The organism is Pseudomonas sp. HMWF032 (assembly GCF_003060885.1).
In the GTDB taxonomy this organism is placed as follows: Bacteria; Pseudomonadota; Gammaproteobacteria; order Pseudomonadales; family Pseudomonadaceae; genus Aquipseudomonas.
On sequence record NZ_QAIG01000012.1, the window covers coordinates 1 to 107,137 of the forward strand.

Sequence of the window (107,137 nt, forward strand, 5' to 3'; positions counted from 1 at the left end):
GTTAGTGCCTATGGGGGTGTTGTTTAGGGGGGGGGTGGAAGGTGAGATAAGAAGGAAGATAGTGCAGGATGGAGTGCTTCAAGGGGTAATTGTGCTTCCGCCTGGAGCTATAATGGGTACTGCGATTTCAGTTGCAATACTGATTTTCAGTAAGCGGGTTCGAAGCGGTAAGGTTTTATTTATAGACGCAGCTGCTGTGTATGAATCCCTTAAGAAGAGTAGTGTCGACATAAGTGGTTATCCAGCTGCTGCTCTATATGTATTTGATAAGGCGTTAGAGATTTCAGGTGGGGCTCGGGTTGTAGCTCTCTCTGAAATTGAGTCGAACGATTTCAATTTGAGTTTTACTAGGTATGTTTCAGCTGAAGCGAAAGGGAGGGCATCCCTTGTTGAGTTGCTTGCGTGTCAGCAGAGGCTCGAGGCGGAGTTGAAGGAGTTGCAGGAGGAGTTTTATAGTTTGATTTCAGATTGATTTTTTAACTCCCCCGCGTTGGCGGGGGAGAGTGGTTTTCTACCTATAATCCTAAGTGTTAGTTATAGGTAAAGCGCTCTTAACTCTTCAGTGAGTGGCTGGGCATCAATCCCAGCTCAACGCCCCACCAGTCTGATACTCAATAACCCGCGTCTCGAAGAAGTTCTTCTCCTTCTTAAGGTCCATGATTTCCGACATCCATGGGAACGGGTTAGTGGTACCCGGGTACTCTTCCTTCAAACCAATCTGAGTCAGACGACGGTTGGCGATAAATTTGAGGTAGTCCTCCATCATCGCGGCGTTCATGCCCAGTACGCCGCGCGGCATGGTGTCGCGTGCGTATTCGATTTCCAGTTGGGTGCCCTGGAGAATCATCTGGGTGGCTTCGTCTTTGAGCTGGGCATCCCACAGGTGCGGGTTTTCGATCTTGATCTGGTTGATCACGTCGATGCCGAAGTTCAGGTGCATGGACTCGTCACGCAGGATGTACTGGAACTGCTCAGCCACACCGGTCATTTTGTTGCGGCGACCCATGGAGAGGATCTGGGTGAAGCCGCAGTAGAAGAAGATGCCTTCCAGTACGCAGTAGTAGGCGATCAGGTTGCGCAGCAGTTCTTTGTCGGTTTCAACCGTGCCGGTGTTGAACTGCGGGTCGGAGATGGCGCGGGTGTACTTGAGGCCCCAGCTGGCTTTTTTCGCGACGCTTGGGATCTCGTGGTACATGTTGAAGATCTCGCCTTCATCCATGCCCAGCGATTCGATGCAGTACTGGTAGGCGTGGGTGTGGATCGCCTCTTCGAAGGCCTGGCGCAGGATGTACTGGCGGCACTCGGGGTTGGTGATCAGGCGGTAAACGGCCAGGGCCAGGTTGTTGGCGACCAGGCTGTCGGCGGTGGAGAAGAAGCCGAGGTTACGCATGACGATGCGGCGCTCGTCGTCGGTCAGGCCGTCGGTGCTTTTCCACAACGCGATGTCCGCGTTCATGTTCACTTCTTGCGGCATCCAGTGGTTGGCGCAGCCGTCCAGGTACTTCTGCCAGGCCCAGTCGTACTTGAAAGGTACGAGCTGGTTGAGGTCGGCACGGGCGTTGATCATCTGCTTGTCGCCGACTTGTACGCGGGCCGCCGAACCTTCCAGTTCGTCCAGGCCTTCCTGGATGTCGAGCTGGTCGAGGGCGGCTTTGGCGCGGGCCACGGCATCGCTGTCGCTGGCCACCACGGCGCGGGCTTCGACGGCGGCGGCACCGCCGGCCTGGTCGAGTTTGTCGATGTTCATGTCTGCCAGTTGGGCAGTGGCTTTGCTTGCTACGACGGCGTCTGCACCGTCTTCCTTGTCGAATTCATCCCAGCTCAGCATGGCTTGGCTCCTGCTTGCGGGCCGGTGAAATAACCGGCCTGTATGGATATACAGATAGTTCTGATTATGTTCCGTTGCGTACTGCGCGCAAGGGTAAAACGGGTGCCGCTGGTCGGGGTGGCTCTAGTGGCTGGCCGTTGCCCCTCAGAACCGACTTACGAGCTGCTGCATGTTGGCTAAACAGCGTTGAAAGCAGCCGTTTATCTCCAGCTCGCGAGCTCGTAAGCAGGCTCTTGGCCGTCCTTCTTCACGAGAAGCACGGCAGGTAATAAGTGGGGAGGGCGGTGTTGCTTAGCCCTCTCCCGAGTGTTGCTTTAGCGCTTTTGCTTTTGCCCGACGTTCGAGCGTGTAGCTGAGCGAGTAGTCGCTAGGCACCTGCTGGAGTGGAGCCCCTGAGCGTACGCCTGTACGTGATGGGGGCCGCTCCGGCAGGTAACGCCGCGAATGCCGCTCAGATCCGCGCGCTGCCGAACACTTACTGGCAAGCCTCGCAGTCTGGTTCGTCGATGGCACAGGCCTTTGGAACTGGCGCCGGGCCTGCACTCATTTCCACTTGCGCAGCCTTGGCCGGTGCGGCGCTCAGGCCATCGTCGCCACCACTGGACACGGCATTCAGCTTGCCGGTGTTGATGGTGGACTTCTCGGTGCTGGTCGCGGCCAGGGCACGGAGGTAGTAGGTGGTTTTCAGGCCACGGTACCAAGCCATGCGGTAGGTCACGTCGAGCTTCTTGCCCGAAGCGCCGGCAATGTAGAGGTTCAGCGACTGCGCCTGGTCGATCCACTTCTGGCGACGGCTGGCGGCGTCCACGATCCACTTGGTGTCGACTTCAAACGCGGTGGCGTAGAGGTCTTTCAGTTCTTGCGGGATGCGCTCGATCTGCTGCACGGAGCCGTCGTAGTACTTCAGGTCGTTGATCATCACCGAGTCCCACAGGCCGCGGGCTTTGAGGTCGCGCACCAGGTACGGGTTGATCACGGTGAATTCGCCCGACAGGTTCGATTTCACGTAGAGGTTCTGGTAGGTCGGTTCGATCGACTGCGACACGCCGGTGATGTTGGCGATGGTGGCGGTCGGTGCGATGGCCATGATGTTCGAGTTACGGATGCCTTTCTGCACGCGGGCACGGATCGGCGCCCAGTCCAGCGACTCGGTCAGGTCGACGTCGATGTACTTCTGGCCGCGCTGGTCAATGAGGATCTGCTGCGAATCCAGCGGCAGAATGCCTTTGCTCCACAGCGAGCCGTCGAAGGTGGAGTACGCGCCGCGCTCGTCGGCCAGGTCACAGGAGGCCTGGATGGCGTAGTAGCTGACCGCTTCCATGGACTTGTCGGCGAACTCGATGGCAGCGTCCGAACCGTATGGGATGTGCTGCAGGTACAGCGCGTCCTGGAAGCCCATGATGCCCAGGCCCACCGGGCGGTGCTTGAAGTTGGAGTTACGCGCTTGCGGCACCGAGTAGTAGTTGATGTCGATGACGTTATCGAGCATGCGCACGGCGACCTTGATGGTCTTTTCCAGCTTGGCGGTGTCCAGCTTGCCGTTGACGATGTGGTTCGGCAGGTTCACGGAACCCAGGTTACACACGGCGATTTCGTCGGCGTTGGTGTTCAGGGTGATCTCGGTGCACAGGTTGGAGCTGTGCACCACGCCCACGTGCTGCTGCGGGCTGCGCAGGTTGCACGGGTCTTTGAAGGTCAGCCAGGGGTGGCCGGTTTCAAACAGCATGGAGAGCATTTTGCGCCACAGGTCTTTGGCCTGAATGGTCTTGTACAGCTTGATCTTGCCGTACTCGATCAGGGCTTCGTAGTACTCGTAGCGCTCTTCGAAGGCTTTGCCGGTCAGGTCGTGCAGGTCTGGCACTTCGGACGGGCTGAACAGGGTCCACTTGCCGTCGTCGAAGACGCGCTTCATGAACAGGTCCGGGATCCAGTTGGCGGTGTTCATGTCGTGCGTGCGGCGGCGGTCGTCACCGGTGTTCTTACGCAGCTCGATGAACTCTTCGATGTCCATGTGCCAGGTTTCCAGGTAGGCACACACCGCGCCTTTGCGCTTGCCGCCCTGGTTAACTGCTACTGCGGTGTCGTTGACCACTTTGAGGAACGGCACCACGCCTTGCGATTTGCCGTTGGTGCCTTTGATGTAGGCACCCAGGGCGCGCACAGGGGTCCAGTCGTTACCCAGGCCGCCGGCAAACTTGGACAGCAGGGCGTTGTCGCGGATGGCGTCGTAGATGCCGCCCAGGTCGTCCGGCACGGTGGTCAGGTAGCACGACGACAGCTGCGGGCGCAGGGTGCCGGCGTTGAACAGGGTCGGCGTCGAGGCCATGTAGTCGAAGGACGACAACAGGTTGTAGAACTCGATGGCGCGCTCTTCTTTCTGTTTCTCTTCAATCGCCAGGCCCATGGCCACGCGCATGAAGAACACTTGCGGCAGTTCGAAACGGATGCCGTCCTTGTGGATGAAGTAGCGGTCGTAGAGGGTTTGCAGGCCCAGGTAGGTGAACTGCTGGTCGCGCTCGTGGTTGATGGCTTTGCCGAGTTTTTCCAGGTCGAAGCTGGCCAGCACCGGGTTGAGCAGTTCGAACTCAATACCTTTGGCGATGTAAGCCGGCAGAGCCTTGGCGTACAGCTCGCTCATCTCGTGGTGGGTGGCGCTGGTGGCGACACCAAGGAAGCCCAGGCCTTCGGCGCGGATGTTGTCCATCAGCAGGCGTGCGGTGACGTAGCTGTAGTTCGGCTCGCGCTCAACCAGAGTGCGCGCGGTCATCACCAGAGCGGTGCTGACATCGCTTTGTGCCACGCCGTCGTAAAGGTTTTTCAGGGTTTCTTTCTGGATCAGCTCGCCGTCCACTTCCGCCAGGCCTTCACAGGCTTCACGGATGATGGTGTCGAGGCGGCCCATGTCCAGCGGCGCTACGCTGCCGTCGGCGTGGGTGACGCGGATGCTCGGGTGCGGCTGGGCAACTTCACCGGCGCTGGCGTTCTTGCGCTTGGTGGCCTGGGCTTCGCGGTAGATCACGTAGTCGCGGGCGACTTTCTGCTCGCCGGCGCGCATCAGGGCCAGTTCAACCTGGTCCTGAATTTCTTCGATGTGGATGGTGCCGCCGGACGGCATGCGGCGCTTGAAGGTGGCGGTGACCTGCTCGGTCAGGCGCGCGACGGTGTCATGGATGCGCGACGAGGCAGCAGCGGTGCCGCCCTCTACCGCGAGAAAGGCTTTGGTAATGGCAACGGTGATCTTGTCATCGGTGTACGGCACCACGGTGCCGTTACGCTTGATCACCCGCAGTTGACCGGGCGCGGTGGCGCTCAGGCTCTGGTTGTCATCGGTAGCCTGCGGCGCATTGGCCTGCGGGTTCTCGCGATAGGTGTCGGTATGCATGAAGGTCTCCATGTTCTGTATTTATTAGTTAGACGCTTGGTCGTCGATCACTGCGGCTACTGCATTCATTCCATTTCAACAATACCGTGGGCACAGCCAAGAGCTGGGTACACGGGGACTTGCAAATTGGGCAGGTAAGGAACGACTAAAGCGCCTTCCTGGCTCAAGAGTCACGCGTCAAGGCATTTTTACGCCTCAACTACTACATCTAGTGGTGCAACCGCGTATGCGGTTGACCGTTTATTCGTGCTCAGGCGCGCACTGCGCGACGCTGGAGCTAAACCTGCCGAGGTAGCGCAGGTGTACTGCATAAAGCGTTTCAGGCCACCGGTGACGGTCTGGGACCAGGCCGTGTGCGAGTCATTCTTCTTGTGTCCGGTTGCCAGGCTAAACCCAACATGTGGTGGGTGTCGCGCGATTGGCATACAAGATAATGCGCTGTGTGGGGTATTGCAAGGCAATCGATGGCTAACATCCTGTGGATAAGTTGTGGGTGGTTTGTGGGTTAAACTGGCCAAATGACGGCAAGCCCGCGTATTGGCTGGGGTGTACCGTTCGTCGGTGTTGAGCGGGGTTTTTCCACGGGTTGTACACGCGTGGCGTGGCTCACAGACGGATACTACATCTAGTGTTTTTGCAAGTTTTTGGCATGCGCTATGCACTGTCCGGGGCATTGATACAATGCCGAGCGTTTTTGGTCTTGTCGGGGAGTCGGTAGTGGAGCAGCAGTCGTGGCACATTCTTATTGTCGAGGACGACCAGCGTCTGGCCGAGCTGACCCGTGACTACCTGCAGGGTAATGGCCTGAATGTGTCCATCGAAATGGACGGTGGGTTGGCCGCCGCGCGGATTCTGCAGGAACAGCCGGACCTGGTGATCCTCGACCTGATGCTGCCCGGCGAAGACGGTCTGTCGATCTGCCGCAAGGTTCGTGGTCAGTACGACGGACCGATTCTGATGCTCACCGCGCGTACGGATGACATGGACCAGGTGCTGGGTCTGGAGATGGGCGCCGATGACTACGTGTGCAAGCCGGTGCGTCCGCGTGTGCTGCTGGCGCGCATCCGGGCGCTGCTGCGTCGCCATGAAGGCAGTGAAACACAGGCACCAGGCGAGCGGCGCCGGCTGCAATTCGGCCAGCTGGTGATCGACAGTGCCATGCGCGAAGCCTGGCTGGGCGAGCAGAGCATTGAGCTGACCAGCGCCGAGTTCGATTTGCTGTGGCTACTGACGTCCAATGCCGGGCGGATTCTTTCGCGTGAAGAGATCTTCAACGCCCTGCGTGGTATCGAGTACGACGGTCAGGACCGCTCAATCGACGTGCGCATTTCGCGCATCCGCCCGAAGATCGGTGACGACCCAATGCACCCACGGCTGATCAAGACCGTGCGCAGCAAGGGCTACCTGTTTGTCGCCGAAGCGGCCGAGGCCATGGCATGAACTGCGTTGTAGTCGGCCGATGAATTCGATCTTTCTGCGCATCTATGGCGGCATGTTGGCTGTGTTGGTGCTGGTGGCGCTGCTCGGTGTCGGCGCCTTGCAGCTGCTCAACGAAGTGCGCGTGGACCAGTACCGCGAGCGCCTGGCGCAGGGCACGTTCCGCCTGATGGCCGATAACCTCGCGCCGATGTCGGCGATTGAGCGGCGGCGTGCCGTCACAGTATGGGGGCGCTTGCTCGGTATTCCATTGCGCATCGAGGTGCTGGATGAAGCCCGTCTCGACAGTGGTGTGCGCAACAGCCTGCGGCGTGGTTTGGTGTCGGTGCAGCAGACCGGGCCGCATGAAGCGCGCATTTATAGTCAGTTGGCGCAGCAGCCGCTGGTGTTGGTGGCGGATGTGCAGCAGGTCAGTGAGCAACTGGCGCGTGCCACCAGCTTTCTGTTGATCGATGAACTGGTGCGCTATCCCTGGGATGAACAGCCACGCCGGTTGGCGGCGTTGAAGCAGGACAAGCAGTTTGGTTTCGACCTGCGCCTGGGGCGTCTTGATCAGGCCGACCTTGACCCGGATCAGCGTCGCCGGGTGGATGAGGGTGACACGGTGATGGCCCTGGGGCGGGGCGGCGACAGCATCCACGTGTTCTCCGGTATCGTCGATACGCCCTGGGTGCTGGAAATCGGTCCGTTGTATCAGATGAATCCGTATCCGGTGCAGTGGCTGGTACTGATCGGCGCGCTTAGCCTGAGCCTGATCGGTCTGATGGTGTATCTGCTGGTCAGGCCGTTGGAGCAGCGCCTGAGTGACCTGGAGGGGGCGGCCACACGCATTGCCAGTGGTCGGTTGGATGCCCGCGTGCCAACCCGTGGCAGTGATTCGGTGGGGCGTCTGGCGGCAGCTTTCAATGCCATGGCCGAGCACCTGCAGCGCTCCCTGAGTATTCAGCGTGAAATGGTCCGCGCGGTGTCTCATGAATTGCGCACGCCAGTGGCGCGTTTGCGTTTCGGTCTGGAAATGATCGGCGATGCGCAAACCGAAGCGGCGCGGCGCAAATACATGGACGGCATGGACAGTGATATTCAGGACCTCGACAAGCTGGTCGACGAGATGCTGACTTACGCCCGTCTGGAACAGGGCGCGCCGGCGCTGAACTTCCAGCAAGTCGATCTGGATGAGTTGATCGATCAGGTGATTACTGAACTGGCCCCGCTGCGCGCGAGCGTACGGGTCGAACATGGTCCCTCGCGTGATGCGCTAGACGGCAGCGGCGCGTGGGTGGAAGCCGAGTTGCGTTACCTGCACCGCGCCCTGCAAAACCTGGTGAGTAACGCCATGCGCCATGCCGAATCTCGGGTGCGCGTCAGCTATCAGGTCGGCCAGCAGCGTTGCCGGCTGGATGTCGAAGACGACGGCCCCGGCGTACCGGAAGAGGCTTGGGAGCATATTTTTACCCCCTTTCTGCGCCTGGACGACAGCCGCACCCGCGCCTCGGGCGGACACGGCTTGGGCTTGTCCATCGTGCGCCGCATTACCTACTGGCACGGCGGACGCGCACAAATCAGCCGCAGCGAAGCGCTGGGCGGTGCCTGCTTTAGCCTGATCTGGCCGCGTAAGCAGGGTTAAACGTTCTTCTCAATATGAGGCCTGCTTAGATGCTTTTTCGATCTTGCGAGCCAGAGCCATGCAAGGCGCTACGAAGTAACAGCCTCCGGCTGGTCAAAGCGGCGAGGAAGCGGAGTGTACTTTTGTAGATGAGCCTTCCGAGCCTGTTTTTAACGCAGCAGGGCTGACGCGCAGCAGATCGTAAGCAGACTCTTAGAACGGTGCCGGGCACTCGAAGCGCATGCGCTCGCCCGTTTGCGGGTGGCTCAGGCTGAGCATGCTGGCGTGCAGGCACAGGCGCGGGTAGGCGTTGAGGGCTTGTTCGTGGGCATACAGGCCGTCGCCGAGCAGTGGGTGGCCGATGGACAGCATGTGCACGCGCAGTTGGTGTGAGCGGCCGGTGATGGGCGTGAGTTCGACGCGGCAATGTTCAGTGTGGCGTTCCAGCACCTTCCAGTAGGTCAGGGCGTGTTTGCCCAGTTCGTGGTCAACCACGTGGCGCGGTTTGGTCGGCGGGTCGTAGCGCAGCGGCAGGTCGATGCTGCCGCTGTCCAGTTCCGGCTGGCCCCAACACAGGGCGGTGTAGGCTTTTTCGGTTTCGCGGTCATGAAACTGCCGCGACAGTTCGCGGTGACTGTCGGCATCGCGGGCCAGCACGATGATTCCCGAGGTTTCCCAGTCCAGGCGATGGACGATGCGCGCTTCCGGGTAGCCGTTTTCCTGCAGGCGCGTGACCAGGCAATCGCGGTTGTCTTCGGCGCGGCCGGGCACCGAGAGCAGCAGGGTGGGTTTGTTGATCACCAGCAGGGCGGCGTCCTGATGGAGAATTTTGATTTGGCTGAGCGGCATGGGAATTCTTGAGTAAGGCTAGTGGTGGGAGGCTCGGGCGGCGTTCCGCTTTAGCTGTGAAGGCTCTTGAGTCAACCTGTCGCGGCTAAAGCCCCTCCCACAAAGCGTGCTGGCTTGTGCAATAAAATGGCGGCCATTTAGGCCGCCATTTGTACAGGCTGAAGTGCGGCAACCGCGATTAGCGATCCGGCAGCGTGATGTTGAGTTCCAGAATGGAACAGCTGCCCTGGTTTTCCAGTGCAACCTGTACTTGATCCGAGTCGATATTGACGTACTTGCGGATCACCTCGACCAGCTCTTGCTGCAGGGCCGGCAGGTAGTCCGGCTGGCTGCGCTGGCCGCGCTCGTGGGCGACGATGATCTGCAGACGCTCTTTCGCAATGGACGCGGTGGTTTCTTTCTTGCGCTCACGAAAGAAGTCAAAAATGTTCATTCACGACCTCCAAACAGGCGTTGCATGAATCCCTTCTTCTGCACATCGAGGAATCGGTGTGCCACTTCCTTGCCCAGCAGGCGGTCAACCGCGTCGCTGTAGGCCTGGCCTGCATCGCTCTGGTCATCGAGGATCACCGGCACGCCCTGGTTGGACGCCTTGAGTACGGCTTGCGACTCCGGGATCACGCCGAGCAGGCGAATGGCGAGGATTTCTTCGACGTCTTCCACGCCAAGCATTTCGCCTTTGACCACGCGCTCAGGGTTGTAGCGGGTCAGCAGCAGGTGTTCCTTGATTGGCTCTTCGCCTTTCTCGGCGCGGCGCGATTTGCTCGCCAGCAGGCCGAGCATGCGGTCGGAGTCGCGCACCGAGGAGACTTCCGGGTTGGTCACAACAATCGCTTCATCGGCGAAGTACATGGCCAGGTGCGCGCCTTTTTCGATACCGGCCGGCGAGTCGCAGACCACGTATTCGAAGTTTTCACGCAGCTCGTTGATGATTTTCTCAACGCCTTCCTGAGTCAGGGCGTCCTTGTCACGGGTCTGGCTGGCGGCCAGCACGTAGAGATTTTCCAGGCGCTTGTCTTTGATCAAAGCTTGGGTGAGGGTCGCTTCGCCGTTGACCACGTTGACGAAGTCGTACACCACGCGGCGCTCGCAGCCCATGATCAGATCAAGGTTACGCAGGCCGACGTCGAAGTCGACGATGACTGTCTTGTGCCCGCGCAGGGCAAGGCCGGTACCGATGGCAGCGCTGGTGGTGGTTTTACCGACGCCACCTTTGCCGGACGTAACAACGAGGATCTTGGCCAAGGTGATTCACCCCAAAATGTAGAGAAAACGCAGGTTCCGTGGCCTATTCAGGCGTCCGGCTGCCCTGTTTGAAAAGTGGCGGCAGTATCCGTTAAAGGCGGGTGATGTTCAACACGTCACCCGACAGGCTGACATGCACCGCTTCGCCCCAGAGTGGGTCGCGGCGCAAGTCTTCGGCCACCTTGTACTGGCCGGCGATGGAGAGCAGTTCCGCGCCCATCTGCTGGCAGAAAATTCGCGCCTTGAGATTGCCCTTGATGCCGGCCAGTGCCCGGCCGCGCATGGGCGCGTACACATGGATGTTGCCGTCAGCGAGAAGTTCCGCGCCGGCGCTGACGGGGGCCATGACGATCAGGTCGCCGCCCTGGGCATACACCTGTTGGCCGCCGCGTACTGGGCTGGTGATGATCTTGCTTGGCTTGAGCTCGGGTTCGGCGGGCTTTTCCGGTTTTGGCGGAGTCAGGTCGATGGGGCGCTCGCGGGCGCCGGATGGCGGCAGCACGGGCAGATCCAGGGCTTCGGCGGCGGCGATATCGGCTTCGCGGTTGGCGCGGATTGCCAGGGTGCGCAGGCCATGCTTGCGGCAAACCGTCATCAGCTCGGCCAGGTCGAGCACGCCTTCGCCTTCCGGCAGCTTGTCCAGGGCCAGCACCAGCGGGGTGTTGCTGAAGAAGGCCGGGGCCTGGGCGACTTTTTCGCTGAGCTGCTGGTCGAGGCGGGCGAGGTCGTTGTGCGCCAGCTCCATCACGGTGATGGCCAGCATGCTGCCTTTAAGCTGGAATACGGGGTCTTGCTCGAGGAGATCAGCTTGGCTCATGGTCTGCCTGATACGGCCCTTGTTTTAGAAACTGGGGGAAAGTAAGTCGGACTTATAGCGAGAACGCCGCGCGCTCGCAAGTTGCGCGCCGCGAAACCAGGCTGCGGACAAACTCCTGATAGAATGCCGCGCTTTATTGCGTGCCTCGGACCTGTGTTATGGATCGCCCAGTATTTCGCGCTTATTTCCTGCATCCCCGCTTCTGGCTGTTGTGGCTGGGCCTGGGCCTGCTGTGGCTGATCGCCCTGCTGCCTTATAAGGTGCTACTGAGGCTGGGCCGCTGTCTGGGCCGCGTGATGTATCGCCTGGCCAGTTCGCGGCGCAAGATCGCCGCGCGCAATCTGCAACTGTGTTTCCCGCAGATGCCCGCTGTCGAGCGCGAGGCGCTGTTAAAGGAAAACTTCGCATCCACCGGCATTACCTTTTTTGAAATGGCCATGGCCTGGTGGTGGCCGGCTGAGCGGTTGCGCCGCCTGGGTAGCATCGAAGGCCTGGAGCATCTGCGTCAGGCCGAGGCCGACGGCCAGGGTGTGATCCTCATGGCGCTGCATTTCACCACCCTGGAAATGGGCGGTGGCCTGCTTGGCATGGCTCAGAACATGTACGGCATGTACCGTCCGCACAAGAATCCGCTGTTTGACTACGTGCAGCGTCGCGGCCGCGAGCAGCGCCTGCTCGGGGTGATTGGTCGTGACGATGTGCGCGGCATGCTCAAGTTGCTGCGTGCTGGCGGGGTGGTCTGGTACGCGCCGGATCAGGATTACGGTGCCCAGCGCAGTGTGTTTGTGCCGCTGTTCGGTGTGCCGGCGGCCACCGTCACTGCCACCAGCAAGTTCGCCCGTATGGGGCGCGCTCAGGTGATTCCTTTTACCCAGCAGCGTTTGCCCGATGGCCAAGGCTATCGCCTGGTGATTCATCCGCCGTTGGCGGATTTCCCCACCGACAGCGAAGAGGCCGACTGCCTGCGCGTCAATCAGTGGATCGAGCAGGCGATCAGCGTGTGCCCCGAGCAATACCTGTGGGCACACCGGCGCTTCAAGACGCGGCCTGAGGGTGAGCCGAAGCTGTATAAAATGAAGCGCTAAGAACCTGTTTCAGATCTGCAGTGCGTCGACGATATGGCGTTGAAAATGGCCTCGGTCAGCCGCTTGCGGCTAACGCGCTTGAGCGCGACCTGAAGGGCGAGTGGGACGAGTAATGCTTATTTACGGCCGTAAACTCCGCTTCCTCGGCCATTTTGACCAGCCGAAGGCTGTTACTGACGTAGCGCCTTGTTTCGTTCTAGCTCGCGAGACACGAAAGCAGGTTCGAGTTTCTGGCTTGGCCCGCCATCCAATTGGCGGGTTGTTGGGTTGCGGTTGGTTTTCTTGGCACCTGATGGTTCCGTGTGCGCCTGACGGGCTCCTATACTGGTTAAAAAACAGTGGAAGTAGTCTATGCCACACACCGCTTCAACCAGTCAGCCGGTTACCGGGCTGATTCTCTCCGGCGGTGGCGCGCGGGCGGCCTATCAGGTTGGCGTGTTGTCGGCGATTGCCGACTTGCTGCCCAACGCCGCGCACAATCCCTTTCCGGTGATCGTTGGCACTTCTGCCGGGGCGATCAATGCCGTGGGCCTGGCCTGTGGGGCGCTGCATTTCACCGAAGCGGTACGCCGGCTGACCGGTGTCTGGCAGGGCTTTCATACCCATCAGGTGTACCGCAGTGACTGGTCGGGGGTGCTGCGCCAGGCCAGCCGCTTTATCGGTCACAGCCTGCTGGGGGTGGGTGGCCAGGTGCCAGTGGCGCTGCTTGACAGCTCGCCGCTGGCTGATTTGCTTGGCCGTGAGCTGGATTTCAGCGGGATTGCCGCTGCCGTACGCCACCGTCAGCTGCGCGCCGTGGCGGTGACGGCTTTCGGTTACGAAACTGGCCAGGCGGTGACCTTCTATCAAGGGCGCGCTGCCATCGACCCCTGGTTCCGTCATCGCCGTGTCGGTGTACCGACTCGTCTGGCGCTTGAGCACTTGCTGGCCAGTGCCTCGATTCCGCTGATATTTCCGCCGGTGAAAATCAATCGCGAATACTTCGGCGACGGTGCGGTGCGTCAGTCCGCGCCGATCAGCCCGGCCTTGCACCTGGGGGCGACGCGGGTGTTGGTGGTCGGTGTCAGCGGCAACCCGGCTGCCGGGCCGCAGGCTCAGGTGCCGGTGGTGCGGCCGCAGCAGAGTCGGCCGCCGAGCCTGGCGCAGATCAGTGGTCACATGCTCAACAGCACCTTTATCGACAGCCTGGAAAGCGACATCGAGCTGCTTGAGCGGCTTAACCAGATGGGCCGGCTGATTCCTGCTGAGCGCCACCCGCGGGGCCTGGGCCTCAAGCCGGTGGATGTGCTGGTGATTTCACCGAGTCAGCCGTTGGACCTGATCGCCGCGCGTCATCGTCACGAGCTGCCCAAAGCCCTGCGCCTATTCCTGCGCGGCCCTGGGGCGACCAGAGCCAGCGGGGCCGGGGTGCTGAGTTATCTGCTGTTCGAGCCGGGTTATTGCAACGAGTTGATTGAGCTGGGGTATCAGGATGCTATGGCGCAGAAAGCCCGCCTGATTGAATTTCTCAGCCTGGACAGCCCGCCAGTGCCGGCGGTGATTCCGGTCACCGTCTAACAGGTCGTTGGAAAACTACCTGCGTTGGTAATACGGCGTTAAAAGCAGGCTCTGAATGCATGTTCACAGCAGTAAACTCCGCTTTCTCGCCGTTTTGACCAGCCAGAGGCTGTTACTAACGTAGTGCCTTGTCTTGCCTGCCCCGGCTACATTTTTCAACGGCCTGTTTAGCCACGCCCTAGTGTCCGGTTTGATCTTGGTCGTTGTGGCGGCCAAATTCCTTTTCTGCGTGGCCGATAAAACCGCGCCAAGGCGGCTAGCTGCATTTAAACTGCGCCTTCCCGATGCTTTCTGTCGCATTTGCGAAAGCAGCGAATTTCCTCGGGTTGGCGCTATAAGAAGTTGTCGCATGGCGGCAATGCCGGCCCCGGATCAGTCCCTACAATCCTTCACATCGCCTGCTATTGAATGCAGGTGTTCCTCGTCAGGAGAGCTCAGATGTCCGTTCAGCACGACCCGGTGAATCGTCACCCGGTACAACGCGCCGATTTCGACCAGGTGATGGTGCCCAACTACGCACCCGCTGCCTTTATTCCAGTACGTGGCGCCGGTTCGCGCGTATGGGATCAAAGCGGTCGCGAGCTGATCGACTTTGCCGGCGGTATTGCCGTCAACGTACTGGGTCACGCTCATCCGGCGCTGGTCAAGGCGCTCACCGAGCAGGCGGGCAACCTCTGGCATGTATCCAACGTGTTCACCAACGAGCCGGCCCTGCGCCTGGCCAAGAAGCTAATCGACGCCACCTTCGCCGAGCGCGTGTTCTTCTGTAACTCCGGCGCCGAAGCCAACGAGGCCGCGTTCAAGCTGGCCCGTCGCGTGGCGTTCGATAAGTTCGGCGAAGACAAGTGCGAAATCATCGCCGCGACCAACAGCTTCCACGGGCGCACCCTGTTTACCGTGAGCGTCGGCGGTCAGCCGAAGTATTCCGATGGTTTCGGCCCGAAGATTCAGGGCATCAGCCACATTCCGTATAACGATATCGACGCGCTGAAAGCGGCTGTATCGGACAAAACCTGCGCCGTGGTGCTGGAGCCGATTCAGGGTGAAGGCGGTGTGCTGCCGGCGGATCTGGCTTACCTGCAAGCGGCTCGCGAGTTGTGCGATCAGCACAATGCGCTACTGGTGTTTGACGAAGTGCAGAGCGGCATGGGTCGCAGTGGTGCGTTGTTCGCCTATCAGCATTACGGCGTGACCCCGGACATCCTTTCCAGCGCCAAGAGCCTGGGCGGTGGTTTCCCGATTGGCGCGATGCTGACCACCGAAGCATTGGCCAAACACTTGGCCGTTGGCACTCACGGCACCACCTACGGCGGTAATCCGCTGGCCTGTGCGGTCGGCGAGGCGGTGATCGACACCATCAACACTCCGCAGGTACTCAACGGGGTGAAGGCCAAGCACCTGCGTTTCAAAACCAAGCTGGAGCAGATTGGCCAGCAGTATGGCGTGTTCAGCGACGTACGCGGTCTCGGTCTGCTGATCGGTGCGGTGCTCTCCGATGCCTGGAAAGGCAAGGCCAAGGTAATTCTCGACGCGGCGGCCGTGGAAGGTGTGATGGTGCTGCAGGCCAGCCCGGACGTGGTGCGTTTCGCTCCGAGCCTGGTGGTGGAAGATGCCGATATCGATGAGGGCCTGGCGCGTTTTGAGCGTGCTGTCGCCAAGCTGGTCCAAGCCTGATTGCCGGCCTGGCCTGCCGTTTACGGCGGTTCAGGCCGCGCCTGCTCGACCCACGGACGGGTTGAGCTAACAGTAAGGAAGCCTGTCTCTGTGTGTGCCGCGGCGTTTGTTGCGGTTTTCTCTAGGCCGCCCTGCTTGGGCTGCTTGGAGCTTTTATCAAAAGGAGTGGCACCATGCTGGTGATGCGCCCCGCGCAAATGGCCGACCTCACTGAAGTGCAGCGTCTCGCCGCGGACAGCCCGGTTGGTGTGACTTCACTGCCGGACGACGCTGATCGTCTGCGTGAAAAAATTGCTGCCTCGGAGGCTTCGTTTGCCGCCGAAGTCAGCTTCAACGGTGAAGAAAGCTACTTCTTCGTTCTTGAGGACACTGAGAGCGGTCGCCTGGTAGGTTGCTCCGGCATCGTCGCCTCGGCCGGCTACTCCGAGCCGTTCTACAGCTTCCGTAACGAAACCTTTGTGCACAACTCCCGCGAGCTGAAGATCCATAACAAGATCCACGTGCTCTCGCTGTGCCACGACCTGACCGGCAACAGCCTGTTGACCAGTTTCTACGTCGAGCGGCCCTTGGTGAACACCGCCTGGTCGGAACTCAATTCCCGTGGCCGTTTGTTGTTTCTCGCCAATCACCCAGAGCGCTTTGCCGATGCGCTGGTGGTGGAGATCGTGGGTTACAGCGACGAGGCCGGCGATTCGCCGTTCTGGGATGCGGTGGGGCGCAACTTCTTCGACATGAACTACACCGAGGCCGAACGGCTGTGTGGGTTGAAGAGCCGCACCTTCCTGGCCGAGTTGATGCCGCATTATCCGATCTACGTGCCGCTGCTGCCGGATGAGGCGCAGGAAGCCATGGGTCAGGTGCATCCGCGGGCGCAGATCAGCTTCGACATCCTCATGCGCGAAGGCTTTGAAACTGACCACTACATCGATATTTTCGACGGCGGCCCGACCCTGCACGCGCGCACCTCGGGTATTCGCTCGATTGCTCAAAGCCGTGTGGTGCCTGTGCGTTTGTCGGCCGACAAAGACGAGCCCATCAAAGGCGGGCGGCCGTACCTGGTCTGTAATGGCCAGTTGCAGGACTTTCGCGCGGTGGTGGTGGAGCTGGATTGGGTGCCGGGTAAGCCAGTGGCCCTCAGTGTGGCGGTTGCCGAAGCCCTGGGTGTCGGCGATGGCGTCAGCGTACGCCTGGTTGCGGTTTAAGGAGTTAGCGCATGATCGTTCGTCCCGTCCGCAGCACTGATCTGCCGGCCCTGTTGCAACTGGCGCGCAGTACTGGCGCAGGCCTGACCACCTTACCGGCCAACGAGGAACGCCTGGCGCACCGCGTGGGCTGGGCCGAGAAAACCTTCCGTGGCGAAGCCGCGCGGGCCGATGCCGATTACCTGTTCGTGCTCGAAGACGATAACGGCGAAGTGGTGGGTATCTCGGCCGTCGCGGGTGCCGTGGGCCTGCGTGAGCCCTGGTACAACTACCGGGTTGGCCTGACCGTCAGCGCTTCGCAGGAGCTGAATATCCATCGGCAGATCCCCACTCTGTTCCTGGCCAACGACCTGACCGGCAACTCCGAGCTGTGCTCGCTGTTTCTGCGCAGCGACCAGCGCAGCGGCCTGAATGGTCGCTTGCTGTCCAAGGCGCGCTTTCTGTTTATCGCCGAATTCCGTGAACTGTTCGGCGACAAGGTGATTGCCGAGATGCGCGGCATGTCCGATGAGCAGGGCCGTTCACCGTTCTGGGAAAGCCTGGGGCGACACTTCTTCAAGATGGAATTCAGCCAGGCTGACTACCTCACTGGGGTCGGTAACAAGGCCTTCATCGCCGAGCTGATGCCCAAGTTTCCGCTCTACACCTGCTTCCTCTCGGAGGATGCGCGCAACATCATCGGCCGTGTGCACCCGGATACCGAGCCGGCGCTGGCGATGCTCAAGGGCGAAGGTTTCAGCTACCAGGGCTATGTCGATATCTTCGATGCCGGCCCGGCCATCGAAGCCGAAACCGCGAAGATTCGCGCGGTGCAGGACAGCCAGGTGCTGGTCCTGGCGATTGGCACCCCGGGCGACGATGCCCCGCAATTCCTGATCCACAACCGCAAGCGCGACGACTGCCGGATTACCGCAGCGTCAGCGCGTTTGGCCGCCGGCACCCTGGTGGTCGATGCCCCGACTGCCAAGCGCTTGCAGCTGTCGGCGGGCGATCAGGTACGTGCGGTTGCGGTTACCGCTCGCGGTTAGACCTGGGCGCCGCTGTCTCTATTTGCTGATCCGGTGCAGGCCGGGTCTACACCTTGCTGGGAGTGATAAAACAAGATGAGCACTCATTACATCGCCGGTGGTTGGATCGCGGGTCAGGGTGAAGCCCTGGAATCACTCAATCCGGTCAGCCAGGAAGTCATCTGGCATGGACGCGCTGCCACGTCAGAACAGGTGGATGCAGCCGTGCAGGCTGCCCGCGCGGCCTTCCCGGTCTGGGCTACGCGCTCGCTGGATGAGCGTATCGTTGTGCTCGAACAGTTTGCTGCCACCCTCAAACAGCATGCTGAGGCGCTTGGCCACTGCATTGGCGAGGAAACCGGCAAACCGCTGTGGGAAACCGCCACCGAAGTCACCAGCATGGTCAACAAGGTTGCCATCTCGATTCAGAGCTACCGCGAACGTACCGGTGAGAAGAGCGGCCCGCTGGCTGATGCCACTGCTGTGCTACGGCACAAGCCGCATGGCGTGGTCGCAGTCTTCGGCCCTTACAACTTCCCGGGTCACCTGCCTAACGGGCATATCGTGCCGGCGCTGCTGGCAGGTAATTGCGTGGTGTTCAAACCCAGCGAGCTGACGCCGAAAGTCGCCGAGCTGACCGTCAAGTGCTGGATCGAAGCCGGTCTGCCGGCGGGCGTGCTCAACCTGGTGCAGGGTGCGCGCGAAACTGGCGTGGCGCTGGCCGCGCATGACGGTATCGACGGCTTGTTCTTCACCGGCTCCAGCCGCACCGGCAACCTGCTGCACAACCAGTTCGCCGGTCGCCCGGACAAGATCCTCGCCCTGGAAATGGGCGGCAATAACCCGCTGCTGGTGGATCAGGTTGCTGACCTCAATGCGGCGGTGTACACCATTATCCAATCGGCGTTTATTTCCGCCGGCCAGCGCTGCACCTGCGCACGCCGCCTGCTGGTGCCGCAAGGCGCGTGGGGCGATAGCCTGCTGGAGCGCCTGGTGGAGGTTGCCGCCAGTATCAAGGTCGGTAGCTTCGATGCTCAGCCTGCGCCCTTTATGGGCTCGGTGATTTCCCTGACCGCCGCACAGCACCTGCTCAAGGCGCAGCAGCACTTGCTGGCTCAGGGCGCCAATCCACTGTTGGAAATGACTCAGCCGTTGGCCGGTGCCGCCCTGCTCACGCCTGGGATTATCGATGTGACCGAGGTCGCCAATCGTCCGGATGAAGAGTTCTTTGGCCCGTTGTTGCAGGTGATTCGCTACGCCGATTTCGATGCGGCCATCGTTGAGGCCAACAACACCCAGTACGGTCTGGCCGCTGGCCTGTTGTCCGACTCCAAGGCGCGCTACGAAGAGTTCTGGCTGCACAGTCGCGCCGGTATCGTCAACTGGAATAAGCAGCTGACCGGTGCCGCCAGCACCGCGCCCTTCGGCGGTGTGGGGGCTTCTGGCAACCACCGCGCCAGTGCCTATTACGCAGCCGACTATTGTGCCTACCCGGTGGCCTCGCTGGAATCCGACAGCCTGAGCCTGCCCGCCACCCTGACACCCGGAGTAAGTCTGTGAGCAACTCATATGAAGTGAATTTCGACGGACTGGTCGGGCCGACTCACAACTACGGCGGGCTGTCCTACGGCAACGTCGCTTCGCAGAGCAACAGCCAGGCCGCGTCCAATCCGAAAGAAGCCGCCAAGCAGGGCCTGGCCAAGATGAAGGCCCTGATGGACATGGGCTTCAAGCAGGGTGTACTGGCCCCGCAGGAGCGTCCGAATATCGCCGTGCTGCGCAGCCTGGGTTTTACCGGCACCGACGCGCAGGTGATCCAGAACGCCGCGAAAGACGCCATGCCACTGCTGGTGGCCAGCTGCTCGGCGTCGAGCATGTGGACGGCCAACGCCTGCACTGTCAGCCCGAGTGCGGATACGGCCGATGGTCGCGTGCATTTCACCGCCGCCAACCTCAATTGCAAATTCCATCGCTCGATCGAGCACCCGACCACCAGTCGGGTGCTCAGCGCGATGTTCGCCAATGAGCAGCACTTTGCTCACCACGCCGCATTGCCGGCTGTCGCTCAGTTCGGCGATGAAGGCGCGGCCAACCACACACGCTTCTGCAAAGGCTACGGCGATGCCGGTGTGGAGTTCTTCGTCTTTGGCCGCAGTGCCTTCGACAGTCGCTTCCCGGCACCGCAGCGTTACCCGGCGCGGCAGACCCTGGAAGCCTCGCAGGCGGTGGCCCGTCTGCATGGCCTGAACGATGACGGTGTGGTCTACGCCCAGCAAACGCCAGCGGTGATTGATCAGGGCGTGTTCCACAACGACGTGATCGCCGTGGGCAATGGCGAGGTGCTGTTCTATCACCAGGACGCCTTCCTCGACACCGACAAGGTGCTGGCTGAGCTGAGCGATAAGCTCGCCCGCCGTGGCGGCAACTTCCAGGCGGTGTGCGTGCCGCGTGATGCGGTGACAGTGGAGGATGCGGTCAAGTCCTACCTGTTCAACAGCCAGCTGCTCAACCGCGCCGAGGGCGGCATGCTGCTGATCGTGCCGGAAGAGTGCCGCAACAACGGCAACGTTTGGCGCTACCTGGAGCAACTGACCAGCGGTAATGGGCCGATTCGCGAGGTCAAGGTCTTCGACCTCAAGCAGAGCATGCAGAACGGCGGTGGCCCGGCTTGCCTGCGCCTGCGCGTGGCGCTCAAGGAGCACGAACTGGCGGCGGTCAATCAGGGTGTGATCATGACCCCGACGCTGCACGACAGCCTCAACGTCTGGGTCGACAAGCACTACCGTGATCGCTTGAGCGAAAACGATCTGGCTGACCCACAATTGCTTAACGAATGCCGCGCGGCCTTGGACGAACTGACGCAGATCCTTAAACTGGGCGCGGTTTATCCATTCCAATTAGCTTGAGTAGGGTGGGTCACGTCTTATCGATCCACCGGTGGATGTAAAAGCGACATCCACCCTACGTAAAACATTGTGGAGATTTTATGAGCGACGCCCTGCAACTGATACTCGAGGACACTGACGGCACCCAGCTGGAAACTTCCTGCACACGGTTTGCCGTGGTCTGGCAGGGTAAGGAAATCTGGATTCAGCAGGTCGGTAATGGCCAACTGATGATTGGTGTGGACGTGGAGGAGGGCGACACCGAGTACGCCAACCTGCTGCTGCGTCCGTTGGCCACCAATCTGGTCAGCCTGGAGCTGGAAATGGAAGCGGCTGATCTGACTGACGAAGACGGCCACGTGCATGGCCCAGACTGCAACCACTGAGAACCTGTTTACGGTCTGCTGCGCGTCAGCCCTGCTGCGTTAAAAGCAGGCTCGGAATGCTCATTTACAGCTCGTAAACTTCGCTTCTTCGCCTGATCTTGCCTTGTATGGCTCTAGCTCGCGAGGTCGTAAACACGTTCAGAGGAAACGCCCATGCTTGCCCTCGGTAAACTGCTTGAACTGACCCTGGCTGGCCACGAACCGGCAGCGAAGATTCAGCTGACCCCCGAGGGCACGCGTTTGCGTTGGCTGGCCGAAGGCGCGTTGGAAATAACGCCGCCGGTGGCCAGCGACAATGGCCTGGATCTGCTGCTGTCTGCCGGTCTCCATGGCAATGAAACCGCGCCGATTGAATTGCTTGACCGCCTGCTGCAAGGCATTGCCCGCAGCCAGTTGAAGCCTCGCGCGCGGATTCTCTTTCTGTTCGGTAACCCCGCCGCCATGCGCAGCGGTGAGCGCTATATCGAGCAGGACATCAACCGCCTGTTCAACGGCCGCCACGATCAGCACACCGGTGCTGAAGCGTTGCGTGCTTGCGATTTGGAACATATGGCTGCAGCCTTCTTCAGCAAGCCGGAGCGCACCCGTCTGCATTACGACCTGCACACGGCGATTCGCGGGTCAAAAATCGAGCAGTTCGCCCTCTACCCGTTTCAGGAAGGCCGCCCACGCAGTCAGCGCGAACTGGCGCGCCTGAGCGCTGCCGGGATTGAGGCGGTGCTGTTGCACAATAAAAGCTCGATTACCTTCAGCGCCTACACCTATACCCAGCTTGGGGCGGAAGCCTTCACCCTGGAACTGGGTAAGGCGCGGCCGTTTGGGCAGAACGAGTTGGTTAACCTCGATCTGCTTGAACAGCATCTGCGGGCCCTGATCGAAGGCCGCGAGCCCGAAGGTGTCACTGATGATCTGGGCGAGCTGAAGTTATTTGCCGTAGCGCGCGAAGTGATCAAGCACAGCGACGCCTTCAAACTGCACTTGCCGGCCGACATCGAGAACTTCAGCGAACTGCCGCAGGGCTACTTGCTGGCCGAGGATCTGGCCGATACCCGCTGGGTGGTAGATGAGCCGGGTGCACGCATCATCTTCCCCAACCCCAAGGTCAAGAACGGACTGCGCGCCGGCATCCTGATCGTTCCCGCCGAAGACGTGCAGTTGGCCTGAGTTAACTCGGCTGGCTCGTAATCTGTCCTGCGGTTTATCGCCTGATCTGTACCTTGTTTGCCTTGTGGGCGCGCTTTAGCATCGGGCTTTAGCCTCATTTAAGGACTGCCCGCCATGCCCGTTATCGACCTGCGCAGCGACACCGTCACCCAGCCGACTCCAGGTATGCGCGAGGCCATGCAAGCCGCCGCGCTGGGCGATGACGTGTATGGCGAAGACCCTACGGTCAATCACCTGGAGCAGTATCTGGCGGCTGAGCTGGGCTTCGAGGCGGCGCTGTTCGTGCCCACTGGCACCATGAGTAATTTGCTCGGATTGATGGCCCATTGCGCGCGCGGTGACGAATACATCGTCGGCCAGCAGGCGCATACCTATAAGTACGAAGGTGGCGGCGCGGCGGTGCTCGGTTCGATCCAGCCGCAGCCGATTGACGGCGAAGCGGATGGCTCGTTGGATTTGGCCAAGGTCGAAGCCGCCATCAAGCAGGATGACTTCCACTTCGCCCGTACCCGCTTGCTGGCACTGGAAAACACCATGCAGGGCAAGGTGCTGCCGCAGGCCTATCTGCAGGCGGCGCGCGAGCTGACCAAACGGCGCGGGCTGGCCCTGCACCTGGATGGCGCGCGGTTGTACAACGCGGCGGTCAAGTTGGGCGTGCCAGCGCGTGACATCACGCAGTACTTCGATTCAGTGTCGGTGTGCTTGTCCAAAGGTCTCGGCGCGCCGATTGGCTCTGTGCTGTGCGGCTCAGCCGAGCTGATCGGCAAGGCGCGACGGCTGCGCAAGATGGTCGGCGGTGGTATGCGTCAGGCCGGTATGCTCGCAGCCGCCGGTTTGTATGCCTTGCAACATCAGGTGGCGCGCCTGGCCGAGGATCACGCCAACGCCGAGCGATTGGCTGCCGGCTTGCGCGAGCTGGGTTATGCAGTGGAGCCGGTGCAGACCAATATGGTCTACGCCCAGGTCGGCGAGCAGGCTGGCGCGCTGAAGGCCTTCTGCGCCGCGCGCGGGATCAAACTCACCGCCGCACCACGGCTGCGCATGGTCACTCACCTGGATATTGCTGCGGCGGATATCGATCAGGTGGTCGCAGCCTTCGCCGAATTTCGCCGGAATTGATTGTCTTGGGGCGATGAATAGTCGCCCTCTATCAATAAAGGCACTAGCCCCCTAGCGCAGGCCCGATATAATGCGGCCCTTTGCCGGCTTTGTCGTGGCCGCTGGTTTTTGGAAGATTCCTATGAAAAGCGCAGAAATCCGTGAAGCCTTCCTCAGCTTCTTCGAACAGAAGGGACACACCCGTGTCGCCTCCAGCTCCCTGATTCCGGGCAATGACCCGACCCTGCTGTTCACCAACGCAGGGATGAACCAGTTCAAGGATTGCTTCCTCGGCCTGGAAAAGCGCGCCTACACCCGCGCCGCCACCAGCCAGAAGTGCGTGCGTGCCGGCGGCAAGCACAACGACCTGGAAAACGTCGGTTACACCGCACGTCACCACACCTTCTTCGAAATGCTCGGCAACTTCAGCTTTGGCGACTATTTCAAGCGCGACGCCATTCACTTCGCCTGGGAGTTCCTCACTGGCGAAAACTGGCTGAACCTGCCCAAGGAAAAACTCTGGGTCACCGTCTACGCCACCGACGATGAAGCCTTTGATATCTGGAACAAGGAAATCGGCGTTCCGGTCGAGCGCATGATCCGCATCGGCGACAACAAAGGTGCGCCGTACGCGTCCGACAACTTCTGGACCATGGGCGACACAGGCCCGTGCGGCCCGTGCACCGAGATTTTCTTCGATCACGGCGATCACATCTGGGGCGGTCCACCCGGCAGCCCGGAAGAGGACGGTGATCGCTACATCGAAATCTGGAACAACGTGTTCATGCAGTTCAACCGTACTGCCGATGGCGTGCTGCACCCGCTGCCGGCACCGAGCGTGGACACCGGCATGGGCCTGGAGCGCATCAGCGCCGTGCTGCAACACGTCAATTCGAACTACGAGATTGACCTGTTCCAGAGCCTGCTGAACGCGGCGGCCAAGGCCATCGGTTGCGCCAACGAAGGCCAGGCGTCGCTGAAAGTGGTCGCTGACCATATCCGCTCGTGCGGCTTCCTGATCGCGGATGGCGTGACGCCGTCCAATGAGGGGCGTGGCTACGTGCTGCGCCGTATTATCCGTCGCGCCTGCCGTCACGGTAACAAACTGGGCGCCAAGGGCAGCTTCTTCTATCAGATCGTTGCCGCGCTGGTGGCCGAGATGGGCGATGCCTTCCCTGAGCTGAAACAGCAGCAGGCGCATATCGAGCGCGTGCTGAAAACCGAAGAAGAGCAGTTCGCCAAGACCCTGGAGCAGGGCTTGAAGATTCTTGAACAAGACTTGGCCGAGTTGAAAGGCACGGTGATTCCGGGTGAAGTGATCTTCAAGTTGTACGACACCTTCGGCTTCCCGATGGACCTCACCGGCGACATCGCCCGTGAGCGTGAGTTGACCCTGGATGAAGAAGGCTTCGAGCGCGAAATGGAAGAGCAGCGCAAGCGCGCCCGCTCTGCCAGCGCCTTCGGCATGGACTACAACAGCCTGGTCAAGGTTGATAGCGACACCGCGTTCCTTGGTTACCAGGGCACCAGTGGCAGCGGCAAGATCATTGCGCTGTTCAAGGCCGGTCAGGCCGTCGACAGTCTGAGTGAGGGCGAGGAGGGCGTTGTGGTCCTCGATCAGACGCCGTTCTATGCCGAATCCGGTGGTCAGGTCGGTGACTGCGGCTTTCTTGAAGGTGCAGGCGTGCGTTTCGATGTGCGCGATACCACCAAGGCTGGCGGCGCGTTCCTGCACCACGGGGTTGCGCTCAAAGGCGGCTTGAGTGTCGGCACCTCGGTCAAGGCCGAAGTCGACGCCAGCGTGCGTCAGGCCACTGCGCTCAATCACTCTGCGACTCACTTGCTGCACGCGGCCCTGCGTCAGGTGCTCGGTGAGCACGTGACCCAGAAGGGCTCGCTGGTCGACAGTCAGCGTCTGCGTTTTGATTTCAGCCACTTTGAGGCGATCACTCCAGCGCAGCTGAAAGAACTGGAGAGCATCGTCAACCGTGAAGTGCGCGGCAACAGCGAAGTTGAAACCCTGGAGACCGACATCGAAACGGCCAAGGCCAAAGGGGCCATGGCGCTGTTCGGTGAGAAGTACGGTGATCAGGTGCGCGTGCTGAGCATGGGCGGCGACTTCTCCGTTGAACTCTGCGGCGGTACCCACGCCAAGCGCACAGGCGATATCGGCGTGTTCAAAATCATCAGCGAAAGCGGTGTGGCGGCTGGCGTGCGCCGAATTGAAGCGGTCACCGGCGCAGCCGCTTTTGCCTACCTCAATGGTGCGGAAGAACAGCTGAAAGAAGCGGCGGCGCTGGTCAAGGGCAGCCGTGACAACCTGCTGGACAAGCTCGCCGGTGTGCTGGAGCGCAACCGTCAGCTGGAGAAAGAACTGGAGCAGCTCAAGGCCAAGGCCGCCAGCGCGGCGGGTAATGACCTGGCGGGTTCGGCTGTCGACGTCAAAGGCATCAAGGTGCTGACTGCGCGTCTCGACGGCCTGGATGGCAAGGCGCTGCTGGCGATGGTCGATCAGCTGAAGAACAAGCTCGGCAGCGCGGTGATCCTGCTCGGCGGCGTGCAGGAGGACAAGGTCGTGCTGGTGGCTGGTGTAACGCAGGATCTGACCGCCAAGCTGAAGGCCGGCGAGCTGATGAAGCAGGCTGCTGCTGCTGTCGGCGGCAAGGGCGGCGGTCGTCCGGACATGGCTCAAGGCGGTGGTGTCGATGCGGCTGCACTGGATGGTGCGTTGGCGCTGGCTGTTACTTTTGCTGAGCAAGGTCTGTAAGTAGCGGATTGCTTGAGTGTACAGAGCAAGGTCCGGCATACGCCCGGCGGGCCTTGGCAGGGTTTTGAGTTATCTGTTTAATGGGCGCCCTTCACGGGCTGAGGCGGCTTTGAAATGGCTTTGATCGTACAGAAATTTGGCGGCACCTCCGTCGGCACTGTTGAGCGTATTCAGCAGGTGGCCGCGAAGGTGAAGAAATTCCGCGAAAACGGCGATGATATTGTGGTTGTGGTTTCCGCCATGAGCGGTGAAACCAATCGCCTGATCGATCTGGCCAAACAGGTCAGTGATGGTCAGCCGGTACCGCGTGAACTTGACGTGATGGTCTCTACCGGCGAGCAGGTGACGATTGCCCTGCTGGCCATGGCGCTGATCAAGATTGGCGTGCCGGCGGTGTCCTATACCGGCAACCAGGTGCGCATCCTGACCGATAGTGCGCACAACAAGGCGCGCATCCTGCAGATCGATGACCAGAAACTGCGTGCCGACCTCAAGGCCGGTCGTGTGGTGGTGGTCGCCGGTTTCCAGGGTGTCGACGAGCACGGCAATATCACCACGCTGGGTCGTGGTGGTTCAGACACCACCGGTGTGGCGCTGGCTGCTGCGCTGAAGGCCGATGAGTGTCAGATCTACACCGACGTTGATGGTGTGTACACCACCGACCCGCGTGTAGTGCCGCAGGCTCAGCGCCTGGAAAAAATCACCTTCGAAGAGATGCTGGAAATGGCCAGCCTCGGCTCCAAGGTACTGCAGATTCGTTCGGTGGAATTCGCCGGCAAGTACAACGTCCCGCTGCGCGTGCTGCACAGCTTCCAAGAGGGGCCGGGCACCCTCATTACCCTTGATGAAGAGGCATCCATGGAACAGCCGATTATCTCCGGCATCGCTTTTAACCGCGACGAAGCCAAGCTGACTGTCCGTGGCGTACCGGACATCCCGGGCGTGGCGTTCAAGATCCTCGGCCCGATCAGTGCCGCGAACATCGAAGTCGACATGATCGTGCAGAACGTTTCGCACGATAACACCACCGATTTCACCTTCACCGTACACCGCAATGACTACACCGCGGCGTTCGAAGTGTTGGAAAACACCGCTCGCGAACTGGGTGCGCGCGAAGTGATTGGCGACACCAAGATCGCCAAGGTGTCCATTGTGGGTGTCGGCATGCGTTCCCACGCCGGCGTCGCCAGCCGCATGTTCGAAGCGCTGGCCAAGGAAAATATCAATATCCAGATGATCTCGACCTCGGAAATCAAAGTCTCCGTGGTAATCGAGGAGAAATATCTGGAGTTGGCGGTGCGCGCCCTGCACACTGCTTTTGAACTGGATGCCCCGGCCCGTCAGGGCGACTGAGGCATTATCCGAAAGGCGCGGTTTATCCCGCGCCTTTTGTCTTTTTGGTTGGCATGAGCAGGAACTTTCTTTCTGCTCACACTGGTCAATACTTGGGTGAAGGCTCTGCTTGAGATATTCGGGGCTGCCACCATTTTCTTTTTTGCAGACTGCTGCTGTATTGAACTGATATCCGTAAGGAGAAAGGAATGCTGATTCTGACTCGCCGGGTCGGAGAGACCCTGATGGTGGGTGACGAAGTCACTGTCACCGTGTTGGGCGTTAAAGGTAATCAGGTGCGCATAGGCGTTAACGCGCCTAAAGAAGTCGCTGTGCACCGTGAGGAAATTTACCAGCGCATCCAGAAAGAGAAGGGTGAGGAACCAAGCCACTAATTTTATTGAAATTTTGGCTTTGCAAACGGGGAAAACATGGTTATCATGCGCCCCGTGTTGCGGAGAGGTGGCCGAGTGGCCGAAGGCGCTCCCCTGCTAAGGGAGTACACCTCAAAAGGGTGTCGGGGGTTCGAATCCCCCCTTCTCCGCCATATTTAGTGTTGTAGGTAGTGTTGCGTTAAAGCGATAAGTTATTGAAACTATTCGATTTAATGCTTGATTATGAAAATCGACTCCTTATAATGCGCACGCTATACGGACTCATAGCTCAGCTGGATAGAGTACTCGGCTACGAACCGAGCGGTCGGAGGTTCGAATCCTCCTGAGTCCGCCATATACGAAACATCTGCACTGCGGATGATTCGGGCAACCAGTGGTGATCTGGTATAAAAAACGCCAAATGGACTCATAGCTCAGCTGGATAGAGTACTCGGCTACGAACCGAGCGGTCGGAGGTTCGAATCCTCCTGAGTCCGCCACACAAGAAGGGCCTGCAGTGATGCAGGCCCTTTTTTATTGCCCAGGTTTTTACCGGGCTATTTGTCAGGTTGTGTGACGCGGTGATGAGTGTGTTTTCCGGCCATGTGCTCTGCAGGCTTCAGCGTTTGGTTTTGCCTTTGACGCAGCCGGCTTCATCGAAACTGACATTGCGCTTGTTCCCTTTCTTGCCCTGATAGACATAACGCGTCTGACCGTTGTGTTCGCTGACCTTGTCGGGTCTGCCCAGGCTGCTTTCCACATCGGCGCGACTCATGCCCGTGCGGATCTGCTGTTTGATGATCGCGGCGCGGCGCTCACTGCTGCTTAGTTGGTTGCCGCAAGCGTCCTCCTTGACGCCGACCACCGCCAGCTCCTGCTTATCGGTCTTCTTGCTGTTGTGGTTGCTTTTTTGTGGTTTGGCCAGTGGCACCGGTTTGCCGCTGCCGGGTGTGGGGTTATAAGCCTGCTGCAGGCTTTGCTGGTGGCTAGCAGGGCAACCCTGGCGGGTGAAAGTGATATGCCCCTTGGCATCTTCGCAGCGGTATACAGTTGAGCCGAGCGTGCTCAATGGGCAAAGCAGAATGGCGCAGCAAGCTGCGTAATGCAGTCCTCGCATCGTACGTCCTCCATGACGGTTCAGTTCAGAAGGGTAGCCGATACCTTTGTGATCGCCAGGCGTGCCTTGTGCAATGTGCGGCTCGTCGCAGCTACAGATATGTACACGCGTACTCAAGTTTGTCTTGCAAGCGCTTGTTCTAGGATTGTTTTTGTCACATGCAAAGCGCTTTGGCGGTGGTATCATTTGCGTGTCAGCCCCGCCGGGGCTTGTGGAAAACCACCATGGACTTACCCAGTAGTTACTCTGAATCTCGATTGTGCAATCACGTGTTGACTGATTGACCCTCTGTGGCGTGCGCTGCCGCTGGGGGTGGAGCATGCCATGACTGAAGTAGAAGCAAAAAAACCGCAAGAAAGTCTGCAGGTCCGCCTGGCTCAGGTGGTCGAACTGTTGCATCGCCACAAAGTGGTGGAAGACCTGACTCATCGTCAGGAAGGCTTACACCACGACCGGGTGGAAAACCTGGTGCACCGGCAAAATCTCGCCGAATTGCAGCGCAAGCTTGATGAGCTGCACTCCGCTGACGTTGCTCATATTCTCGAAGCCTTGCCCTTGGGCGATCGCCTGACTGTCTGGCAGTTGGTCAAGGTTGAGCGCGACGGCGACATTCTTCTTGAAGTGTCCGATGCGGTGCGCGAAACCCTGCTCGCCGACATGGATGACCATGAAATTCTCGCGGCGGCCAAGGAAATGGACGCCGACGAGCTGGCTGACCTGGCCTCCGAGCTGCCGCGTGATGTTGTCCATGAGCTGATGGAAACCCTCGACGCCCAGCAGCGTGAGCGTGTGCGTTCGGCGCTGTCCTACGATGACGATCAGGTCGGCGCACTAATGGACTTCGAGATGGTCACCATCCGGGAGGATGTCAGCCTGGAAGTGGTGCTGCGCTACCTGCGTCGTCTCAAGGAGCTGCCGGGGCATACCGACAAGCTGTTCGTAGTTGATTACGACGGGGTGCTCAAGGGTGTGCTGCCGGTCAAGCGGCTGCTGGTCAATGATCCGGACAAGCTGGTCAGTGAAGTCATGGCCACTGATCCGGTGAGTTTCCATCCAGACGAAGACGCCTATGATGCGGCGCAGGCATTCGAACGCTATGACCTGATTTCCTCTCCCGTGGTGGACAAGAACGGCAAGTTGATCGGCCGTCTGACCATTGACGAGATGGTCGACCTGATTCGTGAGGAAAGCGAAAGCGAAGTCCTCAATATGGCCGGTCTGCGCGAGGAGGAAGACATTTTCGCCTCGGTGTGGAAATCCCTACGCAACCGCTGGGCCTGGCTGGCCATCAACCTGGTTACAGCCTTTATGGCGTCGCGGGTGATTGGTCTGTTTGAAGGCTCTATTGAGAAGCTGGTGGCGCTGGCGGCGCTGATGCCGATTGTTGCGGGCATTGGCGGTAACTCCGGTAACCAGACCATCACCATGATCGTTCGCGCCATGGCGCTGGATCAGGTCAGTACTGGCAATACCGGACGTCTGATTCGCAAGGAGCTGGGTGTGGGGCTGATCAACGGCTTGATCTGGGGTGGGGTGATCGGTGTTGTGGCATTTCTGTTGTATGACAGCTGGTCGCTGGGGGTGGTGATGACTGCTGCGATGACCCTCAACCTGTTGTTGGCGGCGTTGATGGGGGTGCTGATTCCCATGACGCTGGTGCGTATGGGGCGGGATCCGGCCATGGGTGCCAGTGTGATGATCACGGCGGTCACCGACAGCGGCGGCTTCTTTATCTTCCTGGGGCTGGCCAGTTTGTTTCTGCTCTGATTCGATCACTGGCTGGAGTGGTGCATTCTTGATAGCAATGTTCCATCCAGCCAGGCAGGTTTGCTTCACGCGCCCATATCAGGCTAAGGCTCGTCACCTTTGTTCGACTATGGTTTCCAGAGCGCCCCTTTTCTAATAATTAAATCAGCATCATCCGATGCTGATAATGGAGCCCATATCACTCTCAGTGAACTCCTGTTCGGGGGTGTCGAGTTCATGCTGTTCGGTATGGGTTTTGTGTTTCTCTTCTTAGTGCTGCTGGTCTTGATGACCCGCGTGATGTCGTGGGTTATTGCGCAGTTTGCTGTGCCGACGCCAGTTGTGCAGTCTTCGTCACCGTTGGCCAGGCTGTTCGATGGCGCTGAAGCTGTTACCAGCCTATATGCTTGATACCGGAATGGAAAAGCTGGCTGCTGAGCTCGAAGGTATTGCCAAAGAGAGGGGCATCAAGCTCGCTGCCGATGAAATCGACGATGTTCTTACCTACGCCCTGTTCCCGCAGATCGGCCTGGAATTTCTGTAAAACCGTGGTAATCCGGCGGTGCTCGAGCCGGTGCCGGCAGGCAAGGAAGTGCCCGCTCGTGAGGCCAGCAAGCCTGAGGTCTACACCGTTGAAGTGGTTGGCAGGTCCTATGTGGTGCAAGTCAACGACGACATCGAAGGGTTCAAGGCTGTTGGTGGCGGTACCAATAGGCTGCTGCGGTGGCCGCAGGGGTATTACTCAGCTTTGTCGGTTGATAGGAATAGCCAATAAAAAACCGCCCTAGAGGCGGTTTTTTATTGGCTTGCCGTTCTGGGTGTGACCTCTCTGAGGTGTACCACAGCCGGAATAGGGCGAATGCCGTTTTAGTTGCAGTAAAAAACCGGCCTAAGCCGGTTTTTTACTGTACAGCGCATCAGGCGTCTTCTTCGTTGGCCATCTCTGCGTCGTGAGCAATCAATGCCACCAGGGCATTTTGCTGGCGCCGCGACAGCTGGCGGAAACGTTGCAGCAACTCGCGTTCATGCAGCGACAGCTCGGGGCTGTCCAGGCGCATGTTGAGTTCGTCACCCAGTGTGCTTTCCTGGAGCATGCTCTGCTCAAGGCGAGCAATGATCTCCGAATTCATGCTGCGGTGATGGTTACGTGCGACATCCGCAATACGTTCGCGCATGCCATCAGGCAGACGAACTACGAACTTGTCAGCGGTACGGCTGGAATAGAGTGCTGGTTTCATAGGGCGCGTACATTAAACCGGTTAGTTCAGGAAAGCGATACTGGCAATGGGCTATAGGATTGTCACCGGTTTGACCATCTTTAGCACTAACCGTTCAGCCAGAAAGCCATTTGAATCGCGAAGTGACTTGTCAGTCTATGAGTCGTTATTTTGGCGTCAATAACGTGCCGTAATTTTGCGTCGAGTAAAGGCGTTTTGCCAGCACCGGCTATCAGAAATGCGCTGCACCCTGCAAAAAACACACGCTAATTTTTTTGCAGGAAAAGCTTCAAGCAATGGTCACTCAAGTGTCACGGCTCATTAATCGCTCTGACACAGGATTTGCCTACCTTGGTCTACACCAGAAAGCGGCTTACGGTCGCGGTGTAAACGCTAATAAAAAGGAGGCATTCGATGAGCGCGGTGATCCGGGTTGAAAACCTGAATAAGACGTTCGGTCGCAAGCAGGCGCTGTTCGATCTGGCGCTGTCCGTCGAGCCCGGTGAAATGGTGGCGCTGATCGGAGCCTCGGGTTCTGGTAAGTCGACCTTACTGCGTCATGTTGCCGGCCTGGCCTGTTGCGACCGTGCAGGTGGCGGCAGCATCCAAGTGTTGGGGCGTGAGGTACAGGCCGCCGGCCGGCTGAATGGCGAAGTCCGTCGTTTGCGCGCCGATATTGGCTACATCTTCCAGCAGTTCAATCTGGTCGGCCGCCTCAGCGTGCTGCAGAACGTGCTGCTCGGCTGTTTAGGGCGTATGCCGCGCTGGCGCGGCAGTTTCGGTTTGTTCAATGCCGAAGAGAAACAGCGTGCGCTGCAGGCGCTGGCCCGCGTTGGGCTGGCTGACCTGGCGCAGCAGCGCGCCTCAACCTTGTCCGGTGGTCAGCAGCAGCGTGTAGCGATTGCCCGCGCTCTGTGTCAGCGCGCCAAGGTAATTCTGGCCGATGAGCCGATTGCCTCGCTGGACCCTGAGTCCGCGCGCAAGGTCATGCAGATTCTGGCCGACATCAACCGTGAAGACGGCACTACGGTGGTGGTCACCCTGCATCAGGTTGATTACGCCATGCGCTACTGCCAGCGCGCCGTGGCGTTGAAGGCGGGGCGTATTCATTACGACGGTGCCGCCGGCGAGTTGCATGCCAACTTCCTTAACGATCTGTACGGGGCAGAGTTGATCGCCGAGTCGCAAGTCGCTGAAAAGTCGAAGCGTTCGCGCAAGGCCAAAGCCCCACTGACTCTGGCTAAAGCCTGAGTGCTTCCTGTTTCTCCAACCCCTGTATGTCCATCTGCACTAGGAGTGCTTTGCATGTTCAAACGTATCAGTCGCGTTCTCGCCGCGTCCACGCTGCTGGCTGGTTCGGTTCTGGGCGCCGCCCAGGCCGCTGAGCAGGAAATCAATTTCGGCATCATCTCTACCGAGTCTTCGCAGAACCTGAAAAGCATGTGGGACCCCTTCCTGGCCGACATGGGCAAGCAAACCGGGTTGAAGATCAATGCTTTCTTCGCGCCTGACTACGCGGGGATCATTCAGGGTATGCGCTTCGACAAGGTTGATGTGGCCTGGTATGGCAACAAGGCCGCAATGGAAGCGGTTGACCGCGCCGGTGGGCAGATCTTCGCCCAGACCGTTGCTGCCAATGGTACCCAGGGCTATTACAGCCTGATGGTGGCGCACAAGGACAGCGCGATCAACTCGATCGAAGACATGCTGAAAAACGCCAAGACCCTGACTTTCGCCAACGGCGACCCGAACTCCACCTCGGGTTACCTGGTACCGGGCTACTACGTGTTCGCGCAGAACAATGCCGACGCCAACAAGATCTTCAAGCGTGCTCTCAACGGCAGCCATGAAGTCAACGCCCTGTCGGTAGCCAACAAGCAGGTCGATGTCGGCACCTTCAACAGCGAAGGCATGGAGCGTCTGCAAGTGACTGCCCCTGACAAAGCTGCCCAGCTGAAAGTGATCTGGACCTCGCCGCTGATCCCGTCCGACCCAATGGTATGGCGCAAGAACCTGGATGACGCGAGTAAGAACAAGCTGCGTGAATTCTTCATGACCTACGGTGATGAGCCGGCCGAGCAGAAAGTCCTGGTCGGTCTGCAGTGGGCCAAGTTCAAGGCGTCTGATGACGATCAACTGCTGCCGATTCGTCAGCTGGAACTGTTCAAAAAGCGCACCGAAGTGGCTAACAACGACAAGCTCAAGGAAGCCGACAAGCAGGCTCAACTCAAGGAGTTGGATGCCGAGTTGGCCAAGCTGGAAAAACGCATGGCTGAAATCGCCAAGCAAAGCCCTGCCAGCGCTGGTTAATCGCAGTGCTCGACCCGCCGTCTACGGCGGGTCGTTTTCTTCTGCCGCCTGATTCGAGATGTTGTTATGACCACTTTGACCACCGCTCCCGCGCCTGACCTGATTGCCAAGCGTTCCTGGCTGCAACTGATCGGCTGGGGGTTGTTCTTTGTTGTGTTGGCCTGGTCCTGGCAGGGCGCGGAGATGAATCCGCTGGCGCTGATCCGCGACTCCAGCAACATGGCGACTTTTGCTGCGGACTTTTTTCCGCCTGATTTCAGCAACTGGGAGCTGTACCTCAAGGAGATGATTGTCACCGTGCAGATCGCCCTGTGGGGCACGGTGTTGGCGATTGTCTGCGCGATCCCGCTGGGCATTCTCTGCTCGGAAAACATTGTCCCGTGGTGGGTCTACCAGCCGATTCGCCGGGTGATGGACGCCTGCCGTTCGATCAATGAAATGGTCTTCGCCATGCTCTTCGTGGTGGCGGTTGGCCTGGGGCCATTCGCCGGTGTATTGGCGCTGTTTATCGGCACCACCGGGGTGTTGGCCAAACTGTTTGCCGAGGCCGTTGAGGCCATCGATCCGGGCCCGGTTGAAGGCGTGCGCGCCACCGGCGCCAGCGCGTTGCAGGAAGTTATCTACGGGGTGATTCCGCAAGTGCTGCCGCTGTGGATTTCCTATTCGCTGTACCGCTTCGAATCCAACGTGCGCTCGGCCACGGTGGTCGGCATGGTCGGTGCCGGCGGCATCGGGGTGATGCTTTGGGAAGCGATTCGCGGCTTCCAGTTCGGTCAGACCTGCGCCCTGCTGATCGTGATCATCGTGGTGGTCAGCCTGCTGGACATCATTTCGCAGCGCCTGCGCAAACAATTCATCTGACGGAGAGCGGGCATCTGCGGATGCCCTTTATTAGCCATGCACTTGTCTAGACAACCTGAGCCGCTGTACCGCGAACTGGCTGCCGTGCTGCGCGATGAACTGCAGCGCATGAGCCCTGGCGATTACCTGCCGGCCGAGGTGCAGCTGGCCGCGCGTTTTGCCGTCAACCGCCATACCCTGCGCCGGGCGGTGGATGAGCTGGTGCTCGAAGGCCGCCTGCTGCGCCAGCAGGGCAAGGGCACGCGGGTGTTGGCTAAACCCATGGTCTATCCGATGCAGGCCGGCAGTGCCTACAGCGCTTCGCTCTCGGCGCTTGGCCACAAGGTCGAGGCGCAATTGCTGGAAAGCCGCCTGCGCCCGGCCAGCTGCGAGGAGCGCGAGTACCTGCAACTGCCCAGTGCTGCGCAACTGCTGGAGCTGAGCACTTTGCGCCTGATTGAAGGCCAGCCCGTCAGCCTGATTCGGCATGCCTTCAGCACCGAATACGCCGAGTTGCTGGCCGACTACCAGGGTGGCTCGCTGCGCCAGTACCTCAGCCAGCGCGGGCTGCCACTGACCCGCACCTTCAGCCTGATCGGCGCGCGCCTGCCCAGCCGCGACGAGGCCGCGCGGTTGTTGATGCCCAAGCATGCACCGCTGTTGAGTGTGCAAACCCTTTCCCGCGATCTGGCCGGACGGCCGGTGGAGCTGTCGTTATCGACCAGCCGCGCCGACCGTTTCCAGTACCAGCTCGCCCTTTGATGGAGGCTTGTTGATGAACCGCAACCTGTTGCACAACGACCCGCAGATCGCCACCCGTCAGCACTGGATGGGCGTGCTGGCCCGGGCTGGCACGCGCTTGGCGGCTTATGAAGTGATGCTCAAAGAAGTCGATTACCGCCTGATCCGCGCTCCAGAAATCGGCATGACGCTGGTGCGTGGACGCATGGGGGGCACGGGCAGCCCGTTCAACCTGGGCGAGATGAGCGTCACCCGCTGCGTGGTGCGACTGGCCGATGGCCGCACCGGTTACAGCTATGTGGCGGGGCGTGACAAGCAGCATGCCGAATTGGCGGCTCTGGCCGATGCCCACCTGCAAGGCCAAGAGCAGGCGCACTGGCACGCCCGCCTGATCGAACCCCTGGCCGCAGCCCAGCATGCCCAACAGGCGGCCAAAGCCGCTGAAACTGCCACCACGCAGGTGGAGTTTTTCACCCTGGTCAGAGGAGAAGACTGATGAACGCGGCGAATAGCTCGCAATGGCTGCAACCGGCCTTCAATGACCCGGTGCTGGACGCGCAAACCAGCTTTCGCAGTGCCCTCAAGGCGCTGGCCGAGCCGGGTTTGCAGCAACCCTTGAACCGCGCACTGGCCCTGGAGAGCCTTCAGCCGGCCACGTATGCCCTGTGCCTGGCGTTTCTCGATGCGGATACGCCGTTGTGGCTGGCGCCGTGCTTCGACACCCCGGCGATCCGCGCCAACCTGGCCTTTCACTGCGGCTGTCCGATTGTCGCCGAGCGCGAGCTGGCGCTGTTTGCCCTGCTTGATGAGCGCGAACTGAGCGACCTGTCGGCGTTCGACAACGGCAGCGAACGCTACCCCGATCAGTCTTGCACCTTGCTGATTCAACTGGATGCGCTAAGCGGCGGTGCCGCATTGCGTTGGCGTGGGCCGGGCATCAAGGACGTGCGCAACGTTGAGTTGCCGCTGCCAGCGGTGTTTTGGCAGCAGCGTCAGGCGCGCAGCGCGTTTCCCCGTGGCCTGGATGCCTTCTTCGCCGCTGGCGAGCAGGTCATCGGTCTGCCGCGCAGCACCCGTGTGCTGCTCAATGCCGAGGAGGCTGCCTGATGTACGTAGCTGTTAAAGGTGGCGAACGCGCCATCGACAATGCCCACTTGCTGCTGGCAAAAAAGCGCCGTGGTGATACCGCCATCCCTGAGCTGAGCGTTGCGCAAGTGCGCGAGCAAATGCCACTGGCGGTGGCGCGGGTGATGAGCGAAGGCTCGCTGTACGACCCGCAGCTGGCCGCACTGGCGATCAAACAAGCCGCCGGTGACCTGATGGAAGCCATCTTCCTGCTGCGCGCCTACCGCACCACGCTGCCGCGCTTCGGTGCCAGCGCCGCGCTGGAGACCACGCAGATGCAGCTGAGCCGGCGCATCTCAGCGACCTTCAAAGACCTACCCGGCGGCCAGTTGCTCGGCCCGACCTTCGACTACAGCCACCGCCTGCTGGATTTCGCCCTGCTGGCCGAGGGCGAACAACCGGGGCCGCAGGTTGATCCACAAGCTGAACTGTCGCCGTGCCCACGGGTGCTGGATTTTCTTGCCGACGAAGGCTTGATGGCCCGTGAGTCGGATGACGGCGCCGCTGTGCCGGATATCACCCGCGAACCGTTGGACTTTCCCGCCAGCCGTGCTCAGCGCTTGCAAGCCTTGGCCCGAGGCGATGAAGGTTTCCTGCTGGCGCTGGGTTATTCCACCCAGCGCGGTTATGGGCGCAATCACCCCTTTGCCGGGGAGATTCGCATCGGCGAGGTCGAGGTCTGGCTGGAGCCGGAAGAGCTCGGCTTTGCCGTGCCGCTGGGCGATATCGAAGTCACCGAGTGCGAGATGGTCAACCAGTTCGTCGGTGAGAGCGCCGAGCAGGCGCAGTTCACCCGTGGTTACGGCCTGGCCTTCGGCTATGCCGAGCGCAAGGCCATGGGCATGGCCCTGGTCGACCGTTCGCTGCGTGCGGCGGAGTACAGCGAGGAGGTTGAAGGCCCGGCGCAGCAGGAAGAATTCGTGCTGATGCACTGCGACAACGTCGAGGCCGCCGGCTTCGTCTCGCACCTGAAATTGCCGCATTACGTCGACTTCCAATCCGAGCTGGAGCTGATCCGCAAGCTGCGCAAGCAGGCCGGCGAGCAGCCCGCTGTCGAGGAGCAACGCGCATGAATACGAATGAAATCTACACGCGTAGCGAGCCTGCTTCAGTCGTGGGCGGCCGGAGCGCAGGCACCGGAATGTACGACGTTGTACATGAGGATGCCGAGCACCGCCCGCACGCGAATCAAGCTGGCGCAGTAGCGTGTGAGGTGGGGTACAACTTTGCTTATCTGGACGAACAGACGAAACGTATGATCCGCCGTGGCCTGCTCAAGGCTGTTGCGGTTCCCGGTTATCAGGTGCCGTTCGGTGGCCGCGAGATGCCGCTGCCCTATGGCTGGGGCACTGGTGGCATGCAGCTGACGGCGGCGATTCTCGGTGCCGATGATGTGCTCAAAGTGATCGATCAGGGCGCGGATGACACCACCAACGCGGTGTCGATCCGCCGCTTCTTCGCCCGCACTGCCGGGGTTAAAACCACCACGCGCACGCCGGAGGCGACGGTGATTCAGACCCGTCACCGCATTCCGGAAACCGCGTTGAGCGGCGATCAGATCATGGTCTACCAGGTGCCGATTCCCGAGCCGCTGCGCTTTATCGAGCCCTCGGAAACCGAGACCCGCACCATGCATGCGCTGGAAGATTACGGCGTGATGCATGTGAAGCTGTACGAGGACATCGCCACCTTCGGCCATATCGCCACCAGCTACGCCTACCCGGTGACGGTCGATGAGCGCTACGTGATGGACCCGTCACCGATCCCCAAATTCGACAACCCCAAGCTGCACATGAGCCCGGCGCTGATGCTGTTCGGCGCGGGCCGCGAAAAACGCCTGTATGCCGTGCCGCCGTTCACCCGCGTGGTCAGCCTGGACTTCGAAGATCACCCCTTCGAAATCCAGCGTTGGGACGAATGCTGCGCCTTCTGTGGCAGCCACGATTCCTACCTCGACGAGCTGATTGTCGACGATGCCGGGACCAAACGCTTTGTCTGCTCCGACACCGATTACTGCATGCAACGCCGAGACCTTGAAGAGGAGGGCGCGCAATGAGTGCTGCCGAGAAATTGCAGCTGCACAGCGAAACGGCAAAGCCGCTGTTCAGCGTGCGCGACCTGACCCGCCTGTACGGCCCGGAAAAGGGCTGCCAGGGCGTGTCGTTCGACCTGTACCCGGGCGAAGTGCTCGGTATCGTCGGCGAGTCCGGTTCGGGCAAGTCGACCTTGCTCAGCCTGCTCTCCGGGCGCTGCCCGCCGGATCGCGGCACGGTCAGTTATCGCGACATAACCGGCAACTGGGTTGATCTGTACAGCGCCAGCGAAGCACAGCGGCGCACGCTGCTGCGCACCGAGTGGGGCTTTGTCGAGCAAAACCCGCGTGACGGCCTGCGCATGGGCGTGTCGGCCGGGGCCAATATCGGCGAGCGGCTGATGGCTCAGGGCGTGCGCCATTACGGCGAACTGCGCGCGGCCGGCATCGACTGGCTGCAACAGGTGGAGATCGACCCGCTGCGTATCGACGACCTGCCACGCACCTTCTCTGGCGGCATGCAGCAGCGTTTGCAGATCGCCCGCAACTTGGTGTCCAGCCCCCGGCTGATCTTTATGGACGAACCCACCGGCGGCCTCGATGTATCGGTGCAGGCGCGCCTGCTCGACCTGTTGCGCGGCCTGGTGCGCGAACTGGACCTGGCGGTGGTGATTGTCACCCACGACCTGGCGGTGGCGCGCTTGCTGGCGGACCGGCTGATGGTGATGCGCCGCTCCCATGTGGTCGAGGCCGGACTCACCGATCAGATTCTCGATGACCCGCAGCATCCCTATTCGCAGTTGCTGGTGTCGTCTGTCCTGCAGCCTTAACGAGACCTTTTGTAGGAGCGGCCTTGGTCGCGATCAGCTTTTCGCGGCCAAGGCCGCTTCTACAGGGATAAAAGAGGTAAGTCATGAATACGCTTATCGAGGTCTCTGGCCTCAGCAAGACCTTTACCCTGCATCAACAGCACGGCGTGGTGCTGAATGTGTTGAGCGGGCTGCATTTCAGCGTGCGCGCCGGCGAATGCCTGGTGCTGCACGGGCAGTCTGGCGCCGGCAAATCGACCTTGCTGCGCACCCTGTACGGCAACTACCTGGCCGCGGGCGGCAGCATTCGCGTGCTGCACAACGGCGCCTGGGTTGAGCTGGTTGGCGCAGAACCGCGCCAGGTGCTGGCGGTGCGGCGGCAGACCCTGGGTTATGTCAGCCAGTTTCTGCGGGTGATTCCCCGGGTCGCCACTCTGGATGTGGTGATGGAACCGGCCCTGGCCCGTGGCTGGAGCAAGGCGGACGCCGAGGCACGGGCCAAGAGCCTGCTCAGCCGCCTGAATATCCCGCAAGCCTTGTGGCAACTGGCCCCCGGCACCTTCTCCGGCGGCGAGCAGCAGCGGGTGAATATCGCCCGTGGTTTTATGGTCGCCTGGCCACTGATGCTGCTGGATGAACCCACCGCGTCCCTGGACGACGCCAACCGCCAGGTGGTGCTGGAACTGATCGATGAAGCCAAGGCCGCCGGTAGCGCGCTGATTGGCATCTTCCACGACCGTGCCGCCCGTGAAGCGGTGGCCGATCGTTACCTTGATATGAGCGCTGCGGCGCAGCAGGAGTATGTGTATGCCGGTTGAGCAGATTCTTACCAACGCGCGGGTCATCACCGCCGAGCAGGAGTTTGTCGGCACCCTGGTGCTGCGTAACGGCCTGATTGCCCAGGTAGAAGAGGGCGTCAGCGGTTTGCCTCAGGCGCAGAATTTGAACGGTGATTACCTGCTGCCTGGCCTGGTCGAGCTGCACACCGACAACCTGGAAAAATACATGAGCCCACGGCCTGGGGTGGATTGGCCCTCGGCCTCGGCGGTGCAAACCCACGATGCGCAGATTGTCTCAGCTGGCATTACCACGGTGTTTGACGCCCTGGCGATTGGCGATGTGAACCCGCGTGGCAAGCGCATGCAGCAGTTGCCGGCCATGCTCGAAGCCATTGCCGCCGCCGCCGAAGCGGGCCACATGCGCGCTGACCACCGCCTGCACCTGCGCTGCGAGGTCTGCCATCCGGAGACCCTGGAGGTGTTTCGCGATCTGGTCGAGCACCCGCTGGTACAACTGGTCTCGGTGATGGACCATGCGCCGGGCCAGCGCCAGTTCGCCAAGGAAGACAAATACCGCGAGTACTACATGGGCAAGTACCACCTCAGCGAAGCGGAGATGGACGCCTTTATCGTCGAGCAGGTGGGTAACTCGCGGCAGTACAGCGACCGTCAGCGCCGCAGCATTGTTGCCGATTGCCAGGCCCGTGGTATTTCCGTGGCCAGCCACGATGACGCGACCCTGGGCCATGTGCAGGAGTCGGCGGGTTTCGGCATGTCCATCGCCGAATTTCCCACCACCCTGGAAGCCGCCAAGGCCAGCCACGAGCTGGGCCTGAAGGTGCTGATGGGGGCGCCGAATATCGTGCGCGGTGGTTCGCACTCGGGCAATATCGCCGCCGCGGAACTGGCTCAGCAGGGTGTGCTGGATATCCTCTCCAGCGATTACTACCCGGCCAGCCTGCTGCAGGCTGCTTTGCTGCTGGCTGGGCAGGACAACGGCTATGATCTGCCGCGCGCGATTGCCACCGTCAGCCGCGTGCCGGCACAGGCGGCGGGGCTGCATGATCGTGGCGAAATCCGCGTCGGCCTGCGTGCCGACCTGGTGCAGGCGCAGGTGCATGCGGGCCAGGCGGTGATCCAGCAAGTCTGGCGACAAGCGAAAAGGGTGTTCTGATGAGTGGCCGGTTGATCTACCTGATGGGGCCTTCGGGCTCGGGCAAGGACAGCCTGCTGAATGCCGCACGCGAGCGTCTGGCCGCGCGTGGCTGTGTGATTGCCCGGCGGGTCATCACCCGTTCAGCCGAAGCCGTGGGCGAGGAGGCGGTGGGCGTGTCGCCGGCCGAATTCGACCAGCAGGAAGCCGCTGGCGCTTTTGCCCTGAGCTGGCGCGCCAACGGCCTGGCCTATGGCATTCCCCGGCAGATCGATGACTGGCTGACGGCGGGGCAGGACGTGCTGGTCAACGGGTCACGGGCTTATTTATCACACGCTTTGCAGCGCTATCCCGATCTGATCGGCGTGTTGCTCTCGGTCGAACCGGCGGTGTTGCGTGAACGCTTGCTCAGGCGCGGCCGTGAAAGCATTGAGCAGATTGAGCAGCGCCTGGCGCGTAATGCTCAGTTTGATGCCGCCAGCGCCGAGCGTGATGGCCTGCACCTGCTGGATAACTCCGCGTCGATTGAGCGTGCAGGGGACAACCTGCTGGCACTGATCGGGGCCAGCCGCGCATGCGCCTGACCCTGCTCGGCACCGGCGATGCGCGTCAGGTGCCGGTGTACAACTGCAGCTGCGCGGCTTGCGCCAGTGCACGACTAACCCCGGCGCTGCGTCGTGGCCCCTGTTGCGCCTTGATCGAATGCGGCGCGCAGCGCTGGCTGATCGACTCGGGTCTGACCGATCTGTGCGAGCGCTTCCCGCCCCATAGCCTGAGCGGCATTCTGCAAACCCATTACCACGCCGACCATGCTCAGGGTTTGCTGCATTTGCGCTGGGGCCAGGGGCTGATTATTCCGGTGCACGGCCCGGATGACCCGGAAGGCCTCGCCGACCTGTACAAACACCCCGGTATTCTCGATTTCAGCCAGCCGTTTGTGGCCTTCGAGCAGCGGCAGTTGGGTGAGTTAAGCGTCACGGCGCTGCCGCTGAATCACTCAAAAGTCACCTTCGGCTACTTGCTGGAGGGCGACGGCCGGTGTATCGCCTATCTGACCGACACCCTCGGCGTGCCCGACGCCAGCGCCGAGGTACTGCGCCAACAGCCGCTGGATTTGCTGGTGCTGGATTGCTCCACCGCGCCGCAACCCATCGCCCCACGCAACCACAACGACCTGACCCGCGCACTGGAGGTGGTTGATCAACTGCAGCCAAAGCAAAGCGTGCTGACCCATATCGGCCACAGCTTCGACACCTGGCTGCTAGCGAATCCCGACGCCTTGCCGGCGGGCGTGAGCCTGGCCTTTGATGGTCGAGTGCTATGACCAATGCCCCGTTCGTAGGGTGGGTTAGCCGCCCTACGCGGGTGCCGGGCTTTACCCGATATGGGGTGCGGCGTAACCCATCATCAGCGCAACGCGCTCTATCGCTTGGTGGGTTACGCGCCGCGTTGCTATCTACGTTGGATTATCGAGCGGTATTCGGCGTCGCTAACCCACCCTACGAGTTATCTGCCAATACCTATGGGAGGGGCTTTAGCCGCGACAAGTCATCCGGGCTGAACACTGCTCTTAATCCAGCGGCAACTCAGTGGTGCGTTTCACCTCGCTCATGGCGATGTGCGAGTGCGCTTCGTGCACATGCGGGCGTTGCAGCAGGTGGTCGCGCAGAAAGCGTTCGTAGCTGGCGATGTCTTTGGCCACCACTTTGAGCAGGTAGTCCGAGCCGCCGGCCATGGTGTAGCACTCCAGTACTTCGGGGTAACCCACCACGGCTTTTTCAAACTCTTCCAGGTTGCTGCGTCCGTGTGCCGAGAGCTTGATATCAACAAATACGGTGATGCTGAAGCCCAGCTGCTTGTGGCTGAGCAGGGCCACCTTGCGCTCGATAATGCCGTCTTCCTGCATGCGGTGAATCCGCCGCCAGCAGGGCGATTGTGACAATTCCACCTTTTCGGCGATCTCGGCGGCGGAGAGGTCGGCGTTGTGCTGCAGCAGGCGGAGAATTTTCCGATCAATGGGGCTGAGCAAGTCCTGCATGATTGTTCCTGAATTCTTGTATTTATTGGAAAGGTCATGCGCAGTATTGGCTTTTCATCCCGAAAATAGAAAGAAAATCTCCGTACTGCTCAGTCATATTCTTGGCCATGCGCCTTGTGTGGCGATCCCGCACTAGGCTTAACAAGGGGGGCACCCACCGTTGCCGCCCAGCTCGCCAAAATAATAAAAGGAGCGCCCCAATGTCTCTGGCCGAGATCCGCCTGGATGACAAGTACCGCCTTGCGACCGGTCACCTCTACCTGACCGGCACCCAGGCACTGACCCGCCTGCCCATGCTGCAAAAGCAGCGTGACGCCGCCCATGGCCTGAATACTGCGTGCTTTATTTCCGGCTACCGGGGCTCGCCGCTGGGCAACCTCGACAAAAGCCTGTGGGACGCCAAGCAGTACCTCAAGGACAACCACATCCACTTCCAGCCGGGGGTCAACGAAGAGTTGGCCGCCACAGCTGTGTGGGGCAGCCAGCAGACCAGCCTGTTCCCCGGAGCACGCTACGACGGCGTGTTTGCCATGTGGTACGGCAAGGGCCCGGGGGTGGACCGCTGTGGCGATGTGTTCAAGCATGGCAACTCGGCGGGTGTTTCCGAGCATGGTGGCGTACTGCTGCTGGCCGGCGACGACCATGGCTGCAAATCCTCCAGCATCGCCAACCAGAGCGAGCATGCGTTTATCGCCGCCTCGATCCCGGTGCTCAACCCGGCCAACGTTCAGGAAATTCTCGATTACGGCATCATCGGCTGGGAGCTGTCGCGCTACAGCGGGTGCTGGGTGGCGCTGAAAACCATCGCGGAAAACGTCGATTCTTCCGCCGTGGTAGATGTCGATCCGCTGCGCATGCAGGTGAAGATTCCCGAGGACTTCCAGCTGCCGGAAGACGGCGTGTACATCCGCTGGCCGGACCCACCCCTGGCCCAGGAAGCGCGCCTCAATACCTACAAAATCTACGCCGCCCGCGCCTTTGCGCTGGCCAACAACCTCAACCAGATCAAGCTCGATTCGCCCAACCCGCGCTTAGGCATTATCACCACCGGCAAATCCTACCTGGATGTGCGTCAGGCTCTGGATGACCTCGGCCTGGATGAAGCGCTGTGCGCCCAGGTCGGCCTGCGCGTGCTCAAGGTCGGCATGAGCTGGCCGCTGGAACCGGTATCAGTGCATGAATTCGCCGAGGGTCTGGACGAGATTCTGGTGGTCGAGGAAAAACGCAGCATCATCGAAGACCAGCTCACCGGTCAGCTCTACAACTGGCCCGTGGGCAAGCGCCCAGTCGTGGTCGGCGAGTTCGACGAAACCGGCCATTCGCTGCTGCCGAATCTGTCCGAACTGACCCCGGCGATGATCGCCCGCGCCATCGCCAAACGCCTCGCACCGATCTACAGCAGCGCGAAGATCGACGAGCGCCTGGCCTTTCTCGCGGCCAAGGAAGCCTCGTTGGCCGCGCCCAAACACCACACCACGCGCACCCCGCATTTCTGCTCTGGCTGCCCGCACAACACCTCGACCAAACTGCCGGAAGGCAGCCGCGCCCAGGGCGGTATCGGTTGCCACTACATGACCCAGTGGATGGACCGCAACACCGACACCTTTACCCAGATGGGCGGCGAGGGCGCGACCTGGATCGGCCAGGCGCCGTTTACTGACACCCCGCATATCTTCCAGAACCTCGGTGACGGCACCTACTTCCACTCCGGCCAACTGGCCCTGCGCGCATCCGTGGCTGCCGGGGTCAATATCACCTACAAGATTCTCTACAACGATGCCGTGGCCATGACCGGCGGCCAGCCGATTGACGGCGAGTTGCGTGTCGATCAACTGAGCCAGCAGGTGTACGCCGAAGGGGTCAAACGCATCGCCCTGGTTACCGACGAGCCAGAAAAGTACCCGACCCGCGCCACCTTCGCGCCTATTGTGACGTTCCACCATCGCCGTGATCTGGACGCTGTGCAGCGCGAGCTGCGCGAGTTTCAGGGCTGTTCGGTGATCATCTACGACCAGACCTGCGCCACCGAGAAACGCCGTCGGCGCAAGCGCGGCAAGCTGGTTGATCCGCAGAAACGCGCGTTTATCAACCCGGCCGTGTGCGAGGGCTGCGGCGATTGCAGCGTGAAGTCCAACTGCCTCTCCGTGCTGCCGCTGGAAACCGAACTGGGGCGCAAACGCGAGATCGACCAGAACGCCTGCAACAAGGATTTCAGCTGCGTTGAAGGCTTCTGCCCCAGCTTTGTCACCGTGCACGGCGGCAGTTTGCGCAAACCTGAAGCGGTGGGGCTGGGCGCGCTGTTCATTGCGTTACCTGAGCCGCGCCTGCCGACCTTGCAGCGACCTTGGAATATCCTCCTGCCCGGTGTGGGCGGCAGCGGTGTGACCACGGTTGGCGCGTTGCTCGGCATGGCTGCGCATATCGAAGGCAAGGGCTGCAGCGTGCTCGACCAGGCTGGCCTGGCGCAGAAGTTCGGCCCTGTAATCACCCATATCCGCGTCGCCGCCAAGCAGGACGACATCTTTGCCGTGCGTATTGCCGCCGGTGAAACCGACCTGCTGCTGGGCTGCGATCTGGTGGTGTCGGCCAGTGAAGAGGCCTTGGCCAAGCTGAATGACAAGATCGCCCATGCGGTGGTCAACAGCCATGAAGCGGCCACCGCCGAATTTACCCGCAACCCCGATGCTCAGGTGCCTGGCGCGGCCATGCGCGAGGCGCTGATTGAGGCGGTGGGTGCGAGCAAAACCCACTTTGTCGATGCCAGCCGTTTGGCCACGCGCCTGCTCGGCGACAGCATCGCCACTAACCTGTTTATGCTCGGTTTTGCGTATCAGAAGGGCCTGGTGCCGGTGTCTGCCGAAGCCATCAACAAGGCCATCGAGCTTAACGGCGTGGCCGTGCAGCTCAATCAGCAGGCCTTCCTGTGGGGCCGTCGCGCCGCCCATGATGCGGTTGCCGTGGAACGTCTGGCCAAGCCGGAAGTGATCGAAGCGCCGCATTGCCAGAGCCTGGAAGACATCATCGCCGATCGCGTGGTGCGTCTGACTGCCTACCAGAACGCCGCCTACGCCGAACGCTACCGCGAGCAGGTGGCGCGGGTGCAGCAGGTCGACACGAGGGCAGACCAAGCGCTGAGCAAGGCCGTGGCGCGTTACTACTTCAAGTTGCTGGCCTACAAGGACGAGTACGAAGTGGCGCGGCTGTACAGCGACGGCAGTTTCATCCGCCAGCTGGAAGCGCAGTTCAGTGGCGATTACCGTCTGGAGTTCCACCTGGCACCTAGCTGGCTGAGCAAGCCGGATGCCAGCACCGGCGAGCCGCGCAAGCGTCAGTTCGGGCCCTGGATGCTCAAGGCCTTCAGCGTACTGGCCGCGTTCAAGTTCCTGCGTGGCACGCCGCTGGATGTGTTCGGCTACAGCGCCGAACGCAAGCTGGAGCTGCAGCTGATCGACGACTACGAGCAAGACCTCGACTACCTGCTCAAGGAACTCAACGCCGACAACTACCGCACCGCGCTGGCCCTGGCCGAGCTGCCGGAGCAGATTCGCGGTTACGGTCATGTCAAAGAAACTGCTGTGGCGAAAGCACGCGAAAGCAGTCAGCAACTCAGGGCGCGGATGCTCGTCAGTGAGATTCAGGCCGTGCGCTTGTTTGAGCCCGCAGCCTGAGGGCGATCAGCAAGGAGTTGCCGGCGGTGAGGGCGCCGGCCTACTCCAGTTGCAGCGCCAGGCTGATGCCGTGGGGTTTGAAGCCCAGGTTGGCGTAAAACGCATGGGCTATTTCACGGCTCTGGCTGCTGGACAGCGCCACCTTGTAACAGCCCCAGGCGCGGGCGCGCTCGATGGCTTTGCCCATCAACGCCTGGCCAACGCCTAAGCCACGCGCGTCCTCATCCACCACCACATCTTCCACAATCGCCGAACGGGCGAAGTTATGCGCCAGGTGCTCGATCAGGTGCAGGGCGCAGGTGCCGAGCAGTTTGCCTTCGCGCTCAGCCACCAACACCACGCGGCTTACCGGCAGTTCACTCAAACGTAAGGCCAGTAACTTGGTATCGCAGCGCGGCTCATCGGGTGCCAGCTGTTGCAGCAAAGCCGCCAGCGCGGGTGCATCGGTTACGCTGGCAGCACGCAGGTGGAAATCGGCAAAGGGCGAATCCGGCAGGTTCAGCGAAGCAGCAGGGCGCATGGCATTCTCCTTGAGCGATGAGTACACAGTATCGCGCCCGCTTAATGGCAGCGGCATGACAAAACGCCTCGGCCTCGCTAAGATGCCGCCCGCAAGTCATCCTGCCTATCCCGTTGCGTTCCCATAGTTCAATGGATAGAACAAGCCCCTCCTAAGGGCTAGATACTGGTTCGAATCCAGTTGGGAACGCCATCTAACGAATCGCCCCTTTTGACGATCAAAGCCGTGGCCGCTTTTATGTGTGCTAGGCAGGTTTAGTGGCGCGCAGAAAACAAAAAGCCCCGAAATATCTAGAGAAATCAGGGTTTTAGATACTGCAATTTGGAGCGGGTGATGGGGGTCGAACCCCCTGTTTCTGTCTGCGTTATCCCGCTAAGCCTTGTTATTCCTGGACTCTAGATAACTCAAACTCGCATAAATCCGCTTTTCTTCGCTGTGATTTCGACACGTCAGCTAGACAGCCTTGAGGCCGATCAGTAGCGTCTAGCTATTACGGTGCCTTGGCTGGTTTGGTACCTGTGGCCTTTCATGTCGCTTTTTCACCTGGGCTAGTCGCGTTTGCCATTTTCGCGCCTATGTAAATCAAGGGTTTACTGCATGACAACGGACGTTATCAGACATCTCAAACTGTGTTATGCGACAGCAATGTCGCCTAATTAATAGTTATACGTAGGCCGTTTATGTACGAAGTATTCATAATTTTAAGCCAAGCCAATAACACTTCGATAGAAAGATATGCACAAGAAATTCAATCATTCTATGAAAATTCCACTGGCGAGAAACCCATGCTGAAAGTAAACAGTCAGACCATTGTAGTTGTATTCGAAGGAATTCAGTTTTCAATCAATAGAAACTGTCAACCACAGGTGGCACTTGAGTCTAAAGAGCTTTCTAGGTTTGCAATGTCAGACTGCGAAGAAATCGCAAAATCTACGTGTCGCCTTGAAATCTCAGGCGCAAAAGATCCACAAATGAATTACTTCAACGACTTTCTCTTTATAATTCAGTGTGCCGAGCAACTTGGTAAGGTTTGGACTTTTAATACGCGCCAAGGCGAGTTCATGTGAAACGTATAAAAATAGGTTGAAATCGCTCACTGGTACGTGCTAAAGCCCGCCCCTTAACCAAATGTGAGGGCCCATACCGATGTCCGCCAGAGCCTCTGCCTTCGACAACGCTCTTCGAGAGATTGCCGTTCCGGCACTCGCATCGCATGGCTTCAAATTTGATGGTAGTCGCACGTTCCGACGCTTCTCAGAAGGCCGCCGTACGTGCCTGATCATCAATTTCCAGCTCGGACAACGCTCGATGGCCGGCAAATTCACCATCAATCTTGGCGTCTTTGTCGAAGGAGACAATCCCGGCATAAGCACCAGCCGAGCCAACGCGTATGACTGCCGCTTCGAGCGACGGACGCGTATCGGAGCACTTATTCCCCTTCAGTTCCCCAAGCTTGCCAGCCTTCCGTGGATTGGCTTCCTTTTTGGCGGCCCAGACAAATGGTGGGTTTTCTCAGATGACTCCTCCGACACCGATGCAGTGCTGTCAGATGCTGTAGATAAGATCACTGCACATGGGCTTAGCTGGCTCAATACTATTGGGCTATAACAAGAGATTAACGCCGTTCGCTGCGCTCACTTGGGACGGGCTAAAACCTGCCCCTTAACCAAACTTTGGGTTCGTAATGAAAACTCCAACAGGGCGTGAGATAGCATGGGAAGTCTTTGCACAGACCTGGGCAGATACTTCATACGACGAAGTGGAGAAAGTTGCTTTTGCAAAAAGGCTGGCTGAGACCGGGTTGTCCCGCCGTGAACTGACTCGCATTGCCTACTGGGAGGTGTGTGGTGCATTCGCCACGTTCTCTACCACCGTATTTGCCACAGCTGGAATGGCCTTGCCGGACTACTGTTTTCCTGAGGACTTGGCTCGAAAGACAGTCTCCGATTGGATCTCCAGATCGCTAGTATTTTCGCTTATCAATCCACTCTGGTTGCTGGGTTATTTATTATCACTTTACCTTATGCGTGCAACTATGGGGTCAATATTGTCGGCAACCGCGCGGAGAACCTAACAACGGTTTCAAACCGTTCGCTTCGCTCACTCGGGACGTGCTAAAGCCGGCTTAACCAAGCGTTAGGCCTGCAATGAAGAACACGATAATTGAGTTTAGACAGCAAAACTCGTCGTAATTACTGGGTTTGATGGCGTTTTCACCGGAGCCAGTGTACGGACTCGTCACAATATTATTAATAACAAGGTCCGTTACATGGTTGACTCGAATGGAGCTCTTTGGTTGTTCACTTTTGTGCGCACTAATTATTTCGGTATAAGAAAGTTTTTTAGCGCAGTCGTCTGGAACATTTCGTACGACTACTACACCTATACAAAAGAACCGGGCATATCGGTAGAAAGATTTCGGGAAATCATTGAGCCTCACCAAAGAGATTTGGATTCGGATCACAGCGAAAGGGCAGTGTGCCTCCTTGATTCCCTTGCCACTTGCGACCCTTCGGACCCGCTACGCAGCCATGTCCATCTACTCAACCTTTTAGAGCGCTCGTATGGTTTATCTGCCACTGGCAGCATAGCTAACAATTCATTCAAGCCGGAGCCACTTCGCGGCTCTGCTTATTTCAGGCATTAGGAGTCGCGAATGCGCGTACCGAGTCCCATCATGAGCGCTGTGTCTGAATTGCAGTTCCCTGTTTTGCTCTGGCGAAAAGGTTACTCGTTTGTTGCTTCGTCGCCTCTTGAGCTCTGTACGCACCCGAGAAGCCTGGTCGTTGAAACACAGAAGTTGGCTGCGGCCGGGGAGTTCACCGTCGCCGATTCAGCTGGTCGCATTTACAAGGTCAAAGAGTATGAGCAAGTCCCGCCATTCGGAGGCCTCATGCGCCTGCCTCACCTGGTACTGCGGTCAGTCTATGCAGCTCCAGTTCTCGGCGAGGTTACCCAACCGTCGCTCGCCGAATTCATCAACACGCTATCCAACGTGCTTGGAGCCCGCTTCGGAAAGTCATTCAAGAAAACCTTGCTTCAAGCACGGAGTTCTGGCGAGGCCATGGCGCTGGTTGCCAAGCGCGAGAGCAAGGCTGGCTAGCGGTGCAAAAGGCGCCGCCTCTCATCTCAACCGTTAGGCATGAAAACAAAGGCATGTACGCGCATGGAAGTCCGCAGAAATCAGATTCCAAAACAACATGCGCTTCATCCAATATTTATGGCGGTTCAAATCGCTCGCTTCGCTTAGTCAGGACCGGCTAAAGCGGGCCCCATAACCTATGGTTGGGCATTATGAATTCATCGAGTAATTTCCAATTTCCGATTGTCGGAGTTATCGAACGAGGCTCAAGCGTGAGCGCCTACGCGGCATGGAGTGAACGAGATCTGGAAACCTGCCCCTTTCATGAGTACTTGAGAACAAGGAACGCAAAGCACTCTTTGATCTGCGCGGACGGCTCTGCAAGAGCAGTGGAGAAGGTTACGCTGGCAGGGGTTGATTGGCAGCGCGTCATGGAGATTGGTCTCTTCATCCAGGTTGTTTCAGCGCTCCTGTCTTTTGGCAACATTCCAGCGCGTATCAGGCTGACGCACACTCAAATCCAACCTATCGCCCTTGACGAGACCCGCAATATTCTCCTCAAAGCATTGGCACAGCGACCGCATTTGTATACGCAACGAAGATCGCAAGGTGCTGTGCAATCATCATTGAAGCGTGCACGCTCGGTAGCGGATTTAGCAGCCTCTATTGCAAGTGAGCCTAAGCCGTGATGCCCAACCCACCAGTCAAGTTGGAGGCCTGTCAAGCTTCGGCTCTCCGATCATGCCGTCTCGTGCGGCGTCTCTTACATCCACGCTAGGACAGCAATAGTGCGTCCATACCCTTCAAGAAGTTATCAGGCGATTTTTTGGCTTGTATTCGGTGGCGCACTCGCTTATTGCGTATACGGCTTGATCGTCGGTGATCTTTATTTTGTAGGTAAAAGTGGCCGTGGCGCTCACTTGCACGGAGTGCCAGCTTGGTGCTTTACCGCTTTTGTAACCTTCTTGGGAGCAGGGGTCTGGATGCGAGAGTTCTCAACCATTTCCTCTCGCTATCGAACAAGATTTGAAATCCTTTTTCTTGTCTCCGGCTTTTCTCTACTTGTTCTTGGCTGGAACTATTCACCTTAAAGCCTTAGCCCTGCCATCTAGAGGGTATTTCCGGCTAATCGCACCTGGCTCCATGTGCTCGGGCATACCAGCGTCTAGTTGCTACCTTGGTGATCGCTATCCCGCGTTGGGTTGGTTCAAGTTTCGATTGGCTTCGTCGTAGTCCGGGCTGGTTTGGCCCGACTCTGGGGCGATCTGACCGCTTGCCAGCCATAGGACGTACTGCGGATAGATTTTCACCAGCACATCGATCTCTTCAATACCAAGTCTCAGCGGACTCGTACTATCCCGATCCAACCAGACCTTGAAAGGGCGTTGCTTGACTACTTCAAGGCCCATGGCCCGTTTCCGAACTGTATTCGGCATTTCAGCCGCGTCCAGGAATCGACATTGATCAAGTTACCTGCAGGTCAGGCAACCCATGTGCTTTGACACACATTCGCCAGTCATTTCGTCATTACGGGCGGCAACATCCTCACCCTGCACAAGGTGCTTGGTCACTCCTCTGTCACCATGACCATGCGCTATGCACACCTGGCCCCGGATCACCTGCAGGACGCTTTGCGCCGTAATCCCATCTTCGACACTTTTCGACACCGACCTAAGCCAGAAAGCAAAAAGCCCCGAAATCTTTTAGAAATCAGGGCTTTTAAAGTTTAGCTGATGTTGTTTTCAGTAATTAGGCAGTCTCACTTTCCAACGCCTCAACTATTTTTTCTAACTGAGCTACAGGTAGGTCATGTGGTGCCTCAATACGATCTTTCAACTTCTCTGAGAACTCAACAGCAGACTCTTGATCTCTAAACATGAGCTGAATGGTTCCAGCATTTACAGACCATTGCTCTCCGTCTTTTGTCATCACCTTCGAAATCGAAATATTCATGCCAGCTCCTTCAGCGAATTGAATCGAACAGCGATTTTTAAGCAAAAAAAAGACCAACAGCGTTGGCCTTAACTTAAGGTACGAGCAGCACCTGATGACAATCAGATGAGCCTATGCTGATCCAGAATTGTTGCATATAAATGACTGTTTACAAGTCCAGCTATCCGTTTGTCTGGTCGCTGCTAACTGAAACTTTTTCGAAATATTTTTCCAATAGCTTGCCGTCTTCACTTTGAGGGCAAGATTTTGAATCGCAACACACGCAAGACACTCACCGCCATTGCTGACCACAACGAAGATGCTGCTATTGCGCTGATGCGCGCTGCAGAGCGTACAGGCGATGAAGTCCTTAGGCATCAAATGCTTCGTGTCATCCACCGCCTTAACCAAGATGCAATCGACTTGCGCTCCCTTCGCGATGATGCTCAGTCATCCGTACGCAAGCTTGCTTGACCGTCTTGCCGCATTGGCCAGACTCTTTCCAGGTCTGTAATCAACCTTCGACACTTCTTCGACACTGCCTGACGCCGAAAAGCAAAAAGCCCCGAAATCTGTAGAGAATTCAGGGCTTTAGAAACTGCTATTTGGAGCGGGTGATGGGAATCGAACCCACGGCTCTAGCTTGGGAAGCTAGGGTATTACCATTATACGACACCCGCAGCGGGTGCCTTTATACCGGAAGTCTTGGCCGAAATGAAGCCTGCAGCGCGGCTATCTGTGGCTGGGCGCTGCAGGCTTGGGGCGTAGCGGTGGTTCATACGGCTATCGCGTGGTGCAAGCCGTGCTGTGGACGGTAGCTGGAGTTGGTGCGTGCCGGGGCCTGCAGGAACTTGAGCATGACGGACTGACTCTGCAGCCAGGCCTTCTTGTGCTCCATGTCGAGAAAGTGCCCGGTGTTGTCGATAGTGGCGAACTGGCAGTCACTCAGGTACTCAGCAAACAGGCGCACGTCATCCGGAGCGGTGTATTCGTCGTGCTCGCCGTTGATAAATAGCAGCGGGATGTCGATGGCCGACAGGCATTCCATCTGGCAGTGGTTGTCCATGTGCACCACCTGGTTGATATGCGCATGCATTTGCAGGTACTCGTGGCTTTCCAGGCTGCTGATATGACGCTGGTTGTAGCGTTTGAATAGAGAGGGCAAGTATTTGCCGATGGTGCTGTTTACCAACCGCCCGACATTCTCGCCGTCGATGGCCTGCAGGTAGGTCATGCCTTTTTCCAGGTAGTCGAGCATTGGTGCGTTGAGCAGTGGCGAAAAGGAGGTGATGACCGCCTTTTCGATGCGTTCGGGGCGTTGCGCCAGGGCCAGCATGGCGGCTACGCCACCCCATGAGAACGACAACAGGTAGTCAACCTGAAACTGCTCAATCAGCTCCAGCAGAATGCTGGCTTCATCTTCCTTGCTGATCGGTCGGATATGGCTGTTGTGTGGCTTGGACTGGCCGGCGTAGGGCTGATCGTAAAGCACCACATTGAACTGTGGTTGCAGGTATTTGAGGGTTTGCGCAAAGGCGGCGGTGGTGGCCAGCGAGCCGTTGATCAGGATGATGGTCTTGCGCGCGCTGGGGCTGGCATAGAACTCCGTGTGTACCTTGAACGTCCTGTGTATATCGACGACAGCGGTGGCTGGCTTCATGTCGTTTCCTCCTGGCGCAAAAATGGGCATGGCAAAACGGCGGTGCCGTTGAACCGGGCTAAGCAGGACAGTCAGGAAAGCGCCTGGACGTGACAGCAGGATGTCAGGCTGGAGGATTTTATAAGTTTTTTATTTTCAATTAGTTAGGGCTGAAATAGAGCATCCGTCCACACCCTTTAGCAGGTGTGGAGTGGCGTCTTTGACCAGGCAGGAACCCATTTCGCGCAGTGCGCAAGTAACCGATGAAACGTTTAGATGGCTTATGTGACTATTAAGTCACTATAAGACTTTATGGTTCAATTTAAGCAGCCGCGTTCGGGCTGGCGCAAGTGAATATTGGAATATCGAACAACCGTCTGTCGGTTAGCTAGCTAAGTATGTGACTTGAGTGCGGACAGTCTTAGAAGCAGGCGATTTCCGCTGCTGTCAAGGCGCGGTACTGGCCGGGGGCTAACTGCGGGTCAAGTTGGATGGCGCCCATGCTCAGGCGATGCAGGCCGATGACCTTGTTCTGGAAGTGGCCAAACATGCGCTTGACCTGGTGGTAACGGCCTTCGTGCAGGGTCAGCAGGGCGCTGTGGCTATCCAGAATGACCAGCTCGGCGGGCAGGGTGGTGAGGTCTTCATAGGCGAAGTACAGGCCGCGGGCGAACACCGCAATGTACTCAGGAGTGATCGGCTGTTCGGTCTCAACCCGATAGACCTTGCCCAGGCGGCTGCGCGGCTCGGTCAGGCGGCGCGACCATTGGCCGTCGTTGGTGATCAGCAGCAGGCCGCTGGTATTCAGGTCCAGGCGGCCTGCCAGGTGCAGGTCGTTTTTGTCGGGCTCATCGAGCAAATCCAGCACCGTGCGGTGCTGTTCATGTTCGGTGGCGCTGACCACGCCGATGGGTTTGTGCAGCATGAAATAGCGTGCGGCTTTGCCGGCCTGCATCAGCTCGGTTTCAACCTCGATACGGCTGAACTGGCTGACTTCGCACAGGCCATCGCAAACCACCGCGCCGTCCACTCGTACGCAGCCGTTGGCCAGCAGTTGGCGGGCCGCTTGGCGATTGAGTTGGGGCTGGTTGCTAAGAAAACGGTCGAGGCGCATGGCTAGTCAGCCGAGGGCTCGGGCAAGCCCTGAGCGCAGCGTGGGCACAGGCAGCTGCGGTTGCGCTGCTCGGGCGGCAGCTTGGCCAGCTGCGCGGCATCGACCGGCACGTTAAAACACCAGCACTCGCTCACCGGTGCGTCTGCGCCAGCCTGGGCGCATTGGTTGAACTGCCCGCAGCAGGGGCAGCGGTGGGTGTCATCACTCACGCGATTTCTTCACACAGGCGATTGCGGCCGCCCTGTTTGGCCCGGTACAGGGCGCGGTCGGCGCGGGTGATCAGCTGCTCCAGGGATTCATCGGCATGCAATTGCGCCAGGCCGATGCTGGTGGTGATGCGCAGCTGCGCGCCGTTGAAGCTGATGCTGCTTTGCTCGGTTTGCTGGCGGATTTTCTCGCCCAGCTCGCGTGCCTGCTCGGGTGTGGTGTCCTTGAGTAGCAGGATAAATTCCTCGCCACCCCAGCGGCAGATGATGTCGGACTGGCGCAGGGTGCTGCGCAGGTCGCTGGCAAAGCGGCGCAGCACTTCATCACCGGCCATATGGCCCTGGCTGTCGTTGAGTTGCTTGAAGTTGTCCAGGTCAAGCATCAGCGCGCACAGCGGGTTGGGATTGCGTCGGGCTTCCTGTAGCGCCTGGTTGGCCAGCAGATCAAAGCCGCGGCGGTTGGGCAGCTCAGTCAACTGATCGGTGGTGGCCAGCGCGCTGATGCGGCGTTGATAACGGCCCATTGCCAGGCTGACCAGGGTGATGACGATGCTGGTGATCACTAAACAGATCAGCAGGTTCAGGTACAGCGACTTGCGGATACCGGCGATTGCACCGTCTTCATGCTTGTCGACAAACAGATACCAGTTCAGCTCAGGAATAAAGCGCACATTGAGGAAGTGGTCGCGACCATGCTCCTGGTACTCGAAATCCCCACTTTGCGGGTGTGGCAGTTTTTCCAGAAGCGCCTCAAGGCCGGGAATTTCTTTGAGTGACAGGCCAACTCGGGCACCCATCGGCCCACCGTTGGCACCGGTCAGTACCAACCGACCACTGGTGTCGACAAAGAACACGCTGCGTTCATAGCGCTGCTGGTAGGTGTCGATCAGCTTGACCACCGCATCCACCGTCAGGCCGACACCGGTGGCGCCGATAAAGCGCTGGTTGTAGTCGAATACCTTGTAGTTGATAAACACAGTCAGGCGGTCGTCGTTGGCCATGTCGACGTCGACATTGATCTCGTAGGGCGCTTGCATGTCACGCACGCGGAAATACCAGTCGTCGCGCGGTTCGGTTTTCTTGACCTGCTTGAGAACCCCCTTGGCCTGGTAGTAGGTGTGGGTTTTGTCGGAAACGAAAAAGCTGGTGACCGTGGCGTAGTGCTCTTGCACCTCGCGCAGGTAACGGGTGATCTGCTCGGAATCCTGTTCGCCGCTCAGCACCCAGTCGCGCACATAGGTGTCGCGGGACATCATCGAGGAAATCAGGATGGGTCGAACCAAGTCCTTCTGGATTTCCGAGTAAACGTTGTCCGAGGTCAGCGGCAGTTCAGTATTGATGATCCCGGCACGGATCGAGTTGAGGGCGGTGTAATAACTGGCCAGCGACGTGGCGAGGAAGCCGCAACCGAGCAGAACCAGCAGAAGCACGATCAAGGAGCGTTGATGCTTCAGGGGAGCGGGCTGTGACATGCAAAACTCTGCTGGTTAATTTATCGCCGCATTGTAGCCTCCGGCACGCCGCTGCGCTGCTGAAACATAAGGGGCTTCTTTGTTGGCCAGCATGCTACTTGCTGCCACAGGCCCAGGCGGACTAAGGTGGGGCTCCATGAGAGTCTCCTTGGTGACCCGTTCTGTGTTGTTTGCATTGCGCCTTGCTGAGCTGCCCCTGTTTGCAGCCCCTCCAGCAATCGAGCCGCCATGCCCCGCCAGCCTGTACCCTACCGCATTCGCTATTTCACCCTGAGCATCGGTGTGGAGGATTTCCACTTGTGCTCTCTACGCGATAAACAGCAATTTGCCGATGACGATGGCCTCGCCGAACAGGCCGGTATCTCCTCGGCCACCTGGCCGTTGTTTGGCCAATTGTGGCCGGCCGGCGAGGTGCTGGCGCAAACCCTGAGCGGTATGGCGGTTGAGGGGCTGCGCATCCTGGAACTGGGCTGCGGCCTGGGGCTGACCAGTCTGGTGTTGCAGCGCCTGGGGGCGGATATCACCGCCAGTGATTACCACCCGCTGGCGGGGGAGTTTCTACTGCGCAATGCCGCGCTTAATCAACTGGAGCCGGTGCCTTATCAGCGCTGCGACTGGGCCGAGGACTATCAGCAACTGGGTCTGTTCGATCTGGTGATCGGCAGCGATCTGCTCTACGAGCGCGACCACCCCAGGCTGCTGGCCGGGTTTATCGCCCGCCATTGCAATCACCATGCAGCGGTGCTGATTGTCGACCCTGGGCGTGGCAATAGCGCGCGGTTTTCCCGGCATATGCTGGAGCACGGCTATCTGCAGTTGGCTGATGGCCTGAACCTGCTGGATAACACGGATGCGCCGTTTAAAGGGCGCATCCTCAGTTATCGGCGTTAGCGCGTTGGGTGGATCGGGGCGCGTAGCTGACGCTTTTTCCATCCGCGGTGAGACCGCAGTTGGTGGATGGGCGAGGCGTCTCCATCTTACCGCTACTGAACCTCTTGCAGCACCACCACACGCTGGCCCGCCCGCACTGGCGAGCCGGGTTGCACACGCACCTCGCGCACCACGCCGTCACGCGGGGCGAGGAGGGGTATTTCCATCTTCATCGACTCCAGTATCACCAGCACATCGCCAGTTTTAACCAGATCGCCTTCACTCACCTGAACTTGCCAGAGGTTGCCGGCGATAGGGCTGTCGATGCTGTGCAGGCCCGCGCCGAGTGGGGCGTCTTCGTCGAGGTCGGCGGCCACTTCCTCGCTCTCGTAGTGCGCTTGACCGGAGGCGATCCAGCGCTGGCGTTCGGCGTCGAAGGCGGCACGCTGCTGGGTACGGAAGGCGTCGATGCCCTCAGTCTCGCGGTCGAGAAAGGTCTGGTAATCGGCCAGGGCCAGTTCGCTGTGCTCGGTGCGCACGTCATAGCGGCCCAAAGGGAAGTCACGGCGGATACGCAGCAGCTCGTCGGCCGAAACCGGGTAGAAGCGAATCTGGTCAAAGAAGCGCAGCAACCAAGGCTTGCCGTCGAAGGCGGCGACTTCGCGGTAGCGGTTCCACATTTGCAGGGTGCGGCCAACAAACTGGTAACCGCCGGGGCCTTCCATGCCGTACACGCACATATAGGCGCCGCCGATGCCCACCGAGTTTTCCGCCGTCCAGGTGCGTGCCGGGTTGTACTTGGTGGTGACCAGGCGGTGGCGCGGGTCGAGCGGCGTGGCCACCGGCGCGCCGAGGTAGACGTCGCCTAGGCCCATCACCAAGTAGCGGGCTTCAAAGACCGTTTTGTACACCTCATCGAGGTTGGGCAGGTCGTTGATGCGGCGGATAAATTCTAGGTTGCTCGGGCACCAGGGCGCGTCCTTGCGCACCGTGGTCATGTATTTGTCGATCGCCAACTGGCAGGCCGGGTCATCCCAGGACAGCGGCAGGTGAACGATGCGTGACGGTACTTTGAGGTCTTGTGCGGCGCACACCGCGTCCCACTCGCCGGCGACGATGCCGAGTAAATCGTTAAGGGCTAAGGTTTCCGGCTGGTAATGCACCTGCAGTGAGCGGATGCCGGGCGTGAGGTCGATCACGCCATTCAGTTGCTTGGCTTCCAGCGCCTGCATCAGGGCATGGCCACGGAAACGCAGCACCAGATCCAACTCAGGCGCGCCGATTTCCAGCAGCAGGTGAGTGTCACCAGACAGGCGTGCGACCAGGCGTTTATCGGCTTCGCCGATGTCGAGGACGATGGGGGAGGTGAGGGTATGGGCTGTTGTAGGCGCGAGGGGGGCGCCATAGCCCTTGCTCGCGATCAGCGATACCGAAGGATCGCCAGCAAGCTGGCTCCTACAGAGATCTGTGCACTCGAGGTTGTTGGTTTTTGCCAAATGCCGTGCAGTAGCGATATCCACCGGCAGAAAACGCACCTTGTCACCGGCCTTGAGCTGGCCCAGTTGCCACAGATCGGCCTCGATGATGGTTACTGGGCAGACGAAACCCCCGAGGCTTGGGCCGTCCGGACCGAGGATCACCGGCATATCGCCGGTAAAGTCCACCGCGCCGATGGCGTAGGGGTTGTCGTGGATGTTGGAGGGGTGCAAACCCGCTTCGCCGCCGCTGTCGCGCACCCACTCCGGTTTTGGGCCGATCAGGCGCACGCCGGTGCGGCTGGAGTTGAAGTGCACTTCCCAGTCGGTGGCAAAAAACGTCTCGATATAGGCCGGGGTGAAGTATTCCGGTGCGCCGTGCGGGCCATAGATCACGCGGATTTCGCGCACGGCGGGCAGCGCGCTGCACAGTTCAAGCGGCAGTTGCGCACCGGCTTCGCCGTGGTTCAGGACGGGGATATGCAACACATCGCCGGCTCGCAGTGCGCGGCCCGCGTGGCCGCCGAACTGGCCGAGGGTAAAGGTGCTTTTACTGCCTAAATAGTCGGGCACCTGAATGCCGCCCTGCAGGCACAGGTAGCTGCGTGCGCCGGCCCCCTGAATAGTGCCCAGGCTCAGGGTGCTGCCGGCTTTGATCAGCAGCGTGGTATTGAGCGGCTGTTCGATGCCATCCACCTGCAAGGGAATGACCGCACCGGTGACTGCCACTTGCGCATCGGTGTTAAAGCGCAGGGTCGGGCCGCTCATGGTGATTTCCAAACCGGCCGCGTCTTCGGCGTTGCCCAGCAGGCGATTGCCCAAGCGCAGGGCGCGGCTGTCCATCGGCCCCGAAGGCGGCACGCCAACGGCCCAGTAGCCGAGGCGGCCTGGATAATCCTGCACGGTGGTTTGCGTGCCAGCGCTTAGCACCTCGAAGGTCGTGGCGCTGTAGGTCAGGCCTTCCAGGCAGCGCGTCCACGGCTCGCCACTGGCGAACGGTGCGTCGACCAGAATCTGCCGCAGGTAATCGCGGTTGGACTCCACGCCATACAGCACGGTGTCAGCCAGTGCTTGGCTGAGGGCGGCGCTGGCCGCATCGCGGCTATCGGCCCAGGTAATGACCTTGGCGATCATCGGATCGAAGTAGGGCGGGATCTCGCAGCCGGCTTCGACCCAGGTGTCGATGCGCAGCGCTTTACCGTCAGCCTTGGGGAAGTCCACCGCGGTGAGCAGGCCGGGGCTGGGTTGAAAGTCGCGGCCCGGGTCTTCGGCGTACAGGCGCGCTTGAATGGCGTGGCCGCTGGGTTTCAAGGTGGTTGCCAATTCGCTGAGCGGGGGCAGATCGCCTGCTGCCAGCTCGATCATCCAGCGCACCAGGTCAACGCCCCATACCTGTTCAGTGACGCCATGCTCGACTTGCAGGCGGGTGTTCACTTCCAGGAAATAGAAGCGCCCGGCTTCGCTGTCGTAGACGAACTCCACGGTGCCGGCGCTGCGGTAATTGACTGCCTTGGCCAGCTTGATCGCCGCCGCGCACAGTTCATCAGCCATGCCTGCCGGCAGGTTGGGTGCCGGGGTTTCTTCCAGCACTTTTTGGTTACGCCGCTGCACCGAGCAGTCGCGCACGCCAAGGGCGAGTACTTCGCCGCGACCGTCGCCAAACACCTGCACTTCCAGATGGCGGGCGCGCTGGATGTATTTTTCGATAAACACGCCGCTGTCGCTGAAGTTGTTTTGCCCCAGGCGTTTGACGGCTTCGAAGGCGTCGGCGAGTTCCGCCGCGCTGTGGCACACGCGCATGCCGATGCCGCCGCCGCCAGCAGTGCTTTTCAGCATCACCGGATAGCCGACTTCATCGCCTGCGACCAGCGCGGCGTCGAGGTTTTCCAGCAACTCGGTGCCTTCCAGCATCGGCACGCCATGTTGTTTGGCCAGGGCGCGGGCGGTGTGCTTGAGGCCGAAGACGCGCAGTTGCTCGGGCGTGGGGCCGACAAAGGCGATACCAGCGGCTTCGCAGGTTTCGGCAAAGGCGGCGTTCTCCGAGAGGAAGCCATAGCCGGGGTGGATCGCGCGGGCTCCGGTTTGCTTGGCGATGGCGAGGATTTTCTCGACCACCAGGTAGGTGTTGGCCGCCGGGCCTTCGCCCAGGCTATGCGCCTCATCGGCTTGCTGCAGGTGCAGGCTGGCGACGTCAGCCTCGGAGTAGACGGCCACGCCTTTCACGTCGAGTTGACGCAGGGTGCGCAGGATGCGGCAGGCAATGGCGCCACGGTTGGCGATCAGCAGTTTGTCGAACATTCGAGGTGTCCTCGAAAGGGGCGGGCCGTCCCGCGGTATTCGGTCTGCACCCCGGTCGTCCGGGGTGGGCATTCAGTTCGTAGGGTGTAAAACCGCGAAGCGTTTTCCACGGGGTGGCCATCCTCCACGGGGCAGCTGCTAAGCGTCGGTGGATGTGAAAAGCGACATCCACCCTACGGTGCTCTTACTTGCAGCTTGTCGCTGCTTTTCAATCCCACACCAGCACTTCAGCCGGTGTTGGGTTGTAGCCGTTGCATGGGTTGTTCAGTTGCGGGCAGTTGGAGATCAGCACGATCACGTCCATGTGTGCGATCAGTTCAACGTATTTGCCGGCGGCGGAGATGCCGTCTTCAAAGGTCAGGCCGCCTTCGGGCGTCACGGGTACGTTCATAAAGAAATTGATGTTGGCGCTGATGTCGGCTTTGTTCAGGCGACCGTCGTGCAGGCTGGCGCGTAAAAAGTTGTCGCGGCAGCTGTGCATGTAGCGCTTGTCCAGGGCGTAGCGCACGGTGTTGCTTTCCTGGGCGCAGGCACCGCCGAGGGTGTCGTGGCGTCCGCAGGTGTCGGCGCTGATGGTCAGCATCGGTTTACCCAGGTTGGAATACAGCACGCTGCCGGTGGTCAGGTAGACGCGGTTCTGTTTGCGCAGGGTGCGTTGCACGTCATAGCGCTCGCGCGGGTTGGCGGCGCTGTAGAACAGCGTATCGACCGCTTGATTGCCTTCCAGATCAAGCAGGCGCAGGGTTTGCCCGGCTTTGACTTCACAGAGAAAGGGTTCGCCCGCACCGATGGTGGCGCGGTACACGGCGGCTTCGGGGTGCTTGTTGCTTGCGGTAAGGGTCATGTGCGCCGGCCTCAGATATACAGACGTTCGGTGTTATGGAAGCCCCGCGCGTTTTCCGGGCGTGAGGTGCGGCACAGCACGCTGATGCCGTCGCTTTCCACCTTGTGCCAGCTCAGTTGCAGCGGCTTGGGCGCGTACTCGGGGTTGGGGTCCATGGGGTGCTGCAGGGCGGTGAGCACCACCAGCGTGTCCATCGGCGCGTACAGCTCGATGTAGTCGCCAGCCTTGGCGTTGTTGGCGGCGAAGTGGAAGCAGCCGTCGCTGTCGACCGTGACCTTGCTGAACAGGTTGAGGCACATCAGCAGGTCTTGCAGATTGAGGTTCCACTTGCCCATTTCCACCAGCAGGTTGTCCACGCCGTTGCGGAAGAAACCGTTGCGCAGTTGTTGATAGTTGCCGCTGCCGTACTTCTCCTGCACCTCTTCGGCATTCAACACGCCGCCGAAGCTGTCATGCCAGCCGCAGGTGTCGGCGGTGATGGCGGCCAGCACGCGGCCCATGTCCGAATACAGGCAGTGGCCGGCGGTGAGCTTGGCGGTGTGCTGGCATTTGAGGCTGTCGGGCAGGTTCAGCCGTTCGCTTTTCTCGGCTGCGTTGAGCAGCAGCAGGCTGGCATTGGCTCCGCCTTGCAGGTCGGTGATGCGCAGCAGTTGGCCACGTTTGAGGACAAAGGAGGTGTGGCCGCCGCCAGGGACGAGTTCCTCATAGAGGGTGGGGCGCAGGCTTAATGAGGCAGTCATCGGGTGCTCCTACAGGGCCGGTTGCAGGTTGCCGCTGATGTGCGCGGGCAACGCTTCGACGGCGGCGCGGGTGGCGCGGCGGTCACTGTTGAGGGGGATGTCGTAGGTGATGCGCGCGCCGAAGGCATTCGGTGCGTGTGGGTCAATGCGGGTTTTGTCGAATACCAGCAGGCGGGTGCCGAGGCTGAAGCCTTCGCTCAGGTCATGGGTGACCATGAATACCGTGAGCTGGGTTTCGTGCCACAACTCCAGCAGCAGGCTGTGCATGTCTTTGCGGATGCCGGGGTCGAGCGCGCCAAACGGTTCATCGAGCAGCAGCACGCGCGGTTGCATGATCAGCGCCTGGGCAATCGCCAAACGCTGCTGCATACCGCCGGACAAGGCGCTGGGGTACTTGTCCAGCGCATGGCCGAGGCCGACTTTTTTCAGCATCACGGCCGCCTGTTCGCGGGCGTCGCGTTTGGCGCTGCCGAACAGCCGGCCGAGTAGTTTTGAACGCGGTAACTCCAGGCCGATGGCGACGTTATCCAGCACGCTCAGGTGCGGGAATACGGAATAGCGCTGGAACACCACGCCCCGGCTGGCGTCGGGCTCTGCGGCCAAGGGCTGGCCGCCGAGCAAAATCTCGCCCCGGCTGGCGCGCTCCTGACCGAGCAATAGGCGCAGGAAGGTCGACTTGCCGCAGCCGGATGCGCCAACCAAGGTGCAGAACTCGCCTTCGTTGATGCTCAGGTTCAGGCGCTCCAAGACAACCTGATCCCCATACGCCTGCCAGACATTCTTCACTTCGATAAAGGCACCTACTGCGCGAGCCGCTGGCTGCGTCGCGCGGTGCTCGCAATCCTCATGGACGAGATGTCCACTCCGGTTGCTGCGCTCCGGGCTTCTTGCCAGCGACTCGCTCGCTACGGTGCCGCTCTTTATGGTTTTCATGACTTAGCCCCCTCAAACCAGGGGAAACACACACGGGCCAACTGGCGCAGGCCCAGGTCCATCAGCCAGGCGAGCAGGGTGATCCACACCACGTAGGGCAGGATCACGTCCATGGCCATGTAGCGGCGTACCAGAAAGATGCGGTAGCCCAGACCGTCGGTTGAGGCGATGGCTTCGGCGGCAATCAGAAATAACCAGGCCGAGCCGAGCACCAGGCGCAGAGCGATCAACAGGCGCGGCAGCAGTTGCGGCAGCACCACGCGCAGGATCAGGGTCCAGGTGCTGGCCCCGAGGGTTTGCGCCTTGATCAGAATTTCTTGAGGAATTTCCCGGGCGCGTTGCTCCAGATCGCGGGCCAGGATCGGCGTAATGCCGATGACGATGAGCATGACCTTGGACAACTCGCCCAGGCCAAAGACGATAAACAGGATCGGCAAAATGGCCAGCGGCGGCACCATCGACAGCACCGTCAGCAGGGGCGACAGCGGCGCACCGAACAGCGGGATAATCCCGGCGGCGATGCCCAGGCATAGCCCGACCAATGCGGCGATGGCCACGCCCATGGCCAGCCGTTTAAGGCTGGCGGCGGTGTCTTGCCAGAACAGGTAATGGCCGCTGCGTTTGTCTTCGGTAAAGGCCAGCCGGTCCACCGCCGCGATCATCTGTGTGGCGCTGGGCAGCAGCTTGTCGTTGGGGTTGTCGGCCAGCCGCTGCGCCGAGCCTGCAAAGTAGGCGAACAGCAGCAGGGCGAAGGGCAGCAGGATCAGCAGCAGGCGACCGCTGCGATCCGGGTGGCGGTTGATCAGGCGCATGGCAAGCTCTCGAAGCAAGTGGGCGTAGGTAGGGTTGAGCCTGCGAAGCCCAACGAATGGCGGTGTTGGGCTTCGCAGGCTCAACCCTACCTACGTCATGGCGTTACAGCGTGCCGTCAGCCGCCATCTGCATATAGCTCGGATCGAAGCGCAGTTTCAGGTTGCCCTGGTCGCCGGTGGTGATGCCTTTGGCGAAGCCCATGCCGATGGCGTCGCTACTTTTCGCGCCTTCACCGAGCAGGCCATGACTGAAGGAGAACTCGGCCACCTTGTTCATGGTCGCTGGCAATTTCGTGCTGTTGGCGAAGTCCACGGCGTCTTTGGCGGAATAGAACATCTTGGTCGCAGCCAACTGCGCTTCGTAACCGGCGAGGTCCGTGCCGGACGCTTTGGCCATGTGCTCGCGGGCCGCGGTGCCGGCTGGGGTGTCGGCACTCATGGTGGCCATGATTTCGTACCAGGCGCCGGTCAGCGCTTTGCCAAAGGCCGGGTTGTCTTTGAGGGTGTCGCTGTTGACCACCATCAGGTCGATGATCTCACCGGGGATCTGGCTGGAGTCGAACACCTTGGTCACACCCGGCGTGGCTTCAATTTCGGCCAGCAGCGGGTTCCAGGTGGTTACGGCGGTGACATCGCTGGTGGCAAAGGCGGCGACCAGGTCGGCGTCGGAGGTGTTGACCACGTTCAGGTCTTTCTCGCTGAGGCCGGCTTTTTCCAGGCCACGTGCCAGCAGGTAGTGGGAAACGGACAGCTCGACCAGGTTGACGTTCTGGCCCTTGAGGTCGCCCAGGGTCTTCTTCTCGCCCTTGAGCACCACGCCATCGTTGCCGTTGGAGAAGTCACCGATGATCAGCGCAGTGCTGTCCACGCCGCCCGCTGCCGGAATGGTCAGGGCGTCCATGTTGGTCATGGTGCAGCCATCGAACTGGCTGGCGCTGTACTGGTTGATCGACTCGACGTAATCGTTGATCTGCACCACATCGATGTTGATGCCGTACTTTTTCGCCCACTTGTCGACGATGCCGGAGGCCGCGCCGTATTCCCAGGGCATCCAGCCGGCGTAGATGGTCCAGCAAACGCTGAAATCGGTTTTCGGCGCGGCGTGGCTATTGACGCTGATGGCCGCGGCGAGGCCAGCGGCGAGTACTGAACACAGACGGGTCTTACGCATGGTGAAGCCTCCAGTTCGAGAAATACGGGCAGGAGTTCGCGGCGGATCCCACGGTGGGGCGCGTTCTCCCGGGCTTTTATCCCGCCGTGTAACCTCGAAGGAGGTCGCCAACTCTCGGACCAGTCATCCACAGATCTGTTGATCGCGGATCGGAACCCTAGTCGGCTATTGCAAATTGTGGTGCCGCGATCCCGCCGCAGCGGGTTGTTCCTGCACAAGGTAGGTATTGCGAACATCGTGCCAGCTCAACCTGCCCCCGCTGGCACTTGATCTCTGCTGACGCCAGGCCAGGGTCGTGCGTCCTGGCGGTGCGCAATGCAGCGGTTGTGCTGCATTGCGGGGCGCTGCGCGTTACAGGTTTTTCTCAGCGGCCATTTGCATATAGCTGCCATCGAAACGCAGCAGGATGTTGTCTGCATTGCCTAGGCTGCGCTCACCGCTGAAGGCGATGCCGAGTCTGTCCAGGCCTTTGCCGTCGTGGCCGAGCAGCTTCTGCTGGTCGGCGAACTGAGCAACCCGCTGCATCAGCTCGGGCATCTTGTTGGCGCGGGCAAAGGCCAGGGCGTAACGCGGCGAGTAGAACGAGCGCAGGGTGTCCAGTTGCTGGCTGAAATCCTCTGGGCTGGTGCCGGCGGCGCTGGCCATCTTGGCCCGTGCTGCGCGCCCGGCATCGGTGGGCATGCCCATCAGCCGCTGGGTTTCGAACCAGGCACCGGTCAGCGCCTTGCCCAGCTCCGGGTGAGCCGCGAGGACCTTGCTGTTGACCACTGTAAGGTCGACGATCTCGCCGGGAATCAGGTTGGAGCTGAACACCTGACTGACCTGGGTCTGCTGTTTGATCTTGGCCAGGATCGGGTTCCAGGTGATCACCGCGTCGCCTTGGCCGGAGAGAAACGCCTCGGCAATCTGCGTGTCTGACACGTGCTGGATGGTCACATCCTCAGGCTTGAGCAGCGCCCATTCCAGGGCGCGACTGAGCAGGTAGTGCGACACCGAGTTTTCCACCAGCAGCACGGTCTTGCCCCTGAGGTCCTTGAGGGTCAGGCCCGGACCACGCAGCAGAATGGCATCCGCACCGTTGGAGAAGTCGCCGATGATCAGCGCGGTGGAGTCCACGCCCGCCGCAGCCGGGATGGTCAAGGCATCCATATTGGTCATCGAACAGGCATCGAACTCGCCCGCGCTGTAGCGTTCAATCGAGCCGACATAGTCCGGCACCTCGCTGATGTCCACGCGGATACCGTACTGGTCAGCCCATTTCTGCATGATCCCTTCGCTGGCGGCATAGCCCCAGGGCATCCAGCCGGCAAAGATCGACCAGCACAGCTTGAAGGTTTTCGGTTCAGTGGCGGCATGTGCCGGTTGCAGCAGCAGGCAGGTCAGCAGGCAGCTGCAGGTGAGGCGGGCGAGCAGGGTACGTAGGGGCATGGGTAACCTCGGGTCAGTCAGCTGGAACAGGAAAGCGGACAGCGGTGCTGTGCGTTCTCCCGGGCTTTTATCCCGCCGTGTAACCCCATGGCCGTGGCCATTGCGTGAGGTCGTCGACTCTCGGACCGGACACTCTCCGCAGTACGCTGCGGCGAATCGGAACCCTAGTCGACCATTGCTGATTGTCTGGCTGCAAGCTGCTTGCCGCCGTACGCATTTCCTTTATACGCAGAACGCAAAGCGAGGACTGTGCCAAATGGTGAAAACATGCGTATTCAATAGTTTTGAGTGTGGTTCAGGCCTGGCTAAACAGCTGATCTTCGTTCAGGATCGCTTCGCGCATAGCTTCGGCTGCCGGTGACAGGCTGTGACCGGCGCGGCTGATCAGGGCGTAAGCCGACTGTTCAGTGAGCGTATCAGCCTGCAGTGGCAATTGCGCCAGTCGCCCTGCCTGAATGTCGTCGGCCACCACATCCCAAGGCGCGACGCTCAGCACATCGCTGTCGGCCACCAGCGCTTTAAGCACCATAAAGTTGTCGCACTGAATGCTCAGTGGTTGTTCGCGGCTGCTGAGCGCGCGCAGGTTTTGCTCCACGGCCTGCGGCAGTTGCGTACCTGCCAGCGGGTAGTCGAGCAGGTCGTGCAGGCGCAACCCGTTGTGTTGCAAGAGGGGGTGGTCGGGGCGGCAGAACAGCACACCGGCATGACGCTGCAAAGGCTCGATGCACAGTTGCGGGTCGTCCAGCAGCTCGCGGCTGTCAGCCACAAACACCTCCAGGTCGTCCGCCAGCAGGCGTTCGCGTAATTCCAGCCAGTTGCCAATGTGCAGGTGGATACGCACCCGTGGGTAACGCTGCGTCATACGGCCAACCGCCCGCGGCACCAAGCGCGCGGCGGGGTAAGGACCCGCGCCCAGGCGCAAATCACCGGTTTGCAAATTGCCCAACTGGCTCACCGCATTTTTCAACGCACGGCTGCCCGCCAGCAGGCGTTGGGCATGCTCGAGCACCAGTTGACCGTGGGTGGTCAGGCTGATGCCGCGGCTGTGGCGGTCAATCAGTTGGCACTCGAGGCTGGCTTCAAGCGCTTGAATGCTGCGGCTCAGCGCCGGTTGACTGAGGTGAATGGCCTCGGCCGCGCGGGCGAAGTGCCCATGCTCGGCCAGGGCGACGAAGTGACGGAGTTGGCGGAGATCATTCATGCGTGGTGTGCATCGCTATTGGTTTTAGATTGCATTGGAACTATTGCGCTGACCTTGCCAGTCTGCCCAGGCCCCTCACAAGCATTTTGTGATGCCAGCCTGGCATTGTTTCGACAGTCCGCTGCTGGCCGTCACGCTGCCGTTCGGGCTGCTTGGCCCCCACTGTTTGAGCGTGTCCGGGAGATACTTATGAAGCGTCGCGATTTAATCAAACTGGCAGGGACGGTCAGTGTCGCTGGTTTGGCCGCTCCGTTGCTCGGGGCACCCGCTGTGCAGCGTCCGGCCGGACGTAAGCCGAATATCCTGCTGATTGTCACTGATCAGCAGCGCGCCCATCGCGATTTGCCCAGCGCCGTGCCGCTGCCCGGGCATGAGCGCTTGCTCAAACGAGGCGTGAGTGTGGGCAATTTTCACGTCAATACCACGCCCTGTTCACCGTCACGTTCGGTGTTGTTCACCGGGCAGCACACCCAGCACACCCACATCACCGCCAACCTGGGTCTGCCGCCTTTTCGAGAGCTGGAGCCGAGCATTCCCACGCTGGGGCATATGCTGCGTGAGCAAGGCTATCTGACGGCGTATAAGGGCAAGTGGCACCTGTCGCATATCGAGCAGTCGAGCAACCTCACCTATGGCGTGGTCGAGCCGACCACCGAGGCGTTACAGCCCTATGGTTTCTCCGACTTCAACCTGAATGGTGACCCACATGGCTCGCTGATGACCGGCTTTATCTACGACAAGGTGACGGCCAGCGACACGGTCGATTGGCTGCAGCGCCACCGCGACGATGCGCAGCCCTGGTTTCTCGCCGTCAATTTCGTCAACCCGCACGACATCATGTTCTACAGCTCCGGCATCCATCAGGAACAGTCGCGCCTGCGCCGCAATTTTCTCGGCCCCCTCTCGCCGGGGCCGCGCATTGGAGTGTACGAGCAGCACTGGGACCTGCCGTTGCCGAAAAGCTTCTACGCCGAGGATCTGTCTCGCAAACCTTGGGCGCAGCGCGCCGATGTCGAGTTATGCAACCACATCTATGGCCATCTCGACCCGGGTGACGAGGCTGCCTGGCAGGGCTTGCAGAGTTACTACCTGAACTGCGTGCGCGACGTTGACCAAAGCATCGAGCAGGTGTTGCTGGGGCTTGAAGCCAGCGGCCTGGCCGATCACACCATCGTCATGCTGACCGCTGACCACGGTGAGATGGCCGGCGCGCATCAATTACGGCAGAAAGGCCCGCATATGTATAAGGAGAACACGCGGGTTAACTTCATCGTCCGTCACCCGGATATTGCTCAGGGCTTCAGCAGTGAGGCGCTGGGTTCGACCGTTGACATCGTGCCGACGATTCTCGAACTGGCAGGTCTGGAACCTGCCGCCCAGGCTATACGCCATCCGCAACTGGCTGGGGTGAGCCTGGCCGAAAGCCTGGGTGGTGCCTCGCGGCGTTCGAAGCGTGATGAGCGCGGTCACCTGTTTGACTATGGCGTGACGATGTACCTCGACCCTGAGTTCAATGAGGCCCTGATGCGCGATCACGATCAGGTTACGCCTTGGACCATCATCAAGGAATCTTTGCAGCGTCTGCAGCCTGGGCCGTCTCTGGACAACCGCGCACTGCTGCGTGGCATCCATGACGGGCGCTATAAGTTCGCCCGCTATTTTGCTGCTTCCGATCATCATCAGCCCGAGGATTTCGCCACCCTGTTGGCACGTAATGATCTGGAGTTGTACGACACCCAGAGTGACCCGGACGAATTGCACAACCTGGCCAATGAGCCCACGGCACACCGTGCGCTAATCGAGCGCTTGAATACCCGACTCAATACGCTGATTGAGCGTGAGGTGGGTGTTGACGATGGTCGTGAGCATCCGGGGCCCAGCTTTTTATACAGCTAGGGGCTGCTCGTTGATTATTGCCAAGTCTGTTCGGGCGGTTGTCGGGCTGAAGTCTTTGCGCGTCATGCTCTTGAGTGTGTGAGTGACAATGTTCTGTCCGGCTAGGGGGCCGAAGTGAAGGCGTTGGCGGCGGTCTTTCATGCGCTGATTGCATCATTTGTTGATTTGGAATGCATTGGAATTATTGCTGTTGCTTAGCCACTCTTCCAACACAGCCAATAACAATGAGCGACTCGCATGTTTTTACTGAATCGAACTGCTGCCGTCCTGCTGAGCCTGGCATTGCCCTTGGCCAGCCAGGCCGCGCTGCCCGAAGAACAGATCCGTCCGTCAATCAACCCTGAGCTGGCCGAGCACACCAAGCACTTCGCGCAGAAGGTCTACCAGGTAGCCGGCAACGTGTATTCCGCCGTCGGCTGGCAGTTGGGCAACGTGGCAATGATTGAGGCACCGGAAGGGCTGATCATCATCGACACCGGTGAGTCGGTCAGCGAGTCGCGCAAGATCATGGCCGAGTTCCGCAAGATCACCGATAAGCCGGTCAAGGCGGTGGTCTACACCCACTTTCACCCGGATCACATCAACGGCGTAAAAGCCTTTGTCACGGAAGAACAGGTGCGCAGCGGCGAGGTGCAGATCATTGCCCACGACACCCTGCTGGCCAATGTGGTGGCGCAGGGGGCATTGGTTGGGCCGATTCTCTCGGTACGTTCCGGCTATAGCTTCGGTGCGGCACTGCCGGCCAGTGACCATGAACAGATGAACGCCGGGATCGGCCCACTGGCCAAGGCCGAAGCCTCGACCTTTATCGCGCCGACCCTGACCTTCAAGGACAAGCTCGACACGCGCATCGCCGGCTTGGACCTGCAGTTTTTGCACGTGCCCAGCGAAGCACCGGACGAAATCATCGTCTACCTGCCGGATAACCGCGTGCTGATCAGCGCCGAGGTGGAGCAGGGGCCCACGCTGCCGAATATCCACACCCTGCGCGGCACCAAGTTCCGCGACCCGGTGGTGTGGGTCGAGAGCCTGGATAAGTTGCGCGCCTACCAGGCCGAGCATATGGTGCCGCTGCATGGTCGGCCGGTCAGTGGCCAGGATCAGGTCGAGGAAGTGCTGCGCATGACCCGCGACGGTATCGCCTATATCCATGATCAGACCGTGCGCTGGATGAACAAGGGCCTGACCCCGGATGAGCTGGTCGAGAAGGTCAAACTGCCGCCGCACCTGGCCGGTTACACCCCTTACCTGCGTGAGTACTACGGCACGGTCAAACACAGCGTGCGGCAGATCTACAACGGTTACCTGGGCTGGTTCCAGGGTGACCCGGTGGCGCTCGATCCGTTGCCACCAAAAGACAAGGCGGAGCGCCTGATTGCCTTGATGGGTGGTCGGGAAAAACTGTTGCTGGCCGCCGGCGAGGCCTACCTCAAGGGTGATTACCAGTGGGCCGCCGAGCTTTCCAGCTACGCCATTCAGGTGGACAACGAGGACACGCTGGCCCGCGATATCAAGGCTCGCAGTTTCCGCAAACTGGGCTATGCCAGCATGAACATCAACTGGCGTAACTGGTACCTGATGAGTGCCATGGAACTGGAAGGCAAGCTGGCCGGCGAGCAGGTGCAGCAGATGGCCCAGAGCATGCGCAGTGCGTTTCTCTCCGCTGACATGCTGAAAACCTTTCCGGCGCGGATCTTCCTGCAAAACTGGATTACCCGGGTCGATCCGGACAAGGCCAATGATGTCGAGTTGACCCTGGGTTTCAGCTTTCCGGATATCGGCGAGCAGTGGGCGCTGGAAGTCCGCCGCGGTGTAGTGCAGTTGCACCAGGGCATTCCCGAGGGTACCACGCTCAAACTGACCCTCGACAAGGCGTATCTGGACACCGTGATGAGCGGCGAGAATGGTTTGCTCAAGGGCGCCTTGCTGGGCGATGTAAAGGTTGATGGCAGCCTGCTGGAGATCAAGACCTTCCTTGGCTGTTTTGACTTCAGCGATACGCCGATTGCCCTGACCCTGCGTTGAGTGTGGCGGCGCTGTGCGACCCGACCAAAGTGCGGACGTACTCGGGGCTTTATCAGGGCAGACTGCTCTGGTTTTTCATCTGATTAAGGAGTGCTTCATGCCTGTTCTGATATTCGCCAAAGGTGCGCTGGCCATGTTCTGGTTGCTGGCGCTGCTCAATCTGCTCTATCCCATGGGCGAGGGCTGGTACCTCACGATCAACCTGATTGCTGGTGGCATGCTGCTGGCGCATCTCGGCGAGATGCTGCTGTTCAAGGCCCGTCTGGTCGGCCAGCCGCAACTCTGGTTGCAGCGTCTGCAGGTGCTGCTGTTCGGCTTTATTCACCTGCGCAGTCTGCCTCGCGCTTAGGGGGCTAAAGGCGGCTGGCTGTTAATCGCAGGTTGTTGAAATCGAGCGGGGTGCAATCACGGTAATGGCTGCATCCCTTTAAGTCATCTCACGCGTGCCGCCAGTTCTGGTGGCTCCGCTGCAGGCACTCGTTCATGTGCCCTGTCTTTCTTTCTGGTGATCAACGCGCCCAGTTGTGCTGCCGTTTTCTGTGTGCAGAAGGCGGCTTGCTCTGGTGGGTTTAAACGTTGTCATCGCATGCGAGCGTGCCGAGTGTCCGTCTATCGGTCTACAGCGCAAGGATGTCATCAGTTTGTGCGATTCTTGCTTGCAAGTGGCTGCTTTTAACGAGGCCTCGGTGTGTGGTTTTTGCGCCCTTATCGCTAGTTAATAGGCGCTTGTTTAATATTTAGCTAAATCTTTTATTTCAATTTCATCTATCACCAGTGTGAAAATGATCTCGGTCTGTCGGGGAGAATTCTGAAATGAATTTGGTGGCATATTGCTATTAAATTCCATGATTGGTATAAATTTGACGGTATTAGAACAATAAGAAGTTAAGTGTCTTTTTATTGACGGCGTAAAATTGGCGCCTCTCTATTTTACTGCTACAACCTATTCGGAAATGATCACTCCATGAGTACTTCCAGCGACATTTCAAGTTTGTTCAAGCTGTTTGGTGGGCGCTCGGCCCACTATCAGGAAATCTCTCAGGAAGACGAGAAGCAATCCTCCAAGGAACGGTGGCCAGGTGTGGCCAAGGTCGAGCTTTCTAGCGTACCCGCTGCCGAACCTGCTGCTTCACCTCAGGTGGCTGCAGTGGTGCGTCCGGCACTCTTTGCCGGAGCAATTGTTCAACCACCTCCCGTGCTGGCGCCAGAGCCTGCCCCTGAGCCGTCGATGCCTGTTGCCGGTGCTGCCGCTGGGCCGGACTGGGCTGCAGAAAGCCTGCAGAGCCTGCTGGGTAAGTTGGCACAGGAAGATCGCCGGGAGGTTGTCAGCACGCCGGTCCGTGCGGCACGTCCACGCCCGCATCTGGACAATATCAAGGTTGTAGCCGTGATTTCCGCCAAGGGCGGGGTCGGCAAGAGCACACTGGCTGCTGGTTTGTCCTCCGTCATGCAGCGCCAAGGACGTGCGGTGTTGGCTATTGATCTCGATCCCCAGAGCGCACTGAGTAACCACCTGGGCGTTGCCATCGATCCGATGCAGGTTGCGGCCGAAGGTTTGGCTCATTGTGTCGCCGATGTGCAGATGCGGGATTTTTGTCAGCCCACCCCCAGTGGGGTCTTTGTGCTGCCGTATGGCATTGTCGATGAAGATCAGCGTCGAGCCTTTGAGCGTCAGCTGGAGGACGAACCTGACTGGCTCGCGCAGCAGCTCTCTGAATTGCAGTTGGCAGATGGCTCGGTGGTGGTGCTTGATACGCCGCCAGGCCCCTCTGTCTATCTGCAACAGGCCTTGTCGGTTGCCAATGTGGCTGTGGTGGTGAGTCTCGCTGATGCGGCCTCCTATGCGACGCTGCCAATGATTGATCGCCTGCTTGCCACTTATACGGCTGAGCGTGAAGATTTTTATGGCGCTACGTATGTCATCAATCAGGTCGATCAATCGCGCAAACTGAGCAAAGACATCACCCAGATCATGCGCGGTATCTTGGGCAGTCGTGTGGCGGGCATCATTCATCGTGATCAGTCCATTGCCGAAGCGCTCGCCTACAGCCAGAGCGTGCTGGATTACGACCCGAGTGGCCAAGGCTGCCACGATCTGCAAGCCATCGCCCTGAACGTTCTTGCCAAGCTCTTTGCGACTCAGCGGAGTGAGCAGTTGGCATGAATTTAACCGGCATGTTTCGTGCCCGACGTGCTGCTCAGGGAAGTGCTTCGCCATATGTGATGGACCGGCCGACCTCTGCCGCTTTGCTGTTGGTGGTCGGCGCTTTACTGGCGTTGATGGTCATCGTACCGATGGACGTAGAGCAGCAAATGCTGTTCTCTGCGGCGTGCATGATCGCTGCGCTGGTGCTGCGCAGAACCGCTAATCGCGTGGCTATTCTGGCCATGATCGTGCTCTCAGTTGTGGCCTCGTTGCGCTACATGTATTGGCGTCTGACCTCGTCTCTGGGGTTCGATAACTGGCTCAACATGCTGTTTGGTTATGGGTTGGTACTGGCCGAGCTCTATGCCCTGCTGGTACTGCTGTTTGGTTATTTGCAGACGGCCTGGCCGCTGCAGCGCAAGCCATACCCGCTCCCGGCTGACAGCAGCGTCTGGCCTACAGTCGATGTATTCATTCCGACTTATAACGAGCCGCTGGATATCATTAAACTGACCGCTTTTGCGGCGCAGGCGATCGATTGGCCCAAAGACAAGCTGCGTGTGTATGTGCTTGATGACGGTCGCCGCGACGAGTTCCGGGAATTTTGTGAGTCGGTGGGGATCGGCTACATCATTCGGCCGGATAACAACCATGCCAAAGCCGGCAATCTCAACTTTGCCCTGACCCAGACTTCAGGCGAGTACATTGCCATCTTCGATGCGGATCACGTGCCGACGCGCTCCTTTTTGCAAGTGGGTATGGGCTGGTTTCTCAAAGACCCGAAGCTGGCGATGCTGCAAACGCCGCACTTCTTTTTCTCCCCTGATCCGTTTGAAAAGAACCTCGACACGTTCCGCTCTGTGCCCAACGAAGGCGAGTTGTTTTATGGGCTGGTTCAGGACGGCAATGACCTGTGGAACGCCACGTTTTTCTGCGGCTCGTGCGCCATTATCAAGCGTGGCCCGCTGGAAGAGGTGGGTGGAATCGCCGTTGAAACGGTGACCGAAGATGCGCACACCGCCCTGAAACTCAATCGGCTGGGTTACAACACGGCGTACCTGGCAATACCTCAGGCAGCCGGTTTGGCCACGGAGAGTCTGTCTGGTCATATCGGGCAGCGCATTCGCTGGGCGCGTGGGATGGCGCAAATCTTCCGCACCGACAACCCGCTGCTTGGCAAAGGCCTCAGCCTCGGGCAGCGGTTCTGCTACCTGAATGCCATGCTGCACTTCTTCTATGGCTTGCCGCGTTTGGTATTTCTCACCGCGCCGCTGGCCTACCTGATCTTCGAGGCGCAGATTTTCCAGGCACCGGCCCTGCTGATTGTGGCCTATGCGTTGCCGCATATCCTGCTGGCCAGCGTCACCAACTCCACCATTCAGGGACGCTTTCGTCACTCGTTCTGGAACGAGGTGTATGAGTCGGTGTTGGCCTGGTACATCATGCGCCCGGTATTGCTGGCCATGATCAACCCCAAACTTGGCAAGTTCAACGTGACGGCCAAGGGCGGGGTGATTGATGAAAGCTATTTCGATTGGAAAATGGCTAGACCCTACATCGTTGTCCTGGCGCTGAATCTTATCGGCATGTTGGTGGGTGTGGCCAAACTCGGATTTGATCCGGATGCCAGCGCCGTGACCTTGCTGATCAACCTGGTCTGGACGCTCTACAACATCATTATCAGTGCCGCCGCCGTTGCTGTAGCCAGTGAGGCGCGGCAGATCCGCGCCGAGCCGCGTGTGTTCGCCACCTTGCCGGCCATGCTGGGGCTGGCCAATGGCAAGACAATTGCCTGCCAAACCAACGATTTTTCGCAGCGCGGCGTCGGCATTCATTTGCCCGAAGGTGTTCAGGTTGCCTGTGGTGAACAGGTGCATGTCTCCCTGTTTCGCGATGGCGAAGAGGGCGTTTTTCCGGCCAGTGTAGTGTTTAGTCATGGCCAGACCCTGGGCCTGAATTTCGCCAATCTGAGCTTGCAACAACAAAGTGAACTGGCCCGCCTGACGTTCTCGCGCGCTGATACCTGGGCCAAGAGCTGGGGCACGGGTGTGGTGGATACCCCGCTCGGTGCGCTTGCTGAAGTAACCGGGATTGGTTGGCGCGGGATATGTCTGCTCTCGCGTGCCACGTTTGATGAGTCCGTACGTCATTTACGCGCCCTGTCTTTTACCCCTAGATCCACTCCGAGGAATCCATGAGTCAGAAACGCAAAGGCATGCTATCCCTCTGGTTCGCCTTGTCGATTCCATTGCTCGCTTCGAGCCTGCCGACGGCCTGGGCTGAAGAAGTTGTTGAAACCCAGGAGCCTGCCGCTGAAGACGGTGCGTTGGTCGAAGAGGTGGTTGTGCCGGAGTTTGTGCCGACCTACAGCGCCACGCTCAAGCAATTGGGGGCCAATTACCCCATGCACTTGCGCGGTATCGAAGGCAGTGACAGCGTCAGCTTCGATGTGCGATCCGATCAAGTGGTGACCAAAGCCCGGGTCAATCTTGAATACAGTTATTCGCCGTCACTGCTCAGTGATCTCTCGCAGATCAACGTGATGGTCAACGATCAGGTGGCCGCTAGCCTGCCGGTTCCCAAGGAGACCGCAGGTACCTTGCAACAGCAGGTGGTGGACATCCCGGCACACCTGGTTACCGAGTTCAACCGCCTGACGCTGCAGCTGATCGGTCACTACACCATGATGTGTGAGGATCCGCTGCATTCAAGCCTGTGGGCCAAAGTCAGCAACACCAGTCAGCTCGAACTGGAGACCACGCAGATTGCCTTGCCGGACGATTTGGCCCGGTTGCCTTTGCCATTCTTTGACGGACGTGATTCACGTGCGCTGGAATTGCCTTTTGTATTTGCCAGCAGCCCTGACAATCGCACCCTGGAAGCCGCTGGTGCGGTAGCATCCTGGTTTGGTGCGTTGGCCAGTTATCGTGGTGCGCGGTTTCCGGTCAGCCTGGGCCAGTTGCCTGAGAAGGGGCACGCGATTGTTTTGATGGTGGGCAGTGCCACCATGGCCGGCATTGAGCTGCCGCCGAGCGGCCTGCCAACGCTGAGCATGCTTGCTAACCCCAATGATCCGTTCGGTAAGCTGCTGGTAATTGCGGCGCGTGATGCTGATCAACTCAAGCAGGCCGCTTTGTCCCTGGTGAGTGGCAGCAAGGTGCTGGCAGGCTCCAGCGCGCAGGTTGAGCGGTTTGAAAACCTGCAGCCGCGTACACCCTATGATGCGCCAAACTGGCTGCCCAGCGACCGTTCGGTACAGCTGGGCGAGCTCAGTGACGCCAAGCGTTTGAGCGTTTCCGGTTACGACCCAGGCACCATCAACCTGCCCATGCGTTTGCCTCCGGACCTATTCAACTGGCGCGAGAAAGGGGTGCCGCTGCACCTTAAATACCGTTACACGCCGCAGCCGGTCTCCACCAACTCTTCGTTGCTGATCAGTGTCAGCGGCAAGTTCATCAAGTCACTGCCGCTGCCTTCGCAAGAGAGCCTGAAAGACGACGAGTCGCTGCTGGCCAAGCTGCAGCAGGATGAAAGCCTGTTGCAAGAGAGCAAACTGCTTTTGCCGCTCGACAGCCTGCCGCTGCAGTCTGCGTTGCAACTGCGCTTTATGTACGACTACATCAAGCAGGGTGAGTGCCGCGACATCATCATCGACAATATGCGTGGCACCATCGAGGCAGACTCCACCCTCGACCTCAGTGGTTACGAGCATTTCATTGCCATGCCCAACCTGGGTGTGTTCCAGAGCAGTGGCTTTCCGTTTACGCGTATGGCCGACCTTTCCGAAACCGCTGTGGTGATGCCTGCCGGTGCCGGGGTCGAAGAGATTTCCCTGTACCTGGATGTCATGGGTCGCTTCGGTGATTCGACCGGGCTGCCGGCCAGTGCCGTCAGCGTTGTCCAGGGTGATCAGGATGAGCCGCTGGAAGGTAAGGATTTACTGGTGCTGGCAGCCGGGAGCAATCAGCCGCTGCTGCAACGCTGGGCGGATCACTTACCGGCCAGTCTGACAGGTCAGTCGAGCTTTGAAATGTCTGACCTGGTGCACCGCATGCGCACCTGGGTGGGCTCCGATACCCGTGCCAATCAGCGTCAGGCGCGCAGCAGTCTGGCCCTCGCCACAGGGGGCGCCGGTGCCTTCCTGACTGGCTTTGAGTCGCCGCTCGACAGCGGACGCAGTGTGGTGGTGATTGCTGCGTCCAGTCCGGACAAGCTGGTCGATATCAGCTCGGCCCTGCGAGGCGGTGAGGATTACGAAGAGTCGATCCAGGGCAGTCTGGCGGTGATCAATGGCAAACGCATCAGTTCGCTGGTCGCCGAAGATCAGTATTACGTGGGGGAACTGGGCTGGTTGCGTTACCTGCAATGGCTGCTGGCACACAATCTCTTCTTGATGCTGTTGTTGACCGCTGTGGCGGTAAGCCTGGCCAGCCTGTTGCTGTTCTTCACCCTGCGTGCTCGTGCCCGTGCACGTTTGAGCGATTGAGGTCGATCATGAAACGGCCTGTTCTAAGCCTGTGCGCAGGCCTGCTTTTACTGGTTGGCGGTACAACGGCCAATGCGGCCTGCTCCATAGAGTGGCCGCACTGGCAGCGATTTGCCGAGCACTGGATTCAGCCCGATGGCCGTGTGCTGGAGTCGAGCCTGGAAAAGAACCACAGCACTTCCGAGGGGCAGTCCTATGCGCTGTTCTTTGCGCTGGTTGCCAATGATCAAGCGCGGTTCGAGACCATCTGGCGCTGGAGTCGCGAAAACCTGATGGGTAATGCCCCACAAACGACCTTGCCGGCCTGGCTCTGGGGGCAAGGTAAGGACGGGGAGTGGAAGGTTCAGGATGCCAACTCGGCCTCCGATGCTGACCTGTGGTTTGTCTACGCGCTGCTCGAGGGTGCGCGTCTGTGGCAAAAGCCGCAGTACCGAGACGATGCTCTGAGCCTGTTGGCGCAGATTAAGAAGCAGGAAATCACGGAGCTGCCAGGTCTTGGGGCCGTGCTATTACCGGGACCGATAGGCTTCTCGCATATAGGTCACTTGTGGCGCATCAACCCCAGTTATCAACCTCTGCCGCTGATGCGCCGGCTTGCCGCTGTCGACCCCAAAGGACCGTGGAATGCCATTGCCGCGCACACCGCTACCTTGCAGAACGAGGCGGGCGAGCATGGTTTTGCGGCTGACTGGATTGGTTACCGCGCGGTGTCGGACACCGCCGGATTGTTTGCCAGCGACCCAATGAAAGGCGACAGCGGCAGTTATGATGCCATTCGCGTCTATCTGTGGGCTGGCATGACGCATCCCAAAGACCCACTGGCCAAGCCGCTGCTGGCCAGTCTGCATGGCATGGCCCGCGCCACTGCATCCAGTGGTTTACCGCCGGAGAAGGTCAATGTGCGCCATGGCAGCACCGAAGGACAGAGCCCGAGTGGTTTTTCCGGTGCCCTGGTGCCTTATTTCCGCGCCAAGGGTCAGCCCTGGTTGGAAGAGTTACAGGACCAGCGCGCCCGTGCAGCAATTGATCAGTGGATTGCCGGCACGGGCCCGGCGCCCTTCTATTACGACTACATGCTCAGCCTGTTTGGTCTTGGCTGGGCCGATCAGTATTACCAGTTTGCGGCTGATGGCCGTCTGCAACCGCGTTGGGAGAATTCATGTTCCGCTACCGCCCGCTAACTCTGGCGCTGTTGGCTGCGATCGCCCACGGCAGTCTCCAGGCTGAGACTGAGGGCACGCACACCCTGCTGATTGAGCAAGGGCATTTCTGGCAAAACCAGGAGAAGCCCAAGCGTGCTTCGGAAGTGTGGAACAAGCTCTTGCTGCTCGACGCCAATCAACCGGATGCGCTCTATGGCTTGGGCCTGATTGCGGTTCAGGCGGCCAAACCGGTCGAAGCCAATCACTATCTGCAACGCCTGCAGGCGATACAACCGCTGCCGCGTCAGGCGCTTTTGCTGGAACAGGATATCCGCTTGCTGGACCCCGTAAACCAGAAACTGTTGGATGAGGCTCGCTTGCTGGTGGAGTCCGATGAGCGCGCCAAGGCGGTGGATGTCTACCGCCGCGCGTTGGGGGGGAAACCGGGGCAGGGGCAAGTCGGCCTGGAGTTCTATAACAACCTGGGTTACGTCGATCAGCACTGGACCGAGGCGCGGCGTGGCATGGAGCGTCTGCAGCGTGAGTTCCCCAATGATCCCTACATCGCGCTGTTCCTGGCCAAACACCTGGCGCGTAATCAGGGCGCACGCGAGGAGGGCATTCGTGCCCTGGCCAAGTTGGCCGAGCGTGAGGATATTGGCGGTGATGCGGATGAAAGCTGGCGCCTGGCCCTGACCTGGATGGGCCCACCCAAGCCGGCGCAGCAGCCACTTTTTGAGCAGTTTCTGCGTACTCACCCGGATGATGAAGAAATCCGGGCCTTGCTGATCAAAGGACGAACCCAGCCCAGCGCCGGAAGCGGGGCTGTGGCCTGGCGTCGTGATCCCGTGCTGGACAGTGGATTGAAAGCGCTGGAGCAGGACAACCTGGTCATGGCTGAGCGCGACCTGACGGCCTACCTGAAGTCACATCCCAATGACGCCGACGCGTTGGGTGGCCTGGGTATTCTGCGTCAGCGTCAAGAGCGCTTTGAAGATGCCGAAGTGCTGTTGACCAAAGCAGTCAGGCAGGGCGGTCGTTCCTGGCAGCGTGCGCTGGATGACGTGCGCTACTGGTCACTGTTGCAACGTGCGCGAGACAACCTGGCACGTGACAAGGTTGCCGATGCACGGCAGCAGCTGGAGCAGGCGCGGCGCCTGAAGCCCAATGACAGTGAAGCACTCCTGGCCCTTGCCGAGTTGCAGGCCCAGCAGGGTGATTTAGCCGCCGCTGAAGCCGGATACCGACAGGCATTGGCATCGCGCAGCCAGGAAGCCCGTGCATTGCGTGGGCTGGCCCAGGTTCTGGGTGAGCAGGGCAAGCCCGATGAAGCATTGCGCTTGTTGGAGCGTCTGCCCAAAACTGAGCGCGAGAAGCTGGGTGGGCTTGGGCAATTGCGTGCCGAGCAGGCGTTGCAGCGTGCGCGGGCCGCAGAAAAGCGGGGTGATACCCAAGGCATGCGTCAGGAGCTTGAAACCGCCCTGCGCGATGATCCGAATAATGCCTGGGCACGTTTTGCTTTAGCCCGTCTTTATGTTGATCTGGGTGCCATCAGCGAAGCGCGCAGCCTGATGGACGGGCTGTTGGCCAATAAACCGAACGACCGCGACGCGCTGTACACCAGTGCTCTGCTCTCGATTCAGTTGAATGAATGGCAGCAAGCGCAATCCACCCTTGCCCGTATACCGCGCAATGCACGCAATGCCGATATCAACCGGCTGGTGGCGGAAGTGGAGTTCAACCTGCAGCTGCAGCGTATCAATGAGCTCAGCCGCAGTGGCCGCAAGGCCGAAGCGCGTGCGTTCTTGCAGCGTATCGAGCCGCAGGCGGATGCCAAACCGGCGCGACTGGCCGCTTTTGCTGCGGCCTATGCCGATGCCAATGATCCGCAGCGGGCGATTGCCATCATGCGCGACCTGTTGGCCCGCAGTCCGCGGGCAGATCTGTCACTGACGTTGAGTTATGCCAGTGTGCTGCTGGAAGCCGAGCAGGATACTGAGGTCGCCGGCATTCTGCGTGATTTGCAGGGGCGCAGCATGACCGTCGAGCAGCGTCAGCAGTATGACGATCTGCTCTTTTATTACCGGGTTCGCCAGGCTGAGCAATTGCGTCAGCGCGGCGAACTGGCGGCCGCTTATGACACCTTGGCACCTGCCTTGGCGCAGCGTCCGCAGGATCGCCTGGCGGTATCGGCCCTGGCGCGCATGTATGGCGCCAATGGTGATACGGGCAAGGCGCTGGAATTGTTCAAGCCGCTGGTCAAGCGCCACCCGGATGATGCCAACCTGCTGGTGGGTGCCGCTGACATGGCGGCCCAGGAAGCTGAGAACGCTTACGCTGAAGATGCTCTGGAGCGTGCGTTGAAGCTGGCGCCCAATGAGGTCGATGTCCTTACCACGGCCGCCCGTGTTTATCGTTACTTGGGACGCACCGGAACGGCTGCCGAGTTGCTCGGTAAAGTGGTTGCCCAGGAAAAACTGGAGCAGAACCCGACCTACGCGACCAATACCCGGCCGGCCGCGGCGCCCGCCAATCCCTTTGCCGGTATTGGCGCTACAACCGCTGTACCGGATGCGATTCCGGCGCCGGTGGAAAGCCTGGCCATGGCGCCGCGCACCAGCGCGGCACGTCCTGTGGAACTGATCCCCGCCCCGGTGGAGCGGCAGACGGCGCGCACAGCCCCCGTTTTTTTGGCGGAGCCGCTTACGACCAACCCGCCGCCATTAAGGGCCAGGGCGGATGCACAACCGGCCAGTAACCCCTTTGTGCTGGTCGACGACCCGGCAGAGATTGATCCGCGTGCGGGCATGAGCGAGGCCGCACGGGCGCTGGACGACATCATGCAACAGCGCAGTCCCTATCTGGTTCAAGGCCTGACGGCGCGCACCAATGACAGTGAGTCGGGGCTGAGCAAGATCACTGACATTCAGGCTCCTTTTGAAGCCAGTATGCCGCTGGGTGATAACCGTCTGGCTGTGCGCGTCACCCCGGTTTCGCTGAATGCCGGCAGTGTTGGTGAGGGCGCTCGTGATCGCTTTGGCGGTGGCCCTGTGGCAACGCTGGCCAATCCCGGTGTTTCACCGGGTTCGCAGAAAGATTCTGGTGTTGGTCTGGCAGTGGCGTTCGAGAACCCCGGCGAAGGTTTTAAAGCTGATCTGGGCACTACGCCACAGGGCTTTCTTTACAGCACGGCGGTCGGTGGCGTGAGCCTGGAACGCAGTGTTGCCGGCAGTCCGGATCTGCATTGGAGTGGCAAGCTGTCGCGTCGCGCCGTGACGGACAGCCTGTTGTCTTTTGCCGGTGCCGAAGATGAGCGCACCGGGCAGAAGTGGGGCGGGGTAACCGCCAACGGCGGACGCGCTCAGCTGAGCTTTGATGACCGTGAAGTCGGTGCCTATGCCTACGTCGGTATGCACCGCTTGATGGGTAACAATGTTGAGGACAATGACCGGTTTGAACTGGGCTCCGGCGTCTACTGGTACCTGCAGAATGACGAACAGAGTCAGTCGACTATTGGTCTGAACCTCCTGGGCATCGGTTATCAGGAGAATCAGGGGCACTTCACCTTCGGTCATGGTGGTTATTTCAGTCCGCAGACCTTCTTTGCCATCGGCGTCCCGGTTACCTGGGCGCGGCGTTATGACCGCCTGACCTTTCAGCTGAAAGGCTCGGTCGGCGTGCAAACCATTCAGCAGGATGATGCCGATTACCACCCAGGCGAGGCTGCCCTGCAAGCGGCGGCCAGCCGCGCCCTGGGGCGTGAAGCAGTTTATGAAGGCTCAAGCGACACCGGTATCGGCTACAACCTGAGCGGTGCTGCCGAGTACCGCCTGGGCAGTAATTTCTTCGTCGGTGGCCAGGTGGGCGTCGACAATGCGCAGGATTATCGCCAGTGGAATGGTGGTCTCTACCTGCGCTACATGTTTGAAGACATGACCGGCCCGATGGCGCTGCCGGTTTCTCCCTATCAATCCCCTTACGCTAACTAAAGGTTTTTCGATGGCTTCTTCATTGCTCGCCGGCCTGTCCATTCTGATCATTGGCGACAGCCACATGGCGACCCCCAACTACCTGATCGGTGGCCTGCACGACGACCTCACCCGCAAGGGCGCCAACGTGCACTCCATTGGCATCTGCGGTGCCAACGCCGGTGATTGGCTCAAAGCCACCCCTGGTGGGGCATGTGGTGCGGCCGAGCGGCGTGGTAAAGAGCCCGCGGTGGTGCTGCGTGGCAAAGCCACTACCACGCCGATCCAGCAATTGATTGCCAAGGACAAGCCCGACCTGGTGTTGATCGTGATCGGTGACACCATGGCTGGGTATGACAAGCCGTCATTTCCTAAAGCCTGGATCTGGCAGCAAACCTCCAGCCTGACCAAAGCCATCGCGGCAACCGGTACTCAATGTGCCTGGATCGGGCCGAACTGGGGCACCGAGGGTGGCAAGTACGGCAAGACTTACGCCAAGGTCAAGCAGATGTCGGCCTTCCTCTCGACCAATGTCGCACCGTGCAGCTATGTCGATTCGCTGAAGTTCTCCAAGCCCGGTCAGTGGGCTACCACCGACGGCCAGCATCTGAATGCCCAGGGCTACCAGAAGTGGGGCACCGCCATCAGTGGCGCGTTGGAAGACGTGCGCAAGAACGCCGCAAAGTAATTCAAGCCTTAGTCCCTTTTTCGTAATGATTTAGTCGAGGTGCCCTTCGATGTCTTCTTCCGTACTTGCTGGCCTGACCCTGATGGTTCTGGGCGAAAGCCATATGAGCCTGCAGAACCACCTGACCGAGCCGCTCAATGCGGCGCTGGTCGCCAAAGGCGCCAAGGTGCACTCCATCGGTGCCTGCGGTGCCAGCGCGGCCGACTGGCTGATCACCAAGAAGGTCGACTGTGGCGCCATACAGGACAACACCGGCAAGCTGGTCCTCAAGGGCAGTGGTGCGACCACCACGCCGATCAAGCAACTGATTGCGCAGAAAAAGCCGGATGTGGTGGTGCTGGTCATCGGCGACACCATGGCCTCTTATGACAAGCCGGCTTTCCCCAAGGCCTGGGCCTGGCAAAGCGTGACCAACCTGACCAAGGCGATTGCCGAAACCGGTACCAAGTGCGTATGGGTCGGTCCGGCCTGGGGCAAGGTTGGCGGCATGTACAAGAAGAACGATCAGCGCACCCAACTGATGTCGCAGTTTCTCGCCGCTAACGTGGCGCCGTGCAGCTACGTCGATTCGCTGAAGATGTCCAAGCCGGGTCAGTGGATCACCACCGACGGCCAGCACTTCACCGTGGCCGGCTACAAGGCCTGGGGCAATGCGATTGCCGAAGCGATGGCCAAGCTGCCAGCCGCCAGCCTCAAGGGAGGCAAGTGATGCGCGCACTGCTTAGCCTGTTTGCCCTGCTGCCGGTAAGCCTGCTGCAGGCTGCCGAGATCCCCCTGTACCCTACAGGCCCGAGTGAAGACTCTGCCTTCCTGCGCTTCTTCAATGCCGGTGACACCGCGCTGGAGCTGAGTGCGGAGAATGGTGCCAGCCTGCGCCTTGAAGGCGATGTGCGCGCGTCCGACTTCCTCACCGTGCCGGCTGGCAAGCCAATCAAGGGCAGCCTCAAGCAGGGCGAGGCGCAGCAGGCGCTGGACATCAGCGTGGCGCCGGGTGAGTTTGCCAGCGTGGTTGGCATTGCCACGGAGCAGGGCCTGAACCTGGTTACCGTGCGTGAGATGCCGGATGATTTCAATGCACTCAAGGCGTCGCTGGCCTTCTACAGCCTCGATGCGTCCTGTGCCAATGCCGGCCTACAAGCGGCCGGGCGCAATGTCGACATCTTCAAGGATGTTGCGCATGGAGCCTTGCAGCGTCGCTCGATCAACCCGTTGAACCTCTCGGTGCAGCTGCGTTGCGGTGGTGCTTCGGTGGGCGAGCCGCTGGCACTTGGCGAGTTGGCAGCCGGCCAGCGCTACACCCTGTTCCTGGTGCCCTCGGCTGAAGGTCCGCGCCTGTTCCAAGCCCAAGACAACCTAGCTAACTGAAACAGGAACAGACCCTGATATGGTTTTCGCCTCGCTCGAGTTTCTTATCCTGTTCCTGCCAGCTTTCATGCTGGTGTATTCGCTGGTCAGGCCGGGTGGGCGCAACCATGTCCTGCTGTTTGGCAGTTGGCTGTTCTACGGCTGGCTGAGTCCGACCTTCCTGCTGCTGCACGTGGTGCTGACGGTGGTCGGCTGGCTCGGTGGTCTGCTGGTGGAACACACCCGCGAACAGTCGCGCCAGCGAATTCGCCTGCTGGCCGGGCTGATCGTGCTCAACGTGTTGGTGCTGTGCTGGTACAAGTACGCCAACATCCTGGCTGCGACCTTCAACGAGCTGCTGACCAGCTACGGCGCGATGCCGTTCGAATGGCAGAAAGTGGCGTTGCCGGCGGGCCTGTCGTTCATTGTGCTGCAGGTGATTTCCTACCTGGTCGACGTGCACCGCAAAGTGGTGCCGGTGGAGCGCAGCTTTGCCAACTTCGCCACCTATCTGGCGATGTTCGGCCACTCGATTGCCGGGCCGATCATTCGCTACGACTGGGTGCGCCAGGAGCTGCAGCAGCGCTACTTCAACCCGTTGAACTTTGCCCTGGGTTCGCGTCGCTTCATGATAGGCCTGAGCATGAAAGTGCTGGTGGCCGACAGCCTGTCGCCGCTGGTGGCGGTGGCCTTTGCCCTGGAAAATCCGTCCTTTGTCGATGCCTGGATCGGTTGCCTGGCCTATTCGCTGCAGCTGTTCTTCGACTTCGCCGGTTACAGTGCCATGGCCATCGGCCTGGGCCTGATGCTCGGTTTCCATTTCCCGGAGAACTTCAACCGGCCGTACTGGGCGCGCAACATCCAGGACTTCTGGCGGCGCTGGCACATCTCGCTGTCCAGTTGGCTGCGCGACTACCTGTATATCGGCCTGGGAGGCAATCGTTTCGGTACCTGGAAGACCTACCGCAACTTGTTCCTGATCATGGCTATCGGCGGTCTATGGCACGGTGGTGACAGCTGGAACTACGTGCTGTGGGGCGCGGCGCACGGTATTGCGCTGTGTATCGACCGTGCCTGGAGTCGCGCCGGCTGGCCTGATCTGCCGGCCTGGCTGGCGCATACCGTGACTCTGCTGTTCGTTTTCTTGGCCTGGACACTGTTCCGCGCACCGACTTTCGACGCTGCATTGAACATGTACGCCGGACAGTTTGGCCTGCATGGCTTCGCCCTGGGCGATGCCCTGGCCGCCACCTTGCGCCCGGCGCATGGGATTGCCACGGCACTCGGCATCGTTTGCCTGCTGCTGCCCTTGTATCAGGCGCGTGCCGAAGCTCGCTTCGGTGAAATATGGGCGTTTCGCGCGGTCGGCGCACTGTGGCCGATATTGGGCTTCCTGCTGTCGTTCGCTCTGATCGCCAGCCGGGAAACCGTGCCCTTCCTGTACTTCCAGTTTTAAGGGCTGCGACCATGTCGAAGAAAGATAACTCCCTCGCGCCCGTGCTGCCGAGCCCCATGATGATCCGCCTGAGTCCGTTGGCCGGGCTGGTCATGTTCGCCTTCCTGCTGACCGGCCTGGCCTTTTGCCTGTGGGCCATGTTCGTCAGTGGCAAGGTCGATCTGCTACCGAACAAGGTGAGCTGGGATGAGATCCGCAATGGCGAGATCACCCATCGCATCAACAAGGAACTGGCCAATGTGCCGTTTGCCAAGCGCGCCGCCGATCTTGAACGGGCTGCCAGTTGGTTGGCGATTGGTGATACCGGCACTCGCGTGCGTCAAGGCTGTGCCAATTGGCTGTTTCTGACGGATGAGCTGAAGATTCATCCACACGCCGCCGCACATGCTGACGCGCGTGCGCAGAAAGTCACGGCCCTGCATGAGCAGCTCAGCAAGCGCGGGATTCACTTGCTGGTGGTACTGGTGCCGGATAAGAGTCGCATCGCCGCGCAGCAGCTTTGTGCCATCGAGCGCTCGCCGCTGTTGGCCAGTCGCGCGCAGGATTGGCAGCATGTCCTGCAGGGGCAGGGCGTTGATGTGTTGGATCTGGCTCCGACGCTGCAGCCACTCGGCAGTGAGGCCTTCCTGCGTACCGATACGCACTGGAGTGAAGCCGGCGCTGAGCGTGCGGCGGCAGCGGTGGCCGCGCGGATAGCGGCACTGGGCGTCAGCCCAACGCCGGCCAAACAGTTTGTAGCCAGTGTGGCAGCGCCACAGCCGCGTCCCGGCGATCTGGTGCGCTTGGCTGGGCTCGACTGGTTACCCGAGCGCCTGCAGCCGGCTGTGGAGCAGGTGGCCGTTACTCAGATCGAGGAAGTACAGGGTGGCGCTGATGACGCCGCATTGGGCGAGGATGATCTGTTCGGCGACAGCCAATTGCCGAACCTTGCCGTGATTGGCACGTCCTTTTCACGTAACTCCAACTTCATCCCTTTCCTGGAGCGCGCAGTAAGTGCGCGTGTGGGTAACTTTGCCAAGGATGGGGGGGAGTTCTCTGGCGCGGCCAAAGACTATTTCAGCAGCCCGGCGTTCAAGCAGACGCCGCCTCAAGTGTTGATCTGGGAAATTCCCGAGCGTGATTTGCAGCCGCCTTATCGCGACGACATCCTACTCAATGGCCCGTCCGGTTGATGACCTAGCTAGCAAACAAAAAGGCCATGCTGCAGCATGGCCTTTTTATTTTGCGGGTGTGAGAGGCGCCTCAGATGATGCCGCGCTCCTCGTCATTGATCAGGCGATGCAAGCCGCTGAGTGATTCCCTCGCCTGAGAGCGGGTCAGCAGCTTGGTCTGAGCGGCCGGCGGTAGATCGGTGATGCGGATGAGGCCTTTACTGATCAGCAAGTGCACCAAGTCGTCTACCACGCGAATCATGTCCAGGTCGCTCTGCTTGAGCTGCAGCAGGCTCGATTCGACGTTCTGATTGGCAAACCAGGCGCGAATTTCCTCAGAGTCCGCAGTCAATGTATCTGACATGCCTTCAAATGGCACCACTTCGACTCGTCGTAGCTGGCTGTGTGCATCCCGCTGAACATAGAACATCGGCCTATCCTTCTGCATGAGCTGCCTGCGGCAGATACCGTTACTCAGCTTAGCTTGAACCCTGTGCCGGGCCAGCCGCGGGTAATGGGGTGCGCTGGGCTGGCCTACTCGACAAACAGCTGCTGCACCACCGAGAAGTCCTGCTTACCCTTGCCTTGCTTGAGCAACAGGCGATACAGCTGCAACGCCAGCGCGCCCATGGGCGTGCTGCTGCCGCTGGCCTGGGCGGCTTCCTGGGCCAGGCCGAGGTCCTTGGCCATCAGTTCGGCCATAAATCCGCCGCTGTAGCCTTTGGAGGCCGGGGCGTTTTCCATCACGCCGGGCCAGGGGTTGTACTTCTCCAGCGTCCAGTTGCCGCCCGAACTCTGGCGCATGATTTCGGCCAGTACTGCAGGTTCCAGGCCATTGGCCACGCCCATGGCCATGGCTTCGGCGGTGGCAATCATCTGCACGGCCAGCACCTGGTTGTTGCACACTTTGGCCACCTGGCCAGCGCCATCGGGGCCGGCGTGGAAGATGTTTTTGCCCATGGCCTCGAAGATTGTCCGGGCTTTTTCCAGCGTGGCCGCGGCGCCGCCGATCATAAAGGTCAGGGTGCCCGCGGCTGCGCCCGCTGTACCGCCGGACACCGGTGCATCCAGCAGTTCAAGACCGCGCGCGGTGGCCGCCTGATGCACCTTGCGGGCGACTTCCGGGGCGATGGTTGAGCATTCCAGCACCAGGCTGCCCGGCTTGAGCGCGGCCAGCAGGCCGTTTTCACCCAGGTACAGGCCTTCTACATGCCGGCTGGCCGGCAGCATGCTGACCACCACGTCGGCGCCCTGTACCGCGTCCAGAGCGCTGCTGGCAGCCTGGGCGCCGTCTTTGGCCAGGCCTTCTACGGCCGCTTGCAGCAGGTCGAAGGCTCTCAGGTTGAAGCCGGCCCTGAGCAGGTTGCGGGCCATGGGCAGGCCCATGTGGCCGAGGCCGATAAAAGCGATTGTTGTCATTGTTAGGCTTCCTTGGCGCTAAAGGTGTGGCCCGGATGCGGTCCGGGCAGGCTGTCAAATCAACCCCTGCCGGATTGCATCCGGGAGGTGTGTGTCGCGGTGTAGGGTGGATGATGTTTCACCCATCCACCGGCTCCGGTTTTATCGGTGGATGGAAAAGACGTCATCCACCCTACAGATTCGTCAGTGGGTGTTCTCCGTCCCAGGCGGGGGCGAAGTGCGCGTCGATTACCTGCTGCGGAATACTCGCCACATCCGGCCAATGCCAGCGTGGCGCATGGTCTTTGTCGATTAGCCGTGCGCGGACCCCCTCGGGAAATTCCGGGTAACGGCAGCAGTTCAGGCTCATGGCGTATTCCATGCGGAAGACATCGGCTAGGGAACGCTTCTGGGCCCGCTTGATCTGTTCCCACACCAGGTGCCCGGTCAGCGGGCAGCCGCCGGCCAGGGTCTTGGCGGCGCGGGCCAGCAGCGCATCACTGTCCGCGTGCAACGCGCTGATCGCCTGCCAGGCGTGGGGCAGGTCGGCACTGTCGAGCAATTCGTTGATGCGCGTGCGGCGCGGCAACCATTGGGCTTCTGGTAGTTCAGGCAGCGCCTGGTTTTCCAGGGCTTTGAGCAGGCTGTGCAGTTGTTGCACGCTTTGCTTCTGCCAGTTGAGCTGGGTCAGGCCGTTAAGTAAATCGTCCTGCTGGCTGTCGAGCAGTACGCGGTCCGCCAGGTCCAGATCCAGCGCATCCCTTGCGTTGATGCTGCTGGCGGTCAGGCCGAGAAACAGACCGAGTTTGCCCGGCAGACGCGCGAGGAACCAGCTGCCGCCGACATCCGGGTACAGGCCGATATTCACTTCCGGCATGCCCAGGCGGCTCCCAGGGGTGACGATACGGATGCCAGCGCCCTGCATCAGGCCCATGCCGCCGCCCAGCACATGGCCGTGGGCCCAGCAGATAAAGGGTTTCGGGTAGGTGTGGATGCGGTAGTCGAGGCGGTATTCGTCAGCAAAAAAGCGTCGCGCCAGAGGCGGGATTTCGCCAGGGTGTTCGCGGCACTGCTGCACCAGTTGCACCACGTCGCCGCCGGCGCAGAACGCCTTGGGGCCGTTGCCGCGCAGTAGCACGCAGGCGATGTTCGGGTCGTCCGCCCAGGCCTTGAGCTGGGCATCCAGCGCTTCGATCATCGGCAGCGACAGGGCGTTGAGGCTTTTCTCCGCGTCCAGGCTGGCGATGCCGATGCGATAGCCATGTAGGGCGGGGCGTTCTTCAAATTGCACGTTCATGGGCAGTTCCAGAGTAGGGTGGATCGGGGTGCGTAGCCGGCGTTTTATCCATCCACTGCATGCGGTTCTGGTGGATGACGCTTCACCCATCCACCGATCGATGCTGTGGTGGAAAACGCCATTCGGCGTCCATCCTGCGAGTTACTTGTTACGCCACTGTGGGTCGCGCTTTTCCAAGAAGGCGTTGACCCCTTCGCGGGTGTCGTCGGCATCGAACAGGTCGACAAAGCGCTCGCGCTCTTCACTCAGCCAGGTATTCGGGTTGCGTTCGCGGGCGCCCTGGATCAGCGGTTTGATGGTGCGCACCGCCACTGGGCTTTGCCGCGCGACCTTGGCCGCCAGCAGCAGGGCATGGCCACGGGCTTCTCCGGTATCGACCACTTGTTCGACCAGGCCGATGCGCTGCGCGGTTTCTGCATCCACCCGCTCGCCGCAGAGAATCATGCGCTTGGCCCAGCCTTCGCCGACCAGCCAGCTCAAATGCTGGGTGCCGCCGGCGCAGGGCAGCAGACCGACCGTGGCTTCTGGCAGGGCCAGTTGCGCCTGGCGCTCGGCGATACGGATGTCGCAGGCCAGGGCGCACTCCAGGCCGCCGCCCATGGCGTAGCCGTTGATCGCGGCAATCGATACGCCGCGGAAATCGCGCAGCGCCTCGAAGGCCTCGCCGAAGCGCCGGGCCATTTCGCGAGCGCGGGCCTTGTCGCCGTCGGCGAACAGCTTGAGGTCGGCGCCGGCGCTGAAGAACTTGCCACCCTGGCCTGTAATCACCAGGGCGTAGATGTCATCGTCGCGGTTGAGGTGTTCAACCAGCAGCTTGAGGCCAATCAGCGAGTCGCGGTCCCAGGTATTGGCCGGTGGCTGGTTGATGGTGATCAGCGCGGTATGGCCGTGCTTTTCCACGGTGAGCTTGTGGGTCAGGTCAAACACGCCGGGGTTGTAGGCTTCGATGGCGTTGCTCATAGGGTTCCTCGCTTCTGCAATGACTTAGGACCTGTTTAGGATTTAGTCATGTAGGGCGGGTGTAACCCGCCAGGCCAATGGCGGGTTACACCCGCCCTACGCAAAGGTTTACAGCAAGCGATCAAGCATGCCGCCTTGATCGAGCAGGCGGCGGGCGATGATTACCCGCATGATTTCGTTGGTGCCTTCGAGTATCTGGTGCACGCGGCTGTCGCGCACCCAGCGCTCCAGCGGGTAGTCGTTGAGGTAACCGTAGCCGCCATGCAGTTGCAGGGCTTCGTTGCACAGCGTGAAACAGTGGTCGGTGGCAAAGCGCTTGGCCATGGCGCAATACAGGCTGGCTTCACTGTGGCCGTGGTCCAGCTTGTGTGCGGCCAGGCGCACCATCTGCCGGCTGGCAGTCAGGTCCGTAAGCATATCGGCGAGTTTGAATTGCAGGGCTTGGAAGTCGCTCAGCGGCTTGCCGAACTGTTTGCGTTCTTCCACATAACGCAGCGATTGCTCCAGCGCCGCTTGTGCCGCGCCCAGCGAGCAGCTGGCGATATTGATGCGCCCGCCATCCAGACCCTTCATCGCGTAGACAAAACCCTGGCCTTCTGGGCCGATGCGATTACCCGCGGGAATGCGCACGCCTTCGAAGGTGATCGTGCGAGTAGGCTGGGCGCGCCAGCCCATCTTCAATTCATTGCGCCCGTACTTAACGCCGGGTGCGTCGGCTGGCACCAGGAAGCAGGACACGCCCTTGGCGCCGCTGTCCTCGCCGGTGCGCGCCATCACGATCAGTACATCGGTGCTGCCCGCGCCGGAGATAAAGCACTTGCTGCCATCCAGCACATAGTCGTCTCCGTCACGCTTGGCGCGCGTACGCAGGTGGGCGGCGTCGGAGCCGGCGTCCGGCTCGGTGAGGCAGTAAGAGGCCAGCAGTTCACCGCTGACCAGGCGCGGCAGCCAGGCATCTTTCAGCGCCTGGTCGGCGAAGGAGGCGAGCATCCACGAGGCCATGTTGTGGATGGTCAGAAACGCCGTGGTGGCGATGCAGCCGGCCGACAGCTGCTCGAAGATCAGCGAGCTGGTCAGGCGCGACAGGCCCAGGCCGCCATCGTCCTCCTTGATATACAACGCCAGGTAACCCTGCTCGGCAGCACGCTTGATCACTTCCACCGGGAAGTGGTGGTCGCGGTCCCAGTCGGCGGCATGCGGGGCCAGCTCTTTGGCGGCAAAGGCGCGGGCGCTGTCGACCAGCAGGCGTTGTTCTTCAGTCAGTTCGAAATCCATCAGTGATCCTTAGCGGGGCAGGTAAACCCCGGCAGTTAAGGCCGGGCCAACTCGTGATCAGTCCGGCAAGTCATTATTTAAGCTGGATGGTCATGTTGGCGGACGCGCTGACAGCATCTTCATCAAACCAGCGGCTGGTCACCGTTTTGGTTTCGGTGAAGAAGCGCACACCCTGTTTGCCGTAGGCGTGCAGGTCACCGTAGAACGAACCCTTCCAACCGGTAAAGGAGAAAAACGGCAGTGGCACCGGCACCGGTACGTTGATGCCGACCTGGCCCACTTCCACTGCATGCTGATAATGCCGCGCCGCGCCACCGGAGCGGGTGAAGATCGAAGTGCCGTTGCCGTAGGGGCTGGCGTTGACCAGTTCAATCGCCTCGTCCAGGGTGTCGACCTCCATGCACACCAGCACCGGGCCGAAGATTTCCTCGCGGTACAGGCTCATCTTGGGGGTCACGCCGCGAAACAGGGTAGGGCCGACCCAGTTGCCGTTGGGGTAACCCTCGATTGCGCAGTGCGAGCCGTCCAGCAGGCATTCGGCCCCTTCCGCTTTACCTTCGGCGATCAGGCGCAGCACACGCTGTTTCGCCTGCTGGCTGATCAGCGGGCCAAAGGCGGCGTGGCCATCGGTCCAGTAGCCGGGTTGCAGGTCGGCCATCTGCGCCTGCAGCTCGTCGATCCAGTGCTTCGATTCACCGACAAACACCGCCACGCTGATCGCCATGCAGCGCTGCCCGGCGGCACCGCAGCTGGCGCCGACCAGGTTGCTCAGCACCTGGCCCTTGTGCGCGTCGGGCATGATCACCATATGGTTCTTCGCCCCGGCAAACGCCTGCACGCGCTTCAAATGCGCGGTGCCGGTGCGGTAGATGTGCTGGCCGACTGGCACCGAACCGACGAAGGAAATGGCACGGATATCCGGGTGAGTCAGCAGGCTGTCGACCACTTCGCGCGCCCCGTGTAGCACCTGCAACACGCCCTTGGGCGCGCCGGCTTCGATAAACAGCTCGGCCAGGCGGTTAGGCGTCAACGGGTCCTGTTCGGACGGCTTGAGAATAAAGGTGTTGCCGGCGGCGATGGCCAGGGGAAACATCCACAGCGGAATCATCGCCGGGAAGTTGAACGGGGTGATGCCCACGCACACACCCAGCGGTTGAATCCAACTGGCGGTGTCGATGTCGCGGGCGACGTTCTCCATGGTTTCGCCCATGGTCAGGCTGGCGATGTTGCAGGCCTGTTCCACCACCTCGATACCGCGCCAGACATCGCCCTTGGCATCGGCCAGGGTTTTGCCGGTTTCCCCGGCGAGGATTTCCGCCAGCTCATCGTGATGTTCTTTGAGCAGGTGCTGATAGCGCAGCATCACCCGTGCGCGGTCGGAGACGGGCACTTCACGCCAGGTGATGAACGCGGTTTTGGCGCTGGCAATCGCGGCTTCGATTTCCTCGGCGGTGGCCTTGGGGGCCAGCGCCAGTACTTCCTGGGTCGCCGGGTCGGTGACTTCGATAAATTCACGTGCGCGGCTTTCGCGCCATTCACCGTCGATCAACTGTGGGATTGCCTTGGCCATGCTTGTCTCCGGCACGATTGTTGTTGTGTCCCTGTTATAGCCGCCTTACTCGGCTTTGTGGATTGACGATCTTGGTCTGCGGATGGACTATCTTGGGATTGAATCAGTAGCCCGGATGCCTATGAGCGCGCAGGTCGATACCTCCAACTGGCCACTGCCGGCCAACGGTGTACGCTTTATCACGCCGCCTCGGCTGCGCCGCCTGCTCGCCCGCAGTCCGCTTGCGCAGGGCTGCTATCCGCTGGCTCTGGGTTTCTACCCGCAGGCGCAGGGGCACCGCATGCACCGTCCGCAGCCGGAGGATCATCTGTTGATCTACTGCCGTGCCGGGCAGGGCTGGTTGGAGACAGCGGATGGACGATTAGCTGTCAGTGGTGGCGATTTGCTGCTGTTGCCGAAAGGCGTGATGCATGCCTATGGCGCAGACGTGGACAAGCCCTGGACGCTGTACTGGGTGCACTTCGATGGCGAGCTGGTAGCGGAGTTTCTCAAGCCCTTGGGCAAGGGACCGCTGTGGCGTATCGGCGTGCAGCCGCGTTTGTTGGCCGAGTTCGATGCGTTGCTTAACCTGCGCAAGCAGGGTTTGAACCTGGCGCATTTCATACACGCCGCACACCAGTTGCAGGTGCTGCTGACCTCCCTGGCCGTGCTGCCGGCGCGCACCACCCTGAAATCCGGGCGAGTGCTGGATGTGGACGCGGTGCAGGCGGTGATGCGTGCCCATCTGCATGACGCGCTGAACCTCGATGAGTTGGCTGCGCAGTTCAAACTGTCGCGCTTTCACTTCGCCAAAACCTACCGCGCCCTGACCGGCCATGCGCCGATTCAGGATTTTATCCAACTGAAAATGGCCCACGCCTGCCGCCTGCTCGATGAAGGCGAGCAGGGCATTCGCCAGGTGGCCGAACAGCTGGGCTATGACGATGTGTATTACTTCTCGCGGCTGTTTCGCAAAGTGGTTGGCATGGCGCCCAGTCATTACCGGGCGCTGCATCAGGGATAAGTCAGAAGTTTTAGGGGGCAGGCGGCTGCTTTCCGGCCAAGGTGCTGGGTCTGAAATATCAACGCTAAGTGCTAACCGATAGATTGTCGGTTAGTGGCAAGTCGCTAACGTGCAGTCGGATGGTTCACGCCTAACCCAGCTGATACAGCCGCGGTGGCTTCTGTGGGCAGCTTTAGGGTCAAGATAATGAGTACTGCGCCCACTCCGGCAATGGTTGCGTACACCCCAGCAAAGCTGCCGCTGTAATTGGCCAGTAGCCCTGCGCCGTAATTGCCGAGCATGCCGCCAGAGCCTTGCATCACGTTGGCAACGCCAAATATGGATACCGCCATGGCGCTGGACGATGCCAGTTTGGAAACGTAAGCGGGGATAAGGCCGAAAATGGGATAGAAGGCCGTAGAGAACAGCGCCGCTGAGACTAAGGGCCAATGCCCTGAGGGACTTACAACGAATATCAGTGCCGCCGTTACCACACAGCCGTAGACCAGCAACATGGTGGCGCGCAGCCCCGTGCGGTCGGAGAGCCAACCGACTGCCAGTCCTGCAAACATACCAACGAAGCCGATCACGGCCCAGACCTGTGCGCTGTATTGCACGTCAAAACCCAGTTCCGTGCGCAGGTAGGACGAGAGGTAGGTTTGGAACGGAAAGGTGGCAAACCCGATCAAGAAATTCATCGACCAGATCAGCAGCACCCAGGGTTGTATCAGCGCTGAGCGCTTGCTGGGCACTGTCAATTCAAGGGCTGTGGGCGCTACAACCGGCTGCGAGGTTGTGCTGAGCAAACCGCCTTTTTTGAAAACCACCAGCACCAGCAGTGCCATGGCCACGGTCAGCAACCCTACCCACCACCACACGCTGCGCCATTCACCTGGCGCGGCATACAGCGGCACCAGCAGGCTGTTGATCGCCACCCCATAACTGGTTCCGCTGGATACCAGGCCCATGGCCAACCCCCGGTAGCGGTAGGCCGTGACCCTAGAGATGACATCGACCATCGGCACAAACACCATCGCCGCCGTACCCGCCAACAAGGTCAGTAATGCGCCGATAACAAGGATGTTGTTTGACAGCGGAATCAGCAGTAACGCCAGTGCACACACCGCCCCGGAGGCCACGATCATCCAGCCGCCACCAATCTTCGGTGTCAGCCAGACAGCCAGCAGGGCACAGAGTAGAAAGCCCAGCTGCGCCGAGGCGGTGATACTGCCTACGTAGGAGAAATCGAAGCCCAGGGAGGCCTGCATGTCCGGTACGAGCTGGGCAAATAGGTAAATCCCGAAACCATAGGTCGCGGCGACCAGGCTGGTTAACAACACGACAATCGCAGCATTCAAACGCATGGTCTGCACCCTGTGGACGGTTGGGATTGATAGCACTCAGGCGCGGGTTGCAACACGGCGTGATTGAGGCACACCTATCCACGGATGCACTGCACTTGTCTGTGAGTCCATCTTTAAGTCAGCGTGAGGGGGCTATTGATCACGCAGCGCCAGCGGTACTGATTTTTCAGTACGCTGCTGCAGGTGACTCTACTGAGCGGGCAGTTCGGACGACTGATAAAAGCGTCCTGTATCTGCTCTAAAACGCCATGTCGTTGGCTTAATTTGCAGATCAGGTACGTGCTGAACGCTATTCAATCGGCGCTTGCACTTTTAGGTGGGGATGTCATGAGATCAGCTTGGTCGAGCCAGAACACGGCCTGACTAGGGGATAGTACGCTCGGGTAATGTGACCACTAATCCGTTGGAAATCACGCTGCCAAGGTCCAAGTGGCCTCTGCTTTAGCCCGAAGCGGAAACCCGCGTGTTCTGCTTCTCCGTTCACGCGCGGTTTACAGCTTGAAGAGGGCCGCCGTTTTCCGTAATTGCCCTGCGAGGCCAGTCAGTGCTTGACTGGTCGACGCCACCGCCTGATTGGCCGCGCTGACGGATTGACCATTTCGTTCAAAGGCCGAGATTTCATGTTTCAGTTCACCGGCTTTCTGTTGAGACTGATTGGCCAAGTCCGCCGCCTCCTGGCTTACATCCGCCAGTTTAAGAATGACCTGGCGACCTTCTTCCAAGGTTTGCACCAACTGTCCGGCTAACTCGACTGAGTGCTGCGCGGTTTCCCGGTTTGACGCCATATTGTTCACGGCGTCTTGAATCGAACCGACGATTTTTGCCAGCAAGTTGTTGATTTCGCCTGTTGATTGTTGCGTGCGCACGGCCAAGGTGCGGACTTCATCGGCGACGACGGCAAAACCACGCCCGGACTCGCCAGCACGTGCCGCCTCAATGGCGGCATTGAGCGCCAGCAGATTGGTTTGCGAGGCGATCTCGGCAATCGTTTTCACCACCCCGGCCACCTCGGTACCTGTCACCTGCAACGCTAACAGCATCTGCCCCGTGGTTTCGATATCTCCTGATAACTGACTGATGCTGTTTGCAGTCTGTTTCACTTCGACCTGACTTTGCGACATCGAGGCGGCACCTGCATGCGCCGAGTGCGCAGCGTGCACAGACCGACCGACGCTGTCTTCCATGTGCTGTTCCAGCTGCGCCATGCTGTTTACCAATACCGATAAGGTATTTTCCAGCTGCTGCACGGCGTTAGAGGATTGTTCAGAGCTGCCAGCCAGCGCATCAACAGCTTGGTTAATCCCAGAAATCGCCTGGTATATATCCGCAATACCACTTTTAAAGACTCGTAAGAGTTGGTTGATGCTAGCCGCTACGCTGTTGACCTCTGCCACGGTATCGGTCTTCAGCGAGCGGGTTAAATCGCGGCTATCAGCAATTTGCTGCAACTCACTGGATAAACGAATGATTGGGTTGGCGATTTGCTTTTTCGCGAGTAGAAAAAAGAAGATAGCGACTGCGGCAATCAGCAGCAGTAACGCGATGACAGTGCTGCTGTTTTGCGACAGAGCTCCACTGATGTTCTCTGTATTGTCCTTGGCTTCGTTGGTGATTTGCGCTGCCAGTGCCTCCAGTTGTTGATTGACCCCGTTAGCGGCTAGATCAATGTCGCTCAGCTGAGCACGTGCCTGGTCCCAATTGATTGGCTTTGCTTGCATTGTTTGTAAAAGGTTTTGCAGCGCCAGCTGGAGTTTTTGTTGGTTTGCTTGCAGTGTTTGGCCGCCGCTTTTATCCAGCACGCTCAGGCTGCGTTGTTGCGTTTGCTCCAGGCTTTTTTGTTTTTCAGTGAATGCTTCGCTTTTGATGATGGTGCCGTACAGCTCATACCCCGCCAGCACTTGATGGCTAGTGGTTATTTGTAATGTGGCAACGGCTTGTAGTGCGGGAACGGAACGGCTGACAAATCCGCCAACTTCCTGCATGAGCTGACGGTTGCTTTGAATCAACAGCACGGCTGCAACCAGCGTGACGAAGAAAATAGCGGCGTAACCAATAAAAATACGACTCTTCACCGACCCTGAAGTAGCCAAAGAATACCTTCCTGCTTCTGCTGTAGCGTGAATGAATAATCCATGGGTTCATGCAAGCTCGGCTCAGTGATAACGCGCTCTTAGCCACGTTTCTCGCCGAGCAGTCTGCCATTAGAGGTTAGAGTATGGATCGGCGGTTGTAACTGTTGGCCCAGGTGTAAGCGACTAATTCAATGTGCGCCCAAGCGGCGCTGTGTGCAGCCGTTCACCTTGACTTGTCAGGACAGCTTCCCTAGCGTGCCGTCTTCGTTGGATTAAGCAGGAACCAGGCATGAGCGCCGCCGATAACGTCAAACTCGAAGCCGGCTGGAAGGCCGCGCTGCATGCAGAGTTCGAGAAGCCCTATATGCGTGAGCTGGGGGATTTCCTGCGCAGCGAGAAAGCTGCCGGCAAGCAGATTTATCCGCCTGGCTCGCTGATTTTCAATGCACTCAATTCCACCCCGTTGGCGCAGAGCAAAGTGGTGATCATCGGCCAGGACCCGTATCACGGGCCAGGCCAGGCCCATGGTCTGTGCTTCTCGGTGCAGCCTGGGGTAAAGACGCCGCCATCGCTGGTGAATATCTATAAAGAGCTCAAGCGCGACCTAAATATTGACATTCCCGACCACGGCAACCTGCAGCATTGGGCGGAGCAGGGTGTGCTGCTGCTCAACACCTCATTGACGGTTGAGCACGGCATCGCCGGTTCCCACGCCAAGATCGGCTGGCAGACCTTTACCGACAAGGTGATCGAGGTGGTCAGCCAGCAGCAGGAGCGTCTGGTGTTTCTGCTCTGGGGTGCCCATGCGCAGAGCAAGGAAAAGCTGATCGATGTCAGCAAGCACCTGGTGCTGAAATCCGTGCACCCTTCGCCGCTGTCGGCGCACCGTGGCTTTATCGGTAACGGCCATTTCAGCCGCACCAACAAGTTCCTCCAGCAACATGAGCTGAGCCCGATCGATTGGCGCTTACCTGCTGCTTAATAGCCGGTTAAGCAGCGTCGCACTGCTGCTCGGCCAGATCGCGGCGCAGGTCGCGCAAGCGGTGACTCAGGCGCTCGCGCTGCGCTTCATCGCTGTTGCTCAACAGATGGCTGAACAGCGTGGCCAGCGCCTGGCGTGAGCGGCCATAACTGGCGCGGTACTCGTCGCTGTAGAAACGCTCGCGTTGTTGCAACAGCGGCGTCAGCCGCTCGGCGAAGTCTACGCTATCGCGTTCGGCGACCACCTTGCGCAGCTCGGCCTGCCAGAGTTGCCGATTTTCCAGCCACAGGCGGTTCTGCTCACCGAGGCTGTTGGCCCAGGTGGCGATATGCTCAGTTTGTGCACTGTTCAGGCGGCCGAGCCAGGGCCGTAGACGTTCCTGCATGCGCGTCTGGCGTTCGCTGATCTGGGTGGCCAACGGCGGGTCGAGGAAGTCCTGACGGTCTTCCAGGTTGTCTTCATCCATCGCGCTGTAGAGCTCGTTGACCTGCTGCTCGCTCAAGCCTTGCAGCAGCTCGATAGCGGTGGGGGTGATCTCGACGCCGATGCGTTTGAGCGCGGCATCGAACTGGGCAAATTGCTCAAGCAGCTGAGCGCTGTCGGGTTGCGGCTGGGCGAGGATGCTTTCGGTGGTTTGCAGCCAGTCGATATAGCGCGGCAACTCGGCGCTGCAATGCCATTGCAGGTGCGTTTGCAAGCGGGGCTTGAGCCAGGCCTGCTGCTGACTGTCGAGGTTCAGGTAATCGTTCAGCCGCCAGGGCACTAGCCAATCCAGGTTGCGGTACGCCAGGCCGGCACGGCTGCAGGCGCTAATCAGCAGGCTCAGGCAGAGCAACAGCAGCAGGGGTTTCACGGCGGGCCAACGCAGTACGCTCATAAAGGATGCCTCGATGGTGAGGGCCTGAGAGTACCGCCGTCGCCTGCGGCTGGGTGGCTGCGGACATATCTGTTAAACAAAACTGCCGCTTTGCAGGCAAAAAAGAACCCGCACAAGGCGGGTTAAACGTGGTCGCTAAAGTGATTTCAGCTGCGTTGCCAAAGCCTGAATAAAGGTTCGGCGAGAAACATCACCAGAAACAGGCGCAGCACCTGCAAGGCCGTGACCAATGCCACCGAGAGGTGCAGGGCTTCTGCGGTCAGGCACAGTTCGGTGATGCCGCCGGGCATCATGCCGAGCATCAGTGCATTCTGGTTTTCCCCGGCCAGCCAGCCCAGGCCATGGCCCAGCGCGGCGGCGGCGAGCATGGCGAGCAGGCAGAACAGCAAGATGCGTGCGAGAAAGCCTGGCGCACTGCGAAAGAAGTGTCGGTCGAAGTGACAACCCAGGGCGCAGCCGATCAGCCATTGGCCGGCTTGGCCCAACCCTTCAGGCAAACCCAGGTGCAGGTCGAAGCTGACGCTGGCTACGGCGCAGACGGTCAGCGGGCCGAGCATCCAGGGGTTGGGCTGGCCCAAACGTCCCCATAACCAGGCCAACAGGGCGCCGCCGGGTAACAGCATGGCCAGCCAGAACCAATCCACCGGCGCCGGTACAGGCGGCGCTATCGGCGGCAGGCTCCAGGTAAAGATTGCCGGAATCAGCAGCACCACCAGCAGCAAGCGCAGGCTATGGGCGGCGGCCACCTTGGCGGTTTCGGCGTTATGCCGTTGTGCCAGGTTGACCATCTCGCTGGCACCACCCGGCATGCTGGCGAAGAATGCAGTGGCGCGATCCAGGCCGGCGCGGCGTAGCACGACAATACCGATCAGGCTGAGCAGCAAGGTGAGCAGGGCGCCGAGCAGAATCACGCCGAAGTGGCTGAGCAGTTGGCCGAATACTTCACTGGTGAAATGCAGGCCGATGGCGCTGGACACCAGCCACTGGCCGGTCTTGCGCCCGCCCGGCAGCTCGGTGATCAGCCAGCCGCTGCAGCGGGCGGCGATCACTGCCAGCAGCGAGCCGATGATCCACGGCAAGGGCCAGCCGATCAGGCTGGCCAGATAGCCACCTAACAGCCCGACCAGCGGGGTGGCCCACCCGCTTTGCCAGCCGGTGAGCGCATGGCGCTTAGGCATTGGCCAGCTGCGCTGAACGGCGTGCACGCCACCAGCGGATACCTGGCAGTGCCAGCATCAGCGCGGTGAGTGCCCACAGGCCCAGGCTGATCGGGCTGTTCCAGAGGATGCTCAGCTCGCCGGCGGAGATCGACAGGGCACGGCGCAGGTTGCTTTCCATCATCTCACCGAGGACGAAGCCGAGGATCAGTGCCGACAGCGGGAAGTCCATCTTGCGCAGCAGGTAGCCGAACACGCCGAGGCCGATCATCAGCACCAGGTCGAAGGTGGTGCTGTGCACCGCATACACGCCGACCATGCTGACCACGGTGATCGCCGGTACCAGGATCCAGGTCGGTACGCTGAGCATGCGGGCGAACAGGCCAACCAACGGGATGTTCATCACCAGCAGAATGACGTTGCCGATAAACAGCGAGGCGATCAGCCCCCAGACCACGTCCGGTTGCTGTTCGAACAGCAGCGGGCCGGGGGTGATGTTGTACAGCGTCAGCGCGCCGATCATCACCGCGGTGGTGCCAGAACCCGGTACGCCGAGGGTCAGCATGGGAATCAGCGAGCCGCAGGCCGAGGCGTTGTTGGCTGCTTCCGGAGCGGCTACGCCACGCAGGTCACCTTCGCCGAAACGCCCTCCGCTTCCGGCAATACGCTTTTCGCTCATATAGGTAATGGCGCTGGCGATGGTTGCCCCGGCGCCCGGCAGCACGCCGATGACAAATCCGGCCAGGGAGCTGCGGATGCTGCTCCACCAGGTAAAACTGAACTCCTTGAAGTTGAACAGCATGCGTCCGCTGGCCTTGACTGCCTGCTGGCCGCTGGTGGTGTGTTCGAGCATCAGCAGCACTTCGCTGACGCTGAACAGGCCGATCACCACGATGACGAACTGGATGCCATCGGACAGGCCGACGCTGTCGAAGGTGAAGCGGTACACGCCGGTGGTGGCGTCTACCCCGACCGTGGCCAGGGCCAGGCCGATCAGCGCGGCGAGCAGGGTTTTCACCGGTTTGTCGCCAACCATGCCGCCCAGACAGGCGATGGCAAACACCATCAGCACGAAGTATTCGGCGGGGCCGAAAGCGATTGCCCAGTTGGCCAGGATTGGTGCAAACAGCACCACGCCGATGGTGGCGATGGTGCTGCCGATAAACGAACTCATCGCCGACAACGACAGGGCGATACCGGCCTTGCCCTGACGCGCCAGCGGGTAGCCGTCGAGGGTGGTCATGATCGCGGCGGCGTCGCCCGGTACGTTGAGCAGGATCGCCGAAATGCGCCCACCGTATTCGCAGCCCAGGTACACGGCGGCCAGCAGAATCAATGCGGTTTCCGGCGGCAGGCCGAGGGCGAAGGCCAGCGGCAGCAGGATTGCCACGCCATTGATCGGGCCCAGCCCCGGCAGCAGGCCGACGATGGTGCCGACAAAGGCGCCGAACAGTGCCACCAGCAGGTTGATCGGGCGGGTGGCGACATCAAAGCCCTGCATCAAGAAATTCAGCGTTTCCATTTCAGTTCTCCACAAAGACTGCGAGCACGCCGAGGGGCAGCGGTACGTCCAGCAGGAAATCGAACAGGCCGTGCAGCAGTACACCCATCAGCACGCCGCTGATGGCCGAAGGCAGCGGCTTGCCGGTGAACAACAGGCCCAGGGTGAAGCCGGCCAGGGCGGTGCTGAGGATGAAGCCCAGCGGCTCGAACAGCAGGGCATAGGCCAGCAGCGCGGCAACACACAGCGCGACCTTGCGTGCCAGTACCCAGGAGATGGGTGTGTCGGCTTGCTTGCTGGGTTTGCCCACCAGCCATAAAGCGGCCAGGGCCATCAACACCAGCAGTAACAGTGGATAAGCGCGCGGGCCGACCGGGTCATAGCTGAAGGGGGCCTGAAAACCCCAGGCCACCGAGGCGAGAAAGGCGCAGACGAGCAGCCAGATCGCGGCAAAAAGGCGAACGTACATGGCGGATTACCTAGTCTTGAAAACTCAAGGAGCGGAAGCGTTACGCGGCCGTAGGATGGGTGGTACGCAGCGATACCCATGCTGCGCGAGCATGGGGTGCTTGGCCGTCACCGCATGGGTTACGCCGGTGCGCGGCTAACCCATTCTACGAATTGCGCTCGGCCTGCTTATTGGATGAGGCCGAACTCGCCGGCCAGCGCCTTGTATTCCTCAACTTGCTTGAAGACCAAGGCTTGCAGCGCGTCGCCGGTGACCGACAGCGGCAGCAGGTCGCGTTGCTCACGCAGTTTGGCGAAGTCCTCGCTGGCGAGCAGGGTGTCGAACTGCTGCTTCCACCAGTTGAACTGCTCGTCGCTGACTTCCGGGCCCATGTAGAAACCACGGATCACTGGCCAGACGATGTCGTAGCCCTGTTCCTTGGCGGTGGGGATATCGGCCAGTTTGCCCGGAAGACGTTCATCGGACAGCACGGCGAGGATGCGCACTTTCTTCGCCGCCAGTTGCGGGGTGACTTCGCCCAGGCCGCTGCTGGTCACCTGAACATGCCCGCCGAGCATGGCGGTAAGGGTTTCGCCGCCGCCTTCAAAGGCTACGTAGCGCAGGTTCTTCGGGTCGATGCCGGCCAGGCGGGCGATCAGCGCCGTCTGCATCCAGTCCTGGCCGCCGATGGTGGCACCAGCGCCGAAGACGATGCTGGTCGGGTCTTTCTTCAAGGCTTGGACCAGATCATCCAGGCTCTGGTACGGCGAGTCGGCACGTACGGTGATGGCGCCGTAGTCGGTGCCTACCGCAGCCAGCCAGCGCACGCCGGTTTCGTCATAGCGGCCGAACTTGCCTTGCGCCAGGTTGAGCAAGGACCCGCTGGAGAACGCGGTGATGGTACCCGCGTCATCAGCACGCTGGGCGATCACGGCGTTGTAAGCCACCGCGCCGACACCACCGGGCATGTAGGTGACGCGCATCGGCGCTTTCAGCAGGCCTGCGTCTTTCAGGCCGCTCTGCGCCAGTTTGCACGTCAGGTCGAAGCCGCCGCCAGGCTTGGCCGGGGCGATGCATTCCGGGCGCTTGGGTTCGGTGGCCAGCAACTGGCCGGCAAAGGCCATACAGGCGGTGGCCAGGGCGATGCGGGTGAAAGCAGTTTTCATGGGGTATTCCTCTGAACTCTTATTGTGGATTACCAGATCGGCAGCGTGTAGCCGACGATGACGCGGTTTTCGTCCGCATCACGGGCGAAGTCGGATTTGAAGCTGGCATTACGCAGGCGCACGTAGACATCTTTCAGCGGCCCGCTCTGCACCACGTACTTGACCTCGATGTCGCGCTCCCACTCGCCGCCGGTGTCATCAGTGCCAGCGATGTGCGCGTCGCTGCCTTTGATGTAACGAGTCATAAAACTCAGGCCGGGGACGCCGAGCTTGCCGAAGTCGTAGTCGTAACGAGCCTGCCAGGAGCGCTCGTCGGCGTTGGCGAAGTCGTTGATCTGCACGAAGTTGACCAGGAACGGGTCGCTGCCATCGATGTAGGCGTAACCGGTGTCGCCGCTCATGTCCTGAAAACCCAGGCCGAGTTTGTGGCCGTTGATGGCGTAGGTGAGCATGGCGTTGAAGGCGCGGTTGTCGATCTTGCCGGCATTGGATGCGCCGCTGTCCTTGCTCAGCATCATCCGTACATCGGCGCTGAGGGTGCCGCTGCCCAGCGGTTGGCTGGCGAGCAGGCCGAAGAAGTGCTGGCGGTAGATATCATCGAGGTCAGCGAAGTAATAGCGCCCGCTCAGGCCCTTGGCGAACTCATAATCGAAGCCCATCAGGTCCAGATGATCCGCCGTGATACCGGCAGCAAAACGGCGGTTCTTGCTATTGAGGATCAGCTCCTCGGAGTTGCTCGAGGCGCGGTCGATGACTTTGTCCAGGCGCCCGCCGGTAAAGGT

90 protein-coding genes, 5 tRNA genes, 1 other RNA gene, 2 pseudogenes and 2 riboswitches are annotated in these 107,137 nt (G+C 60.1%); of the genes and pseudogenes, 58 read left to right on the top strand and 40 right to left on the bottom strand.

Translation table 11 applies throughout. From position 1 onward, the window contains the following. Positions 1–472: N-6 DNA methylase (locus DBR00_RS15935; protein ID WP_146180699.1), on the top strand; the 472-nt coding region annotated here is incomplete at its 5' end. Between the two features lie 105 nt (positions 473–577). Here DBR00_RS15935 and DBR00_RS15940 read toward each other — a convergent pair. Together DBR00_RS15940 and DBR00_RS15945 are read right to left on the bottom strand one after the other, a co-directional pair. Continuing rightward, complete coding sequence (locus DBR00_RS15940; protein WP_108488127.1) at positions 578–1,828, bottom strand: ribonucleotide-diphosphate reductase subunit beta; 1,251 nt, start codon at positions 1,826–1,828, stop codon at positions 578–580. 475 nt (positions 1,829–2,303) lie between these two features. Beyond that, on the bottom strand, positions 2,304–5,210 hold the full coding sequence (locus DBR00_RS15945; RefSeq protein ID WP_108488126.1) for a ribonucleoside-diphosphate reductase subunit alpha: 2,907 nt from the start codon (positions 5,208–5,210) through the stop codon (positions 2,304–2,306). 717 nt (positions 5,211–5,927) lie between these two features. Here DBR00_RS15945 and DBR00_RS15950 point away from each other — a divergent pair. Next, on the top strand, positions 5,928–6,650 hold the full coding sequence (locus DBR00_RS15950; protein WP_108488125.1) for a winged helix-turn-helix domain-containing protein: 723 nt from the start codon (positions 5,928–5,930) through the stop codon (positions 6,648–6,650). A gap of 19 nt (positions 6,651–6,669) precedes the next feature. Continuing rightward, entirely contained in the window at positions 6,670–8,271 is a 1,602-nt protein-coding gene (locus DBR00_RS15955) for an ATP-binding protein (protein ID WP_108488124.1), read from the top strand. A 192-nt stretch (positions 8,272–8,463) separates the two neighbouring features. Here the strand turns inward: DBR00_RS15955 and DBR00_RS15960 are convergent, their stop codons facing one another. From DBR00_RS15960 to minC, 4 genes are all read right to left on the bottom strand, one after another. Next, positions 8,464–9,099 (bottom strand): RluA family pseudouridine synthase, encoded by a 636-nt coding sequence (locus DBR00_RS15960; RefSeq protein WP_108488123.1) that lies wholly within the window; start codon positions 9,097–9,099, stop codon positions 8,464–8,466. 178 nt (positions 9,100–9,277) lie between these two features. Beyond that, positions 9,278–9,532, bottom strand: coding sequence for a cell division topological specificity factor MinE (gene minE / locus DBR00_RS15965; RefSeq protein WP_025165363.1), 255 nt, complete (start codon positions 9,530–9,532; stop codon positions 9,278–9,280). Beyond that, positions 9,529–10,344 carry a septum site-determining protein MinD gene (gene minD / locus DBR00_RS15970; protein ID WP_090251774.1) on the bottom strand — a complete coding sequence of 272 codons (816 nt, stop codon included), beginning with the start codon at positions 10,342–10,344 and terminating at the stop codon, positions 9,529–9,531. Before minD ends, minE begins: the two co-directional genes overlap by 4 nt. A 91-nt stretch (positions 10,345–10,435) precedes the next feature. Next, positions 10,436–11,161 (bottom strand): septum site-determining protein MinC, encoded by a 726-nt coding sequence (gene minC / locus DBR00_RS15975; RefSeq protein ID WP_108488122.1) that lies wholly within the window; start codon positions 11,159–11,161, stop codon positions 10,436–10,438. A 158-nt stretch (positions 11,162–11,319) separates the two neighbouring features. Here minC and DBR00_RS15980 point away from each other — a divergent pair, with 158 nt between their 5' ends. The 16 genes from DBR00_RS15980 to DBR00_RS16055 all read left to right on the top strand — a co-directional run bounded on the left by DBR00_RS15980 (position 11,320) and on the right by DBR00_RS16055 (position 28,192). Then, entirely contained in the window at positions 11,320–12,246 is a 927-nt protein-coding gene (locus tag DBR00_RS15980) for a lipid A biosynthesis lauroyl acyltransferase (protein ID WP_108488121.1), read from the top strand. 351 nt (positions 12,247–12,597) lie between these two features. Next, entirely contained in the window at positions 12,598–13,803 is a 1,206-nt protein-coding gene (locus tag DBR00_RS15985) for a patatin-like phospholipase family protein (protein WP_108488120.1), read from the top strand. Between the two features lie 438 nt (positions 13,804–14,241). After that, positions 14,242–15,477, top strand: coding sequence for an aspartate aminotransferase family protein (locus DBR00_RS15990; protein WP_108488119.1), 1,236 nt, complete (start codon positions 14,242–14,244; stop codon positions 15,475–15,477). A gap of 173 nt (positions 15,478–15,650) precedes the next feature. Beyond that, positions 15,651–16,679 carry an arginine/ornithine succinyltransferase subunit alpha gene (gene aruF / locus DBR00_RS15995; RefSeq protein WP_108488118.1) on the top strand — a complete coding sequence of 343 codons (1,029 nt, stop codon included), beginning with the start codon at positions 15,651–15,653 and terminating at the stop codon, positions 16,677–16,679. An 11-nt stretch (positions 16,680–16,690) separates the two neighbouring features. Further along, positions 16,691–17,707, top strand: coding sequence for an arginine N-succinyltransferase (gene astA / locus DBR00_RS16000; RefSeq protein ID WP_108488117.1), 1,017 nt, complete (start codon positions 16,691–16,693; stop codon positions 17,705–17,707). 75 nt (positions 17,708–17,782) lie between these two features. Next, positions 17,783–19,246 carry a succinylglutamate-semialdehyde dehydrogenase gene (gene astD / locus DBR00_RS16005; RefSeq protein ID WP_108488116.1) on the top strand — a complete coding sequence of 488 codons (1,464 nt, stop codon included), beginning with the start codon at positions 17,783–17,785 and terminating at the stop codon, positions 19,244–19,246. Further along, complete coding sequence (gene astB, locus DBR00_RS16010) at positions 19,243–20,592, top strand: N-succinylarginine dihydrolase (RefSeq protein ID WP_108488115.1); 1,350 nt, start codon at positions 19,243–19,245, stop codon at positions 20,590–20,592. The genes astD and astB overlap by 4 nt, the downstream gene beginning before the upstream one ends. Before the next feature lie 80 nt (positions 20,593–20,672). Beyond that, on the top strand, positions 20,673–20,957 hold the full coding sequence (locus DBR00_RS16015) for a topoisomerase II (RefSeq protein WP_108488114.1): 285 nt from the start codon (positions 20,673–20,675) through the stop codon (positions 20,955–20,957). A gap of 153 nt (positions 20,958–21,110) precedes the next feature. Then, positions 21,111–22,121 carry a succinylglutamate desuccinylase gene (gene astE, locus DBR00_RS16020; protein WP_108488113.1) on the top strand — a complete coding sequence of 337 codons (1,011 nt, stop codon included), beginning with the start codon at positions 21,111–21,113 and terminating at the stop codon, positions 22,119–22,121. A 114-nt stretch (positions 22,122–22,235) separates the two neighbouring features. Further along, positions 22,236–23,240, top strand: coding sequence for a low-specificity L-threonine aldolase (gene ltaE, locus DBR00_RS16025; protein ID WP_108488112.1), 1,005 nt, complete (start codon positions 22,236–22,238; stop codon positions 23,238–23,240). A 121-nt stretch (positions 23,241–23,361) separates the two neighbouring features. Beyond that, positions 23,362–25,986, top strand: coding sequence for an alanine--tRNA ligase (gene alaS, locus DBR00_RS16030; protein WP_108488111.1), 2,625 nt, complete (start codon positions 23,362–23,364; stop codon positions 25,984–25,986). Positions 25,987–26,100: 114 nt separating this feature from the next. Next, complete coding sequence (locus DBR00_RS16035) at positions 26,101–27,339, top strand: aspartate kinase (RefSeq protein ID WP_108488110.1); 1,239 nt, start codon at positions 26,101–26,103, stop codon at positions 27,337–27,339. A 188-nt stretch (positions 27,340–27,527) separates the two neighbouring features. After that, entirely contained in the window at positions 27,528–27,713 is a 186-nt protein-coding gene (csrA, locus tag DBR00_RS16040; protein ID WP_025165378.1) for a carbon storage regulator CsrA, read from the top strand. A gap of 61 nt (positions 27,714–27,774) precedes the next feature. After that, positions 27,775–27,865, top strand: a tRNA-Ser gene (locus DBR00_RS16045). A 105-nt stretch (positions 27,866–27,970) separates the two neighbouring features. Next, positions 27,971–28,047 (top strand) — tRNA-Arg (locus tag DBR00_RS16050). A 68-nt stretch (positions 28,048–28,115) separates the two neighbouring features. Next, positions 28,116–28,192, top strand: a tRNA-Arg gene (locus DBR00_RS16055). 119 nt (positions 28,193–28,311) lie between these two features. Here DBR00_RS16055 and DBR00_RS16060 read toward each other — a convergent pair. Beyond that, positions 28,312–28,809 carry a DUF4124 domain-containing protein gene (locus DBR00_RS16060; protein WP_108488109.1) on the bottom strand — a complete coding sequence of 166 codons (498 nt, stop codon included), beginning with the start codon at positions 28,807–28,809 and terminating at the stop codon, positions 28,312–28,314. A gap of 324 nt (positions 28,810–29,133) precedes the next feature. Between DBR00_RS16060 and mgtE the strand changes: the two genes are divergently transcribed. From mgtE to DBR00_RS21150, 3 genes and pseudogenes are all read left to right on the top strand, one after another. Further along, positions 29,134–30,576: a magnesium transporter gene (gene mgtE, locus DBR00_RS16065; protein WP_108488108.1), complete on the top strand. Its 1,443-nt coding sequence runs from the start codon at positions 29,134–29,136 to the stop codon at positions 30,574–30,576. A 99-nt stretch (positions 30,577–30,675) separates the two neighbouring features. Continuing rightward, the gene (locus tag DBR00_RS21525) at positions 30,676–30,966 is read left to right on the top strand and encodes an OadG family transporter subunit (protein WP_371920670.1); all 291 of its coding nucleotides are present in this window, start codon (positions 30,676–30,678) and stop codon (positions 30,964–30,966) included. Between the two features lie 4 nt (positions 30,967–30,970). Beyond that, positions 30,971–31,258, top strand: a pseudogene (locus tag DBR00_RS21150) (oxaloacetate decarboxylase); the annotation flags it as partial. 214 nt (positions 31,259–31,472) lie between these two features. Here the strand turns inward: DBR00_RS21150 and DBR00_RS16080 are convergent. Then, positions 31,473–31,793, bottom strand: a complete 321-nt coding sequence (locus DBR00_RS16080; RefSeq protein WP_108488106.1) for an Arc family DNA-binding protein — start codon at positions 31,791–31,793, stop codon at positions 31,473–31,475. Positions 31,794–32,186: 393 nt separating this feature from the next. Between DBR00_RS16080 and phnC the strand changes: the two genes are divergently transcribed. The 7 genes from phnC (at position 32,187) to DBR00_RS16115 (ending at position 37,861) form a co-directional block, all read left to right on the top strand. Continuing rightward, positions 32,187–33,023: a phosphonate ABC transporter ATP-binding protein gene (gene phnC / locus DBR00_RS16085; protein ID WP_108488105.1), complete on the top strand. Its 837-nt coding sequence runs from the start codon at positions 32,187–32,189 to the stop codon at positions 33,021–33,023. Between the two features lie 54 nt (positions 33,024–33,077). After that, positions 33,078–34,082: a phosphonate ABC transporter substrate-binding protein gene (gene phnD / locus DBR00_RS16090; protein ID WP_108488104.1), complete on the top strand. Its 1,005-nt coding sequence runs from the start codon at positions 33,078–33,080 to the stop codon at positions 34,080–34,082. Positions 34,083–34,148: 66 nt separating this feature from the next. Next, complete coding sequence (phnE, locus tag DBR00_RS16095) at positions 34,149–34,943, top strand: phosphonate ABC transporter, permease protein PhnE (protein ID WP_108488103.1); 795 nt, start codon at positions 34,149–34,151, stop codon at positions 34,941–34,943. 36 nt (positions 34,944–34,979) lie between these two features. Further along, complete coding sequence (gene phnF / locus DBR00_RS16100; protein ID WP_108488102.1) at positions 34,980–35,684, top strand: phosphonate metabolism transcriptional regulator PhnF; 705 nt, start codon at positions 34,980–34,982, stop codon at positions 35,682–35,684. Between the two features lie 28 nt (positions 35,685–35,712). Then, positions 35,713–36,159: a phosphonate C-P lyase system protein PhnG gene (phnG, locus tag DBR00_RS16105; RefSeq protein ID WP_256583064.1), complete on the top strand. Its 447-nt coding sequence runs from the start codon at positions 35,713–35,715 to the stop codon at positions 36,157–36,159. Next, positions 36,159–36,770, top strand: coding sequence for a phosphonate C-P lyase system protein PhnH (gene phnH / locus DBR00_RS16110; RefSeq protein WP_108488100.1), 612 nt, complete (start codon positions 36,159–36,161; stop codon positions 36,768–36,770). Before phnG ends, phnH begins: the two co-directional genes overlap by 1 nt. After that, positions 36,770–37,861: a carbon-phosphorus lyase complex subunit PhnI gene (locus DBR00_RS16115; RefSeq protein ID WP_108488099.1), complete on the top strand. Its 1,092-nt coding sequence runs from the start codon at positions 36,770–36,772 to the stop codon at positions 37,859–37,861. Before phnH ends, DBR00_RS16115 begins: the two co-directional genes overlap by 1 nt. Before the next feature lie 4 nt (positions 37,862–37,865). Here the strand turns inward: DBR00_RS16115 and DBR00_RS16120 are convergent. Beyond that, positions 37,866–37,947, bottom strand: a non-coding RNA gene (locus DBR00_RS16120) — sX9 sRNA. 54 nt (positions 37,948–38,001) lie between these two features. Between DBR00_RS16120 and DBR00_RS16125 the strand changes: the two genes are divergently transcribed. The 6 genes from DBR00_RS16125 to phnP all read left to right on the top strand — a co-directional run bounded on the left by DBR00_RS16125 (position 38,002) and on the right by phnP (position 42,885). Then, complete coding sequence (locus tag DBR00_RS16125; protein ID WP_108488128.1) at positions 38,002–38,844, top strand: alpha-D-ribose 1-methylphosphonate 5-phosphate C-P-lyase PhnJ; 843 nt, start codon at positions 38,002–38,004, stop codon at positions 38,842–38,844. Further along, on the top strand, positions 38,841–39,650 hold the full coding sequence (gene phnK, locus DBR00_RS16130; protein ID WP_108488098.1) for a phosphonate C-P lyase system protein PhnK: 810 nt from the start codon (positions 38,841–38,843) through the stop codon (positions 39,648–39,650). Before DBR00_RS16125 ends, phnK begins: the two co-directional genes overlap by 4 nt. 83 nt (positions 39,651–39,733) lie before the next feature. Then, positions 39,734–40,447 (top strand): phosphonate C-P lyase system protein PhnL, encoded by a 714-nt coding sequence (gene phnL, locus DBR00_RS16135; RefSeq protein WP_108488097.1) that lies wholly within the window; start codon positions 39,734–39,736, stop codon positions 40,445–40,447. Beyond that, positions 40,437–41,582, top strand: a complete 1,146-nt coding sequence (locus DBR00_RS16140; protein WP_108488096.1) for an alpha-D-ribose 1-methylphosphonate 5-triphosphate diphosphatase — start codon at positions 40,437–40,439, stop codon at positions 41,580–41,582. Before phnL ends, DBR00_RS16140 begins: the two co-directional genes overlap by 11 nt. Then, entirely contained in the window at positions 41,582–42,145 is a 564-nt protein-coding gene (gene phnN / locus DBR00_RS16145) for a phosphonate metabolism protein/1,5-bisphosphokinase (PRPP-forming) PhnN (RefSeq protein ID WP_108488095.1), read from the top strand. The genes DBR00_RS16140 and phnN overlap by 1 nt, the downstream gene beginning before the upstream one ends. After that, positions 42,136–42,885 (top strand): phosphonate metabolism protein PhnP, encoded by a 750-nt coding sequence (phnP, locus tag DBR00_RS16150; protein ID WP_108488094.1) that lies wholly within the window; start codon positions 42,136–42,138, stop codon positions 42,883–42,885. The genes phnN and phnP overlap by 10 nt, the downstream gene beginning before the upstream one ends. A 246-nt stretch (positions 42,886–43,131) precedes the next feature. Here the strand turns inward: phnP and DBR00_RS16155 are convergent, their stop codons facing one another. After that, complete coding sequence (locus DBR00_RS16155) at positions 43,132–43,599, bottom strand: Lrp/AsnC family transcriptional regulator (protein ID WP_108488093.1); 468 nt, start codon at positions 43,597–43,599, stop codon at positions 43,132–43,134. A gap of 200 nt (positions 43,600–43,799) precedes the next feature. On the opposite strand from DBR00_RS16155, the gene DBR00_RS16160 reads away from it, so the two are divergent. After that, positions 43,800–47,267 (top strand): indolepyruvate ferredoxin oxidoreductase family protein, encoded by a 3,468-nt coding sequence (locus DBR00_RS16160; protein ID WP_108538080.1) that lies wholly within the window; start codon positions 43,800–43,802, stop codon positions 47,265–47,267. 40 nt (positions 47,268–47,307) lie between these two features. Here the strand turns inward: DBR00_RS16160 and DBR00_RS16165 are convergent, their stop codons facing one another. Beyond that, positions 47,308–47,787: a GNAT family N-acetyltransferase gene (locus DBR00_RS16165; RefSeq protein WP_108487784.1), complete on the bottom strand. Its 480-nt coding sequence runs from the start codon at positions 47,785–47,787 to the stop codon at positions 47,308–47,310. Between the two features lie 117 nt (positions 47,788–47,904). Between DBR00_RS16165 and DBR00_RS16170 the strand changes: the two genes are divergently transcribed. The 5 genes from DBR00_RS16170 to DBR00_RS20560 all read left to right on the top strand — a co-directional run bounded on the left by DBR00_RS16170 (position 47,905) and on the right by DBR00_RS20560 (position 51,558). Further along, positions 47,905–47,979 (top strand) — tRNA-Arg (locus tag DBR00_RS16170). A gap of 488 nt (positions 47,980–48,467) precedes the next feature. Further along, positions 48,468–48,854, top strand: coding sequence for a hypothetical protein (locus DBR00_RS16175; RefSeq protein ID WP_146180700.1), 387 nt, complete (start codon positions 48,468–48,470; stop codon positions 48,852–48,854). Positions 48,855–48,933: 79 nt separating this feature from the next. Beyond that, positions 48,934–49,395: a DUF4304 domain-containing protein gene (locus tag DBR00_RS16180; protein ID WP_108487785.1), complete on the top strand. Its 462-nt coding sequence runs from the start codon at positions 48,934–48,936 to the stop codon at positions 49,393–49,395. Between the two features lie 1,069 nt (positions 49,396–50,464). Beyond that, a complete protein-coding gene (locus tag DBR00_RS16185; protein WP_146180701.1) occupies positions 50,465–50,890 on the top strand; it encodes a hypothetical protein in 426 nt (141 codons plus the stop codon). A 251-nt stretch (positions 50,891–51,141) separates the two neighbouring features. After that, positions 51,142–51,558: a hypothetical protein gene (locus DBR00_RS20560; protein ID WP_146180702.1), complete on the top strand. Its 417-nt coding sequence runs from the start codon at positions 51,142–51,144 to the stop codon at positions 51,556–51,558. A gap of 498 nt (positions 51,559–52,056) precedes the next feature. On the opposite strand, the gene DBR00_RS16190 is transcribed toward DBR00_RS20560, so the two are convergent. Beyond that, positions 52,057–52,278 carry a DNA-binding protein gene (locus DBR00_RS16190; protein ID WP_256583050.1) on the bottom strand — a complete coding sequence of 74 codons (222 nt, stop codon included), beginning with the start codon at positions 52,276–52,278 and terminating at the stop codon, positions 52,057–52,059. Here DBR00_RS16190 and DBR00_RS21155 point away from each other — a divergent pair. Beyond that, positions 52,198–52,599, top strand: a pseudogene (locus DBR00_RS21155) (tyrosine-type recombinase/integrase); the annotation flags it as partial. The gene DBR00_RS16190 and the pseudogene DBR00_RS21155 overlap by 81 nt on opposite strands. 19 nt (positions 52,600–52,618) lie before the next feature. Here the strand turns inward: DBR00_RS21155 and DBR00_RS16200 are convergent. The 6 genes from DBR00_RS16200 to DBR00_RS16230 all read right to left on the bottom strand — a co-directional run bounded on the left by DBR00_RS16200 (position 52,619) and on the right by DBR00_RS16230 (position 57,232). Continuing rightward, positions 52,619–52,822 carry a hypothetical protein gene (locus DBR00_RS16200; RefSeq protein WP_108487787.1) on the bottom strand — a complete coding sequence of 68 codons (204 nt, stop codon included), beginning with the start codon at positions 52,820–52,822 and terminating at the stop codon, positions 52,619–52,621. 585 nt (positions 52,823–53,407) lie between these two features. Beyond that, positions 53,408–53,481 (bottom strand) — tRNA-Gly (locus tag DBR00_RS16210). A gap of 95 nt (positions 53,482–53,576) precedes the next feature. Beyond that, positions 53,577–54,461: an alpha/beta fold hydrolase gene (locus DBR00_RS16215; RefSeq protein ID WP_108487789.1), complete on the bottom strand. Its 885-nt coding sequence runs from the start codon at positions 54,459–54,461 to the stop codon at positions 53,577–53,579. A gap of 400 nt (positions 54,462–54,861) precedes the next feature. After that, positions 54,862–55,554 carry a pseudouridine synthase gene (locus DBR00_RS16220; RefSeq protein WP_108487790.1) on the bottom strand — a complete coding sequence of 231 codons (693 nt, stop codon included), beginning with the start codon at positions 55,552–55,554 and terminating at the stop codon, positions 54,862–54,864. A gap of 2 nt (positions 55,555–55,556) precedes the next feature. Next, positions 55,557–55,763, bottom strand: coding sequence for a cysteine-rich CWC family protein (locus DBR00_RS16225; protein ID WP_108487791.1), 207 nt, complete (start codon positions 55,761–55,763; stop codon positions 55,557–55,559). Next, on the bottom strand, positions 55,760–57,232 hold the full coding sequence (locus DBR00_RS16230; RefSeq protein ID WP_108487792.1) for a sensor domain-containing diguanylate cyclase: 1,473 nt from the start codon (positions 57,230–57,232) through the stop codon (positions 55,760–55,762). Before DBR00_RS16230 ends, DBR00_RS16225 begins: the two co-directional genes overlap by 4 nt. A 228-nt stretch (positions 57,233–57,460) precedes the next feature. Between DBR00_RS16230 and DBR00_RS16235 the strand changes: the two genes are divergently transcribed. Beyond that, positions 57,461–58,123 (top strand): methyltransferase, encoded by a 663-nt coding sequence (locus tag DBR00_RS16235; RefSeq protein ID WP_108538082.1) that lies wholly within the window; start codon positions 57,461–57,463, stop codon positions 58,121–58,123. A gap of 92 nt (positions 58,124–58,215) precedes the next feature. Here DBR00_RS16235 and uca read toward each other — a convergent pair whose 3' ends face one another. From uca to DBR00_RS16275, 8 genes are all read right to left on the bottom strand, one after another. Beyond that, positions 58,216–61,875, bottom strand: coding sequence for an urea carboxylase (gene uca / locus DBR00_RS16240; RefSeq protein ID WP_108490562.1), 3,660 nt, complete (start codon positions 61,873–61,875; stop codon positions 58,216–58,218). 208 nt (positions 61,876–62,083) lie between these two features. Then, on the bottom strand, positions 62,084–62,719 hold the full coding sequence (locus DBR00_RS16245; protein WP_108490563.1) for an urea amidolyase associated protein UAAP2: 636 nt from the start codon (positions 62,717–62,719) through the stop codon (positions 62,084–62,086). Between the two features lie 11 nt (positions 62,720–62,730). Continuing rightward, positions 62,731–63,459, bottom strand: coding sequence for an urea amidolyase associated protein UAAP1 (locus DBR00_RS16250; RefSeq protein WP_108490564.1), 729 nt, complete (start codon positions 63,457–63,459; stop codon positions 62,731–62,733). Between the two features lie 9 nt (positions 63,460–63,468). Further along, entirely contained in the window at positions 63,469–64,392 is a 924-nt protein-coding gene (locus tag DBR00_RS16255) for an ABC transporter ATP-binding protein (RefSeq protein ID WP_108490565.1), read from the bottom strand. Beyond that, positions 64,389–65,204, bottom strand: a complete 816-nt coding sequence (locus DBR00_RS16260) for an ABC transporter permease (protein WP_108538083.1) — start codon at positions 65,202–65,204, stop codon at positions 64,389–64,391. The genes DBR00_RS16255 and DBR00_RS16260 overlap by 4 nt, the downstream gene beginning before the upstream one ends. 103 nt (positions 65,205–65,307) lie before the next feature. Further along, a complete protein-coding gene (locus DBR00_RS16265) occupies positions 65,308–66,375 on the bottom strand; it encodes a putative urea ABC transporter substrate-binding protein (protein ID WP_108488453.1) in 1,068 nt (355 codons plus the stop codon). Positions 66,376–66,438: 63 nt separating this feature from the next. Continuing rightward, a riboswitch (guanidine-I (ykkC/yxkD leader) is annotated at positions 66,439–66,547 on the bottom strand. Positions 66,548–66,726: 179 nt separating this feature from the next. Beyond that, complete coding sequence (locus tag DBR00_RS16270) at positions 66,727–67,803, bottom strand: putative urea ABC transporter substrate-binding protein (protein ID WP_108488454.1); 1,077 nt, start codon at positions 67,801–67,803, stop codon at positions 66,727–66,729. A 54-nt stretch (positions 67,804–67,857) separates the two neighbouring features. Then, positions 67,858–67,982: riboswitch (guanidine-I (ykkC/yxkD leader) on the bottom strand. Positions 67,983–68,098: 116 nt separating this feature from the next. Next, entirely contained in the window at positions 68,099–69,004 is a 906-nt protein-coding gene (locus DBR00_RS16275; protein ID WP_108488455.1) for a LysR family transcriptional regulator, read from the bottom strand. A 189-nt stretch (positions 69,005–69,193) separates the two neighbouring features. On the opposite strand from DBR00_RS16275, the gene DBR00_RS16280 reads away from it, so the two are divergent. The 13 genes from DBR00_RS16280 (at position 69,194) to DBR00_RS16340 (ending at position 89,327) form a co-directional block, all read left to right on the top strand. Next, positions 69,194–70,900: a sulfatase-like hydrolase/transferase gene (locus DBR00_RS16280; RefSeq protein WP_108488456.1), complete on the top strand. Its 1,707-nt coding sequence runs from the start codon at positions 69,194–69,196 to the stop codon at positions 70,898–70,900. Positions 70,901–71,137: 237 nt separating this feature from the next. Continuing rightward, on the top strand, positions 71,138–72,925 hold the full coding sequence (locus DBR00_RS16285) for an alkyl/aryl-sulfatase (protein WP_108488457.1): 1,788 nt from the start codon (positions 71,138–71,140) through the stop codon (positions 72,923–72,925). 97 nt (positions 72,926–73,022) lie between these two features. Beyond that, positions 73,023–73,274, top strand: a complete 252-nt coding sequence (locus tag DBR00_RS16290) for a DUF1145 domain-containing protein (protein ID WP_108488458.1) — start codon at positions 73,023–73,025, stop codon at positions 73,272–73,274. Positions 73,275–73,889: 615 nt separating this feature from the next. After that, positions 73,890–75,089 carry a cellulose biosynthesis protein BcsQ gene (gene bcsQ / locus DBR00_RS16295; RefSeq protein WP_218276631.1) on the top strand — a complete coding sequence of 400 codons (1,200 nt, stop codon included), beginning with the start codon at positions 73,890–73,892 and terminating at the stop codon, positions 75,087–75,089. Between the two features lie 59 nt (positions 75,090–75,148). Continuing rightward, a complete protein-coding gene (gene bcsA, locus DBR00_RS16300; protein WP_256583066.1) occupies positions 75,149–77,269 on the top strand; it encodes a UDP-forming cellulose synthase catalytic subunit in 2,121 nt (706 codons plus the stop codon). Next, the gene (bcsB, locus tag DBR00_RS16305; RefSeq protein ID WP_256583051.1) at positions 77,266–79,557 is read left to right on the top strand and encodes a cellulose biosynthesis cyclic di-GMP-binding regulatory protein BcsB; all 2,292 of its coding nucleotides are present in this window, start codon (positions 77,266–77,268) and stop codon (positions 79,555–79,557) included. The genes bcsA and bcsB overlap by 4 nt, the downstream gene beginning before the upstream one ends. Positions 79,558–79,565: 8 nt before the next feature. Further along, positions 79,566–80,738, top strand: a complete 1,173-nt coding sequence (bcsZ, locus tag DBR00_RS16310) for a cellulose synthase complex periplasmic endoglucanase BcsZ (RefSeq protein WP_108488459.1) — start codon at positions 79,566–79,568, stop codon at positions 80,736–80,738. After that, positions 80,717–84,688, top strand: a complete 3,972-nt coding sequence (locus DBR00_RS16315; protein ID WP_108488460.1) for a cellulose biosynthesis protein BcsC — start codon at positions 80,717–80,719, stop codon at positions 84,686–84,688. Before bcsZ ends, DBR00_RS16315 begins: the two co-directional genes overlap by 22 nt. Positions 84,689–84,698: 10 nt before the next feature. Continuing rightward, positions 84,699–85,355, top strand: coding sequence for an SGNH/GDSL hydrolase family protein (locus DBR00_RS16320; RefSeq protein WP_108488461.1), 657 nt, complete (start codon positions 84,699–84,701; stop codon positions 85,353–85,355). A 49-nt stretch (positions 85,356–85,404) separates the two neighbouring features. Continuing rightward, complete coding sequence (locus DBR00_RS16325; RefSeq protein ID WP_108488462.1) at positions 85,405–86,064, top strand: SGNH/GDSL hydrolase family protein; 660 nt, start codon at positions 85,405–85,407, stop codon at positions 86,062–86,064. Further along, the gene (locus tag DBR00_RS16330) at positions 86,064–86,720 is read left to right on the top strand and encodes an alginate O-acetyltransferase AlgF (protein ID WP_108488463.1); all 657 of its coding nucleotides are present in this window, start codon (positions 86,064–86,066) and stop codon (positions 86,718–86,720) included. The genes DBR00_RS16325 and DBR00_RS16330 overlap by 1 nt, the downstream gene beginning before the upstream one ends. A 19-nt stretch (positions 86,721–86,739) precedes the next feature. Next, a complete protein-coding gene (locus DBR00_RS16335; RefSeq protein ID WP_108488464.1) occupies positions 86,740–88,155 on the top strand; it encodes an MBOAT family protein in 1,416 nt (471 codons plus the stop codon). 11 nt (positions 88,156–88,166) lie between these two features. After that, positions 88,167–89,327 carry a cell division protein FtsQ gene (locus DBR00_RS16340; RefSeq protein WP_108488465.1) on the top strand — a complete coding sequence of 387 codons (1,161 nt, stop codon included), beginning with the start codon at positions 88,167–88,169 and terminating at the stop codon, positions 89,325–89,327. Between the two features lie 70 nt (positions 89,328–89,397). On the opposite strand, the gene DBR00_RS16345 is transcribed toward DBR00_RS16340, so the two are convergent. The 6 genes from DBR00_RS16345 to DBR00_RS16370 all read right to left on the bottom strand — a co-directional run bounded on the left by DBR00_RS16345 (position 89,398) and on the right by DBR00_RS16370 (position 95,806). Next, positions 89,398–89,736 (bottom strand): tryptophan synthase subunit beta, encoded by a 339-nt coding sequence (locus tag DBR00_RS16345; RefSeq protein ID WP_108488466.1) that lies wholly within the window; start codon positions 89,734–89,736, stop codon positions 89,398–89,400. 104 nt (positions 89,737–89,840) lie between these two features. Continuing rightward, entirely contained in the window at positions 89,841–90,725 is an 885-nt protein-coding gene (mmsB, locus tag DBR00_RS16350; protein ID WP_108488467.1) for a 3-hydroxyisobutyrate dehydrogenase, read from the bottom strand. 172 nt (positions 90,726–90,897) lie between these two features. Then, entirely contained in the window at positions 90,898–92,001 is a 1,104-nt protein-coding gene (locus DBR00_RS16355; protein WP_108488468.1) for an enoyl-CoA hydratase/isomerase family protein, read from the bottom strand. A 141-nt stretch (positions 92,002–92,142) separates the two neighbouring features. Then, positions 92,143–92,961, bottom strand: coding sequence for an enoyl-CoA hydratase (locus DBR00_RS16360; protein WP_108488469.1), 819 nt, complete (start codon positions 92,959–92,961; stop codon positions 92,143–92,145). 108 nt (positions 92,962–93,069) lie between these two features. Beyond that, entirely contained in the window at positions 93,070–94,236 is a 1,167-nt protein-coding gene (locus DBR00_RS16365; RefSeq protein ID WP_108487826.1) for an isobutyryl-CoA dehydrogenase, read from the bottom strand. Between the two features lie 73 nt (positions 94,237–94,309). Beyond that, positions 94,310–95,806, bottom strand: a complete 1,497-nt coding sequence (locus DBR00_RS16370) for a CoA-acylating methylmalonate-semialdehyde dehydrogenase (RefSeq protein ID WP_108487827.1) — start codon at positions 95,804–95,806, stop codon at positions 94,310–94,312. Positions 95,807–95,927: 121 nt separating this feature from the next. Here DBR00_RS16370 and DBR00_RS16375 point away from each other — a divergent pair, with 121 nt between their 5' ends. Beyond that, complete coding sequence (locus DBR00_RS16375) at positions 95,928–96,809, top strand: AraC family transcriptional regulator (RefSeq protein WP_108487828.1); 882 nt, start codon at positions 95,928–95,930, stop codon at positions 96,807–96,809. 104 nt (positions 96,810–96,913) lie between these two features. Here the strand turns inward: DBR00_RS16375 and DBR00_RS16380 are convergent, their stop codons facing one another. Next, the gene (locus DBR00_RS16380; RefSeq protein ID WP_108538084.1) at positions 96,914–98,152 is read right to left on the bottom strand and encodes a nitrate/nitrite transporter; all 1,239 of its coding nucleotides are present in this window, start codon (positions 98,150–98,152) and stop codon (positions 96,914–96,916) included. Between the two features lie 491 nt (positions 98,153–98,643). Then, the gene (locus DBR00_RS16385) at positions 98,644–100,134 is read right to left on the bottom strand and encodes a methyl-accepting chemotaxis protein (protein ID WP_371920676.1); all 1,491 of its coding nucleotides are present in this window, start codon (positions 100,132–100,134) and stop codon (positions 98,644–98,646) included. 379 nt (positions 100,135–100,513) lie between these two features. Between DBR00_RS16385 and ung the strand changes: the two genes are divergently transcribed. Beyond that, entirely contained in the window at positions 100,514–101,206 is a 693-nt protein-coding gene (ung, locus tag DBR00_RS16390; RefSeq protein ID WP_108487831.1) for a uracil-DNA glycosylase, read from the top strand. A 7-nt stretch (positions 101,207–101,213) separates the two neighbouring features. On the opposite strand, the gene DBR00_RS16395 is transcribed toward ung, so the two are convergent. From DBR00_RS16395 to DBR00_RS21165, 6 genes are all read right to left on the bottom strand, one after another. Next, the gene (locus tag DBR00_RS16395) at positions 101,214–102,083 is read right to left on the bottom strand and encodes a DUF6279 family lipoprotein (protein WP_108487832.1); all 870 of its coding nucleotides are present in this window, start codon (positions 102,081–102,083) and stop codon (positions 101,214–101,216) included. 146 nt (positions 102,084–102,229) lie between these two features. Then, positions 102,230–103,261, bottom strand: coding sequence for an AbrB family transcriptional regulator (locus DBR00_RS16400; protein ID WP_108487833.1), 1,032 nt, complete (start codon positions 103,259–103,261; stop codon positions 102,230–102,232). After that, positions 103,254–104,762 (bottom strand): tripartite tricarboxylate transporter permease, encoded by a 1,509-nt coding sequence (locus tag DBR00_RS16405; RefSeq protein ID WP_108487834.1) that lies wholly within the window; start codon positions 104,760–104,762, stop codon positions 103,254–103,256. The genes DBR00_RS16400 and DBR00_RS16405 overlap by 8 nt, the downstream gene beginning before the upstream one ends. 1 nt (position 104,763) lies before the next feature. Beyond that, the gene (locus tag DBR00_RS16410) at positions 104,764–105,210 is read right to left on the bottom strand and encodes a tripartite tricarboxylate transporter TctB family protein (RefSeq protein WP_108487835.1); all 447 of its coding nucleotides are present in this window, start codon (positions 105,208–105,210) and stop codon (positions 104,764–104,766) included. Positions 105,211–105,377: 167 nt separating this feature from the next. Next, positions 105,378–106,355, bottom strand: coding sequence for a tripartite tricarboxylate transporter substrate binding protein (locus DBR00_RS16415; RefSeq protein ID WP_108487836.1), 978 nt, complete (start codon positions 106,353–106,355; stop codon positions 105,378–105,380). A 29-nt stretch (positions 106,356–106,384) separates the two neighbouring features. Next, positions 106,385–107,137 (bottom strand): OprD family outer membrane porin (locus tag DBR00_RS21165; RefSeq protein WP_146189411.1); only part of this gene is annotated, 753 nt, incomplete at its 5' end.

Bases quoted from the DNA above. Each gene is read 5' to 3' on its own strand.
- DBR00_RS15940 (WP_108488127.1), bottom strand. From the start codon at position 1,828: ATGCTGAGCTGGGATGAATTCGACAAGGAAGACGGTGCAGACGCCGTC.
- DBR00_RS15945 (WP_108488126.1), bottom strand. From the start codon at position 5,210: ATGCATACCGACACCTATCGCGAGAACCCGCAGGCCAATGCGCCGCAG.
- DBR00_RS15955 (WP_108488124.1), top strand. From the start codon at position 6,670: ATGAATTCGATCTTTCTGCGCATCTATGGCGGCATGTTGGCTGTGTTG.
- DBR00_RS15960 (WP_108488123.1), bottom strand. From the start codon at position 9,099: ATGCCGCTCAGCCAAATCAAAATTCTCCATCAGGACGCCGCCCTGCTG.
- minE (WP_025165363.1), bottom strand. From the start codon at position 9,532: ATGAACATTTTTGACTTCTTTCGTGAGCGCAAGAAAGAAACCACCGCG.
- minC (WP_108488122.1), bottom strand. From the start codon at position 11,161: ATGAGCCAAGCTGATCTCCTCGAGCAAGACCCCGTATTCCAGCTTAAA.
- DBR00_RS15980 (WP_108488121.1), top strand. From the start codon at position 11,320: ATGGATCGCCCAGTATTTCGCGCTTATTTCCTGCATCCCCGCTTCTGG.
- DBR00_RS15985 (WP_108488120.1), top strand. From the start codon at position 12,598: ATGCCACACACCGCTTCAACCAGTCAGCCGGTTACCGGGCTGATTCTC.
- DBR00_RS15990 (WP_108488119.1), top strand. From the start codon at position 14,242: ATGTCCGTTCAGCACGACCCGGTGAATCGTCACCCGGTACAACGCGCC.
- aruF (WP_108488118.1), top strand. From the start codon at position 15,651: ATGCTGGTGATGCGCCCCGCGCAAATGGCCGACCTCACTGAAGTGCAG.
- astA (WP_108488117.1), top strand. From the start codon at position 16,691: ATGATCGTTCGTCCCGTCCGCAGCACTGATCTGCCGGCCCTGTTGCAA.
- astD (WP_108488116.1), top strand. From the start codon at position 17,783: ATGAGCACTCATTACATCGCCGGTGGTTGGATCGCGGGTCAGGGTGAA.
- DBR00_RS16015 (WP_108488114.1), top strand. From the start codon at position 20,673: ATGAGCGACGCCCTGCAACTGATACTCGAGGACACTGACGGCACCCAG.
- astE (WP_108488113.1), top strand. From the start codon at position 21,111: ATGCTTGCCCTCGGTAAACTGCTTGAACTGACCCTGGCTGGCCACGAA.
- ltaE (WP_108488112.1), top strand. From the start codon at position 22,236: ATGCCCGTTATCGACCTGCGCAGCGACACCGTCACCCAGCCGACTCCA.
- alaS (WP_108488111.1), top strand. From the start codon at position 23,362: ATGAAAAGCGCAGAAATCCGTGAAGCCTTCCTCAGCTTCTTCGAACAG.
- DBR00_RS16035 (WP_108488110.1), top strand. From the start codon at position 26,101: ATGGCTTTGATCGTACAGAAATTTGGCGGCACCTCCGTCGGCACTGTT.
- csrA (WP_025165378.1), top strand. From the start codon at position 27,528: ATGCTGATTCTGACTCGCCGGGTCGGAGAGACCCTGATGGTGGGTGAC.
- DBR00_RS16060 (WP_108488109.1), bottom strand. From the start codon at position 28,809: ATGCGAGGACTGCATTACGCAGCTTGCTGCGCCATTCTGCTTTGCCCA.
- mgtE (WP_108488108.1), top strand. From the start codon at position 29,134: ATGACTGAAGTAGAAGCAAAAAAACCGCAAGAAAGTCTGCAGGTCCGC.
- DBR00_RS16080 (WP_108488106.1), bottom strand. From the start codon at position 31,793: ATGAAACCAGCACTCTATTCCAGCCGTACCGCTGACAAGTTCGTAGTT.
- phnC (WP_108488105.1), top strand. From the start codon at position 32,187: ATGAGCGCGGTGATCCGGGTTGAAAACCTGAATAAGACGTTCGGTCGC.
- phnD (WP_108488104.1), top strand. From the start codon at position 33,078: ATGTTCAAACGTATCAGTCGCGTTCTCGCCGCGTCCACGCTGCTGGCT.
- phnE (WP_108488103.1), top strand. From the start codon at position 34,149: ATGACCACTTTGACCACCGCTCCCGCGCCTGACCTGATTGCCAAGCGT.
- phnF (WP_108488102.1), top strand. From the start codon at position 34,980: ATGCACTTGTCTAGACAACCTGAGCCGCTGTACCGCGAACTGGCTGCC.
- phnH (WP_108488100.1), top strand. From the start codon at position 36,159: ATGAACGCGGCGAATAGCTCGCAATGGCTGCAACCGGCCTTCAATGAC.
- DBR00_RS16115 (WP_108488099.1), top strand. From the start codon at position 36,770: ATGTACGTAGCTGTTAAAGGTGGCGAACGCGCCATCGACAATGCCCAC.
- phnK (WP_108488098.1), top strand. From the start codon at position 38,841: ATGAGTGCTGCCGAGAAATTGCAGCTGCACAGCGAAACGGCAAAGCCG.
- phnL (WP_108488097.1), top strand. From the start codon at position 39,734: ATGAATACGCTTATCGAGGTCTCTGGCCTCAGCAAGACCTTTACCCTG.
- DBR00_RS16140 (WP_108488096.1), top strand. From the start codon at position 40,437: ATGCCGGTTGAGCAGATTCTTACCAACGCGCGGGTCATCACCGCCGAG.
- phnN (WP_108488095.1), top strand. From the start codon at position 41,582: ATGAGTGGCCGGTTGATCTACCTGATGGGGCCTTCGGGCTCGGGCAAG.
- phnP (WP_108488094.1), top strand. From the start codon at position 42,136: ATGCGCCTGACCCTGCTCGGCACCGGCGATGCGCGTCAGGTGCCGGTG.
- DBR00_RS16155 (WP_108488093.1), bottom strand. From the start codon at position 43,599: ATGCAGGACTTGCTCAGCCCCATTGATCGGAAAATTCTCCGCCTGCTG.
- DBR00_RS16160 (WP_108538080.1), top strand. From the start codon at position 43,800: ATGTCTCTGGCCGAGATCCGCCTGGATGACAAGTACCGCCTTGCGACC.
- DBR00_RS16165 (WP_108487784.1), bottom strand. From the start codon at position 47,787: ATGCGCCCTGCTGCTTCGCTGAACCTGCCGGATTCGCCCTTTGCCGAT.
- DBR00_RS16175 (WP_146180700.1), top strand. From the start codon at position 48,468: ATGTACGAAGTATTCATAATTTTAAGCCAAGCCAATAACACTTCGATA.
- DBR00_RS16180 (WP_108487785.1), top strand. From the start codon at position 48,934: ATGTCCGCCAGAGCCTCTGCCTTCGACAACGCTCTTCGAGAGATTGCC.
- DBR00_RS16185 (WP_146180701.1), top strand. From the start codon at position 50,465: ATGAGCGCTGTGTCTGAATTGCAGTTCCCTGTTTTGCTCTGGCGAAAA.
- DBR00_RS16190 (WP_256583050.1), bottom strand. From the start codon at position 52,278: ATGGGCCTTGAAGTAGTCAAGCAACGCCCTTTCAAGGTCTGGTTGGAT.
- DBR00_RS16200 (WP_108487787.1), bottom strand. From the start codon at position 52,822: ATGAATATTTCGATTTCGAAGGTGATGACAAAAGACGGAGAGCAATGG.
- DBR00_RS16215 (WP_108487789.1), bottom strand. From the start codon at position 54,461: ATGAAGCCAGCCACCGCTGTCGTCGATATACACAGGACGTTCAAGGTA.
- DBR00_RS16220 (WP_108487790.1), bottom strand. From the start codon at position 55,554: ATGCGCCTCGACCGTTTTCTTAGCAACCAGCCCCAACTCAATCGCCAA.
- DBR00_RS16230 (WP_108487792.1), bottom strand. From the start codon at position 57,232: ATGTCACAGCCCGCTCCCCTGAAGCATCAACGCTCCTTGATCGTGCTT.
- DBR00_RS16235 (WP_108538082.1), top strand. From the start codon at position 57,461: ATGCCCCGCCAGCCTGTACCCTACCGCATTCGCTATTTCACCCTGAGC.
- uca (WP_108490562.1), bottom strand. From the start codon at position 61,875: ATGTTCGACAAACTGCTGATCGCCAACCGTGGCGCCATTGCCTGCCGC.
- DBR00_RS16245 (WP_108490563.1), bottom strand. From the start codon at position 62,719: ATGACCCTTACCGCAAGCAACAAGCACCCCGAAGCCGCCGTGTACCGC.
- DBR00_RS16250 (WP_108490564.1), bottom strand. From the start codon at position 63,459: ATGACTGCCTCATTAAGCCTGCGCCCCACCCTCTATGAGGAACTCGTC.
- DBR00_RS16255 (WP_108490565.1), bottom strand. From the start codon at position 64,392: ATGAAAACCATAAAGAGCGGCACCGTAGCGAGCGAGTCGCTGGCAAGA.
- DBR00_RS16260 (WP_108538083.1), bottom strand. From the start codon at position 65,204: ATGCGCCTGATCAACCGCCACCCGGATCGCAGCGGTCGCCTGCTGCTG.
- DBR00_RS16265 (WP_108488453.1), bottom strand. From the start codon at position 66,375: ATGCGTAAGACCCGTCTGTGTTCAGTACTCGCCGCTGGCCTCGCCGCG.
- DBR00_RS16270 (WP_108488454.1), bottom strand. From the start codon at position 67,803: ATGCCCCTACGTACCCTGCTCGCCCGCCTCACCTGCAGCTGCCTGCTG.
- DBR00_RS16275 (WP_108488455.1), bottom strand. From the start codon at position 69,004: ATGAATGATCTCCGCCAACTCCGTCACTTCGTCGCCCTGGCCGAGCAT.
- DBR00_RS16280 (WP_108488456.1), top strand. From the start codon at position 69,194: ATGAAGCGTCGCGATTTAATCAAACTGGCAGGGACGGTCAGTGTCGCT.
- DBR00_RS16285 (WP_108488457.1), top strand. From the start codon at position 71,138: ATGTTTTTACTGAATCGAACTGCTGCCGTCCTGCTGAGCCTGGCATTG.
- DBR00_RS16290 (WP_108488458.1), top strand. From the start codon at position 73,023: ATGCCTGTTCTGATATTCGCCAAAGGTGCGCTGGCCATGTTCTGGTTG.
- bcsQ (WP_218276631.1), top strand. From the start codon at position 73,890: ATGAGTACTTCCAGCGACATTTCAAGTTTGTTCAAGCTGTTTGGTGGG.
- bcsA (WP_256583066.1), top strand. From the start codon at position 75,149: ATGGACCGGCCGACCTCTGCCGCTTTGCTGTTGGTGGTCGGCGCTTTA.
- bcsB (WP_256583051.1), top strand. From the start codon at position 77,266: ATGAGTCAGAAACGCAAAGGCATGCTATCCCTCTGGTTCGCCTTGTCG.
- bcsZ (WP_108488459.1), top strand. From the start codon at position 79,566: ATGAAACGGCCTGTTCTAAGCCTGTGCGCAGGCCTGCTTTTACTGGTT.
- DBR00_RS16315 (WP_108488460.1), top strand. From the start codon at position 80,717: ATGTTCCGCTACCGCCCGCTAACTCTGGCGCTGTTGGCTGCGATCGCC.
- DBR00_RS16320 (WP_108488461.1), top strand. From the start codon at position 84,699: ATGGCTTCTTCATTGCTCGCCGGCCTGTCCATTCTGATCATTGGCGAC.
- DBR00_RS16325 (WP_108488462.1), top strand. From the start codon at position 85,405: ATGTCTTCTTCCGTACTTGCTGGCCTGACCCTGATGGTTCTGGGCGAA.
- DBR00_RS16330 (WP_108488463.1), top strand. From the start codon at position 86,064: ATGCGCGCACTGCTTAGCCTGTTTGCCCTGCTGCCGGTAAGCCTGCTG.
- DBR00_RS16335 (WP_108488464.1), top strand. From the start codon at position 86,740: ATGGTTTTCGCCTCGCTCGAGTTTCTTATCCTGTTCCTGCCAGCTTTC.
- DBR00_RS16340 (WP_108488465.1), top strand. From the start codon at position 88,167: ATGTCGAAGAAAGATAACTCCCTCGCGCCCGTGCTGCCGAGCCCCATG.
- DBR00_RS16345 (WP_108488466.1), bottom strand. From the start codon at position 89,736: ATGTTCTATGTTCAGCGGGATGCACACAGCCAGCTACGACGAGTCGAA.
- mmsB (WP_108488467.1), bottom strand. From the start codon at position 90,725: ATGACAACAATCGCTTTTATCGGCCTCGGCCACATGGGCCTGCCCATG.
- DBR00_RS16355 (WP_108488468.1), bottom strand. From the start codon at position 92,001: ATGAACGTGCAATTTGAAGAACGCCCCGCCCTACATGGCTATCGCATC.
- DBR00_RS16360 (WP_108488469.1), bottom strand. From the start codon at position 92,961: ATGAGCAACGCCATCGAAGCCTACAACCCCGGCGTGTTTGACCTGACC.
- DBR00_RS16365 (WP_108487826.1), bottom strand. From the start codon at position 94,236: ATGGATTTCGAACTGACTGAAGAACAACGCCTGCTGGTCGACAGCGCC.
- DBR00_RS16370 (WP_108487827.1), bottom strand. From the start codon at position 95,806: ATGGCCAAGGCAATCCCACAGTTGATCGACGGTGAATGGCGCGAAAGC.
- DBR00_RS16375 (WP_108487828.1), top strand. From the start codon at position 95,928: ATGAGCGCGCAGGTCGATACCTCCAACTGGCCACTGCCGGCCAACGGT.
- DBR00_RS16380 (WP_108538084.1), bottom strand. From the start codon at position 98,152: ATGCGTTTGAATGCTGCGATTGTCGTGTTGTTAACCAGCCTGGTCGCC.
- DBR00_RS16385 (WP_371920676.1), bottom strand. From the start codon at position 100,134: ATGCAGGAAGTTGGCGGATTTGTCAGCCGTTCCGTTCCCGCACTACAA.
- ung (WP_108487831.1), top strand. From the start codon at position 100,514: ATGAGCGCCGCCGATAACGTCAAACTCGAAGCCGGCTGGAAGGCCGCG.
- DBR00_RS16395 (WP_108487832.1), bottom strand. From the start codon at position 102,083: ATGAGCGTACTGCGTTGGCCCGCCGTGAAACCCCTGCTGCTGTTGCTC.
- DBR00_RS16400 (WP_108487833.1), bottom strand. From the start codon at position 103,261: ATGCCTAAGCGCCATGCGCTCACCGGCTGGCAAAGCGGGTGGGCCACC.
- DBR00_RS16405 (WP_108487834.1), bottom strand. From the start codon at position 104,762: ATGGAAACGCTGAATTTCTTGATGCAGGGCTTTGATGTCGCCACCCGC.
- DBR00_RS16410 (WP_108487835.1), bottom strand. From the start codon at position 105,210: ATGTACGTTCGCCTTTTTGCCGCGATCTGGCTGCTCGTCTGCGCCTTT.
- DBR00_RS16415 (WP_108487836.1), bottom strand. From the start codon at position 106,355: ATGAAAACTGCTTTCACCCGCATCGCCCTGGCCACCGCCTGTATGGCC.